Origin of the sequence: Parabacteroides sp. 20_3 (assembly GCF_964238835.1) — a bacterium.
Taxonomy (GTDB): Bacteria; Bacteroidota; Bacteroidia; order Bacteroidales; family Tannerellaceae; genus Parabacteroides; species Parabacteroides distasonis.
In genome coordinates, this window is record NZ_CAXSNO010000009.1 from 57,672 (window position 1) to 173,014 (window position 115,343).

Sequence of the window (115,343 nt, forward strand, 5' to 3'; positions counted from 1 at the left end):
GATCGTTTGGACCAAGTGGCCGAGGATATTTATTTCGATCTGACGGAACGGCAAGACCGAAATGGCAATACGTTCTACGCCCGCTCGATTAAGGAGTTGAACCCGATGATCTTTAATTGGCTGGATGTGCTGGACATCAATGTGGTGGTTATCTTGGCGCTGATGCTTTCCGTCGCAGGGTTTACCATGATCTCCGGATTATTGATCATAATCTTAGAGCGTACCAATATGATCGGAATCCTAAAAGCCTTGGGACAAAATAATAACAGTATTCGCAAGATCTTCTTGTATGTCTCTTTCTTCTTGATCGGCAAAGGAATGTTGTGGGGGAATATCATCGGTATCTCTCTTTGTTTGCTTCAATCTCATTTCCACATTATCCAATTAGATCCTTCTATTTATTATTTGGATGCCGTGCCTATCGATCTGAGCCTATTTTCACTGTTCCTTTTGAATATAGGGACATTGGCCGCCTCCATGTTGATGATGTTAGGACCTTCCTATTTGATTACGAAGATTGATCCGGCCAAGAGTATCCGTTTTGAATAAAAGCCGTATCTTTGGCATACGTTCTAGTTTTGCCGGATTGATATGACAGATCTTATCTCTAAAGAAAAGCGTAGCTATATCATGTCTATGATTAAGGGCAAGAATACAAAGCCCGAGATTATAGTCCGTAAATACCTGTTCCATTGTGGCTTTCGCTTTCGTGTGAATGTAAAGCGCCTTCCCGGTACCCCTGATATCGTATTGCGTAAATATAAGACCGCTATCTTCGTGAACGGCTGTTTCTGGCATGGGCACGAGGGTTGCCCGGAATTTCGTCCTCCCCGTACCCGGGTAGAGTGGTGGACCGAGAAACTAAACCGGAATAAAGCCCGGGATGCCCGTGTACGTGAGGAATTACGAGCGATGGGCTGGAATACGATGGTGATTTGGGAATGCCAGCTTAAACCCAAAGAACGGCAAGCTACTTTAGAAAATGTCGTCCGTTTATTGGAAAAGACGTATGTGGAATCTACCTATCATGCGAAGTTTACCCCAGCCTACCCGCTATTAGAGGAGGAAGAACTTCCCAAAGTGGCGGAAGAAGAGATATCCTATGAGAGTGCTCATCATTATTAATTCTCCAACCGGAACGTATAATCCTTCCTACTTCTGAAAAGCCGGTAAATACGGACATATCCATTGAATATGGGTTGAATAAACTCCAACAGGAATAACCAACCGGTAGTGGGGTTTTGTTGGAGCATTCGAGCCGATTTGCCGAAAACGATTGCCTTGATTATAAAACGTATCAAATATAATAATATGGCGATCAAGGAGATTAGCCAGTTACCCTGTAGTCCGATCACGACCGTAGCGATAACCGATGCTTGGAAAAGGTAGAAACAAGTGGATTCGAGATGATAGAATGTCAAGGCGCTTCCTTTGTAATACCGTTGAGTGGCAGCACGGGAAACCTTCATCTCTTTCCAGATTCCAAAACGTTCGATTTGATCCATTTCCGTTAGGCTGTCCGGGGTATAAATTACTTTCGTATTCTCCTTGGTCGAGGCTTCGTTGATGAATAAGTCATCGTCTCCCGCATGCAAGTTCAAGGATTGGTAGTAACCTTTATGCTTGAAGAATAACTCTTTCCGATAAGATAAATTTCGTCCGTTTCCGGTATATGGGTGATGGGAGAGGGCGGAAGATAGATAGCGTAAACCCGTCAATAAGTTATCATAGGCGATCAACTTATGAAAGAATCCCTTGTAGTTGCTGTATTTGCAGTAGCCCAAGACAATACTGGTCTCGGGTGTGTATCCACCAACCATGGCGGATAACCATTGATCGTTGAGCGGTTGGCAATTCGCCTCCGTGAATAGAAGAATATCGTATTTGGCCGCTTTCACACCTAAGGTAAACGCCAGTTTACGGCGGCTTAGGTAGCGAGCGTCCGAGGGGACGTAAGTATGATACAAATGTTTATACTCATTTTGAAAGAACTTTAGCGTATCGTCGGTATCGTCGCTCGAGCCATCGTTGATAACGACTACCTGATATTCAGGGTAATCTTGTGTAAGTAACGCAGGAAGGTGTTTCTTGAGGTTCTCAGAATCATTTTTAGCGTATATGATGATGGATACGGGGAGTTTATTACCTTCCTCTAAGGTATCATCCGTTCGTTTTGACGCACGTAAAGGGCGGGCATAAGCGATCAGATAATAAAGAGATAAGATAATGAACCCTATTAAGGAGATTCCCAATAGGAAAAGCTCTGTATTATTGAGTAGAAACATAATAATGTGCCAATGTGATTAATATGCCAATGTGCCAATATCATTAATGAGCCAATATGATTAATACGCCAATATGCCAATGTAAATACCTTGAGTAGCTTATTGGCACATTGGCGTATTAATCATATTGGCTCATTATTTTATCGTATCGGAATAATAGGCTTTCGGTAAATGACGGCAGTTGTATTGGGAGGCCATGACCTCGCCATAAGCGCCGGCGGAACGAAGGGCGATCAAGTCGCCACGATGAGCCTTATTCAACTCTACATCCTTACCGAATACATCCGATGACTCACAGATCGGGCCCACTACATCGTAAGTCTCTACTGCCTCATCGCTGCTGATGTTCTCGATACGGTGATAAGCGTCGTACATCGCCGGGCGGATCAATTCCGTGAAACCTGCGTCAAGGATAGCGAATTTCTTCGTCTCTCCTTCCTTGACATATAATACCTTAGAGATTAATGTTCCGCATTGAGCGACGATCGAACGTCCCGGCTCAAAATGTACCTGTTGACCCGGACGTACTTGAAGCAGTTTATGAATGGCCGCGAAATAGTTATCGAAAGCCGGGATCGATAAATGATTCGGGTGATAGTAATCGATACCTAATCCACCTCCGAAGTTCAGGTTCTCCACCGTAACCCCGTGAGCTTCCAGTTCTTCCTGTATCTCGTTGAAACGAATTACCAAATTGCGGAAGCTAGACATATCCGTGATCTGTGAACCGATATGGCTATGGATACCGATCAACTTCACATTCTTCATCTCCTTTAATTTATCCAGTACGCCTCCTAATTGGCTAAGGTTGATACCGAATTTATTTTCCTTCATACCCGTCGTGATCTTGGCATGCGTATGGGCATCCACTTCCGGGTTGATACGAAGGGCGATAGAGGTTACTTTATTCTTGGTGGCCGCCAGCTCATTGATAATTTCCAGCTCAACGGCGGATTCCACGTTAAAGCAGAAAATATCATTGTCCAGTCCTAGGTTGATCTCCCAATCCGCTTTGCCGACACCGGCAAAGACAATCTTATCGGCAGGAAAACCGGCATCTAAAGCAGCCTGTACCTCGCCGCCACTTACGCAGTCTGCGCCAAGGCCGTTTGCCGCTATGATGGAAAGGATACGGGGATTGGCATTCGCTTTCACGGCATAATGCACGTGGTAACCATATTTCCCGGATTCGGTTTTTACTACGTCTAATGTGTCTTGCAATAGCTTGACATCATAATAATAAAAAGGCGTAGAAAGCTGCTTGAACTTTTCTACAGGAAATGTTCCTTTGAGCATATTATACGAAATTATATAAAGATAAATAAGGGCAGTCTGTAAAAGGCCGCCCTCGTTTGTTTTTATTTGTTGTTAAATAAATGATCGCTTAGAGCTTGCAGCGCTCTCTGCTTGTCCGAGGCCTTAATCAGCAAGGAGACGTTGTAGTTGCTTCCTCCGTAGGAGATCATGCGAACCGGGACATCCTTCATGGCCTGTACGATACGAGCCTCGAAGCCGATGTTATCCCATTCTAGGTCGCCAACCACGCAAACGATAACCATATCCTCGTCTACGGTCACGGTTCCGTACTTCTTCAAATCGTCAACGATCTCTTCCAGATGCTTGCGGTTATCGATCGTAACGGAGACACCCACTTCGGAAGTCGTAACCATGTCGATCGGAGTCTGGTAGTTCTCGAAAGTCTCGAATACCTTACGCAAGAAACCTGTAGCTAGCAACATACGTCCGCTCTTGATCTTGATAGAGGTAATATTGTCTTTGGCGGCGACCGCTTTGATCTTACCTTTTTCGATAGCGTTTGAGATCAATGTACCCGGAGCGTCCGGCTGCATCGTATTTAACAAACGAACCGGGATGTTGTTCAATTTAGCCGGCAATATACAAGTCGGGTGAAGGATCTTGGCTCCGAAATAAGCTAATTCGGCAGCCTCCTCGAAATGCAATTGACGGACTGGAGACGTTCCCTGTACGATACGAGGGTCGTTATTGTGCATACCGTCGATGTCTGTCCAGATCTGGATCTCTTCCGCACCGATAGCCGCGCCGATTAAGGATGCGCTATAGTCGCTACCACCCCGTTGCAGGTTATCGATCTCGCCGTAAGCGTTGCGGCAGATATAACCTTGTGTGATGTATAGATCAGCATCCTTATTATCAGCGAGTAATTTTACCAATTTCTCTTTGATATAGACAGGGTCCGGTTCCGCGTTCTTATCCGTACGCATATAATCCAAAGCCGGGATCAATACGGATTTCACGCCGCATTCGTTCAAATAAAGATTCATCATACCCGTAGAGATCAACTCTCCTTGCGCCAAGACAACCTTTTCCTCGAATAAGGTAAACAGATCCTTCGTGAACGTACGGATATATTCGAAATGAGATTTTATCAGTTCTTTGGCCTTCTGTTTATATTCCTCGGTGCTGTATAGTTCCTCAACATGGCCCATGTATTTCATGGCAAGCTTGTTGATGATCTCATTCGCTCCGTCTGGGTTCTTTTTGTACAGGTAGTCGGAAATCTCGACTAACGAGTTGGTTGTACCCGACATGGCTGACAATACAACGATCTTACGGTCTCCCGTGATCAGTTTCGCTACATCTTTCATTCTCTGTGCAGATCCCACAGAAGTACCGCCAAACTTTAAAACTTTCATCTTCTTTTGTTCTATATTAAATTGTTTTCTTTTTCAATCGAATGCGACCGCAAAGTTACAAAAAAATTATTCTCTGACATCACTTAGACAGGCATTCTCGCATTTTACTATGCGGGCAGGATAATTATGCACGATCGTATAGTTATGAGTGGTCATAATCACCGCCGTTCCCTGCTGGCAGATGTCGTGTAAGAGTTGTACGATTTGTCCGCTCGTCTCCGGGTCCAAGTTGCCGGTCGGCTCATCCGCCAGTATCAACTTGGGGTTGTTCAGAAGGGCACGGGCAATAACGATACGTTGTTGTTCCCCGCCGGATAGCTCATGCGGCATTTTATAGCCTTTGTCTTGCATGCCTACCTGACGGAGCACGTTGTCTATCCGTTCCTTGATCTCGCTTTTCTTTTTCCATCCGGTGGCTTTCAGCACGAATTCCAGATTCTTGGAGACGGAACGGTCGGTCAACAATTGGAAATCTTGGAAGACGATACCTAGTTTCCTACGCAAATAAGGGATATCCTTCCGCTTCATCTTGGTGAGGTTGTAATCCATGATACGTGCCTCGCCTCGCAAGATCGGTATCTCGCAATACAAGGACTTGAGCAGGCTGCTTTTACCGGAGCCTACCTTCCCGATCACATATACGAACTCTCCGTTACGAAGCGTGAGGCATGCGTCGTGTAATACCCTGTTTTCCTCACGGCATATCTCCACGTTCTCTAATTTGAGTAGAATATCTTCTTCCATAGAATTTATCAACCTTTATGTCTTTTCTTTAATTCACGGGCGAGGTCTTCCAGACGAAGTCCCTTGCTTGTCAATAATACGATTAAGTGGTAAACCAAGTCGGATGCCTCATAGATGAAGCCGTCTTCGGTTCCGTTGGTCGCCTCGATAACGGTCTCTACCGCTTCTTCGCCGACTTTCTGGGCCATGCGATTCACGCCTTTCTGGAATAAGGTAGTCGTATAGGAACCTTCCGGCATTTCTTGACGGCGACGCTCGATGAAGTTCTGCAAGTATTTCAAGAACATGATATCCTCTACGTTCTTCTCGCCGAAACAAGTATCCGCTCCCGTATGACAAACCGGTCCGGCTGGAATCGCCTTGATCAATAATGTATCGTTGTCGCAATCCGCCGTGATGCTAACCACCTGCAACGTATTTCCGCTACTCTCTCCCTTCATCCACAAACGGTTTTTCGTGCGGCTAAAGAATGTAACCTTACCCGTACTTACTGTCTCATCATAAGCTTCTTGATTCATGAAGCCCAACATTAATACCTTACTAGTGTTGTTGTCTTGTACGATAGCGGGTATTAATCCGCCCATTTTCTCGAAATCTAATTTCATCTTTATATATAATGTGTTATATCCTTACATTGATCCCCTCGTCCTTGAGGTATTGCTTCAAGTCGCCTATCCGTATCTCGCCGAAATGGAAAACGCTGGCCGCTAAAGCCGCGTCCGCTTTCCCATTGGAAAACGTATCCCGGAAATGTTCCATCTTTCCCGCTCCACCGGAGGCGATAACCGGGATATGCAACGTATCGGCCAAGGTAGCCAGAGCGTCGTTCGCGTATCCGTCTTTTACGCCATCGTGCGTCATACTGGTGAAAAGGATCTCGCCGGCGCCACGGCTTTCCGCTTCCGAGGCCCATTGAAACAAATACTTATCCGTCGGGACACGCCCTCCGTTTAGATAGCATAGCCAGTCATTGTTCTCAAAATTAGCGTCGATAGCGACTACGCATACCTGACTACCAAAGTTCTTGGCGATCTCCTCGATTAATGCCGGGTTACGTAAAGCCGCCGAGTTGATCGAGACCTTATCGGCGCCAGCGCTAAGCAAACGATCCACGTCCTTCAATTCGTTGATACCTCCACCCACGGTAAAAGGGATGCTGATATGGGCCGCCACTTGTTTTACCAACTCGGTGAAAGTCTTTCGCCCCTCGTGTGAGGCGGTAATATCCAAGTACACTAATTCGTCGGCCCCTTCACGGCTGTACTGGGCGCCCAACTCCACGGGGTCTCCAGCGTCGCGAAAGTTCACGAAGTTGATGCCTTTTACGGTCTTTCCATCCTTTATATCCAGACAGGGAACAATTCTCTTGGCTAGCATATATCTATTTTATTATTTCAAGTAAAACGAAGTAAATCTTTCAACTGGATCTTCCCCTCATAAATCGCCTTGCCGAAAATGACAGCGGGAATCCCAGCCTCAGATAATTTCTCAATATCCTCGATCGAGCTTACGCCACCGCTCGCTATGATATAAAGGAAGGGGATCTCGTCCCGTATCTCTTTATATAAATCGATAGCCGGGCCTTGCAGCATACCATCCCGTGCGATATCCGTGCAGATCACCTTGGTAATCCCCTTGTCGTAATATCCTTTGATAAAAGGAATCAACTCTTGGCTGGTCGTTTCCTCCCAACCGCTGATGGCGATCTTCTTTTCCTTGGCATCGGCCCCTAATATGATTTTCTCGCTACCGAACTTGCTGATCCAAGAGGTGAACATTTCCGGGTTCTTCACGGCGATACTGCCCCCGGTTACCATCTGGGCGCCGCTTTCGAAGGCGATCTCCAGATCATCCTCTTGTTTCAAGCCCCCTCCGAAATCAATGATCAAGGAAGTCCGGGTCGCTATCCGCTCAAGGATACGGTAGTTGATGATGCGTCCCTCGCGGGCTCCATCCAAATCTACCACATGCAAACGCCGGATGCCGTTACCCTCGAACATCTTGGCCACCTCCAGAGGATCTTCGTTGTAAACCTTCTTGGTCGCATAATCTCCTTGCGTCAACCGGACGCATTTGCCATCTATTATATCTATAGCGGGAATAAGCTCAATCATATCTTTAAAAAGTTTTTCAATATAACCTCTCCTACCGATCCACTTTTTTCCGGATGGAACTGTGTCGCGTAGAAGTTGTCCTTATGTAAAGCGGCGCTGAACGGAAGGATGTAATCGGTCGTAGCCGCCGTATATTCATTTACAGGTACATAATAACTATGTACGAAGTAAACAAATTTGTTCTCCAATCGCTCATTGAATAGGCCGCTTTTAACGTTTGTCAAGGTATTCCAACCCATGTGAGGAACCTTGTCCTCATGCTTTCGCGGAATAAAACGTTTTACTTCCGTAGGGAAGATCCCCAAGCAATCTGCGTTTCCCTCCTCCGAACGCATGCACATCAATTGCATGCCGAGGCATATCCCGAGTACCGGTTGCTTTAGGTTCAAGATCACCTGATCCAATTTATGCTCCCTTAAATACTCCATGGTCGTGAAAGCTTCACCTACTCCGGGAAAGATAACCTTATCCGCTTTATTTAATAATTCCGGATCAGCCGTGATGATCGGGGTAACGCCCAATCGCTTCAAAGCGTAATCTACCGAGTAGATGTTTCCGGCATTATATTTAATAATGGCAACGTCCATTGTTGTTAAGCATTTATATTGAGTCGCAAAAGTAACAAATTATCATTACATAATTATGAATGGCGACTGAAAAGTTCCAAAATGAAATGTATTTGTGATAAACTGGTGTGATCGGGAAGGGGATAGGGGCGGCATAATTATGTGGTTTCTGAGGTCTCTCCAGATATTTTTGCTATCAAATATGATATTTTTTTGCGTCAGCTATTGCAGGTTTAAAAATAATACTTACCTTTGCACCGCAATCGAGAGAGATAGCGATAAAAGAAAAGAGGTTCGGTAGTTCAGCTGGTTAGAATACATGCCTGTCACGCATGGGGTCGCGGGTTCGAGTCCCGTCCGGACCGCCTCTTTTTCAAAATTATTATTGATTATAAAATGGTTCGGTAGTTCAGCTGGTTAGAATACATGCCTGTCACGCATGGGGTCGCGGGTTCGAGTCCCGTCCGGACCGCTTTCAAAGAAAGCAAAATAAAGTAAAGCTCTGTAATTTAAAGATTACAGGGCTTTTTCTTTTTCCTCACTTATCAAGAATGACGGCTCACCTGCAAAACTCTATGTTTGTAAAACATTCGCAAAAGCAGGGGGCGGCAATCTGTTTTGCGGTAGGCTTCAATGATGTTGTAAGCGAAAATGCGATAACCTTGACGTTTTGTTTGAAAATCCGGGATTATGATGACAGGGCCTTTTTGCGAATAGAAGAAATAGGGAGTGCTTTATGGTCAAATTATCCATTTTACCCTGTTTTTTTGTATGAATATCTCTATTAGGAGACGAAAGTAATGGGATTAGGTAACGCAAAAGCCAGTGTTAGGCAACGCTACCGTATGTGTTTGGCGATACATACGGTAGGAATTGGGTACGCAACCTATAGAAATGGGCGATGCATCCGTATGAAAAGCACCTTTCTCCTGCATAAATATGAGATAGGATGAATTAATCTCGCTAGAATGAAAGGGTATATTTAAGCAAAGTACTATAATACAATTGATTGCTGATATTTTTTCTCGTATTTGGTAACTGCATGTACCTTTGCCCGGAAAAAACGATTCTCCGGGGCTTCAGATTACATATTGTCATATTGTCAATTTGAACGTATTACTTATCTTTCTCGCTGGCAATGCGGGCAATAATAAATGCTGCCTCCGAGGTAAGCCTCTTTCTGTATCCGTTCGCCGCAGATGGAGCAAGGGTCATGGTAGGTGTTCTTCGATAGGATCGTGCGGTAATTGCCTAAGGCGCCGTATAGATCCTTCTCCGTATCCCGGCCTCCTCGGCGAGTCATCTCTTCCAGCGTGGATTTCACGGTGTTGAAGAGGCGGTCTATATCCTCTTCTGATAAAGTCGATATTTTTCGTTTGGGGGAGATCCGGGCATTGAACAAGATATCTTGGCAGACTCCGTTCCCCAGACCCGGAATACGTTGCTCGGTGGCGAGTAACGCCTTTGCGGATATATCTTTCTTGAGATTCGGGATGAGACTGATAAAATAGGCTTTATCGAATCTCTCGTCCAACGGACATAGCTTATGGATGCTACCTTGGTAATAGGGATTGTCAAACTCGCCTTTGAAAGCGTAGATGGAACCATACATCGAAACCGTGAAAGCTAGGAACGAGTCGTCCTCGAATACGATCATAAGCTGATATTTCTTCGGGGCCTTTTCCGCGGAGGTATAATAACGCATATTGGTTCCGTCTCCGATTAAGAGGTGAGTATCCGCGTCCATAAGGATGTCCACGAATGCGCCATAGCCTTGGGCGCCTAGGACCGTTCGTCCTACCAGCCTATTGGAGTATTCCGCCGGATCGCCATTATAGAACGTGAAACGGTGAGGACTGTTCGACTCGATAACATGCGCTATCCGTTTACCCTTTAGCGTTTCGCTAGCCTGTTTGCCAATGGTGGCGGATTCGGGAATCTCAATCATATTCGTATTGTTTTTAGAGGTGACGGGGTAAATATAGGCATATTTTCCGTACCAATATTCATTGATACGGAAAATAGGAACCGGGCTTTAATTCTGGGTCGGATAAAGGGGCTTTCCTGTCTCGTCCACATCTGTCCAATCTTTTACGTTGACACTGGCCAAAGTGACCGAATTACCGTTGATTACCGCTTTAAATAAATAAGAGTTTCCCGCTTTCAACTCGCCATCCGGAAGAGGGATCTGGGTGGTATAGGTGCGGGTACTGTTTTCATTGTCGGCGGATATTTCCAGCGTGAGAGTCATGGGAGCCGTATGTCTTATCGGCAACATGATATATTGGGCTGTTAATCCGTTTATCCCCATCTTATCCGCTTTCCCGAAAGCGGTGGCGGGAGTGATGATACCTGTGCCCAGATCCATGGTCGCCCCGGTTTCGGGAGGTGTGATCATGGCGGAGACCAATTGGTTGATCGTGATACCTTCACCGCCGGTTAATTCTACTACGACTTGGGTAGCCACATGCCCATAAACAATCGGTATATTGATTTGGGAGCTATTAACATCCTGTTGTATGGCGCTCCACCAAAGATAATCGATACCGTTGAAGAGGGGTTCGGATACGCCACTCGTGAATGTCGGGGGGATCGTGGAGAAATTGTCGGATACGGCGTAGAAATTATAAGTGCCATTGGAGAGAAACATTTTATATCCGTCACTTCCTGTTAACACCCCGGGAGATGAGGTTATGTAAAGACCTGACGCCTCGGGGCTTCCCTTGGTTCCTGCGCTGCTGTCGAAGACATAAACCCTGCTTTGTATCCCTTTATTCATGGGAGACATGGAACGTAATAGGTTCCGGCCCTCCACGGAGGCGTTGAAGGTCACCAACGTGCTGTTTCCCGGGTCCTCGTTTCCCGAAGAGCCGTTCGGGGTTGTTCCATCCTCAAAAATAATCGTGTTCTTGTTGCATCCGGCGAGGAGTAACAGGAACATCGTGCTAAATGTAAGCGCATTTGCCGCTTTCAGTAAATTCCGTATCATATAATTTGTGTTTAGTGAATAGTCTATATAATACATTTTACGAACCGTTTTGGTTCAGAAAGCGGCAAATGTTTTAACTTTAATCTAGCGGTTTCACGTAAGACCAGTGGGTTTGTATGATCTTCCATTGGTTGTCGGGGTTGCGTCTGTAAACCTCGGTGCAGTTCCATTTTATTACCTTGTCGGATAAGTAGCTATCAAGGTTGAAGGTGAGTACCGCTATGTTTTGCGCGACTTGTACGACCGGGCGGATCATGTCGAAATGATCTGCCGGAGGAAGTTGCATACCTTTATAATAAGTGCGCAGTTGTTCCAATCCCTCTATTTTCGTCTCTAGGGAAGGATCGAAGTAAATCACGTCGGTGTCTGAAAGCTCTACGAATGCCATCGGGTCGGTCGAGGCTAGAGCCTCTTTTTCAAGGGAGATGATCATCTCCGGGATGTTCTCGTTTAATGTTTTGTTCTCCATATTCTTTTGTTGTGCGTTAGCGGATAACGTGCTTCCTAATATGAGAGCCGCTATCCATGATTTGTATTGTCTCATGATGCTTTATTTATTGATAGAGGCAAAATTAGACATACCGAATGGAGTTCGTATAATACTTATAAAGGAGGAAATAGTACTTTTTACGGTTTTGTATTCCTGCGATAGTTTAGCGGGGTCATGTTTGTTTGGGAACGAAATAGACGGATGAAATAGGATGGATCCTCGTAACCTAGAGCTTCCGTTATGGCGGATATAGGCAAGTCCGTATAAGTCAATAGCCGTTTGCTCTCGATCAGTATTTTGTTTAGGATGTATTGTTTAGCGTTGATGCCCGTAGCGTTTTTCACGATCTCATTCAGGTAGTTCGGGGTGATGCAAAGCCGATCGGCATAGCTCCGGATGGAATGATCTTGCTTGAAGGAATGGTTTACTAACTCGATAAATCGTTCTACATAGATGCTTTTAGATCGGGCGTTTGTGTCTGGTGGTAAAGCGTTCGAGTTAGAATATAACCTGTTGAGCAACATTAATGTCTCGTACAACAAGGCCCGGAGCAAGTGTTTGTCTTTCGACTGATAGTCCTTGATCTCTTTATCGATCTCCGAGATCAACTCGGAGATGCGGCCATAGGCTTTCTTGTCGAGACTGAGCTTGGAAGACCGTCTTTCCGTATGGAAATAAGAGAGGTTCCGGAGAAATGCCGGATCATTGAAAAAAGAGAGCAGGAACTCTTCCTCAAAGATAAGAGCGAATCCGTCTTGTATCGTTTTATCGTCCCATTTGCGTATTTCGCCGGGCCGGGTAAAGATAATATCTTGAGGCTTTACCCGGTTCGCTTGATGATCGATAAGGAATTCTCCCTCCCCGCTAGTGATCAATGTTATATCGTAATACGTCAATATATGTACGGGTTGTTCCTTGAGATACTTCTTGATCGTGTTCAAGGGAACGACGTCGATAAGTAGCTCATCGCCGTATTTGTGTTTATAGAAGTCGTATTGCGGTATATTATGATTCATCTGCTCATGTCTTTTATTTGAAAAGCATAGGAGCGAATTGGAGGAGATAAGCCCGCCAATTGGCCCAGATATGTCCTCGGGTGGATTCTACGTACTGGTATTTCATACCTAGGCTATCCATTCGCTGGCGGAATTGCTGGTTCGCGTCGTATAAGAAATCGGTCTTTCCGATACCGATCCAGAACAATTGATAACCGGATCTCTTGAGGTTTCCTAACTTCTCGTCGAGGTTCGTGTACATCGAGCTATTGGGGTCTACACCATTTGCGCTGAGCCCAGCGGAGAAAAGTCCTATATAGTTAAAATAGTCCGGATAATTCAATGATATATATAATGTATGGAAACCACCCATCGAAAGTCCGGCTATGGCTCGGTGTCGCTTATCCGGGATCGTACGGTAACGGTTATCGATGAAATGAATGATCTCGGTGAAACTCTTCTCGTACGAGCCATCCTTATAACCGGGGAAGCTGTTGCTCATGGCCGGCTTGTAATTCAGGTTATCGGGCGTTTCGCCGGGAGCGGCCTGTTTACTGGGATTGCCGTTTGGCATAACGACAAGCATTGGCTGTATCTTGCCTTCGGCAATCAAGTTATCCATGATACGGGCGGTACGGCCAAGCTCCAGCCAAGCGTTCTCGTCGCCGCCACTGCCATGTAACAGGTACAGAACGGGATAAGACTGGATGTTCTTATCGTAAAAAGGAGGCGTATAAACGCTAAGCCTACGTTCGGTCCCGAGGATGTCCGAGTGATACCACGTGGTCGTTACATCGCCATGAGGTACGTCACGTACTTGATAATAATCCCCATTTCCCCCGTTGATATAGAACAGGCTGAACAAGGTGCCTACGTCACGGCAAGAGAATGGGTTGTTTGGGGCGATGTTATAAATACCGTCTATATTTAAACGATAGGTGTACATTTCGGATGACAGTGGGGGAGTCGTATAGCTCCATATTCCGTTTTTCCCTTTCGTCATCTGGCCATTGCCCTCGTTGGCTTCCCAGTCTCCTTTTACGGACACGGACTTCGCCTTTGGGGCTTCTACATAGAAAGTGACGCTATTGTCTGGGTTGATCACGAGTGGTTCTACCTTATCGGTCTTGAATCCTACGTTCTGTTGGGCGAAAGCCATGGATAGGGGCAGTAAGAGAGCCGCGAGTAATGCTAGTCTTTTCATTTTATCTATACGGTTTAAAGAATTAAGTTATAGAGACAAATATACGATTTATTTCGGAAAAATAGAAGTTATACTTACTTGGCACTTGTAGTATATCTTTTTGGGTAAAGTAAGTATATCTTCTTTAGTACTTGCTGTATATATCCTTTTCTGATTAGGATGATTCTTTTTGATTATAACTAATACCTGATTTCACGTTACTACCTTTGCGGCTCTTCTATTGTTAATTAGTCTTATGTGTTTGCACAGTATTTGCTGTTTTGTGCGGCACATTTTTATTAAAAGTGTGCAGTGTTTGAAAAAAGTATTTATCTTTGCGACCGTTTTGTAATCAAGAAAAGTAAAACATGAAGAAAAAAGTAGTATTAGGTGCGGCATTGATGATGATGCCTTTGGTTTCTTTCGCTGGAGGATATTTGACGAATACGAATCAGCATGCAGCCTTTTTAAGGTCACTTTCGCGAGGTGCTGCAATTGATATAGACGGCGCTTTGTCAAACCCGGCGGGTCTTTCTTTTTTGCCGACAGACGGTTTCCGCGTTGGTGTGAGTATCCAAAGTGCTTTCCAGACCCGGGATATCGATGCCTCTTTCAGTACATACAATGGTTTCGACCCAGTGAATAAGGTGCCGACAGTGAGCGACGTTCCCTATAAAAAGTATTACAAAGGAAAGGCAGCCGCTCCTGTGATTCCGAGTGTTTTTGCGGCTTACAAAAAAGGTGATTGGACGATCTCCGGTTTCTTTGCCATTACGGGTGGAGGTGGTAAGGCTTCGTTTGACGATGGCCTGCCAATGTTCGAATCGGCTGCTATGGCCGGTATCTTCAAGGAAAGTGTAGCGAAATATATAAAGACTGGCGGTCAAAGTCCCATCGTCACGCCGGATATGTATACTATTAACAGTGCGATGGACGGAAAACAGTATATTTATTCCCTACAACTTGGCCTATCATACAAGATCACGGATTGGCTTTCTGCCTTTGCCGGTGGCCGGATGAACTATTTCTCAGGAAACTATGACGGGTATCTGGATGCAAAATTAAAACAGAATTTTGGTGGAGCGGATTTAATGAACCTGGCTTTGGATTGCGACCAGACAGGTTGGGGGTTGACACCGGTTTTGGGTGTCGATGTCAAATATGGTAAATTCAATTTCGGAGCTAAATATGAGTTTAAGACGAACTTGAACATCGAAAACAATACCAAGAAGTTGGATTATCCCGACAGTGCGGAAGATTTGGTTGGCCCTTATAAGCATGGTGTAAATACGCCGAACGATATTCCTTCCATGCTTTCGGTGGCAGCTTCTTATCGGTTTTTGCCCATGTTGAAGGCTTCTGTTGAGTATCACTTCTTCGATGACAAGAAGGCGGGAATGGCCGGTGGAAAGCAGAAGGAACTGGAAAGAGGTACGAATGAGTATCTGTTTGGTATAGAGTGGGATGTTGTCAAGAGATTGACCATTAGCGGTGGCGCTCAAATTACAGATTATGGTTTGTCTGATAATTTCCAAAGTGATGTTAGTTTCTCCTGCGATTCTTATTCGCTGGGCTTTGGTGCTAAAGTGATGTTGAGCGAAAAAATGGCTTTGAACGTGGGATATATGTGGACAACTTACCACGATTATACCAAGAAGATGGACAACTACTGCGGCACGGGACTTCCTGGGCAGAATGTGTATAGCCGCACCAACAAGGTGTTCGGATTAAGTTTGGACTACGCTTTCTAAGCTTGAAAATATTCGTATCCTATTGAAAAAGGAAGCTGCCAGTCGTGCGGCTTCCTTTTTTTGATTCATGGGTATTCACGGACTATATGAACCTATGCTTTACGGCTCGTAACCATAGGTTTTAGTCGCTGTAAAGCATAGCTGGGTATGGCATAAAAAAGAGGGTGCATGACGCACCCTCTTTCTTGATTATTTGTTTTACTTGTTGCCGATTATAACTGAATCCAACGTACATAAGCGAAGTCCATACGGTGAGGCAACTCCTTGTTTACAGGATATACACGGAAGCCCATCTTATGGTTACCAGCCTCGGAAGGAGTGGTCGTTAACTTGAAGAATAACTTGGAGCCTTCTTCCTTCATCAACTCGAACTGAGCGGTATTGATTGGTGACAGCGTGTGTTTCTCCGGATCTTCCTTCATGACAACCATTTCAGCACCTAACATACCTTGTAGTTCATGACGGTCGATTACCAAATTGAAGTTGTATTCTTTTCCTACAACCGGGCCGTTCACCGTCAAATCTTGGTCGCAAGTGAAGGATTCCACTTGGAAGCTATCCCAATGTTGCGCAACTTCCTCTTTCCAAGCAGCTAATTGCTTAGCGATCTCGTAGTTGTTAGCGGAAATATGAGCGGAACGAGTAGCCAATTTGTGATAGAAACGATCCTCATAATCGTCCAACATACGTTTCATCGTATAATCCGGAGCGATCTTGGCGATAGAGTTCTTGATATATTGGATCCAGTCCGGAGAGTAACCCTTGCTGTTCTTAGCGTAGTAAGTCGGGATGATCTCAGTTTCCAAGCAATGGTAGATCGTAGCCGCATCCAATTGGTCTTGGTATTGCTGGTTCTCATAAGTACGCTTGTCGGTCAATGCCCAACCTGCGCCTTCTACGTAACCCTCATACCACCAACCGTCAAGAACGGAGAAGTTCAATACACCGTTCATCTCGGCTTTCTCACCGGAAGTACCGGAAGCCTCCAACGGACGAGTCGGCGTGTTCAACCATACGTCTACACCGGAGATCAAACGACGGGCCAAACGCATATCGTAGTTCTCCAAGAAGATGATCTTTCCTAAGAACTCCGGACGGCGAGAGATCTCTACGATGTGTTTGATCAAACCTTGACCACCACCATCAGCCGGGTGAGCCTTACCGGTGAATACGAACTGAATCGGGAACTTCTCATTGTTAACGATCTTGGCCAAACGGTCTAAGTCCGTGAACAACAAGTGCGCACGCTTATAAGTAGCGAAACGACGACCGAAACCAATCAATAGGGCATTCGGATTGATCTTCTCAAGGATGGAAACTACCTTAGAAGGATCACCTTGGTTCTTCAACCAGCTATCTTTATATTGAACACGGATGTAATCAATCAATTTATTCTTCAAGGTCATACGGAGATTCCAGATTTCCTCGTCGGATACATTCTGGATTCCTTCCCAACATTTGCGATTTGATTGATCCTCGAAAAGCTTCGTGCCTAATTTATCCGCATAGAATTTCTTCATCTCCGTAGCGGCCCAAGTCGGCATGTGCACACCGTTCGTTACATAACCAACGTGCAGTTCATCCGGGAAGTAACCTTTCCAAACCGGGGCGAACATACGCTGAGAAACCTTACCGTGCAACCAGCTTACGCCGTTAGCCTCTTGGCAAGTGTTCAAGGCGAATACGCTCATGGAGAATTTCTCGTTAGAGCCCGGGTTCTCACGTCCCATATCGATGAAGTCTTGCCAGCTAATACCTAACTTGCCGGGGAACTCACCCATGTAACGTCCGAACAAACCCTCATCAAAGTAATCGTGACCTGCCGGAACCGGAGTGTGTACCGTATAGAGAGCGGAAGCACGAACTACCTCCAACGCTTGGTTGAATGAAAGGCCGTCGTTCTGGATATAGTCTACCAAACGCTGAGCGTTGATCAAAGCGGCGTGTCCCTCGTTGCAGTGATAAATCTGTTTCTTGATACCTAACTTGTTCAGCATCATGATACCACCGATACCCAACAAATACTCTTGTTTCATACGGTTCTCCCAGTCGCCACCATATAATTGGTGCGTGATGGAACGATCCCATTCGCTGTTCTGAGGTATATCCGTATCCATTAAGTACAAAGGTACACGACCTACGCTAACTTTCCAGATATGAGCGTAAACGGTTCTGCCCGGATAAGGAACTTCCAATACCATTGGCTCTCCGTTCGACTGCAATACCTGAGTCAACGGCAGGGCATTGAAATTTTGCGGCTCGTAATTGGCGATCTGCTGACCGTCCATGGACAAAGTCTGTGTGAAATATCCGTAACGATACAAGAAACCTACGGCACATAAATCGATATTGCTATCGCTGGCCTCTTTCAAGTAGTCACCGGCTAATACTCCCAGACCACCTGAGTAAATCTTTAATACATTGGTCAAACCGTACTCCATGCTGAAGTAGGCTACAGACGGTTGTGTCTTGTCGGGTTTTACATTGATATAAGCTTTGAAATCAGCGTATACCTTTTGGATTTCAGCCATTAACTCCTTATCTGCTAAGATCTCTTCCATACGTTTGTGTGAAAGGCTTTGCAATAGCTGTACAGGGTTACCTTCTGTGGATTTCCAAAGTTGTTTGTCGATCTTGCCAAATAGTTTAGCGCCTTCATGATTCCATACCCACCAAAGATTCGTAGCGATCTCATTAAGTGGTTCCAACTGTTGTGGAAGCTTGGAATGTGAGTAGACGTCCTTCCAAATAGGACTGTTTGCGTTATTCGCCTTAATTTTCATTATCGTGAAGTTTAAAGTGTTTGTCTAAAAACGAGTGCAAAGATAGCATTATCTTATTAATTATGAGCAATATTTAGCTGTTTCTTTCCTCGGCATGCTTTATGGCGATGTCGAATGCGGTCAGATAATAGTCGATAAACTTGCTCCATTCAGCTTTTCGAGCGAGATCGAAACAACGCTGTTTGATTTCCTCGATGTCCGTAGCATCCTTTTGGCTGAGAGCCAGGATGGAGTTCATGATAGCGTCCGCTACCTCAAAATAATTGAAATCCGTACGATTAATAACCTCTACGCCTTCGCTAAGGTTATCTCCGGATATCGTTTTCTTCGCCCACATACCGAAACCGGCCAGATTGGTCGTGATCGTCGGTATACCGAAAGCGATACTTTCCAGCGGGGTATATCCCCACGGCTCGTAGTAGGAAGGATATACGGTAGCGTCCATCCCTATCAGCATATCATAATAGGTCTTATTGAAAATACCTCCTTTACCGTCCAAATAACAAGGAACGAATATGATTTTTAGTTTTTCGGATGCTGCGTTCGTGAAGCCGGCGTGGTTGATATAATTCAAGACCTTATCTTCTGGCATATTATGCAACCAGTGCGTAATGAAAGGGATTTGAAGCGGAGAGGTCGTCTTTATGTCCTGCTCGATCGCCTCTTTTAAATCCGCACGGGCAGCACGTACCCAAGCCGGTACCATGATAAAGGCGACGACCTCACGCTGCAGGCGTCCGGACGTACGTACACGGTTCATCGCCTCGATGAAGACATCGATACCTTTATTTCTGTATTCATAGCGGCCACTGGTGGAAACCAGCAAAGCGTTCGGGTCGATGGAGCAGCCCAATAATTTCTCCGCTACATTAATTAATGTACGACGTGCCTCCTTCCGCTTTTTAGCGTATTCCTTACCCTCGGGTACGAAGTTGGGCTCAAAGCCGTTCGGGGTAACGATATCCGGTGCCTTATCCAATAACTGTTTACATTCACGGGCCGTGATATCGCTTACGGTCGTGAAGCAATCCACGTAATGGGCGGCCTGCTTCTCTACGGAATGCTTGGCCTCCATGTTTAGCTCCTTAGCCATCTGATCGCCGTTGTAACCGTCCATATAAGCGTATAACGCTTTGTTGTTACCGGCGATAGAGCGTCCGATCGATGTGGCATGCGTCGTGAAAAGTGTCGCTATGGCAGGGATTTGCTTTTGAATGTAAAGCGCTCCCATCGCCAACATCCATTCATTGAATAGGGCGGCGACTTTCTTGTTTTCCAGTTTGTAGAAGTGATAGAAACTCTCTATTACCTTACCGACCGCATACGCGAAGATACAAGACTCATCGTAATCGCCGTAGGCGTGGATGGAGTCAACTCGGAAATTTTCCCACATAGAATAGAAAAAGGCGTCTCGTTCACTGAAGTAGGACTTGAAATCTACCAGTATAACAGGGGGGGTACCCGGTACGTTCCAGCGACCAACCTTAACTTTCAAGTGATCTACTGCCTCGGCGTGCTTTCTCCAATCCTCAAACAAAGATGCGTCTTCCGTAAAATCGGGAGCGGTTGTGTTTGCCCACACATCCGGACCGATGAATATTACTTTGTCGTTAAAAATTTGTTGAAGCGTATGAGCTTTTGTCGATAGTACGGTATAAATACCTCCCACTTTATTACAGACTTCCCAGCTGCTTTCAAAGAGAAACTCTGGCGTCTTTATCATTTCGTTCATATTTGATTTGTTTATAATCAATGATTTCACCGCTGCAAAGATAATTCATTTTATGTTTTTTCTTGGCCTTTCCTCGGTATTTAATAACATATGTTCTATATTTGTGGATAATTAAATATGAAATAATTATGGCTAAAAGAAGAATTTTAAAGAAAGAGATCAGCTACGTGGCTGGTGAATTGTTCACGGAAGCGCTGGTTTGCAAATTGTATATACCCGGAGTAAATCAAGAGAAAGCGGATGCTTTGATGGCTCGTATCCTAGATATGCAAGATAGTTATATCGTTCGTGCCGGACACCCCGACGGCAAGGATAACAAGGCTCTCGTACGGAATTATTATCGCAAATTAAGAGAGGACTTGCAAAACGAGGTTAACGCTATCGCCGACGAGATAGGAGAGTTGAGCAAGGACAAATAGGCATGAAGAAGGCAATTAGTAAGGCGATACTCCGTATGGCGGGGTGGAAGCTGGGCCCGGTGGATGGCGTGGATTTGCCGAAGTGTATCGTATGTGTGGCTCCGCATACCAGTAACTGGGATTTTATTGTAGGGAAACTTTTTTATACCTCGATCGGGTGTAACGCTGGTTTCCTTATTAAGAAAGAGTGGTTCTTTTTCCCTTTTAATTTGCTGTTTAACTGGCTGGGAGGTGTTCCGGTGGATCGTGGTAAACGTACGTCGGTGACCGATCAGATGGTGGAACGTTTCAAGACCAGTGAGCGGTTTCAATTGGCCGTCACACCGGAAGGTACCCGGAAGCGGGCCAAGGAATGGAAAAAAGGATTCTATTTTATCGCTTTGAAAGCGAACGTGCCGATCGTGGTGGCTTATTTTGATTATGGAAAGAAAGAGGTGGGTACGAAAGGTGTTTTTTATCCGACAGGTGATGTGGATAAAGATATCCATACGATACGAGAGATGTATCGGGGAGTTACTGCCTGCCATCCTGAGAATTTCGTACAGGTATAGGAGTTTCATGGTGAAGAAATAAGAGTTTTGCTATAGGAAAACAAAAGTTTTGCTATGAAGAAACTACCGTTTCTTCACCATGAAACTGTTTCCTTGTCACAATATGTCTTTTTATTACCTTAATATCTTTATTCTATGACTGAAGACTTACGTATCAGTATGATACAATCCCATATCATTTGGGAAGACCGTGAAGAGAACTTGGGTTATTATGGCGAACTGTTGCGCCGTGTTAGTGGAAGAACCGATTTAGCGGTATTGCCGGAGACGTTTACTACGGGATTTTCCATGGACGTAGAGAAACAAGCCGATACGATGGATGGACGGACTGTACCGACTATAAAGGAATGGGCTAAGAAATATAAACTGGCCGTGGCTGGAAGTTTTATCGCGAAAGATAACGGAAAGTTCTACAACCGGGCTTTTTTCATCACTCCGGAAGGAGAGGAGTATTATTACGATAAACGTCATTTGTTCCGTATGGCGGAAGAGGACAAGCATTTCTCGGCGGGCGACAAACGTCTGATCGTGCCTTATAAAGGCTGGAATATCTGTTTGCAGGTTTGTTATGACTTGCGTTTCCCGGTTTGGAGCCGCAACGTGAATAACGAATATGATCTTTTGATTTATGTAGCCAATTGGCCCGAGGCCCGGAAGAAGGCGTGGAAGGCATTGCTGCATGCACGTGCCATCGAGAACATGGCTTATGTCTGTGGCGTGAACCGTGTGGGGGTAGATGGGAAAGGTTTTCTTTTCAGAGGGGATTCCATGATTTATAACGCAAAAGGAAAGAAATTGGCTGATGCCGGAAAACGAGAGGAAATCACCCGGACATGTACCTTGAAGAAGAGCGAGTTGGATGAGTTCCGGGCTAAGTTCCCGGCGTGGAAGGATGCGGATGGATTTGGTATTGACTTCTAATCGTTTAATTCCTTCTTATTATGGAAAAACGTAATCCTTGGGCTTGGATCCCGTCTCTTTATTTTGCCGAAGGCTTGCCCTATGTGGTAGTCATGACGCTTTCTGTGATCATGTATAAACGTCTGGGCGTCTCAAATACGGATATCGCCTTATTTACCAGTTGGCTTTATTTTCCTTGGGTGATCAAGCCCATCTGGAGCCCGTTCGTAGACTTGATTAAAACGAAGCGTTGGTGGATTTATAGCATGCAGCTATTGATTGGCGGGGGAATGGCAGGTGTGGCGTTCGTCCTTCCCGGGGATTTCTTTCTGCGGTTTACCTTGGCTTTCTTTTGGTTGATGGCGTTTAGTTCCGCTACGCACGATATCGCTGCGGATGGGTTCTATATGCTGGGCTTGACGGAGGAGCAACAAGCGTTCTTTATCGGTATCCGAAATACGTTCTACAGGGTGGCGATGCTAACGGGACAAGGTCTGCTGGTCATGCTGGCGGGGCTTTTGGAGGAGAGTACCGGGCGGATTTCTTTTGCTTGGAGTCTGGTGTTTTTTGTATTAGCCGGTACCTTTATCGCCTTGGCTTTGTGGCATAAGTATATCTTACCCCGTCCGGCGAGTGACGCGCAACGTACGAATATCACCCCTCATACCATCTTGGTGGAGTTCGGCAATACTTTCGTGAGCTTTTTCAGCAAGAAAGGGATTATCCCGGCTTTGCTTTTTATGCTGACGTATCGTTTGGGGGAATCCCAATTGGTAAAGTTGGCTTCTCCTTTCCTGCTGGATGGGCGGGAGGTTGGCGGGTTGGCGCTCAGTACCGGTGAGGTCGGGTTCGCTTATGGTACGGTGGGAGTGATCTCCTTATTGCTCGGAGGGGTTTTAGGAGGTCTGGCTATATCCCGGGGTGGCTTGAAGACTTGGTTATGGCCTATGGCATTGGCTATCTCCTTGCCGAATCTGGTTTATTTGTATATGGCTTATACGATGCCGGAGAGTATTGTTGTCGTAAACGTTTGTGTCGCTGTCGAGCAATTCGGCTACGGATTTGGCTTTACGGCTTATACGATGTATCTGATGCTTTTCGCCGAAGGGGAATATAAGACTTCGCATTATGCGATCAGTACCGGTTTCATGGCGTTAGGTATGATGCTACCGGGAATGGCATCGGGATGGATACAGGAGCAGATCGGTTACCAACATTTCTTTATCTGGGTAATGATCTGTTGCATACCTTTATTTATTGTATTGCCGTTCTTGCGTTTCAAGAAAAAATAATCTTATACCGATAATCCGGGAGTGTAGGGGAGGGTCACGATGAATGTGCTACCTTCCCCTTCTTTGGATTCTAGGGTGATATATCCTCCGAAGTGTTCGATGATAATTTGGCAGATCGCCAGTCCGAGGCCTGTCCCTTGCGCAAACTCGTCCAGTTTGTTGAACCGTTCGAATACTTGGGCTTGCTTATCTGCGGGAATGCCTTTGCCCGTATCGGTAACGGAGATCTGGATCCAACGTTTATCTTGCGTATAATCGTATTTAATCAAGATGTATCCTTGCGTCGTGAATTTTGCGGCGTTGTTTATGAGGTTGGTAATCACTTGGGTTAATCGATGTAGGTCCGCTTGGATAATGGCCGGGAGGACCGGCAGTTGTATTTTAAGCGCTACGCCTTGGGGCATCAACAATTGATGGGTGCGGTAGATATGGGATAGTAATTCGTTTAAGTCACAATTCGTGAGGGTAAACGACATCTTACCGGACTCGATGCGGGATAGATCGAGAATGTCATTGATCAATTTCAATAAGAGGTCGCTGTTCTTACTGATAACTTGCATGAACTCATCCCTCTCGTTCGGGCTTATTTCCATATCGCTTGTTAGCAGTTCCGAAAATCCAACGATGGCGTTAAGCGGGGTACGTATCTCATGGCTCATATTGGCGAGGAACGCTGATTTCATTTGGTCCGCTTCCTCGGCCCTTATACGGGCTTTGATAAGATCTTCCTCTACTTCCTTACTTTGTTGGATATTTAAGCAGAGCCCGTTTACTCCGACATTATTGCGGGTGGAGTCTTGTCCATTCTTCGCTTGCGCATATCTGAATTCCCACCATATATGCCCTTTGCCGTTGAAATTATATCGGCGGCGGGTGATCTTACGGGAAGGGAATCCTGTATCAAGCAGGTGTTTATGTTGGATGAAATCTTCCCGGTCTTCCGGGTGGATAGACTCTTGGAATTGCGTGGAGGTGATCGGCTTTATCGGCATATCCAACGACTTATAGAAATCATGGTCGAACTCGAATACGCCGTTGCTGTATCGGAATGCGAAAATATCACCGCTCTCTAAAGCCAACGAGAGGAATTCTTTCTCTTTCCGTAAACTTTCTTGAGCCTGTTTCTTGTGAGAGGCTTCGCGACGGTATTGTACTCTTTGATAGAAAAGCGTCCATAGGATAAATAGGGTTAGAAGAATCCCGCATAGAATAATATATGTTTGATAACGAACCACAAAGGGCATGTTCAAGAAGATGCTGTTTTGAGGCAGTTCTTTCCAATCGATCCCCCATTTATTTAAAGTCGGGTAATCGAACAGATAGTTTTTGGCGCTTTCCGTTATTTGTGGGAAGCTATTGGCCGGTGTGCCTTTGAGTATGCTGGCAGCTCGTCGTAAGGCTTCTTGGGTTTGACTCTCTACCGGGGTCATATATCCCCTATGAAGTCTCCGTCATATCCTACGGATTCGTTGATCGCCGAGAAGCTGGGAAATGAGCAGAACCTACCTAAGGCTATCGAGGTATAATCTCTTTTGGTAGCAAGGTAGGCCTTGTTGTAAGTACTTGTACCTAACCCCCAGATCAAGTTGGAACTGGTACGGGGTTGAATGGTTTGTATATAGAGGGAATCGAACGGTACTTTTGGGAACCGCACTAAAGAAGAGGATCTCTTTTTATCGGATGGGGATGAATACTGGGGATATTTAAGGTAATCGGGTCTAGCCTTGGAGCATAGCCCTTTTATTTGCTCATCCATATCTTTCAGGATCTTTTTGTCAAGAGCTGTACTATCAGAGACACGTACAATCACGCATTTTCCCATGATTCGCTCAATAAGTTCGACGTTTTTCCGATAGTCCGGCTTATCCCAAAATCCGGATACGTTAGGATACTTTTGAATTAAGGGTATGTTAGGGTAGTTGACTCCGGTAAAAACGATAGGTACGCTATCTAATAAAGGATGTTCGCAAGCCAATAAGGAATAGGTCGCTTGATCATCGTTTACGATTATGATATCAGGCTTCCATAAAGATAACGTATTGAGTTCCGTATATATTCTTTGTTTCTCTTCTGGCGATTGATAAGCTTCGCAATTAAGATAGAACGTGAAGATACTGGCATGAATGCCTTCCTTCTGGAATCCTTTTTTAAAAGCCTCTTCTATATCTTTATAGGCTTGAAAGTCCGGCTCATAAGATTGGACTATCAAGATACGCTTTTCCGTGGTTGAGCGTTCGCAAGAATTTGCGACCAATAGAAATAATGGAAGCAACAATAAAAAAAGATAACGATAAGAAGTGTTCGCCATGTGTATAGCTTCAATATAATAGGTACAAATGTATAAAAAGTAATTGGATATCAAAGAGACAAATGTCTATTTTTCTTGGCTTCTGAGGTTGGTTTATAATTCGAAAACCAAGGAGATGCGGCACCCCTTATTCTTTTCGGACTTGAGCAAGATACGCCCGTTTAATTGTTTTACGATAGCTTGGCAGATCGATAATCCAAGACCTGTCCCTTGCACGAAATCATCCAGCTTCTTGAAACGCTCGAATATCGCTTCTTGGTCCTCGGGAGAGATCCCGATGCCTGTATCCTGCACATAAAGTCGGACGTCTTGTGCATTGGTGGAATACTCGTAACCGATCTCTATAAAGCCTGCGGAAGTAAATTTTATAGCATTTTTCAGTATGTTCTCGAGCGCTTGGTAAAGTCGCTCCTTATCCGAATATAAGCAGATCGGCGTATCGGGGCATTTCTCCTTGAATTCGATACCTTCGGGGACATCGGAAAGATGTTGTTTATAAAGGGTTTTCACTAAATCCGTTAAATTGCAGGATTCCTTATGAAAGACGATACCTCCGGATTCAATCCTTGCCAAATCCAATATGTCATTGACTAACTTTAGTAATAACTCGTTATTGGTCGTGATGATATTAGCGTATTGCTCCTTCTCTTCCGCTGTCAGATCCAGTTCGGCGATTAGGCTTGAAAAGCCGATGATCGCATTTAGAGGGGTACGTATCTCATGACTCATGTTAGCCAAGAATACGGATTTCATCCGGTCGGACTCATTGGCTTTCTCCAAGGCTTCCGCTAATGATTCCTTTTCATGTAATAGGGCTTTTTGCGCTTGTCGTTTTGCCTTGGATTCTTGGGTATACATGATGATGAAGCTACCGAAGACAAAGCAGCACATCGTGCTGACTACGATTATCAAGCTCCAGAATAATCTTGGATATTGGTCCTTAAAAGGAAAGTTCAAAAGTATAGCATCCTTCGGAAGAAGCCTTTTATCGATATTCCAATATTTGACTTCATTGAAATCAAATACATAATTCTTCTTGCTCTTTGTTATCTGTGGGAATGATTCGCTAGGGGAGCCTTTTAATATTTCCGCGGCTCTATCGGTAGATTCTTCTATTTGGGTTTCCAAGGAGGTGATATAGCCACCTACAAGTTTATTCGTATATCCTAGATCCTCGTTGATCGCCGTAAAAGAGGGTTTACTGGAAAAACGGCTGGTGTTCAATACCCGGTAATCCCGTTTGGCCTGTAGATAGTAGATGTAAGGGACGTGTTTACTCATGTACCAAGAAACAGCTGATAGCTTGTCTCCTTGCACGGGCACGACGTTGACGGTCGTACTATCCGGTCGTTTTAAGCTTTGATTGACCCTGTCCAAAGTAGCGATCTCTACCGGTATATACATGATGCGATTATTATCGACCCGAATGTCTGCTTGAGCACATTGCTCATGTAACGTAGCCTTAATGTGCCTATCTATATACGTACTATCGTGCAACATATAAATCGTAGACTTGCCCAACAGATGTTCTATCAAGCGGATGTTCGTGACGTAGTCGGGCTCGTCCCAGAATCCGGAAACATTCGAATATTGCGCTAATAGTGCCTTATTGGGGAAATTTACGCCGCCAAATACAATGGGGACTGTAGAGATTAGCGGATGATGGCATTGCATTAACGTGTAAGTCGCTTGATCCTCGTAGACCAAAATCAGATCGGGTTTCCAAGTAGAGATCGAATCTAGATACAGGTACATCCGTTTTTCTTCGGCGGGTGCCGCATATTGCTCGCAGTTCAAATAGAATGTTTGGATCGACGGATTAATCCCCTTTTTCTCGAGGGATTCCCGGATCAACCGATCGCAGTCTTTATAAGCTACATAATCGCTTTCATAGGAATGTACTACTAATATACGATATTTATTTCCCGACTGTTGACAAGAGGACTGTAGAATGGCTAGCAGAAAAAGTAGAACAAATATGTAATATTTCTGTATAGATCTCGCTAGCATAAGTCGAAAATTAGTACGTTGCCCTTAATCGTAATTTAAAATGAGTGTTTTTATGCGAGTGCAAACTTATTAATAATTATTGGATATCAATGGCTTTTTTATTGAATATATAGGGCTAAAATAAAAAATGGCTATCAGATCCCGAAGGACCCGATAGCCGTTTTTCTATCTTATGTGGAGTAAAGGAGCGATTAAAACCGCTTCTTTTTATTTTACTTCCTCAAAGTCAACGTCCGTAACGTTACCGTCTTTGCTGTTGTTGCTGCTACCTGCGTTACCGCCAGCTTGTTGACCACCGAAGTTAGGATCTGCTTGCGGGCCGCCTTGAGCGCCGCCACCTTGAGCGTTGTACATTTCTTGGCTAGCTGCTTGGAATACGCTGTTCAATTCTGCCATAGCAGCATCGATACCTGCGATATCCTGAGCCTTATGAGCTTCTTTCAATTTGTTCAAGGCACCTTCGATCGGAGCTTTCTTGTCTGCCGGAAGCTTGTCGCCAAGATCTTTCAATTGTTTCTCGGTCTGGAAGATCATGCTATCCGCTTGATTCAATTTATCGATACGCTCTTTCTCTTTCTTATCGGCCTCTGCGTTTGCGGCAGCCTCTTCTTTCATACGCTTAACCTCATCATCGCTCAAACCGCTGGAAGCCTCGATACGGATACTTTGTACTTTACCGGTTCCTTTATCCTTGGCGGATACGTTCAAGATACCATTGGCGTCGATATCGAATGTAACCTCGATCTGAGGGACACCACGTTGTGCGGCAGGTATTCCATCTAGGTGGAAACGGCCGATAGACTTGTTGTCTTTAGCCAAAGAACGCTCTCCTTGCAAGATGTGGATCTCAACAGAAGGCTGGTTGTCTACAGCAGTCGTAAATGTCTCGGACTTCTTGGTCGGGATGGTCGTGTTAGACTCGATCAATTTAGTCATTACACCACCCATTGTCTCAATACCTAAAGACAGCGGAGTAACATCCAACAACAATACGTCCTTAACCTCACCTGTCAATACACCACCTTGGATCGCTGCACCTACGGCTACTACTTCATCCGGGTTAACGCCCTTAGACGGAGCTTTACCGAAGAATTTCTCAACGATAGCCTGTACGGCCGGGATACGAGTAGAACCACCTACCAAGATCACTTCGTCGATATCAGAAGTTGATAAACCTGCGTCTTTCAAGGATTGACGGCACGGTTCGATACATGCTTGGATCAGACCGTCAGCCAATTGTTCGAATTTAGCACGAGTCAAAGTCTTAACCAAGTGCTTTGGAATACCGTTTACCGGCATGATATACGGCAAGTTGATCTCCGTGCTAGTCGTACTTGACAACTCGATCTTCGCTTTCTCGGCAGCTTCTTTTAAACGTTGTAAAGCCATCGGGTCTTTACGTAAGTCTACGCCTTCCTCTCGTTCGAATTCTTCAGCCAACCAGTCGATGATTACGTGGTCGAAGTCATCACCACCTAGGTGAGTATCACCGTTTGTTGATTTTACCTCGAATACGCCGTCACCTAACTCAAGGATGGAGATATCGAATGTACCACCACCTAAGTCGAATACGGCGATCTTCATGTCTTTGTTCGTCTTATCCAAACCATAAGCTAAAGAAGCGGCAGTCGGTTCGTTTACGATACGGCGTACGGTTAAACCTGCGATCTCACCAGCCTCTTTCGTAGCCTGACGTTGAGCGTCACTAAAGTAAGCAGGTACTGTGATAACGGCTTCCGTTACTTCCTGTCCCAAATAATCCTCAGCTGTCTTTTTCATTTTCTGCAGGATCATCGCTGAGATTTCCTGCGGAGTATACAAACGTCCTTCGATATCTACACGAGGAGTGTTGTTATCACCACGCACTACTTTATAAGGAACGCGATTGATTTCCTTTTGTACTTGGTCATAAGTTTCACCCATGAAACGTTTGATAGAGAATATAGTCTTTTCAGGATTGGTGATAGCCTGACGTTTTGCGGGATCACCTACCTTACGCTCGCCGCCTTCTACGAAAGCTACGATTGAAGGTGTTGTTCTTTTACCTTCGCTGTTCGCGATAACAACCGGTTCGTTACCTTCCAATACGGCAACACAAGAGTTGGTTGTTCCTAAGTCGATTCCAATAATCTTTCCCATGATTGTAAATATTTTAATTGTTATTATTCATCGTCCGTCATCCTCCTTGTTTAAAGGATTCACATAGTATTCAACAAATGCCGTGCCAAAGAAGTTTGGGTTTGAAAATAAATAATACGTGTCATGAATCGTGACATTTTGACGGTTTGGCAGAATACAGAAAGCCCCGGAACCGCTTTAATAGGCCCGGGGCTTCTCTTGTTATTTGTTGATTATTTCCTTTTCTTCTTTCATGTCAAGCTCATTCTTGTCGGCATCAAAGAATTTGTATTCAAGAAAGGCGAGACTTTGATTGGGAATAACTTTTAAACCATGTGTGTACTTCATTTTCCACTTCATGCTCAAGGGGAACAACCCCTTGTTCACATACGCTGCGACATACGGATGTACATGCAGGGTGAATTTCTTCACGTGATGTTTGTTTACTAAGCAATCTATTTTTTCTTCCAGGCTGTCGGTAAACAGGATGGAAGGCTTAACCGTTCCTGTTCCGAAACAGGATGGGCAGTCTTCTGACGTATCCACGTCCATTGCCGGACGTACCCGCTGACGGGTAATCTGCATCAAGCCAAACTTACTAAGAGGAAGGATGTTGTGTTTAGCCCGGTCATTTGCCATTGCCTTTGTCATGTGTTCAAATAGCTTTTGCCGGTTGGCAGCCTCTGCCATATCGATAAAGTCTATAACGATGATACCTCCCATGTCTCGTAAGCGGAGCTGACGGGCGATCTCATCGGCGGCGGCTATATTTACGTCGATAGCTGTCTTCTCTTGAGCATCGCTGCCTTTGGAACGGTTCCCGCTGTTCACGTCGATAACGTGCATAGCTTCCGTGTGCTCGATAATCAAGTAAGCTCCACTCTTGTAAGTGACAGTTCGTCCGAATAGCGACTTGATTTGCTTGGTGACCGCAAAGTTGTCAAAGATAGGAAGCTCTCCCGTATATAACTGTACGATTTCTTCCCGTCCCGGTGCGATCAAGCTTACATAGTCGCGGACATTATTGTAGACCTCCTTGTCATTTACATAAATATTTTGGAAAGAGGGGTTGAATATATCCCGAAGTAAAGCTACGGTACGTGCCGTTTCTTCATAAACGATAGCCGGAGCTTTGAGTTTAGGCACCTTCACGATATTATCTTCCCATCGTTTCACCAATGTCTTTAGTTCATGATCAAGCTCTGCGACACGTTTGCCCTCCGAGGATGTCCGTACGATAACACTGAAATTCTTCGGTTTGATACTTTGGATTAACTGGCGCAAACGAGCCCGTTCCTCGCTTGATTTAATTTTGGTGGAGACAGATACTTTATCGGCGAACGGTATCAGCACGATATATCTTCCGGCAAAAGAAAGCTCGGAAGTCAATCGGGGACCTTTCGTTGAGATAGGCTCTTTAGCAATTTGAACCAACACCTCTTGTCCTACTTTCAGCACGTCGCTAATACTCCCGTTCTTTTCGATCTCCGGTAGAATCTGAGTTTTCGACAGTACCGGCGCCTTTTTGGGATCGCTCAGCAATTGCTTTAAATATTTCTGTTGGGTGTTGAAGTTAGGACCTAAGTCCAAATAGTGAAGAAACGCATCCTTTTTGTAACCGACATCAATGAACGCAGCGTTTAAGCCCGGCATCAGTTTCTTAACCTTACCTAGATAGATATCACCAACGGCGAACGAGACGTTGCGGGCCTCCTTTTGGAGCTCCACAAGGCTCTTGTCCTCCAAGACGGCGATAGATACCTCTTTGGGCTGTACATCAACTACTAATTCACTAATCACTTAAGATGTGTTTTTTAAGATCAGACCTTATAAAATACGCAAAGAACAAACTTAAAAGGTCACTTATTAAGTTTGTTCTTTAGAGTTCGTTAGATAGACTTATTTCTTCTTATGTCTATTCTTCTTCAGTCTCTTTTTGCGCTTGTGCGTAGACATTTTATGTCTTTTTCTTTTCTTTCCGCTAGGCATCGCTTTAAAATTTTAAATTAAACGTATAATAATTAATTACTTAACTTCACCAATAAAAGTCTTAGCCGGCTTGAATGACGGAATGTTGTGTTCCGGGATGATGATCGTAGTATTTTTTGAAATATTACGAGCTGTCTTTTGAGCTCTCTTCTTAATAACGAAACTTCCGAAACCTCTCAAGTAAACGTTTTCGCCTTGGGCTAAAGAACTTTTTACGATATCCATGAAGGACTCAACGCTTGCTAGCACTGTCTGTTTGTCGATACCAGTGCTTTTTGAAATCTCGCTAACAATATCTGCTTTAGTCATGTCTATAAATTAATTAATTGATTTTGACCTATTAATTTTTTGGAATGCAAATATATAGCTTTTTATTTAAGTGGAAAAAGAATTGAGCTTCAATTTTTAAATAAAAAGATTCTTCTCGATTCGTAATATATATGTATGTTTGCGGTAATCAAATAGTTATGATGTTGAAAAGAGAGAAAGGGAGCAGTTATGTTACAGTATGAAAGTGAGTTAGAAATCAGCCGGATATTGGTTGAGTGGTATGAAACCTATAAAAGAGAGCTTCCTTGGAGGGAAACGAGAGACCCTTATATCATCTGGATATCGGAGATTATATTGCAACAAACCCGGGTTGTACAGGGATTGGAGTATTTTTTGCGTTTCACCGAACGTTTCCCGGATGTGGCATCTCTAGCGGCGGCGGAAGAGGATGAGGTGCTGAAATATTGGCAGGGCTTGGGGTATTATAGCCGGGCTCGTAACTTACATGCGGCGGCTAAATCTATCATGGAGCGGTTTAACGGGGTTTTCCCGGAGAATTATAAAGAGGTATTATCCTTGAAAGGTATCGGGGAGTATACGGCGGCGGCGATCGTCTCCTTTGCTTGGAACCAACCGTGTCCGGTCGTGGATGGAAATGTGTACCGGGTACTTTCCCGTTTGTTTGCCGTAGATACGCCGATCGACACCACGAAGGGTAAAAAGCAATTTGCGGAACTGGCCGGAATGATCTTGGACCCTAAGAACGCAGGGACGCATAATCAGGCGATCATGGAATTGGGTGCTTTGCAATGTGTTCCTCAAAACCCGGACTGCGGGGTGTGCCCGCTAAAAGATAAATGCATGGCGTTCGCTTCCGGCAATGTGCAAGCTTATCCGGTGAAACAAAATAAGACGAAGACAAGGGATCGTTATTTCCACTATCTATACATTATATATAAAGGACAAACTTGGATGAACAGACGGGCGGGGAAGGATATCTGGACCGGCTTGTATGAATTTCCTTTGATCGAGACGGATCATGCGATGGATTTTTCCGGTTTGTGTGAGACGCAAGCCTTCCGTAACCTATTGGGAGATGCTGGAAAATTGAGTATCACCCAAGGGTTATCGAATGTAAAGCATACGCTCTCCCATCAAATTTTATACGCTTCTTTCTATCAAATAGAGATAGAGCTGGTTCCGGAATCCTTGGGGAATTATCTCTCTTTGCCTTGCCGGGATATTGAGAAGTATGCCGTTCCCCGGCTGATACATATTTATTTAGAGAAATTAAACGGAAACTTGTGAGAATGATTGAATTTGTGTTTCTTTGTATGGTTATTAAGAATTTGAATTATGTCATTGAATAAGGTTATATTGATCGGCAACGTAGGCAAAGATCCTGACGTTCGCTATTTTGACAGTGGTGCCGCTGTCGCTAATTTCCCGCTGGCAACCTCGGAACGTGGGTATACGTTGGCAAATGGAACGGTGGTTCCGGAACGTACGGAGTGGCATAATATCGTAGTTCGTCGGGATTTGGTTCCTTTCGTGGAAAAATGGGTACGTAAAGGTTCCGGTGTATATGTGGAAGGCAAGATTCGTACTCGTAATTATGATGACCAAAGCGGCGTGAAACGATATGTTACGGAGATCCATGCGGATCGTATCGAGTTTTACAGTACGGGTTCCCGTCCGGCCGATGGTGGAAATACGACTGCACAAGGCGGTAGTATGCAGCCCAATGTGGGGCAAGGACAATCGGCTCAACCGACTACGGCGCCAAATACCGCTTATCAACAGCCAGCCGCCTCGCAGCCTAGCGCATTCTCAGAATCCAGTGACGCGGATGATCTCCCGTTCTGATATTGTTTAACTAATACTGTTTCCCTTGGACTCGGACTATTATTTATCGGGCTTATTTGAAAACGTAACGGTGCAGGCGCTGACAGCGGGTCCTGTGATCGCATTAAGCCTCGCTTTTTTACTGCTGTTTGTTTCCGGCTTCGTGTCGGCCTCTGAAGTGGCATTCTTTTCTCTAACCCCGGGCGACCTAAATGAGATCGGGGAAGAGAATCGCCCGGCAGATCCTGTTATCAAACGTCTCCTTGAACGTTCGGAGTATCTATTGGCATCTATATTGATCGCTAATAATTTCGTAAATGTGGCGGTCGTTATGTTGTGTACCTATGCGATTAACGCTTGGATTAATTTCTCGGCCGCTCCTCTTCTAGGCTTTGTGCTTGAGACGATTCTACTGACTTTCTTGCTTTTACTTTTTGGGGAGATCATGCCTAAGATTTACGCACAGAAGAATTCTTTGCGTTTTGTTCGTTTTTCAGCCTCCGTATTAAGTGGTTTGGAACGCTTCTGCCGCCCATTCTCGAAAATCTTGGTTAATTCCACATCGGTCATCAATAAAGCGTTAGCGAAAAAGAAATATGATATCTCTGTAGATGAGCTTTCTAAAGCGTTAGAGCTAACCTCTACCGAGATCCCGGAGGAGAAGGAGATGCTGGCGGAGATTATCAAGTTTTATAATAAGACCGCTGATGAGATCATGACTCCTCGTCTGGATATGGAAGATATCGAGATCAAGATCAGTTTCCGTGAGGTGGTTGATTTTATTATCAAATCCGGCTATTCGCGTATTCCGGTATATTCCGAGACTGAGGATAATATAAAAGGTATCTTATATATCAAGGACTTATTGCCCTATATTGACAAGCCCGATACATTCCGTTGGCAGAGCTTGATCCGACCGGCCTATTTCGTGCCGGAAACCAAGAAGATCGATGATTTGCTGGAAGAGTTCCGTACCAATAAAATTCATATGGCGATCGTAGTCGATGAGTTTGGCGGTACCTCCGGTATCGTGACGATGGAAGATATCCTAGAGGAAATTGTCGGAGAGATCTCCGATGAGTATGATGAGGATGAGCAACAATTCATCCGTTTAGCAGACGGTAGCTTGATCTTTGAGGCAAAGATATTATTGACGGATTTCTTCCGGGTTATCGATGCCGATCCCTCAGATTTTGGTAAATTGACGGAAGAAGTGGAAACTTTGGCCGGTCTTTTGTTGGAGATAAAAGGGGATTTTCCACGCCGTAGGGAGATTATAGATTTTAAGGAATATCGTTTTCAAGTGCTGGAAGTGGATAACAGGAGGATATTAAAGGTTAAATTTAACCGTATCCCTGAAGGTACAGGGAATGATGAGAATGGGAAAGATACGAAGTAAATGTTTATGAAATGGATAGCTGCTGTCATAGGAGGTTCTCTGTTTTTAGGGATATGCTGTATTTCGTGTGTGGAATATACGCCGAAGCCACGGGGCTATGTTCGTATCGAACCTTCGAAGGCACAATATAAACCGCTTGATCTCAGTTACCTGCCTTTTAATTTTGATGTCTCTCAGACTGCGGTCATAGAGGTGCCGGATCAAAAGAAGGGTGTTACGGGCTTGAATATCTCGTATCCGGAGTTAGAGGCTAAGCTTTATTGCAGCTATTTGCCAATTACTCCCGCGTCCTTGGTGACGGTGGAGATGGAAAGCCGCTCTTTCGTCGCCCGCCAAATAAAGTCGGAGAATCGGATATCGGAGAAAGCGTATTCCAACCCTGCCGCAAACGTTTATGGCTCGCTGTTTCTTCTGGATGGAGAATCGGCTTCTCCCATACAATTCCTGTTGACAGATAGTGTATCGAATTTCTTCCGGGGAGCCTTGTATTTTGACTGTAAACCCAATGCGGATTCATTAGCTCCCGCTATCCAATATATCCGGGAAGATATCATAGAACTTATACAAACTTTTAGTTGGAAAGAATAATATGGCCTTGCTATATAAACAACTCTCGCCGCTGCATGGTGTCTGGAAAATGGAAGAAAGTTCTGATGAGCTTTTGGGGATGCTTGAGCATAAAGCGGACTATTCTTCTTTTTTGGAGCGGGTATCGGCAGAGAAGCGGAGGCAGGAACGTTTCGCCAGCCGGGTGCTTTTAAAAGAGCTTTTAGGAGAGGAGGTAAGGGTTGACTATCATTCTACGGGTGCCCCGTTCCTCGCGTGCGTACCTTTATATATAAGTATATCTCATACGAAAGATTATGTGGCGGTAATCTTGGATAAGCGTCCGACAGGGATCGATATCGAGTATCGTTCGGACCGGATCTTGAAAATACGAAGTCGCTTTATGAATCCGGAGGAAGAGGCGGGTATCGATCTGGAGCATGAGGTCGAGCATCTATTAATCCATTGGTGCGCCAAAGAAACCTTGTTCAAGATAATCGGGCAGGAAGGAGTGGACTTTCAAAAGCATCTTCACGTGAATCCTTTTCCTTATTTATCGAGTGGGACGTTTAAGGGACGAGAAACCCGGACCGAGGCATGTCGGGAATATGAGTTGGCATATCAAGTTACACCGGACTATGTATTGACTTGGTTGAAGTAAGTTAACTTCATACGCTTGTGAAGTTAACTTCATTGACTAACGAAGCTAACTTCATTGGCTCACGAAGCTAGCTTCATCAAATCATGTGGTTGGAAAGATATCGTTCGATCTATTTCTGCCAGATCTCCCAAGCGGCGAAAGCCTGTAATAGAAGCATTTCCAGACCATTTTTCACGACGGCGCCTTTTTCTTTTCCTTTCTTCATGAAAAGGGTCTCATCCGGATTGTAAAGTAAATCATACAATAGATGATTCGGCGTAAGTAAATCGTACGGGATATCCGGACATGAGTCTATATTCGGGAACATACCTAAGGGAGTCGTGTTTACGATCACCGTATATTGCTCCATGGTTTTCGGAGTAATCTCATCGTACGTGATACAAAATTCTTTCGGTTTGCGAGAAACCAGCGTGGCACCAACGCCTAGCTGTTTCAGTCCGTGGAAGACTGCCTTCGACGCCCCTCCCGTACCAAGGATCAACGCTTTCCGGTGCGTTTCTTTCAATAAAGGATCAATCGATTGCTTGAATCCGATAATATCCGAGTTATATCCTTTCAGTTTAAGTTTGCCGAAAAGACCTTTTGTGAACTTGATGACATTTACCGCTCCGATCTGACGGGCATCGTCATCCAAATCGTCTAAATATGGGATTACTTGTTCCTTATAAGGAATGGTCACGTTTAAACCGTTAAGTTCAGGGTTTTCTTTGATTACGTTCTTAATCTCCTTGATAGAGGGAATCTCGAAATTCAAGTACTCAGCGTCGATCTTCTCCGCCTCAAACTTCTGGTTGAAATACGTTTTAGAAAACGAATGTCCGAGGGGATATCCCAGTAAGCCATATTTCTGCATAACCTTTTTATTGTTTATTCTTTAGATCCTGTATATAATGAACAGATCCCGAAGGTAAAGGTCCGTACACGGGCCTGCTTGAAGCCTTGGCGGGTGAGTAAATCCGTCATGACCTTTCCCTGAGGAACTACCTTGATGGAAGCCGGCAAATAATTATACGCGACTTTTTCTTTAGAGAGTAGACGTCCGATAAAGGGGATGACGGTCTTTGAATAGATCTGGTAGAGTTGTCTCATGGGAAAATGTTCCGGTGTGGAAAGTTCCAAGATCATGATATGCCCACCGGGTTTCAGCACCCGGTACATCTCTGAGATACCTTGCTCTATGTTCTCAAAATTACGAACCCCGAAAGCGGCGGTTACGGCATCGAACGAGTTTTCCTCGTAGGTCAAGGCCGTACAGTCCTGTTGCTCGAAGGATATATGCTCCGAATAACCGGCGGCAGCTACTTTTTTCCGTCCCACTTCCATCATGCCTAACGAGATGTCGGCACCGACGATATGGTCGGGTCGCAGCTTTTTGTACATGGAGATAGCCAAGTCTCCGGTACCGGTAGCGATATCCAGTATCGTTTTAGGAGAGAAAGGACGCAGGAAAGCGATCCCTTTCCTGCGCCATATCTTGTCGATACCAAATGAGAGAGTATGGTTGAGTTGATCATACGTTTCGGCTATCGAGTCGAACATACGTTTGACTTGCGTGCCCTTTTGTTCCTCTTTGTTATAAGGAAGTATTGTCTCTGAACCATACTGTGTCATGTGCGGTATCTTATTTATTCTGTAAATATTCAGTAACGTTTTTCTCGATGCGGTTCAGCAAGTTATCAGTCTCGCCTTTTACGAAAGTCTCCCCTGTGATATGCTCGAACAATTCGATATATCGGTTGCTGATTCCTTCTACGATCTCCGGTGTCATTTCAGGAACTTTCTGTCCGGATTTACCTTGGAAGCCATTTTCCATCAACCATTCGCGGACGAACTCCTTGGAAAGTTGCTTCTGCGGTTCCCCTTTGGCGAAACGATCCTCGTATCCTTCTGAGTAGAAATAACGGGAGGAATCCGGAGTATGGATCTCGTCGATCAAATAGATCTTGCCGTCACGATGACCGAACTCATATTTCGTGTCAACCAAGATCAAGCCACGTTCCTTAGCGATCTCGGTACCGCGTTTAAACAAGGCCATCGTATATTTCTCAAGAACCTCGTAGTCCTCTTTAGAGACCAAACCTTTAGCGAGAATCTCCTCTTTAGAGATATCTTGATCATGCTCTCCGATCTCAGCCTTTGTGGTCGGGGTGATGATGGGTTCGGGGAAACGTTGGTTCTCACGCATACCCTCCGGTAGTTTCACGCCGCAGATCTCACGTACACCGCTCTTATAAGCACGCCATGCGCTTCCGCACAGATAACCGCGTACGATCATCTCAACCGGGAAACCTTGGCATTGAACGCCAACCGTTACCATCGGGTCCGGAGTAGCCATTTTCCAGTTCGGACAAATATCAGTCGTAGCGTCAAGGAACTTGGCGGCGATCTGGTTTAACATTTGTCCCTTGTAAGGAATACCTTCCGGCAAGATAACATCGAAAGCGGAAATACGGTCTGTAGCGACCATTACCAATACCTCGTCATTGATGTTGTACACGTCGCGTACTTTCCCATGGTATACGCTCTTTTGTCGCGGGAAATTGAAGTCTGTTTTAACTAATGCCTTCTTCATGACTCTTACTTTTAGTTGTTGTCTATATTCGTTTTCTTCTCTTTTGCCTCTTTGAGCTCTTTCTTCCGTTTATCATCGAACTTATCATAAGCCTCTACGATTCGTTGGACAAGTTTATGCCGGACAATATCTTTCTTGGTGAACTCGATCTTACCGATCCCGTTTACGCCCTTCAATATTTGCATGGCCTGTATCAATCCGGACGTGGTAGAAGGCGGAAGGTCTATCTGCGTGACATCTCCGGTGACGATCATCTTGGCGTTCATACCCAAGCGGGTCAAGAACATCTTGATTTGATGCGTCGTCGTGTTTTGCGCCTCGTCCAATATAATGACGGCGTCGTTCAAGGTACGACCGCGCATAAACGCTAGCGGGGCGATCTGTATCACGTTATTCTCCATATATTCCTTCAGCTTGGCTGCCGGTATCATATCCTGCAAGGCATCGTAAAGCGGTTGCAGATAGGGATCTAGCTTATCTTTCATCTCACCCGGCAAGAAACCCAGTTTTTCTCCGGCTTCCACGGCGGGACGGCTTAAGATGATCTTCCGTACTTCCTTATTCTTTAATGCTTTTACGGCTAAGGCGATAGCGACGAATGTTTTACCCGAACCGGCGGGTCCTGTGGCGAAAACCAGATCGTTGTTCTCGAAAGCCTTTACCAATAACTGTTGATTCTCGGTACGTGCGGTAATCGGCTTGCCATTCATGCCGTGGATGATCAGGTTCTCCTGCTTCACGACCGTGGGACCTTTCCCTTTTATAATATCCAGAATCACGTCTTCGGAGAGCGAGTTAAACTCCTCACAGTATTTTTCCACCTCACGGATTTTCTTGAGAAAAAGCTCGGACTCATCCTCATCTCCAATCACTTTCATCACATTTCCACGGGCAACGATACGCAATTTCGGAAACAATGTCTTGATCAATTGCATATTAGAGTTATTCACACCGTAGAAAATTACCGGGTCTACGCTTTCAAGAATATAAATTCTTTCAATCATCCGCTATTCCTTTTATTAAATTACGCTTCAAAAAGATGTGCTATTTTTTATTATTCGAATCAAGTTACAAAATTAGTAATATTCTTTATCCATTGATGCAAAGGGAGAAGTTTTATTTCACGGGAACACATCTTTCAGCCGTCCGTCTACCATTTAGAGAAAAACTAATTGGAGTTAAGGGGTAATTTCGGATTTTTCCGTATGTTTGTCAGGCAAAACGAAGGTAATGAAGATGAAGACTGTGTTTAATGTGATGTTGTTGCTGGCCGTGATCGTGTCGGCGACGGCTTTTTCTTCTTGTAAGGAGAAAAGAGGTGAATTGAAGAAGATTTGGTACAATGGAAGCTATAATCGTGATTTTAATGATTTGAATGACGTTCATTTGTCCGTTGCGAAGAAGATCGGCATAGAGCCTGTCTCTTCGAGGGAAGGAGCGGAGCACGCCTCCCGGGATATGGTGGAGATCAAGACGAATGACTATTACGAGGTAGAGGAGTTGACGCACTCTATTCCGTATTTGGTGCCGGAAGCCGCTAATCTGCTGGAGGATATCGGGAAAAACTTCCAAGACTCATTGAAAAACTTGAATGCTTCCATTTATAAAATAAAGGTAACCAGTGTAACCCGTACGGTTGCCGATGTCAAGAAATTGAGAAAAAGGAATACGAACTCTTCTCTCAACTCTGCCCACCAATACGGAACGACGTTCGATGTATCATGGGTACGCTATACTAAGATAGATGAGAAAGATACCTTAAATATTGATAAGGACCGCTTGAAAATGGTGCTTGCCTCCGTGCTTCGTGATTTGCGCAGGGCGGATCGTTGCTATATCAAGCACGAACGCAAGCAAGGGTGTTTCCACATTACGGCTCGTGAGTTGTAATTTGTTCCAGCGCTTTCGTATAAACCGATTTGTCGTATCCGGAGAAACAGCACATCGTGACTTGCTGGATTTCCGGATTCTCTTTTAGGAAGGTATCGATCGTGCGGATCGCTATCTGTGCCGCCTCCTCGATAGGATAGCCATATACGCCGGTGCTTATTGATGGGAAAGCGATTGTTCTCAGTCTGTTCTCTTTCGCCAATCGCAAGGAGTTTCGATAACAATTTTCCAGTAGCTCCGGCTCTCCGTGTTGTCCGTTTCGGTAGATGGGACCGACGGTGTGTATGACATGACAGGCTTTCAATCGATAACCTTTCGTTATCTTCGCCTCTCCGGTCGGGCATCCTTGTAAAGTCCGGCATTCGTCAAGGAGTTCCGGACCGGCGGCCCAATGGATGGCACCGTCTACGCCGCCACCTCCCAATAAGCTATTGTTTGCGGCATTTACGATGGCGTCTACATCCAATGTCGTAATATCTGCTTGTATAGCAATTATTCGTTCGTTCATATCTTTAGTTATTTGTATGTTGGTCCTGTTCATATATATTCTAAATGTGTGCAATATAGCGAAAAAGTTGCTTTGTTTCAAACTTAAAATAGTTGTTTTGAAAGCATGTACGTGTTTTCTAGGAGGGTTAGTGGGGGATTTTGGCTGTATTTTGCAGAGTCAAATTTTTATTGGAATATTTTATAATATTATTTGGTTTATAAAATAAACTTGTCTATATTTGCGATGTGCAAAGAGTGATGCGCAGCTCCTTTGCATTTTTTTATCTATGGAAGGTTTATAAAATAAACTTGTTTGTAGTAACAGTGATAATAATAAAGAGGAGGATACTAAAATGAGACGAGTTTTATTCATATTATCTTTATTCATGTTGGTATGTGGTTGCATAGAGGCACGTACTATTATTGTAGAGATTGGAAATATACGTGGTAACCATGGGAATATCCTAGTTATGGCTCAGTCAGGAAAAGATACCAAGCCTGTTTATGGCATGGCGAAGTCTGAGAAAGGAAAGGTTACGATCCGGCTGGAAAACGTGGATTGGGAAAAGTTTGATCTGTCCGTATTCCATGACGAGAACGAGAATTGGCAAATGGATATGCTGGAAGGAAAAGGGCCTGCGGAAGGATATGTGTTGAAAAGTTGCGAGGTGAAGGATGAGGAAGCGACTTTCAAATTAAAACTGTATTATCCGGTAAATCAATAGAGCCATGGTACGGTTTTTACTACTATGGCTCTGGATTTTGGCGATAGGCGGGAGTAGTGCCCAAAAGATCTCGGGACAAACGGTTTATAAAGCCCATGTTTCCGATGCGGAGGGAAATGCCGTGGAATATGCGACCGCTGTGCTTTTATCGGGAGAAAAACAGGTAGAGGGTACCGTGGCCAATAGTGATGGCGATTTTAGCATGGAGGCGGAGGCTGGGAAGTATAGGCTTGTTGTTCAATGCCTCGGATACGAGCCTTTACGGAAAGAGCTGATCTTGCCGATAAAACGGCGGGATTCCTTGATTCTAGATCTATCGAACCATGTTCTGAGGGAAGTCGTTGTTCAAGCGAAGAATATCGAGCGGAAGGCGGACCGCTTTATCATGTCGGTCATGCCATCTGCCGGAAAGGATGGTACGGAATTATTGTCACAGGCACCGGGTGTCTGGCTCTCGGATGAAACTATCTCGATAAACGGGGCGCAAGGAACGAAGGTGTTTGTGGATGATCGTGAGATTCGTTTAACGGGAGAGGAACTACTGGCTTATTTGCGGTCTTTGAAATCGGAGGATATAAAAAGGATTGAGGTAATACCGATCGCGGGAGTTGAGTATGAGGCCTCAACTAAGGGTGGAGTGATCAAGATCTCATTGCGGCGACGTCCGGATAACGGTATGCAAGGATATGTATCTTTAGGTACGTCATTGTCTCCATCTTTACAAGGGTATATTCCATCGGCGTCCGTAAATGCACGTGTCGGGAAATGGAGCTTGAATGGAGCGGTATCGGGTACTTTTACTCCCCGGGATAAAGGAGAGATGAACTCCAACAGGGAATACGGAACGGTGGGGAATAAGTTTGTGTCTCAATCTTTGTATGATACGGATTCCAAATATGGGAATGGACGTGTCGGGGCTATTTTCGAGATCGATTCGCTGAATAGTGTCGGAGCTGAGATCGAATATATCAATCAAGCTTCGGATGGAACATCTTGGAGTCAAACGGATTTAGTAAAGAACTCTTATCCTATGAAGAGTACGGGGAATTATCGACAGAAGGATGATTATAACACGTTTTCCGCTACGGTCAATTACTTACGCGAAATGGATGATCGGGGCTCGGTATTTAAGGTCATAGCCGATTACGTAAGTAAGCGATCGACCGGGGATAATTTCCATACGATCTGTTATGAACAGTCTAGTTGGAGCTATGACACGGTTTACCGGAGTCATGCGGCGGCGGATTATGATATGGCGACAACCGATATTTCTTTCCAAAAGAACTTGCGTAAAAAGATGTCTTTGAAAATCGGGGCTAAATATACCTATATGTTGATGGATGATCATTCCTTGTACGAGGGGTTAACCTCTAGTGGTAGCTGGATTCCAAATGAGGAATATGGATATACCTTGAGATATAATGAAAATATAGTAGGAGCTTACGCCTCTTTCTTTGCGGAGATCAAGAACTGGTCGTTTGCTGCGGGGGTACGTGCGGAATATTCCAAGACGTCGGATAGAAGTGAGGATTTTAGTCGGGATTATCTGGATCTTTTTCCGAACTTGGGCGTGACCTATGCGTTCGATCCCATCAAGAGGTGGATGCTGGTCGGGCAATATGCTCGTAATATCGAACGTCCTCCGTTCTATACCTTGAATCCGAATCGTATACAGAGTTCGGACTATAGCTACCAGATCGGGAATCCCTATCTGCGTCCTACTTATATCAATCGTTTCAGTGTAACGTTGGTTTATAATTATCGTTATACGGTGACTGTAGGAGGAAACTTGCACCACGACTTGATCCGGGAGTTCTGTAAACAAGATGTGGCGAATCCCGATGTATCCTATATCACGTATGAAAATCACGATCGGGAAAACCATTGGTTTGTAGCGGTCAGCTTGCCGTATCAACCCTTTACTTGGTGTAACTTGACAGGGAATTTCATAGGTGTACGGCAGGATATCCGGATGACGGAATTGTCTTCTTTCTCGTCTCATTATTTAGGGTTTGCCAATGCGATCGCGACCTTTACGTTGCCGGCAGGTTTTACGGTGGAGGCCCGGTATAGTGGAACGAGCCGGCTATATTCCGGTAATAGCGAGGTCGCCCCCCGGCATACGGTTGGAGTAATGGCGAGGAAGAAACTCCTGAATGATAAGCTATTGTTGGCAGTTTCAGTCGATAATATCTTTAACCAAGCCAATGAGTACGCCAGTACGTTGGATGTTTATCGAACATCATCCCGTTATGAAAACGGACTTACTGGAAGGGTCTTTAAGGTTGCGTTGACATGGAATTTCAATAGCGGAAAGAAAGTAAGGAAGAGTAAGATTGAGATAGGTTCCGGTTCCGAACGGAGTCGCCTGAATGAAAAATAACATAAAATAAATACAATTATGGAAGATAGAAAATTATCAGAAAAAGAAAGTCTGGATATTATCACTCAGATGATTAACTCCAGTAAGCGAAACATGAAAGTAGGGAGTGGCAATGTGTTACTTTATTGGGGATATTTTACCGTCCTCTTATCGGTCGTGATATCCTCCTTGATATTGTGTACTCAAAATTATATTTGGTCTTGGGGATGGATGCTCATGTTTGCTGTCGGACCAGTTATTTCATATAAGCAAAGAGGTTGTGAGCCGGCCGTGGTGACTTATACGGACAAGACGATCTCCAAGGTATGGCAAGTGTTTGGCTGTATGTTTGGACTGACGTTCGTCTTGATCGCGGTATTTTGTGCGCTTTATGGGCAATCCGTCAATTTTATATTGATGCTTCCTTTATCGTTATTATATTGTGGATTAGGGGTATCTATAAATGGTATTATCTTGCGGGAGAAATGGATGATTTACTCTCCGGTGGTTGCTTTCGTTTTAGTTATCCACATGCTGATGAGTTTGATAAATCATGATCCTGTCACGGTTTTATGGTATTTGTATTTTGGCCTTTCATTTGTGGTAATGATGATTATTCCCGGGCATATTCTTAATAATAAAGCTAAAAAACAATGTTTAAAGAATTAGATCCTTTATTGCATTCCCAACTCCGGCTAGCGGTGATGTCCATTTTACTATCGGTGGAGGAGGCGGAGTTTGTCTATATCAAGGAGAAGACGAGCGCTACCGCAGGAAATCTCAGCGTCCAATTGGACAAACTTAATGAAGCTGGTTATATCGAGATCGAGAAGGGGTTTGCCGGGAAGAAGCCCCGAACGGTTTGCCGGATCACAGACAAAGGACGCTTGGCGATGGAGGAGTATGTGAATACATTAAGACAATATATTAATATTTAGCTTGTGCCATTCTTAGGGCACGCTTGTGCCACCGTGATGGCACAGCTATGCCATAAGGATGGCACAAGTGTGCCACTAGGATGGCACGGCTGTGCCACGCCTATGGAAAGTAGTGGCACAGTAATGGTTTGCCAATCAATTGTATGCTTAGGGGCGAATTGTTTATCCTTCCACTATCTTATATCCCGAAACGGTGAGTAATTGCCGGATCTCATTAATCTGCTGTTGATTCCTTGTTTCCATCTCCAACCGCAGATAACAGCCATTGATATCAGCCGTATGGCTGACACGCTCGTGATATACGGATACTACGTTAGCGCCGGTAGAGGCAATGATTTCAGATACGTGCTGTAGTTGTCCGGGTTTGTCTACCAATTCGATCGTCATGGAACAAGAGCGGCCGGATTTCTGCAAACCACGTCCGATTACCCGGGAAAGGATATTCACGTCGATATTTCCGCCGGAAATCAAACAGATTACTTTTTTCCCTTTGATGGGTACTTTATTAAACATGGCGGCGGCCACGGCTACGGCACCCGCCCCTTCGGCGATTAATTTATGTTGCTCGATCAACGCGAGGATAGCGGTGGAAATCTCATCGTCTGTCACGGATACGATCTCGTCCACATATTGCTGGCAAAGATCGAAAGTATGTATTCCCGGTTCTTTTACGGCGATACCGTCGGCTATGGTACGTACACCTTCGAGGCGTTCGATTTTCCCATGCTCGATAGAGTTTAACATGCTGGGCGCTCCTTTGGCTTGCACTCCGTAAACTCTGATATTCGGGTTCAAGTTCTTGATGGCATAGGCGACTCCGGAGATCAGCCCACCCCCTCCGATCGGAATGATTACGGCCTCTACTTCCGGGAGTTGTTCCAATAACTCCAAACCGATGGTCCCTTGTCCGGCGATCACATCCTCATCATCAAACGGATGGATAAATGTGTATCCTTTCTCATCCTTCAATTGTAAAGCCTTGTTATAGGCGTCATCGTAAACACCTTCGACAAGGCATACATCTGCCCCATAAGATTTAGTAGCCTCGACTTTAGAGATAGGAGCGTTATCGGGCAAGCAGATTAAGGACTTGATACCATGAGCGGTAGCCGCTAATGCCACACCTTGGGCATGGTTTCCCGCCGAGCAAGCCACTACGCCATGCGATTTCTCTTCTTCCGTAAGCTGGGCGATCTTGAAACAAGCGCCGCGCACTTTAAACGATCCGGTTACTTGTAAGTTCTCTGGTTTTAGAAAAATATGGGATTCCGGATTGATATTGGGAGCGCTGATTAAATCAGTGCGTCTGATGACTGTCTTCAAGGCATATGATGCCTGATAAATTTTATCAAGTGTGAGCATTCTGTCTGTTGTTAAAACGATGCCGCGAAAGTATAAAAAATACCGCAACCTATTCATACTTATCTTTGTTATATTATAAATCAAAATATAGAGAAGTATGGTAGTGATCGATTTAACGAAAGATGGTTTTATCGCCAATGTCGGTGATTTTGAGGCGAATCCCAAAGATTGGAAATATATAGGAAGTCGTCCTTGCTTCATAGATTTTCACGCTCCTTGGTGCGGTTATTGCAAACGCTTAAGCCCTATATTGGATGAGTTTGCCAAAGAATTTGATGGGAAGATTTATATTTATAAGGTGGATGTAGATCAAGAGGAGGCACTCGAGACAGCCTTTAATATCCGAACGATTCCCACTTTGATGTTTTGCCCGCTAGACGGCCCCCGTGAGATGATGATCGGCACGATGGGAAAACTGGAGTTAAAGCAGTTGATTCAGGAAAAATTGTTGAAGTAATATAATATGATATATGGTGTGGGGTGTAGAGACGTAGCGTGTATGCTGCGTCTCTATTTTTGCTTTCTTATTATATGAATTGAATGAATAGTAACCCCAATCCTACAGAAACCCCGGTCGCTATCAATCCCGGCATCATGAAAGAATGGTTCAAGATGTATTTACCGATGCGGGTCGTGCCTGTACGATCGAAGTTGATGGCGGCTACGACTGTCGGGTAGTTTGGGATGAAGAAATAACCGTTTACGGCGGGGAATAAAGCGATCAACATATAGGGTGAGATTCCCAATGCGATCCCTAGCGGCAATAACGCACGAATGGTAGCCGCTTGGCTAAATAATAAAATGGACATTACGAAAAGGGCCAATCCGAATAACCAAGGCATCTGTGTAACTATATGCTCGATAGATCCCTTTAATTCAGTCATATTGCCGGCGATAAATGTATCTCCCATCCAAGCGATACCGAAGATCGCTACCACCGCTTGCATGCCTGCGGAAAAAACGGAACCCTGTGCGGCCTTGATACCATCTGTTTTTGTAAATAATAAGATGAAAGCGGAGGCTGTCAACATTAATACCTCAATAATATGTGACATCTGCATCGAGACCTTTTCCGTGCCGACGGTAAAGACCGGACGTAGGGACTCCATAGAACCAAAAATAACGATCGCTATCGTAGCGAGAACAAATATAGAGACCGATAAGGCCGCTTTCATTTGGTTTTCAACGCCTTTCGCCTCGTAATGCTTCGTGCTGAACTCATGGTTCGCTACCCGCTTTAAGTATTCCGGATCTTGATCCAATTCTTTACCAACCCTTAAAGAATAGATCGCTCCCGCCAATACCCCCAATAAAGTACAAGGAACTGATATCATAAGGATATTCATCAAGGAAATATGATATCCGGATAACATACTAAGCATGGCTACCGTAGCCGCCGATATCGGACTGGCCGTAATAGCCTGCTGGGAAGCGATCACGGCGATCGCCATCGGACGTTCGGGACGGATCTTCGTTTCCGTAGCGACCTCGGCGATTACCGGAAGGACCGAATAAGCCACATGCCCCGTTCCGGCTATGAAGGTAAACAAATAGGTGACGAACGGGCTTAATATCGTGATTCGTTGAGGATTCTTGCGAAGCAATTTCTCCGCCCACTTAACCATCAGATCAAGTCCGCCAGCGGCTTGCATACAACTAGCTGCCGCTATTACGGCAACGATCATAAGCATGACATCGATAGGAGGGGAAGTGGGCTGGAGCCCGAATCCAAAGGTGAGTATACCGAGTCCGAGACCTCCTAACACGCCTAATCCGATACCACCGATACGGGCACCTATAATAATGGCTATTAAAACGAAAGCTAATTGTAACAACATGCTGTGCAATTCTTTTGATTTAGTTTGTATTGGAGACAAAAATACTTATTTTTGTTCCGCTATGAATAACAAAAACACAAAAAACGAATGAAAAGAACAAGTTTCGCTATTTTGATCGGTTTGTTTTGCCTTTTCCCTGCGCTTTTCTCGCAAGTACGCAGTGAGTTCCTGTTGGAAAAGAATTGGAAGTTCACCCGGGAAGACCGCCCGGAGTTTATCAATCCTACTTTCAATGATAGTAAGTGGCAATCCGTGACCGTTCCGCATGATTGGGCGATTTACGGCCCTTTCAGCTCTCAGAATGATAAGCAAGAGGTCGCTATCGCCCAAGACGGACAAACGGAGGCCATGGAACATGCCGGCCGAACCGGAGGTTTGCCTTTCGTGGGAGTCGGCTGGTACCGGACCGAGTTTGAGGTTCCTCAATTTACGGATGGGAAGCGTGCCACGATCCTGTTCGACGGTGCGATGAGCCATGCCAAGGTCTACGTGAACGGGCAAGAGGTTGGATATTGGCCGTATGGCTATAATTCTTTCTATTTCGATATCACGAAACAGCTCATCCCGGGGAAAAAGAACACCTTGGCGGTTCGCCTTGAGAACTTGCCGGAATCCTCCCGTTGGTATCCGGGAGCGGGATTATATAGGAATGTACATGTAATCGTGACGGAAAACGCCTATATCCCGGTCTGGGGAACTTATATTACGACCCCGACCGCCACGAAGGAATTTGCGAAAGTCAATGTACAGACGAAAATCGTACTGCCGGAAGGGGCCGATGCCAGCAAGTATAGCGTGAAAACCAGTGTATGGAATCCGAACGGGCAGAAGTTGACGGAGCAGACTACGCCTCTCTCACAGATTAAGTACAATGATAATAGCCTCTCCCAAGAGTTTATCATCCAGACCCCGACTTTATGGTCGCCGGATATGCCTGCCTTGTATTCTGCGGAGACTCGTTTATATGAGGGCGATCAACTGAAAGATCTCTATACGACCTCGTTCGGTATCCGTTCGATCGAGATCATTCCGAATAAAGGCTTTTTCTTGAATGGTGAGAAGACGGTATTCAAAGGCGTTTGTAATCACCATGACTTAGGCCCGTTAGGGGCTGCCGTCAATGATGCCGCTATCCGTCGTCAGATCCGGATCTTGAAGGACATGGGATGCAACGCTATCCGTACTTCCCATAATATGCCGGCTCCCGAGTTGGTAAAGGCTTGCGATGAGATGGGTATGATGTTGATGGCAGAGAGCTTCGACGAGTGGAACAAGGCGAAATGTGCGAACGGCTATAATTTGATTTTCGACGAATGGGTGGAGAAAGACCTCGTGAATTTGGTACATCATTACCGGAATAACCCGAGCGTCGTGATGTGGTGCGTCGGTAACGAGGTGCCTAACCAATGGGATGAGAGCGGTTGTAAGATCTCCAAGTTTTTACAGGATATCTGCCATCGGGAAGACCCGACTCGTCCGGTGACGCAAGGTATGGATGCCCCGGATGCCGTCGTGAATAATAATATGGCGGCGGTAATGGATGTGGCGGGATTTAATTATCGTCCGTTCCGGTATCAGGTGAATTACCAGAAATTACCCCAAGGGATAATCTTGGGAAGCGAGACTGCCTCCACGGTTAGCTCACGAGGGGTGTATAAATTCCCGGTGGAGCGTAAGGCGATGGCTGTCTATGAGGATCACCAAAGTTCCTCGTACGACGTGGAGCATTGCAACTGGTCTAATCTGCCGGAAGACGATTTTATCCAGCATGAGGACCTTCCGTATTGTATCGGGGAATTCGTATGGACAGGATTTGATTATCTGGGCGAGCCTACTCCTTATTATACGAATTGGCCAAGCCATAGCTCCTTGTTCGGTATTATCGATTTGGCGGGTATCCCCAAGGATCGTTACTATCTATACCGTAGTCATTGGAACAAAAGCGCCAAGACATTGCATATCCTGCCGCATTGGACATGGCCGGGACGTGAGGGCGAGGTGACACCCGTATTCGTTTATACCAATTATCCTTCCGCCGAATTGTTTATCAACGGAAAGAGCCAAGGGAAACGTACGAAAGATCTAAGCATCGGTATCGATAGTAGTTATACCGAAGCGGCTCAAAAGAGTTTCGAGCGCCAGAAACGATATCGTTTGATGTGGATGGATACCAAATACGAGCCGGGAACTTTGAAGGTGGTCGCTTATGACAAGGAGGGTAACGCTGTGGCCGAGGAGGAGGTTCATACCGCAGGGAAGCCGCATCATATTGAGTTATCCGCCGATCGTAACCAATTGACGGCTGACGGAAAAGACCTTTCTTTCATCAATGTTAGAGTCGTAGACAAGAACGGGAACCTTTGTCCGGATGATACCCGACAGATCCAGTTTAAGGTTCGTGGTGCCGGAGCCTACCGTGCGGCGGCAAATGGAAATAGCGCCAGTCTGGAACTCTTCCATCTTCCGGAAATGAAACTGTTTAGCGGGCAACTTACCGCTATCGTGCAGACGGCCGAAGAACCGGGAACGATCTATTTCGAGGCTTCCGCGCCGGGAGTAAAAGGGGCGACCTTGGAATTGATCAGTAAATAAGCTTGATTATCATATAACGCAAACCGTGCGATTCAAGTCCGGAGACGGCTGTGAATCGCGCGGCTTTTTTATACGATATTCCCGAATACATCAAAGGTAATCGTCTCGTCCTGCCCGTTATGTGAAACCTTGAATAGGTAGAAGGTGCCATTGGCATTCAATAACGTATATATTGACTGTACCTTGTCGCTAGCGTAAGCGGAGGATTCGAAGCCTTGCATCACGATCTGCGGAACCTCTTGCTCGGACATGGCCCATGTGGTACTTTGCCACCTGTAATCCTTATTCAATTGCGCCACTTTATAAATCTGGTTATCGATCATATCCAGCTCGTAACCTAGGCTGTTCTGTTGGATATCCAGCAACTCGGCGTTGGCGAAAGTGATCTCCATCAGGTTGCTGACCTCTTTCGGGATAACGATCGGTGCGTCATTATTGATCTCATCGTCCACGGCTTTGATCAGGTTTCCATACTGTGAATAATACAGGTCTACTTCGCTATTGGACTGCTCCGCCTCGATTTTGTAAACGATTCCCATATTCAGGCGATTGATGGCATACGTATCATCCACGGTCCAATTTGAGTAAAAGCCTTGTTTAAAGGCGGTGGATACCGCTGCCGGTAATTGGGCGAAAGAGATGTCTATCTTCTCCATCATCCATACGCCTTGATCCGTGAACCAAGCGGTTGTCTCGGAACCTTCATTATTGAAATCTACCACATAATAGTTACCTTCGATCTCAAAAACAGGGTTCTTGGCATCGGGATATTTCTCTTGAAAAGCGTTCTCTACCGGTGGAAGAGGGATAATACCTTGATGATCATCATCATTTTTGCTACAGCCAGAGAAAAAGAGAGTCAGACCGGCTATACTTGTGAATAGGATAAGTCTTGTGTTCATACATTTTGCGTTTATAAGTTTTGGGCATAGAACAACAGGCCTATCGGAAAAGTTTTGAGCGAAACCGAACACAGTGTCCGAAATCGAACAGTACTAAAAATGGATATTCTCATAGAATCAGTTACTTACGTTTTTGGCACGGGGTTTGCTCTTTGGAGGGTGGAAAATAAAAACAAACGAAATATGGACAGAGAGATATCAAAAGAGGTTCGGCAGAAGGAGCAGCGTAAACAGTTTATAAAGCTGGGGGCGGGGATTGGTATTGCCGTTGTCTTAATAGGCGGGGTGATCGGTTTCATGCAAACCAGCCTGCAACGGAAGGACTTGGTTTTTTCAACGGTAGATAAAGGAGTGATCGAGGTTTCCGTTAGTGCGTCAGGCAAGGTGGTTCCTGCTTTCGAGGAAATCATCAACTCACCGATCAACTCCCGTATCGTAGAGATTTATAAAAAGGGAGGCGATTCCGTGGATGTAGGTACTCCGATCTTGAAACTGGACTTGCTCAGCGCCGAGACGGATTATAAGAAACAATTGGACGAGGAGCAAATGAAACGCCTCCAATTGGATCAACTCCGTATCCAAAACCGCAATAAGCTTTCCGAGATGGAGATGCAATTGAAAGTCTCTCGCATGGAACTGAACCGAAAGGAAGTGGAGTTGCGCAACGAGCGTTATCTGGATAGCCTAGGCGCCGGAACGACCGATAAGGTCCGTCAAGTGGAACTGGACTATAACGTTAGCGTCTTGAAACTGAAAGAGGATGAGCAAAAATATGAGAACGAGAAATCCTTGACGGATGCCGATTATAAAGTGAAAGAACTCGACCTGAACATCTTCCGAAAGAGCCTAGCCGAGACGAAGCGTACCTTGGAAGACGCCCAGATACGCTCTCCCCGCAAGGCGATCCTGACCTACGTGAACAACGAGGTAGGTGCCCAAGTCTCTCAAGGCAGTCGTGTCGCTATCGTCTCCGACTTGTCCCATTTCAAGATAGAGGGGGAGATCGCCGATACCTATGGTGACCGGATCGCCGCCGGTAGCAAAGCCGTTGTAAAGATCGGCAACGATAAACTGGATGGGGTGGTTAGCGATGTTACCCCCTTATCGAAGAACGGTGTAATCTCTTTCACGGTACAGTTGGAGGAGGATAATCATCGCCGCTTGCGCTCCGGTTTGAAGACCGATGTATACGTGATGAATGCCATCAAGGACGATGTGCTGCGTATTTCCAACGCCTCGTTCTACGTCGGGAAAGGAGAGTATGAGTTGTTTGTTGTCAACGGAGACCAATTGATCAAGCGGAAGGTACAGCTGGGAGACAGCAACTTTGAGTATGTCGAAGTAGTCAATGGCTTGGAACCGGGCGACGAGGTAGTCGTTTCCGATATGACAAGCTTCAAGGAAAAGAATAAACTGAAATTGAAATAAAGGATGTTCAAGCAATACTTTAAACAAGCCATCCATGCGCTGAGAGAGAATCGTCTTACAAGCGTGGTTTCTATCTTGGGTGCGATGCTGTCGGTGGCCATGATCTTGGTTGTCGTGTTGCAATTCCAAATCAAGCTGGTAGGTTATAGCCCCGTATCGAAGCGAGACCGGATGCTTTATATCTACTCCGTGAACACTAAATCGAAGGATGGGAGCGAGAATAACAATACGGGCCTTTCCGCCGAGACGATACGTGAATGCCTCTATACGCTGAAAAAGCCCGAGGCCGTAACCGTGACGGCACAGAATAGCCACGTTATCTCCATTCCGGGTAAACGATTGTTCGAGGAATATACTGTCTATTATACCGATCCCGCCTTTTGGAAAGTATTTGACTTCAAGTTCCTTTCCGGCAAGCCTTTTACGGAGGCCGATTTCAATTCCGGTCTGCCTCATGTGGTTATTTCCGATAAGTTGGCGGGTATCCTGTTCGGTACCCAAGACGTGGTCGGTCGTGATATCTTGGTAAATAACGTGATGCCTTGCACGATCGCGGGAGTGGTAAAGCGCCCGTCGAAAGCGGCCAGCGAGGCATTCGCCGATGTATGGATGCCTTATACGGCGAATACCCTGTACACCAATAGCGGAGGTTGCGACGGGATGTGTGGCCCTTTCGGGGCGGAGATCTTGGCGCATAAGCTCTCGGACATCGATTCCATATATGCGGAGATCCAGCAAGGGGTAGCCCGCTACAACGCCGGCAAAGCGGATTTCATCTTGACGATTCCCAAGCCTTTCACCCATCTGGAACTGGCCTTAGGTTCCGGTAGTCGGTATGGCTATAACCGGGTAGGTTGGGGCGAATACCTGAAGACAACTGGCTGGGTGCTTCTGTTCCTGCTGCTGGTACCGACCTTGAATCTGACAGGGATCGTACAATCCGCCGTACAGAAAAGGCGGCCGGAGATGGGGCTTCGCAAGGCTTTTGGGGCTACCGGTGAACGTCTGTTTACGCAGGTTGTTTGCGAGAACCTGATCATTACGTTGATAGGAGGTGTTTTGGGGGTAGGTTTGTCGGTCGTATTGCTCTATGTAGGCCGGTCGTTCTTGCTGACAAAAGATACGGTGATAACTTTTGGCATGCTTTTCCAGCCCTTGTTGTTTGTGGCGGCCCTGTTCTTTACGTTGGTATTGAATGTACTAAGCTCGGGATTACCCGCATTCCGGATAGCGAGGGAGCGGATCGTGGAATCGTTGAAGGATGCGAACGTGTGAAAAATAACTACTGAAAAGGAATGATATGATCAAGCATATACTAAGTATAATATGGAACCAGCGCCGAAGTAACAGTTGGATATTCGCGGAGTTGTTGGTGGTGGCCGGTGTGTTCTGGCTGATGGTCGATATGTTTTATGTGGACACGCGAACCTATTACTCTCCCCTCGGATTCGATATCACGAACGTATGGCGTTTCAAGTTAAGCGAGCAGGAACGGAACCCTTCGGATTCGCTTCCCGGGCTATCCGAGCCGGAGAAGCTGACCCGCTTGATGTCGCAAATACGCCAATGGTCCGAGGTGGAGGAAGTTTGCGCTACTTATTACTCCTGTCCCTACTCGATGGGAAATTCTTGGAGGGAGATAGAGCCTCTGGATGGTGACACGAGCTTAACATCCGGGGAGAATTTCCAGATCCGGAATGTCACCCCGGAATATTTCAAGCTTTTCCGGATCAAGACTCCGGAGGGGAAACCTGTAGCGGACGAGATCGCCGGGATACATAACGCCTTGGTCTTGTCCAAGGAGATGGCAGACGTGTTTTATCATGGCCGGCTGGCTCGTGGAAGGATGGTGAGGCATAGTAAATTGGATAATACCTTTACGGTCGCCTCCGTATCAACCTCTATCCGGACCGACGAGTATAAATCTCCGGAGCCATGTTTTTTTCAGAGCCTTGAGGGGGAATTGTTTAACGAGACTGTCAATCAGTTTGGAGCCCGGAATGCGGAGCTTTGCGTCCGGATGAAAAGAAACTATACACGGGACGACATGAATCGTTTTCTGAATGAGATGGGAGACCGGTTGGCGGCGGACAATCTATTTGTCTATGGCATCAGCAATATCAGGGAGTTCCGGGATATTCATCTGGATGGCAAGGGGCGTGAGATGAGCAATAAGTTCTCCTTGATGGCCTTCATGCTGGTAAACGTCTTTTTCGGCATTATCGGTACGTTCTGGCTCCGTGCGCAGAACCGCCGGGGAGAGATCGGCTTGAGGATGGCGCTGGGTGCTTACGATGGCACGTTACGGCGGTATCTGTATCTGGAAGGTCTTTGCCTATTGGCGTTAACCCTTCCGTTTATCGCCCTCTTCGCTATCAATATGGTGGCGACGGATGCTATAGATACCTATCGCCTGCCGTTTACGACGGGGCGTTTCGCTATCTCTTTCGGTATAACTTATTTAATGATGAGCGGCATGATCTGCCTCGGTATCTGGTTGCCTGTGCGCAAGGTTACCCGAATGGTCCCGGCGGAGGCGTTGCATTACGAATAATATGTAGAATAATAACAAACGATTAGATTTATGTATAAGCAGTACATCAAACAAGCGGTTCAAATGCTGCGTGAAAATACGCTCGTAAGCGTAATCTCTATTTCGGGAACGGCCCTTGCGATCGCCATGGTGTTGGTGATGGTATTGGTGTTCCAGATTAAATCCACGGGATATGCCCCTGAGTCCAATCGGTCTAGATTTATGTATGTCTGGGGTACGGAAGTCGGTACGAAAAATCCCAATGGCCCGGAGTATAACCGTGGAGGCATGTCCAGCGAGGTCGTGAAGGAATGTTTCTATACCTTGCGGAAACCAGAGGCCGTATCCGGCTATTGTAGTGATAGCCATTCCTTGTCATTGCCCAATAGACGGCTCTTCAAGGAGTATGAGATTTGTTATACGGACGCGGGCCATTGGAAAATATTCGACCATCCTTTCGTGGAAGGGGGCCCCTTTAGCGAGGCTGATTTTCAATCCGGTATACCGAAGATGGTGCTGTCGGAACAAGTGGCGACCGATTTGTTCGGAACGGGACAGGCCGTCGGGCGGCAGGTCGTGATGGATTTTATCACTTTCACCGTCTGCGGTGTGGTGCGTGACATACCTTCTTCATTGATGAGCTCCTACGCTCAGGTATGGATACCCTATAGCAGCAATGAGGCCCTGACCCGTGTAAATGGGGAGTATGGGGAGAATATGGCCGGTTATTTCAGCGTGGCCTTATTGGCTCGTTCCTCTTCCGACTTCGATGCCATACGCTCGGAGCTAGACCAACAGGTCCGTCGCTACAATGACAGCAAGACCGATTATAACGTAGGTTTCCCTTCCGGGCTACTTTCCCAGTTGGATACGGCCATGGGAAGCGGCGCTTTTCAAAAGGTGGACTGGCCTACCTTCTTGGCCGGATCGGGCGCTTTCCTATTCTTTTTGCTCTTGGTCCCGGCGCTGAACTTAACGGGCGTGATCCAATCGTCCGTGCAGAAGCGGAAAGAAGAGATCGGTTTACGTAAGGCTTTCGGGGCTACGGGGCAGAATCTTTTGATGCAGATATTATCGGAGAACTTTGTGCTGACCTTGATCGGTGGCGTGATCGGTATCGGTCTCTCGATGGTGTTGCTGGTGGTAGGGAAGCCTTTCATGTTGAGCGAGAACGTGAGCCTTACGGCGCCTATGCTTATTAAACCGGGCTTATTTATCTCCGCCCTTATCTTTACGTTCTTGCTGAATATATTAAGCGCCGGGATACCGGCATGGCGTACGACACGGCAACCGATCGTAGAAGCGTTAAAGGGGAATGAGTGAATCCAATGAATAATGAACAATGAGTTGTCAATTGTCAACTATCAACTATCAAATTATGATTAAGCATATATTTAAAATAATATGGGCCCAGCGCAAGAGCAACGGCTGGATACTGGGCGAGTTGGTTATCGTGATGTGCGCCCTTTGGTTTATGATGGATAAGTTATGGGTGGATGTGCGCTGCTATAACGCCCCGATGGGATATGATATCTCGAATACGTGGCGTTTCAAGCTTTCCACACTCTCGTCGAACGCCCCGGGTTATGTGCCCGACTCACTTTACGACTCGAATGCGACACAGGATTTGTTGAAGCTTATGGAACGTATCCGCCAAGAGCAGGAGGTCGAGGAAGTATGTGTTACGTATTGGTCCATGCCTTATTCAAACGGAAGTTCGTGGGGTACGCTCCTTCCCTTGGGCGCTGATACCTCGAAGGCGGTAGGACAGAACTACCACAAGCTGAAAGTATCTCCTTCTTATTTCGATGTATTCCGTATGAAGGATAAGGAGGGCCGTGCCATCACCCCGCTGGTGGAGAACGCTTACCGCCCGCTCGTCGTGACGGCGGAGGCGGAGGATTTCTTCTTCGGGGGGCAGTCCGCCATAGGCCGGCAGATCTCGGAGAATGACGACCTTTCCGAGCCTTTCACGATCGCCGCTGTCCTTCCTACCTTCCGTAGCAATGACTTCGACCGTCCGGAGAACTGCGCTTTCACGATATTGAAAGGTGAGTCATTGCAGGAGTTCGTGAAGAATTTCGGCGTAAGGAGCGCTGAACTATCGGTACGTACGAAACGCCCGATGACCGAGGATGAGATGTACGTTTTCTTGGAGAAAACAGCGGATCGGATGACGGTAAATAACACCTTCGTCCACGGTGTCACCCTCCTTGCCGACCAGCGTGATGACCAACTCCGGTTTACCAAGAACGAGAACAGCAAGAAACTCTCCATGATGGCCTTCCTGCTCGTGAACGTATTCTTCGGTATCGTAGGTACGTTCTGGTTGCGTACCGAGCGGCGGCGTAGCGAGATCGGTCTCCGCATGGCGATCGGTTCCAGCCGGGGCAGGCTGGGCGAGTACATGTATCTGGAAGGTCTGGGCCTCTTGGCGATCACTGTGCCGATCCTACTGGTCTTCGTCTTCAATATGGCCTTTTTGGATAAGCTGGATTCCTACCGCGAGCCCCTCTCCATCCTCCGCTTTCTAGTAACCCTCAGCGTCTCCTACCTCCTGATGGCCGGCATGATCTGCATGGGAATCTGGTTCCCTGTCCGCAAGGCGGTAAAGATGGCTCCGGCGGAGGCGTTGCATTACGAATAAATTGTCTATCTTTGCGTCTGTCAATTTATTAATGAGAAAGGAGCAAGCTTATGACAGCTATAGAATTAAAAATGTCGTTACTGCAAGAGGTGATGTCTTTGGAGGATGAACAGTTGATCAAAAAGGCCCTCGACAGCGTCCGCCATATGAAGATGGCTGCCTTTGGTAAGGCAACCCCGGTAGAGAAGCCGGCAGACGATTACGCAGAGCCTACCAAGGAGGAGATCTTGGCGGGGCTAAGGAATGCCCTGCAAGACGTGAAGGATTTGCGTGAGGGCAAGGATGTGGGGCATAAGTTTAGAGACTTAAGTGAGTTGCTCAATGAGGTATAGGATAAAAACCCATCAAGACTTCGATAAAGAGTTCAAACGTCTCTGTAAGAAGTATAGCTCATTGAAGGCTGATTTATCGGCTTTGGGTAAGTCTTTGAGCGAGAACCCCGATCAAGGGACGAGCTTAGGCAAAGGCGTTCGCAAGGTACGCATGGCCATCGCCTCCAAAGGAAAAGGAAAGAGCCATGGGGCGAGAGTGATTACTTGCACGGAGGCCATTGTCTGCGCAGATAATGAGGGTACGGTTATTCTCCTCACGATCTACGATAAGGCCGACCGTGACTCCATTTCGGCAGCCGAGATCGATGAACTGCTGAGATCCTTACGTTGGGAATTATAAAATCTGAAACTGTCCATAATCGCTGTCCGATAACGAATCAAGTGTTCGTTATCGGACAGCTTTTTTTACGGGGTGATGTTAGGAATCAGGCGGTTACGTTTTTGGCACGTTATTTGCCTCCGTAGGGGCACAAAGTCGGACGATAACAAACAATCACTGTTTTAGTCGGGTAATAGATAATTTATAATACAAAGGTTTATGATAAAGCAATACATTAAACAAGCGTTGAGGATGATCGGGGAGAACAAGCTGTTGAGCGTGATCTCGATACTCGGTACCGCCTTGGCCATTTGCATGATCATGGTGATCGTCATCCTGTATGTCGTGAATACGGCGAGTTTCAAGCCGGAGGTAAACCGTGGCCGCACCTGCTACATAATGACCGTCATGAGCAATGGCAAGGATGATAACCGGCGCATCTCCTACTCGTCGTTGGGACTGCCCTTGGTGAAGGAATGCTGCTATCCGCTGGAAGGGGCGGAGGCCGTTACCGCCATCAACATGGATCGCTACAGGCCGTTGACCGCCTCGTCCATGGACGGGCTTAAGAACCGGACGAGTTACATCTCTTATACGGATACCGCCTTCTGGAAGATCTTCCAGTTCGATTTCCTGCAAGGAGGCCCCTTCAGCCCGGCGGCTTTCACGAGCGGTATCCGCGACGCCGTGATCAGCGAGAGCGTGGCCTTGGCCCTTTTCGGCACGGACCAAGTCGTAGGGCGGGAGATGAAGCTCGATTTCATCGTCTACAATATCTGCGGGGTCGTGAAGGACGTATCCCGGTTCGCTTCGAAAGCGTGGGCGGAGGTCTGGATCCCTTACACGGTGCAGGACGACGGGGGATACCAAGAGGGCATCAACGGCTCGTATAGCTGTTGCGTCCTGCTGAAACCGGGTGTCACGAGGGAGGAGTTGAGGACCGAGGCGTTGCGGAAGGTCGAGGAGTTCAACGCCAAGACCCGGGATGTCAAGGCCGATATCCTTCACCAGCCCTCCACCCAGATCGAGGAATGGATCGGCGGCGGTAGCGAGTTCGGGGCGAACCTCTTCTACCTCTACGTCCGTTACGGCATCATCCTTTTCATCCTCCTGCTGGTTCCGGCCTTGAACCTATCGGGCATCACCCTGTCGAGGATGCGCCGCCGGATGGCCGAGCTTGGCGTACGTCGGGCTTTCGGGGCCACGCAAGGCACCATCCTCTGGCAAGTGCTGTCCGAGAACATGGTCTTGACCCTGCTCGGCGGACTGCTGGGATTGGCGATGTCGTACGGCGCCATGTTGTTGCTGAGGGACTGGTTGTTGGCCACCTCGCTGGGGAAGACGGGGCTTTCCACCGGGATGTTTAACGGGGCGGTCTTTATCGCCGCCTTCCTGTTCTGCCTCGTGCTGAACCTGTTTTCCGCCGGCCTCCCGGCTTGGCGAATGTCAAGATTGAATATTACGGACTCTATAAATGGTTGACGCTATGTATAAGATGATTCTAAAACAACTCTGGAACGAGCGCAAGGGGAACTTGTTTATCTGGTTAGAAATGCTCGTGGTCTCTATCTTCCTTTGGTACGCGGCGGACGCCTTGTTCGTGATGTATAAGCTCTACTCGCAATCATTAGGTTTCAATATCGAACATACGTATCACGTGAGCTTCGGCGTGATTCCGGAGGAAAGCCCCGACTATGACACGACCTCCGTGCATAGCGAGCGGGGAGGCGGGGATTATCTGACCTTGATGGATCGCATCCGCCGGAACCCCTCCGTGGAATCAATCTGTTTCACCACCGGCGTGCATTTCCATTACCGGGGATCGAACCAATACGCCACGTTCCGGAAGGACTCGTTGATCCGTAATGGCTTCGTGCGTTACGTATCGCCCACCTATTTCGAGGTGTTCGACGTAAAGACGGCACAAGGCGGGTCCCCCTCGGAGTTGGTGGACGCCCTGCGTGACAACCAAGTGGTGGTGACGGGTACGGTCGCCGACAGCTTCTTCGGCGATCCTGCGGCGGCCGTGCGCCAAGAGATCTATATCACCGACCAAGGCTCTCGTGATAGCGTGGCCTACCGTATCGGTGGTGTCTGCGAGAAACAACGTTACTGCGAGTTCACCGGCTATGATTACGCTTACTATAAGCTGGTGGACGAGAACAAGGTGGCCGAGGAGGGCGATTGGGTCGGAGAGGGCTTGAACACCTTCATCCGGGTGAAGCCCGGTGCGGACGGCGCCGCTTTCGCCGTCGATTTCCGGAAGGAGATGGAGCAGCAATTGCGCGTGGGTAATATCTATTTGAAGGATGTTTTCCCGATGTCCCATTACCGGGACCAGTTCCTTGAGCGTTGGTTGGATCAAGTCCGCCTTTACGTGGCGGGCATCGCCTTCTTCCTGCTGAATGTCCTGCTCGGCGTGGTGGGAACCTTCTGGTACCGCACGCAACAAAGGAGCGCCGAGATCGGCCTCCGCATGGCGATGGGAGCCACCCGCAAGGGCATATTCTGGCAATTGGTGAAGGAGGGCTTGGCGCTACTCACCATCGCTTTCATCCCCTCCGCCGCTATCTTCGCCAACCTGCTGTATATGGAGGTGACGCAAAGCTCGGAGATACCGCCCGACATGGCCTCACGCCTGTTGTTCGGCTTCGTGTTCTCGTATGCGGTGATGGCTGCGATGATTGTCGTAGGAATCAGTTTCCCGTCTTACCGGGCCATGCGGATGCATCCGGCGGACGCCTTGCGGCAGGAATGATCGGACACGGACGGCACGGATGGCACGGGCATCCGTGTCCGGAAACGAACCGACTGTTCGGAAATGAATCGACTGTTCGATAACGGACAGTACTTTTTTATGGAGATGTCATGGAATCAATGAGATACGTTTCTGGCACGTAATTTGCTTTTAGGTGGCAAAGCCTAGCGATAGCAAGAGTTTAACAATAACAAGAGTCAAACAATAACAATTAAAATATTACAGTCATGATCAAACTAACGAATTTACAGAAGATTTACCGTACGAAAGAGATAGAGACAGTCGCGTTGGAAAACGTGAACCTAGAGGTACAGCAAGGCGAGTTTCTCAGCATTATGGGACCCTCCGGATGCGGGAAATCCACCTTGTTGAATATCATGGGCCTGCTGGACTTGCCTACCTCCGGCACGGTCGAGATCAACGGTGTGAACACGGTAGGCATGAGCGACAAGGAGTTGGCCGCTTTCCGTAACAAGCAACTAGGTTTCGTCTTCCAGAGCTTCCACTTGATCAATTCCCTGAACGTGCTGGACAACGTGGAGCTTCCCTTGCTCTATCGCAAGGTCTCTTCCTCGGAGCGCCGCAAGCTGGCCGAGGCCGTGCTGGAGAAGGTCGGCCTCAGCCACCGTATGCGCCATTTCCCGACGCAGCTCTCCGGCGGCCAGTGCCAGCGCGTGGCCATCGCCCGCGCGATCGTAGGTAACCCCGACATCATCCTCGCCGATGAGCCGACCGGTAACTTGGACTCCAAGATGGGTATCGAGGTCATGGACCTGCTTCACCAACTCAACAAGGAGGACGGCCGCACCATCGTAATGGTAACCCACAACGAGGCGCAGGCCAAGCAAACCAGCCGCACCGTGCGCTTCTTCGACGGAAGGCAGGTGCAGTAAGGGAGCCGTATACGGGGGATCTCCATGTGTGAGGCACTGCTGGTGGCACCTTGCCTCATAGCTATGAGGTACGATACCTCAAACGTATGAGGCAAGGTATCACCCGCGGTGTCTCGATACCTCACATCACGGTGAAGGTAAGCGTACCATACCGGGGCTCTTTATAAAGGTGATAAGTAGGGGTGAACTGGGTGCAGACGATGGCTTCCCACTCGCCTGCCCCGAAAGCGAAGCCGGGGATGAAGCAGAGCCGCTGCCCGCTGTTGACGAGCATCTCCTTGCGGAACTCGCTCCGTTTGTCTACGACACGGGTGGCGATGTCATCGATGCTGAGCGTACGTTGCCATACGACGCTTCCCTTGTAGCTTGCGTTACCGGGCAGGTGGCTCTTGTTGACGCGGATGCTCAGCTTGCGAAACGGCTTGGGCAGCTCCGACTTAGGTATTTCTTCATCCATGATCTCGTGGTTTAATGAATGATTGAGTGGCAAAGATAAGAAAGATAACATGAATAGTATTTGGAAATACATGCCAAGCGTATAATAATTACGGAAAGCAGGCGGCAGATACCCATAAAACGAACTAACAAATAATGAACGATGTACAAGGTATACCTTAAACAAGCTTGGGCCTTGATGGGGCAGAATCGCTTCTTCACCGCCGTTTATATCATCGGTACGGGCTTGGCGATCTCGATGGTGATGGCCATAGCGGTGGTCTACCATATCCGGACGGCGAATATCGCCCCGGAGGTGAGCAGGGACCGGATGGGCTACGTATTGAACGTATCGTATGAGTTCAACGGGGGCAAAGGCTCGTTGAACAGCGGTTGCGGGCCCCGGTTCGTGAAGGAGGTCCTCTACGGCCTCGAGACACCCGAGAAAGTGGCGGTCACCACCAACGCCGCCATCATGCCTTATGAGGTGGGGGACATCTTCATCCAAGCGCCGGGTAGCGACGAGTCGCCGAAAGTACAATTGATGGGATGCGACGACGCGTTCTGGCAAGTCTACCGTTTCAGCTTCTTGGACGGGAAGCCGTTCGCCAGTGCCGAGTTCCTTTCCGGGATGCCCCGCGTGGTGCTCGACCGTTCCTTGGCACGCCGCCTGCTCGGGCGTACTGAGGTAGCCGGTCAGACCGTCTTGATCAACGATATAGAATATACGATTAGCGGCGTGGTGGAGGATATATCCGCCGTCGCTTCCGACGTTTGCGCCGAGGCGTGGGTACCCTACACCTCGATGGCAAGTATCATGGATACCGCCTTGGAGGAGCGGGAAGGCTCGGTGGGACTGCTGCTCGCCAACTGCCTGCTGCGTGACGCCTCGGACCTTCCGGCCCTCTCCGCCGAGTTGGAGAAGGGAGTAAGACGCTACAACAGCGGCTTGCGGGAGGGACAAGTGAGAGTGGAGCCGCCCTGCTCGTTCGGCGACCGGTTATTGTCGCGGTTGTTCGGGCCGGAGACGTATATCGTCTTGGGCGTCGCCCTCTTCCTCTTCCTGCTAGTCCCGGCGCTGAACCTCTCGGGCCTGAACGCCTCGAGGATGCAAGACCGGGTGTCTGAGCTAGGCGTACGCAAGGCCTTCGGGGCGTCGCGGAAGACGTTGATGGGGCAGGTCTTCTGGGAGAACATGCTGCTGATGTTGCCCGGGGGCATGGCGGGATTGCTGTTCTCGTACGTGCTGGTGTCCGTATTCCGGGGCATCCTTCTTTCCCCCGGTTTGCATAGCATGGGCTCCGGGGCGGGTAACGATATCTTCCTCTCGCCGGGGATGCTGCTGAATATGGAGGTGTTCGCCTACGCGTTCGCTGTCTGCGTGGCGCTGAACCTGCTCTCTTCGATGATACCCGCTTGGCGTACCGTGCGGGTGAGTATAACGGACGCGTTGAACGATAAATAGGATACGGCTATGGTAACACATCTATTAAAGTTGATAAGGTCCCGTTTGGGAGGAAGCTGCTGGATACTGGTGGAACTGCTGGTCGTATTCGTGATCCTGTGGTTCATGATGTACTACTTCGTGGCGCAAGGGATGCTGACGCGGATGCCGGTGGGCTTCAAGCTGGATCACGTGTACAACGTGACGCTCGCCATACGGCCGTCCGACAGTCCCTCGTTCATCGCCTACGAGGAGGGAAGCGAGGAGCCGGTGCGGAATATCGAGCGTATCGTGGAGCGTATCGAGCGGCATCCCGACGTGGAGGTGGTAGGGCTCTCGTACTATTCGCTGCCTTATACCGACTCGAACATCGGCAGCAGAGTCTTGAAAGACTCGATCAACCAGCGGGTGCGGGCAATGACCGTCTCGCCGGGGTATTTCCGGGTGTTCGGCATCCGCTCCGCTACGGGAGAAAGCCCGGAGAGACTGGGGCAGACCCTGTCGGGGCTTCGGGAGGGGCGGGAGATGATCCTCTCCGCCGATCTGGCGAGCAAGCTATACGGCCATACCGACGTGATCGGGGCCGAGATCTATAATTACAACGATACCCTGCCCTGTCACGTGATAGCGGTTACGGAGCCGGTACGAAACTCCGAGTACGATTCCCGGAATCAGCATAGTGTCTTCTCTCCACTGGACTTGCGGGGGATGTTCGGCAAGGGCCAGTTGGACGAGAAGGGACTCATGCGAGTGCAGATCACGTTCCGCACCCGTCCGGAGGTCTCTACCTCCAACTACGCCGCCAAGTTCCGGAAGGAAATGAGTAGATCCTTGATGGTGGGTAATTACTGGGTATCGGAAGTGAGAGACTACGAAGGGATACGGGCCTTTTATCTCGAGAACTCGGAGCGGACAAGCGCCCATCGGCTGGTATCGGCCATGGGATTGTTCTTCTTGGTGAACGTGTTTCTGGCGGTGATCGGTACGTTCTGGTTTCACGTGAGCCGTCGCCGTTCGGAGTTGGGGCTACGTATGGCGATGGGCTCCACCCGCAAGGGTATAGAGGGGCTGATGATCGGCGAGGGCTTGTTGCTGCTGGCGATCGCTTCCGTGCCGGGCTTGCTGATCTGCCTGAATCTGGCGGTGGCCGATATCGTGCCCTGCGGCGTGATCCGCTTCACGGCCATTAGCCTGCTGACAGGGGGTGTCTTGGCGTTCGTCGTCTTCTTGGCTATCTGGTACCCGGCCCGTAAGGCGGCCCGGCAGGAACCGGCTGACGCATTACGGTATGACGGATAATAGAAAACAGGTAACACCCGGTTGTAGAGACGGGGCGTGCCCCGTCTCCCACCGACTGATAGAATATTTAAATCGAATGAATATGTACAAGATCTACTTAAAACAAGCATGGGCCCTGATCCGGCAAGAACGGCTGTTCAGCTCGGTCTATATCGTGGGGACGGGATTGGCGATCTCGCTGGTGATGGTGTTGTCCATCGTGTTTTACGTGAAAATGGCCTCTATTTATCCGGAGATGGACCGGGACCGGTTGCTGACCGTGAAGAGCGCCACGCTGAAGAATGAGAAAGGGGGAACGAGCAGTAGCCCGGTATCGCCCCGCTTCGTGGAAGAGTGCCTTGCGGGCGTACCCGGTTTGGAGGCGTTGGCGTTACGTTATGATGATGCCACTTCCGCTTTCGTGCAGCCGGTGGGCAGTCCCGTGCAGGTACCGGTCATGAAGATGGGGGTGAACGATGGGTTCTGGAAAGTATTCTCCTTCCGTTTCTTGGAGGGTAAGCCTTTCACCGAGGCCGATTTCCGGTCGGGGATGCCCGTGGCGGTAATCGCCCGCTCACTGGCCAAGCGGCTTTATGGAGAAGGTAGTGCCGTGGGGCAGACCTTGAGCCTCGACTTTACCTCATTTCGTGTGGTGGGCGTGGTGGACGATGTATCTTTCCTGATGGATCGGGTTTTCTCGCAGGTCTGGTATCCGTATACCCAAGCGCCCGACTTCGAGGAGCGGGTCCGATACTCGGAGGCGCATATGCCCGGGCTGGGGCCCTTGAGGGTCTATATGCTCGTGAAGGATAAGGCGGACATCGGCAAGGTGCGGGAGGCGGTGGCGGATAACGTGCGTCGCTTCAACCAATCGTTGGACGTGGATGGCAAACGTGAGTTCTCCCTTCTTGGGCAGCCGGATCGCCATTGGGAGAGTATCTTCCGGTATTGGTCGAACGTGGAGCCGGATATCGTGGGAGACTTGAGCCGTTATGGGGTGATTTTCCTGCTCCTGCTGCTCGTCCCCGCCGTCAGCCTCTCGGGCATGGCCGATTCCCGCATGGAACGGCGTCTGGGCGAGCTGGGCGTGCGGCGTGCTTTCGGGGCGCCCAAGGGATCGTTGATCGGACAGGTCTTGATAGAGAACTTCCTGTATACGCTGCTGGGCGGCTTGGTGGGACTGCTGTTCTCCTTCCTGCTGGTGACGTTCGCCAGTTCGTGGGTCTTCAAGATCGGCAAGGGGTTTTCGGAGGCCGCCCCGGATGGCGTGGACGTATCGCTTTCCATGGGGATGCTGTTAAACCCGTGGGTCTTCTTGATCGCTTTGTGCGTATGTTTCCTGTTAAACCTGATGTCGGCGTTGTGGCCCGCTTGGCGTGCGTCAAGGCGACCTATCGTTGATTCGTTGAACGCTTAAATGGAGGGAAGAAAGATATGTGGAAAATGACTTGGATACAATTGATGAACCGCTGGCGTAGCAACGTGTGGGTGTGCGTGGAGTTGCTGCTCGCCTTTTGTCTGGCGTGGTACATGGTGGATTACTTCTTCGTGGAGATCTATAACCGTAGTCTCCCCTCCGGACGTGACTATGCGAATGTCTGGCAGGTAGAAATGGGCCTCTTGCCGGAAACCTCCCCCGACTATCGAGCCGCCGAGAGTGACTCGATCGCCATGCTGGAAAATTATGAGCGGATAAAAGACCGCCTGCGCGATTATCCGGGGGTGAAGGCGATGGGCGCGGCCTCGGGCTGTTACTCCATGCCTTATACGGGCTGTTATTACGGTATCGGTTTGGCGAACGCGGCCGATACGAGCAAGCGGGAAGCGGTCATGAGGTATGAGATGGATCCTACCACGGATTTCCTGTCGGTCTTCAACCATTCGTACGCCAAAGACGGCCGTCCGGTATCTACATCCGATTTTGATTGGGGAGACCCCCGCGCTATAGTAACCACCCGGATGGTGGAGCGAAAGGTATTTGGAGAGGCATCCGCCGTTGGGCGTGAGGTGAAAGACCCTTTCGACGAGGAGGGCCCGACTTATATCGTAAAGGGCGTATTAGAGGATATCAAGCGTTTTGACAATAGCCTACCCCAAGGTGCCGCATTCTTCGCGATCCGTCCCTCGGTGGAGGAGATCCCCGAGATGAATTATTTCATACGGATCGATCCTGCCGTGGCTGGTCCTCGTTTCGCCGATACGTTCCGGGAGAAGATGAACCGTGAGCTTCGGGTGGGGAACTTCTACCTGAAACGCCTGACTTCCTATGACCGGATCAAGGCCGATACCGATTATTCCTTTGGCGTTACCTACGATTACCGGGTCCGTATGGCGTTGATGGCCTTCTTGGGACTGAATATCCTGCTTTGCGTGATGGGTACGTTCTGGTACCGGGTGCGGATGCGCCGAGGAGAGATCGGGTTGCGCATGGCGATCGGTTCGCCCCGCGAAGAGATACGTAGCCAGATGGCTCGTGAGGGCATATGCCTGTTACTCATGGCTACCCCGCTCGCCTTGTTGATAGAGGCTCAATTCGTGATGGTCGGCTTCTTGGACATCCCCAAAGGGACCTTGCCGGAGCATTACTGGCCGGCGATCCTGCCGCTCCGTTTCTTGCTGGTGAATATCCTGACATGGATACTGCTGGCTGTCGTCATCCTGCTCGCCGTCTGGCTCCCCGCCAGCAAGGCCGCCGAGATGGAGCCGGCCGAGGCGCTGCGGTATGACGGATAACATATAATGCCCCGTCTCCCACCGACTGAATCGTATAATTAAATCAAATGAATATGTACAAGATCTATCTAAAACAAGCCTGGGCCTTATTGAAAGAGAACAAGCTCCTTTCCGGAGTCTCTATCTTCGGTACGGCCTTGGCGATTTGCATGATCATGGTGATCGTGATCGTATGGCAGATGCGTACCGCCAATTACGCTCCGGAAGACTATCGGGACCGGATGATGTACGTCAGTGATACCCGTGCCTCCTACAAAGAGAACGAATCTTATAACGATTGCTACCTTCTCGCTTCCCGGGTAGTGAAAGATTGTTTCTATCCCTTGCGCTCTGCCGAGAAGGTCGGCATGGCCTATCATGGCGTGCAACGCTTGGCGGCAGTGGCGGATCATACGGTGGAGTTCAAGTGCGACGTGACCTTTACGGACGCGGCGTTTTGGAATATCTTCAACTTTCGCTTCCTCTCCGGTAAGCCTTATGGCGAGGAAGAAGTACAAAGTGGCATCATGGATGCTGTGGTAAGCGAGTCCGTGGCACGCCGGTTGTATGGCACGACCGAGGTTGTAGGCCGTACCGTCGAGATCAGCTACGTGCCCTATACCATCCGTGCCGTCGTGCGGGATGTCTCCCTGCTAGCCGAGTCTGCCTATGGCGATGTCTGGTTGCCTTATACCACCGACAATTCCCTGTATGATAATGGTTCCGACCGTCTCGTCGGGGGCTTCTGTTGTTATATCCTCGCAAGTTCGTCCGCCGACTTTGATGCGATCCACTCCGAGGCCGAGGCGAATATCGCTCGCCTTAACGAATCACAAAGCACGCACCTGCTGAAAATTGGAGGAGGACCCGATACCCATTTGGGCGATTTGGCTCGCGAGGACGCTTTCTCTGAGCCGAATGTACGGGAACTGGTCATGAAATATGTTATCATCGTTCTTGTCCTTTTGCTGATCCCTGCCATCAACATGAGCGGTATCACGCAAAGCCAGATGCGTAAACGTATGGCGGAGATCGGGGTGAGGAAGGCGTTCGGGGCGACACGCTCGGAATTACTGACGCAGGTACTCTACGAGAATCTGTTGCAGACCTTGCTGGGAGGTGTGTTAGGTCTGTTTTTCTCATACGCCTCCGTACTGCTCTTGTCCGATTGGTTGCTGGATACGGGCACGGCATCGATGGGTATCGGTCGCACCTTCGTCAATGCGGAGATGATGTTCAATCCATTGATCTTCCTTTATGCGTTCCTTGCTTGTCTTGCGTTGAACCTGCTGAGCGCCGGCATCCCGGCTTGGCGAGCCTCAAGGATGCGTATCATCTCGGCTCTCAACGAGAATGTTCATTAATCTCCCGCGTTGGATGATAGCTATACTAAAATAATAGAAAGATATGATACGACATTTATTACAATTGATCTGGAACCAGCGCAAGCAAAACGCTTGGTTGTGGGCTGAGTTATTGCTGGTCTCGGTCTTCCTTTGGTTCCTTGTGGACTACCTGTATGTGCTGGGGCGCACGTATACGGCTCCTCTGGGCTTCGATATCCGGCATACGTACAGCATCGTGATCAGCAGCCTCTCGGAAAGAAGCCCGGATTATATCCCGAAGGAGAAGCGGGAGCGGCCGGATGGTGTTCATCTGCTGACGGCGTTGGATCGCATCCGCACCTATCCCGGCGTGGAATCGGCCTGCCTTACGGATGGGGGGATGCCTTATTATATGGGAAGCCGTAACCTCGTTTGGCGGATTGATACGTTGCAGGTGCCCTGCCGCTATGCTTTCGTCACCCCGGAGTTCTTCGACGTGTTCCGTATCTATGATAAGGACGGCAAGACGGCTTCCTTGAAACGGGCCATCGAGGATAACAACTCCATCGTAATCTCCGCCGACGTGGAGACGATGAATCCCGGCCTTTCCCTACTCGGGCAAAAGGCGTACCGGGGGAATGTGACCGACGAGATCGAGGAGACGATCCGTGGTATCAGCGTCCCCATCCGCCGTCATGAGTACACCAAGGCGGAACCCAACGTCTATAGGGCCCTGCGGCTAAGCCGGATGGAGGAAGGATACTATGAGGGGATGATAGATGCCGTGCGACTCTGCGTACGTGTCCGTCCGGATGTCGATAATGCTGATTTCCCCGCACGCTTCCGCAAGGATATGGCCGAACAGCTTCGGCTAGGCAACCTCTATCTGCTAGACGTACAGCCCTTGTCATATATTCGCGACGGTTATATCCGTTCGATCGGCGTAGAGAACGAGGTGAAAACCCGTGTGGCGGTAGCCTGCTTCCTATTGGCGAATATATTCCTCGGCATCATCGGTACCTTCTGGTTCCGTACGGAATATCGCAAAGGCGAGATGGGGCTTAGGATGGCCTTAGGCTCTACCCGCCGTCAGTTGAACTCGATCATGGTGGGAGAGGGTGTCCTATTGCTGGTCTTGGCGTTTATCCCGTCCTTAGTCATCAGCTTCAACATCGCCCATATGGATTTGATAGATACCTATCAGCTTCCGTTCACGTGGCTGCGCTTCGCGATTTGTGGAGGGATTACGTTTGTCTTGATCGTCCTCATGATCATCTGTGGCGTATGGTATCCCGCCCGCTCGACAGCTCGCTTGGAGCCGGCGGAGGCTCTGCATTACGAGTGATCAGGGTAGCGTAGCCTGCTTTCGGGAGTGTCCGATAACGAGCCAGATGTTCGTTATCGGACACTTTTTTATGATATGTCTGTTGATATACAGTTGTTTACGTCTTTGGCACAGCATTTGCTAATAGATAGATAACAGTCATAAAAACGAACACTTTATGTATAGGCAATATTTTAGACAAGCTCTACAGATGCTGAAAGAAAGCCCTTTCTTCAGTGTGATTACTATTCTGGGCACGGCCTTGGCGATCTGCATGATCATGGTGATGGTCATTGTCTTCGAGATACAAAATAAAGGCTTCAAGCCGGAGTTGAACCGGGATCGGACGCTTTATGTGAAGGACGTGGCGATCACGCATAAGAATGAGGAGGATGGCGGTATGAACTATTCCCTTGTCGGTGGCCGTGTGGCTAAGGAGTGCTTCTTTACGCTGAAAACCCCGGAGGCCGTCAGCATGCAATTGATGCGGATGCAAACGCTGGTCACTTCCACGGATCAAACGAGACGGATGAAATGCGATCAGATACGGACCGACGAGGGCTTCTGGAAGATCTTCGATTTCGAGTTCTTGGCGGGAAAACCATTCCTGCGGAGCGATGTGGAGAGTAATATCAAGAAAGCGGTGATCAGCCGTGGTTTGTCGTTCCGTATGTTTGGATTGGCCGATGAGAGCGTGATAGGGCAAACGATATTGGTGGCACGCCGTCCGTACGTGGTTGGCGGTATTGTGGAGGACGTATCTCCCCTCGCCAACCATGCGTATGCCCAGATCTGGATTCCCTATGCTCAATCCGATGTGGATCGGCTGATAAACGAGGAGACATTGGAGGGGCTGATCGGTAGTTATAGGGTCTTGATATTGGCTCGCTCAAGCGGTGACTTCGACAAGATCAAGACCGAGGTGGAGCAAAACGTAGCCCGGTTTAATAATTCCTTGCAAGAACTCAAGATTGACTTGATGAAGCAGCCGGATACGCAGATGGAGAGCCGCCTTCGCTTGTGGAGTAATGTCGTACCCGACGTGCCGAGAATGTTGGGGCAGTATGCGTTGGTCTTGATCGTCTTGCTTCTGGTCCCGGCTATGAACCTCAGCGGGCTTACTGCGTCAAGGATGCAGAAACGCATGGGGGAGCTGGGGGTACGGAAAGCGTTTGGCGCGAACCGTGGCACGTTGATACGGCAGGTACTGGCGGAGAATCTCGCCGTGACGTTATTGGGCGGGGTGTTGGGATTGCTGTTCTCCTATGTGGCGATCTTCTTGCTTAAGGATTGGCTGTTAGGCTCGTTCGAGCTGGCTTCCTTGAATAGCGGCCTGACGTTGAGCGCGGGGATGTTGATCCGTCCGGCTATATTCTTCTTTGCTTTCCTGTTCTGTTTATTGCTGAATCTGCTGAGTGCGGCGATCCCGGCGTGGAATGCCTCTAATGGGAATATAGTGGATTCATTGAATGATAAGTAATAACCGGTTTTGTTAATTCTATAATTCGTCACTGAAATGATAAAGCATCTAGTAAAGATCATCTGGAACCAACGTAGGCGCAATGGGTGGATTGCCGCCGAGATCCTGTTGGTATTCGTGGTTCTGTGGTACATAATCGATTCGCTAATGGCGGTTGGGAAAGTCTTCTTCGCCCCGATGGGATGGGATATCGACCATGTCTATTGGATTTCGATGGGTGTGGAGGAGGTAGACCGGAACGAGATGGATTCTACCTATCGATACGTCACTTCCGGACGCAGCATGCTGACGGCGATCGACCGTATCAAGACCTGCCCGGGCGTAGAGGCGGTGGGCGTGGGGCTGATGTCCATGCCGCATACGGGAGAGAACCGGTACATGCAGGTAGACGTGAACGATTCTATAAATGTTGAGTACGTGAAGCTACTGGAAGTGACACCCGGTTTTCTGGAGGTGTTTAATTTTCGTCCCATGGAAGGCGAGAAGAAGGATTGGGAAGAGATGCTGAACGGGCGTCAGGTTGTTCTTTCCGCCGGCCTGTTTAGGGAATTTCAGGAGAAAGGCGGCAAACGGGATGAGGGGATTTCCTTCTGGGGGGATAGGCGATCGATCGGTGGGGTTACCGCCGATTTCCGTGCCGACCGTTTCACGAAAAGCTGTAGCTGGCTGTTCATGCCTTTGACGGATGAGGAGATCGCCGAGGACGATACCGATTTCCATGTGAAGATCGCCGTCCGGGTAAACCCTTCCGCGGATCATGATTTCCCGGAGTTCTTCGTGAAGCAAATGGAGAAGCAACTCTCCATAGATCGTTTGTATTTGCTGGATGTCATCCCATACTCGGACTTGAGATATAGCATGGAATTGAGAAACGGCGTAAAATCCGAGTTGCAGAACCAGATCGCCGTGATGGGCTTCTTGCTGTTCAATATATTCTTGGGGATCATCGGTACGTTCTGGTTCCGCACGGAACAACGGAAAGGGGAGATGGGTTTGCGGACCGCTTTGGGTTCCACCCGTTTCAGCTTAAAGGGGATCATGATTGCCGAGGGGTTATTATTGTTGACATTGATCGCGATCCCGGCCTTATTGATCTGTTTTAATCTTCATGTGTCGGAATTGACGAAAGGATTCTATATGGATTATACGATAGCCCGTTTCGTGGCGGGTTTCTTTATAACCTACTTGGTCATGGCGGTGATGATCATCTTGGGGATATGGTATCCGGCTTACCAAATGGTCCGGTTGGAGCCTGCGGATGCCTTACGGTATGAATGACTTTTTTGTTTAACATATACACTTACACACAATTGAAAGCCCGGTCTTGTAGTGATACATGGCCGGGCTGTTTTCGTGCTTGGCAAAAATCTGCGAGTTAAAACGTCATTGACGCATATACCCCATAATGCCCGTCTCCCGCTACCGGGCTGATAGACAGGTTATGTTTCTTTGCGAACGGGCGGGTAAAGATATAGGCGCTACCGGCGCCGATAACGGCTCCCGCCGCCACGTCCCACCAATCATGCTTCTTCCCATAGACCCGGCTCCAACCCACGTAGGTAGATACCGCATAAGCCGGAATACCCCATTTCCATCCATAACGCCTTTGGATAAAAGCGGCTCCCGCGAAGGATACGGAGGTATGCATGGATGGGAACGAATGATTATCGCTGAAGTCGGGCCGCTCTTTCTTCACTAGGTATTTCAGCGCATAGGTTACGCCCAATGTCGTAACCCCGGTGAATACGCCTTGTTTCAGCCCTTGCCAATCTTGGGTTGCCAATACTGTCGCCAAACTCGCCACCGGAGTGATAAACACCAATACGTCTCCCGAGGTCCGTATGGCTTTCCGGCTACCGGTCACCTTCAATTCTTGTCCGTTAACGGACAGGCACAGCATGAGCATTGTAATTGCGAAAAGGATATGTCTCATAGATTTAAAATATAGTTGCTATTTTAGGTATAAAAATGATAAACCCGACGATCGCTGCCGCTATCGCCATCAATAATACAGCTCCCGCCGCCAAGTCTTTCGTTCGCTTGATAGCCTCATTATACTCAGGGGAGACCAAATCTGCTAGGGCCTCGATGGATGAATTGACCGCCTCGGCAGCTAATACCGCTCCGATCACGATCGTTACTGCGATCCATTCCATGCGGGAAAGTCCGAATACCACCCCGGCTATAAGTACACAAACTGCCGCGAAACAATGGATCCAAGCGTTATGCTCCTTCGTGATCAATAGCTTGATTCCGTTGAAAGCGAATTTAAAGCTTCTGGCTCTCTTTCGAAATGTGAAACCGTCATTCTTCATTTTTATAGCATCTCTTATTGAGGAGGGCAAATATAGGTATTTTTTGCCTTTATCGCATATCCTGACGAACAAACAGGATATTCACCTTTCATATTCCGCAATTCGTCAAGATTACTTGTTGGTTTTTATCTGGAACGATAACTTCGTTGATTAAAAAAGTGCCCGTGATACGAGCATAGATCAAAGTAAAAGAATAAATTTATGGCTTGAAATCAGATATGAAGATAAAATATAACTTTCTAAGTCCGTTGCTAATGGCGATATTGGCGATCTGTTGCCTGTGGATTGTTACGGATGTCGCTTATGGTGTTCGCATGTGGGAACTGGGAGTGGATGCGTGGATCGGGCGTATCAAGGCCCTTACTATTATATTGATCGGCGTTAGCTTATCTTATTTGTTTTTTAATTACTTGGCTAATACTTTTTTAGATAGGAATAAAGAGCGGAGGTCCCGCCCGGTGTTCCGGGAATATCTATGGGTGGTCTTGTTTAATTTAGTCGTGCTCAATATCGGCTTATATATCGTGATCTATTCTATAAATGGAACGACCTATCGGTGGGGAGAGGCGTTAATGATCAATGCGGTAGCTGTGCCGATCTTTCTCCTATACTATTTCTTGATCCGTAATAATATATTAGCCAAACGCTATTCGGAGAAAATCGTCCAATTGGAGAAAATGAAAGTAGATCAATTGGAAACGCAATTGAAGCTGCTGAAGATGCAATACCATCCCCATTTCCTGTTTAATGCCTTGAATACGATCTATTTCTTGATTGATGAGGAAAATGAGGAAGCGATTGAGGCTGTAGAGTTACTTTCGGACTTACTCCGTTATCAATTATATGATATAAATACGAAAGTGACGATCGAAGAGGAGATTGATTATTTGCGAACATATATTCAATTCCAGCGACTTCGTATGACGAAACGCTTACAGTTCGAGGAGTCCTTTGACCCGGAATTGACCGGACAAAAAATACATCCGTTGCTTTTCCTTCCATTATTGGAGAATGCGTTTAAATATGTGGGCGAAGCGTATTGGATACAAGTATCTATGCGGAAAGAGAGGTCAAAGGTCTGCTTTGGAGTAAGCAATACTTTCAATCCGGACTCCTTGGAACAAAGAAAGGGGAAAGGCATTGGGATCGACAATCTGAGAAAACGATTGGAGCTATTGTACCCGGATAAACATGAGCTACGTATAAAAAAAGACAATACCCGTTTTAGGGTTGAGTTATGTATTGATTTATCAGAATAATATGGAAATAAAGTGTATCATAACGGATGATGAGCCAATCGCCAGAAAAGGACTTCGGCGACACATCGGTAAAATTGATTTTCTGACCATCGTCGGAGAATGTGAGGACGCTATACAACTCAATAATATGCTGAATTCGGTTCAAGCGGATTTGCTTTTTCTGGATATAGAGATGCCGGATATGTCTGGACTGGACTTTTTGGAGAGTGCTCAGAACGCTCCTAAGGTAATTATCACCTCGGCATACGAGCGGTATGCGTTGAGAGGATATGAGTTTGACGTGGTGGACTATTTATTGAAACCAATCTCTTTTTCCCGTTTCCTGAAATCGGTCAATAAAGCACATGCGTTGATGGAATCTACATCGAAAAGCGAGGAGCCTGTTTATATCTTTGTCAAGACGGAGAAGCAACTTAAAAGGCTTTATTTAAAGGAGATTCAATTTATAGAGGGCATGGAGAACTATATTGTTATCCATACCCTCACTTCCAAAGAGATCGTTCATCTCCGGTTGAAGAGTATATTGGAAACGTTGCCGGCACAAATTTTTATGCAAGTGCACCGCTCTTTCATCGTGAATCTTTCTTATGTACAAGCGATAGAAGGAAATCTATTAATCATTGGGGAGCATAAAATTCCGGTGTCGCGTCCTTTACGGGAAGAGGTATATAAATCGATCGTCAATAATCAACTCATTCAAAGATAAGTATCCAAAAACGAACACACTGTTCATTATCGAACACTTTAAATATTCCTATTTGTCGGATTATCAATAGTATATGTTTTTGGCATGCCTTTTGCCTTAGGCAGGATAAAAAAACTTATACTAAGATGAGAAGGATCTATATAGCGATGTGTTGTCTGTGGGCGGGGATTTCGGGAGTATGTGCCCAAGACAATACGAATAAAGTTCGAATAACCCTGCGGCAAGCGATCCAGATCGCACAGCTTCAATCCGTAGACGCTGCCGTGGCGCTCAATGAGTTGCGAACGGCCTATTGGGAATTCCGTACGCATCGGGCGGATCAGTTGCCGGAAGTGATATTTACGGGGACTCTGCCTTCATATAGCAAGCAATACTCGAAGTACCAGCAATCGGATGGTTCTTATACCTATGTGCAAAACAATGCCTTAGGCTTAAATGGAGAGATCTCTATCGCCCAGAACATAGCCTTGACCGGAGGTAAGATCGCCTTGAATACCTCCTTGGATTTTACCCGTCAGCTAGGTAGTGGCGCTTACAACGAGTTTATGAGCGTACCTGTTAGTTTGACATTGACGCAACCGATCTTCGGCGTGAATGACCAAAAATGGAAACGTCGTATCGAGCCTGTTCGTTACCAAGAGGCTAAGGCCGCTTATATGGAGAACGTGGAGAATGTAACGATCGCTACCATCACGAATTACTTCAACTTACTGTTGGCGGAAGATAATCTGGATATCTGTAATCAGAACTTGCTGAACGCCAATAAACTCTATGACATAGCGGTAGCGAAGCGTAAGATCGGGCATATCTCGGAGAGCGAGTTGATGCGTTTGAAACAGTCGGCCTTGCAAGCGAAAGGTAAGCTAACCGAGGCTCAATCCAATTATAACGCGATGATGTTCAAGCTCCGTTCCTTTTTAGGGATGAGCGAGCAAGACGTGATCGAGCCTGTTCTTCCCGAGGCGATAGAAGGGGTCCGTATGGATTATCAGGCGGTATTGGAGAAGGCTCAAGAAAATAACTCGTTCTCAAAGAATATCATGCGCCGCCAGTTGGAAGCGGATTATGATGTGGCGACCGCCAAGGGAAACCGTCGAAGTATTAACCTGTTTGCCTCCGTGGGTTATACCGGTAAGGATATGTCCATGCGAGGAGCTTACAATCCATTGAAAGATAACCAGATCGTAGAGGTCGGGCTTTCGATTCCTATCTTGGACTGGGGAAAACGGAAGGGAAAGGTAAAAGTAGCCGAATCGAATCGGGATGTCGTACTTTCCAAGATTCGTCAGGAGCAAATGGATTTTAATCAAGATATCTTCCTCTTGGTGGAGAATTTCAACAATCAGGCCGCTCAATTGGAGATAGCCGCCGAGGTGGACACGTTGGCGGAAAAGCGCTACAAGACCTCGATCGAGACTTTCATGATCGGAAAGATCGATATCCTAGACCTGAATGACGCCCAGAGCTCGAAGGATGACGCGAAGCAAAAGCATATCCAAGAACTGTATTATTATTGGCGCTATTTTTATAACATCCGTAGTATAACATTGTATGATTTCTTGAATAATCGTACATTAGATGCCGATTTCGAGGAAATCGTGAAACGATAAATTGATTATATGATACTGATAATAGATGATGACGCGGCTGTTCGTTCCTCGCTTACATTCCTGCTAAAACGTGCGGGTTTCCGGCCGGAGGCGGTTCCGGGGCCGAAGGAGGCCTTGGAGGTAGTCCGTACCACGGCGCCGGAGCTGATCTTGATGGATATGAACTTCACGCTGACTACCACGGGCGAGGAGGGGATTCAATTATTGAGACAGGTGAAGATCTTTCGTCCTGATGTACCCGTGATCTTGATGACCGCTTGGGGATCGATCTCTTTGGCCGTGCAGGGAATGCAAGCCGGAGCCTTCGATTTTATCACGAAGCCTTGGAATAACTTGGTATTATTAAAATCGATCCGGACCGCCTTGGAACTGAGCGAGCAGAAGAAGGAGGCAAACGCTCCCTTGAACCGTTCGGATGCCGATCATAAATTTCATTTTGATAAGATCGTGGGGCAAAGTGCCGCTTTGATGGATGTCTTGGGGACGGTCTCGCGTATCGCTCCGACAAACGCCTCTGTTTTGATTACCGGCGAGAGCGGTACGGGTAAAGAGCTGATAGCGGAAGCGATCCATGCGAATAGCCCCCGGTCGAAAGAGGCTTTCGTAAAGGTAAACTTAGGCGGACTTTCCCAAAGTCTTTTTGAGAGCGAGATGTTCGGACATAAGAAGGGGGCTTTTACGGATGCGTACATGGATCGGGTAGGGCGTTTCGAGATGGCGAACAAAGGTACGATCTTCTTGGATGAGATCGGCGATTTGGAACTGTCTTGCCAAGTAAAGCTGCTTCGGGTATTGCAAGACCAGACCTTTGAGGTCTTGGGGGATAGCCGCCCCCGGAAGGTGGATATACGGGTCGTAAGCGCTACGAACCGGGATTTACGATCGATGGTGGCGGACCGTACGTTCCGTGAGGATCTTTTTTACCGGATCAATTTGATCACAGTGCATTTACCCGCCTTGCGTGAGCGAAGGGAGGATATCCCATTGCTGGCCCGATATTTCGCGGATAAGCAATCGGAGGTCAATGGGCTACCGAGGGTGGAGTTCTCATCGGATGCCCAGACCTATTTAAGCCGTCTTCCTTTTCTCGGTAATATCCGTGAGTTGAAGAACTTGGTGGAGCGGACGATCCTTGTGTCGGGTAAGACGCTTTTGGATGCCGCTGATTTCGAGGTTCATTGCATGAATACATCCGGCTCTAAATCAACGATTCCGTCTTCTTTGGAGGGCTTGACCTTGGATGAGTTGGAGAAGCAAACCATCTTACGCTCCTTGGAAGCGCATGGAGGTAATTTATCGCATGTCGCTACGGCGCTGGGAATCAGTCGTGCCGCCTTGTACCGGAGATTAGAGAAATACGGAATCCCGGTCGATAAATAAGAAGAGGCAAGGATGAGGCTGAAAGGACTATTCTGGATATTGACGACGCTGCTGTTGACTATATTGGCGGTGGTGACTTATTATGTCTTTTATACGTCTTCTATCCGGATGTTTTTCGCGGTAGAAGCCTTGGTCTTGCTTACGATCATCTATTTATTTGTCTTTTATCGCCGTATCATAAAGCCCTTGCATATCATCGGTAACGGTATGGAGTTGTTGAAAGAGCAAGACTTTAGTTCCCGCTTGGGAAAGGTTGGGCAAACGGAGGCGGACCGGGTGGTCGATGTGTTTAATAAGATGATGGAGCAGTTGAAGAATGAGCGTTTGCACCTCCGGGAGCAAAACCATTTCTTGGACTTGCTGGTCAACGCCTCTCCGATGGGAGTGATCATCTTGAACTTGGATGAGGAGATTCTATCCATGAACCCGGCTGCGTGTAAATTGTTTGGCGCACAAAGCTCGGAGGATATGGTGGGAAAACGTTTTCTCCAACTAGATTCTCCCTTGGCGGAAGAATTGGTACGGGTTCCGATGTATCAAGCGCAAACCGTCCGATTGAACGACGCTAATATTTATAAATGTACGCATTCTTCATTCGTGGACCGGGGCTTTCACCACCAGTTTTATTTGATAGAGACGTTGACCCAAGAGGTGTTCAAGGCCGAGAAGAAGGCGTATGAGAAGGTGATACGTATGATCTCTCATGAGGTGAATAATACGACCGCGGGTATCACCTCTACCTTGGATACGTTGGAGTCTACTTTCAGCGGGATGGAAGATATGGAGGATGTCTGCGAGGTTTTGCGGGTCTCCATAGAACGCTGCTATAGCATGAGCCATTTCATCACCAATTTCGCAGATGTGGTGCGTATACCCGAACCCCAAAGTCGTCCGCAAGAATTGAACCAAGTGGTGTCCGCTTGTAAACGCTTTATGGAGACGGTTTGCCAGAACCGGAATATCGAGATTGTTATGGATCTGAGCGAGGAATCTCCAGTCGTGAATTTGGATAATTCATTATTCGAGCAAGTCTTGGTCAATATTATCAAGAATGCCGCCGAATCCATCGAGCGGGATGGAAAGATTTATATCCGGACGACTGTGCGTCCCACCTGCTTGGAGATAGCCGATACGGGCAAGGGCATCGACAAGGAAACGGAAACTAAACTATTCAGTCCGTTCTTCTCTACGAAACCGAACGGACAAGGTATCGGCTTGATCTTTATCCGTGAGGTACTGTTAAAACATGATTGCCGATTCTCTCTCCGCTCTTACGCGGATGGATTGACAAGGTTTAAGATTTGGTTTAGTTGAAATAATCCCTTTATGGTTTGAGGTTTTTCCCTTGTAGGCTAAGGCTGTATCCTTACAGGTGTTAGCCTTTTTGTCTGCTTGTATTCATCATGCAACAGCCGTTGCATGATCATCTACCAACTGTTGCACGATCTTCTACCAGCCGTTGCATGATCGTCCAACAGTTGATAGATGATGGATGTCTCTAGAGGAAAAGTCTAAAGATAGGGATGGAAAGGACTAAAGGATACGGAGGTTTTGGGCAAGCTGTACTGGATTTTATACTATCTTTGGGCCGTATAACAAAGCAATAGAAATCTAATCTTGAATATCATGAAGAAAGTAGTATCTGTATTATTTATCCTTGCGATTATCGTATTTTCTGTATTAATGGTAAGCTATTCGAGTGATCAAAAGCCGGAGAAAGTTCTTCGCCATGTTGTTATGTTCGGTTTTAAGCCGGATGTGTCTGAGGCGCAGGTGAAAGAGGTTGAGGATGCCTTTTGTAAGTTGCCTTCTCAAATCGACTTGATCAAAGGATATGAGTGGGGAACGGATTGTAGTCCGGAGGGATTGCAACAGGGCTTGACTCATTGCTTTTTCTTGACTTTTCATTCGGATGCGGATCGGGACGCCTATTTGGTACATCCGGCGCATAAAGCATTTGGCAAGGTGTTAGGAGGGAAGGCATCGGCGGTTACGGTGTTGGATTATTGGACGAAATAAAAAGAATGGGCGGGATGAATCAATGAGTCACCCCGCCCGTTTTTATATTCCTTAGTTACTTTATATTATAACCATTGATTCATGAACTGATCCATCTCTTCCGCATGGGCTTCCAGACTTTGAAGTAGCTTGAATTGAGCTTTTGTGCGGATTAAGTTATGTTTCGGGCTATGGATCTTGTAATAGGTATCGCCGTTGATATAATCGGTTAAGAAACGAACGGTCTGCATATAAGTCAATAAGCGTCCACCGTAAGGTAGCAATTTGATCTCGGTAGGAGTTAAGAACGCCTTGGCCTTTTCCATGTATCCACGGGTATAGGCTTTGAATATCTCCATGTTAACGTTTACGTTATCCAGATTCTCATCGTCCTCGGCACCCGTATTGGCTCCGGTACGGATAAAGTCGCCGATATCGGAAAGAACGAAGCCCGGCATTACGGTATCCAAGTCGATCACGCAAAGCACCTTGTCGCTATCAGCGTCAAACATCATATTGTTAACTTTTGTATCGCAATGGTTCGTGCGTTTCTTCAATTGGCCCTCACGGTACAGGCGTTCTTGGATGCACATCGCTTCGGCACGTTTCTCGATCTCCTCTACCAAATCTTTCACCTCTTCCAACCGGCCTGCCGGATTAGCGGCTACAGCCTCATGGAATTGTCGCAAGCGGAACTCCATATTATGGAAATCCGGGATGGTCTCGCCCAGCGTACCCTCGGGTATATCGGACAACATGGTCTGGAAATCACCGAACGCTTTGCCAGCCTCATAAGAAAGCTCAGGAGTTACTTCCTCATAGCTTTTGCTGCGAGGGATGAATAGGCATACCCGCCAATAACTATCTCCATCGAAATAATATTTTTTCCCGTCTTTAGTCGGCAAGAAGGTTAATACCTTACGGTCGATATCCGTTTCACCTTTTTCCTCCAGCTTCTTGCGGATATGAGTGGTAACCACATGGATGTTATTTTGCAGCATATCCACATTGGTGAAGATTAAATGGTTGATACGCTGTAGCACGTATTTGATCTCCCCTTTCTCGTTGGTCACTTTCAATGTATCATTAATGTGTCCGTTTCCGAATGGTTCAGCGGAAACTACTTTCTCGTCCAACTGGAACTGATCCAAGATGTTTAGTAATTGTTCTTTCGTTTTTGCCATGATATTTCATTATGTTAACTCCCGCGAAGATACAAAAAAAGGCCACGATACAAATCGTGACCTTTTTTTATTTCTTAAAGAAAGAAATCTTATTTCTTGTTACGGTTACCATAACGGCTCATGAACTTATCAACACGTCCGGCTGTATCGACCAACTTAGACTTACCAGTGTAGAACGGGTGAGAAGTGTTAGAGATCTCGACCTTTACCAACGGATAAGTTACGCCGTCGATCTCGATCGTCTCTTTAGCGTTAATAGTAGAACGAGTGATGAATACATCATCGTTTGACATGTCCTTAAATACTACAGGACGATAATTTTCAGGATGAATACCTTTTTTCATTGCTTTATTATCTATTTTAATTTATACTCTGTATATATTTGGTAACCGGTATTTTGGCTTGCAAAGGTAAGGGTTTGCCACAAACAAACAAAGAAAATCGTATTATTTTTTTCAAGAGCGTTGATTTTGTGTTATTTTATATGCTTTGAAGCATCATTTGTCGTGAATCTTGATTATCTTTGTGCAAGTTTTTAATCATTAACGTAATAACATAATAACAACTATGGTAAATTACAAAGATTTGGGCTTGGTGAACACAAAAGAAATGTTCGCTAAGGCTATCAAGGGCGGATATGCTATTCCTGCTTTCAACTTCAATAACATGGAACAGATGCAGGCTATCATCAAGGCTGCTGTAGAGACAAAATCTCCGGTTATTTTGCAAGTTTCAAAGGGCGCTCGCCAGTACGCAAACGCTACTTTGCTTCGTTACATGGCACAGGGTGCTGTTGAATATGCTAAGGAATTAGGTTGCCCGAATCCTCAGATCGTTCTTCACTTAGACCATGGTGATACGTTTGAGACTTGCAAGAGCTGTATCGACTCTGGCTTCTCATCTGTAATGATCGACGGTTCTCACCTTCCTTATGAAGAGAACATCGCTTTGACTAAGAAAGTTGTTGAGTACGCTCATCAATTCGATGTAACTGTAGAAGGCGAGCTTGGTGTATTGGCAGGTGTTGAGGATGAGGTTTCTTCAGACCACCACACTTATACCAATCCTGAGGAAGTTATCGACTTCGCTACTCGTACGGGCTGCGATTCTTTGGCTATCTCAATCGGTACTTCTCACGGTGCTTATAAGTTCACTCCGGAGCAATGTACGATCGACCCTGTTACAGGTAAGATGGTTCCTCCTCCATTGGCATTCGATGTTTTGGACGCTGTTATGGAGAAACTTCCGGGATTCCCTATCGTTCTTCACGGTTCTTCTTCTGTTCCTCAGGAAGAGGTTGAGACTATCAACAAATTCGGTGGCGCTTTGAAGGCTGCTATCGGTATTCCTGAAGAGTGGTTGCGTAAGGCTGCTAAATCTTCTGTATGTAAGATCAATATCGACTCAGACTCTCGTTTGGCGATGACTGCCGCTATCCGCAAGACTTTCGCTGAGAAACCGGCTGAATTCGATCCTCGTAAATATCTGGGCCCGGCTCGTGATAACATGGAGAAACTTTACAAACACAAGATCATCAACGTTCTTGGTTCTAACGACAAGTTATAATCGGAAGTTTCTTGATATAAATAAAGAAAGCCATCTCGGTATCGGGATGGCTTTTCTTTTAGTCTGTAGTTTAGTCTTTTAATACCTTACGGAGTGCTTCCAACATCGGATCTACGGTAAGATCGTTGCCGGTAGCTTGCTTGATCCACACATTCGGGGTGAGGCGGCCTTGCTTGAAGATACGGCTAACCTCATTCGCGAAATCCTTGCCGTTGAGGTAGTTCTCAAGTTGGAACTCGATAATCTGTCCGAAAGCGTAGGCGGAAAGGTAGAGCGGATAACCGATCATATGGGAGTAAATCGCTAGAACGGTCTCGTCTTTCACACCGAATACCGGAGCGTAATACTTATTCCAGATTTCCTTGGAAAGACGGATCACGGCCTCCTGCAATTCCCCGGCGGTAGCGTTAGGATGTGCGTACATCCATTTCCATACGGAGATATCCAGCATGGAAACACCGCAAATCTCATACATGCTCCATATCTTATCCAAGATATCCATCTTTTCTTTTTCCGGATTCTCGTCTTTTATGCCCAGTAACTCAAGGTCTCTTTTCTGGAAGACAAAGGCCAGCGCTTCGGTGAAAGCCGTATTGGGAACTCCGTTGAGCATATAATAATCGACATCATATAATGAGATCGTTTGCTCTACGTTGTGCCCAAACTCATGGATGGCGATATTATATCCTTTGTAATCCATCCCTTGTGAAGGAATACGGGTACGTAAACGGGAACGCTGGCCTTTCATGGAGGCTCCCCACGCATGACCGGAACCACGGGCGGGATCGACTGCGATCTTATCCGCCAGATATTGGGCACGATCGGGGCTGAATCCTAGTTTCTGTAAGATGTCCGGTAGCTTCTTTTCCATCGTTACCGCATCGGGATACAGGGTACGGGTTTGCTCGTTTAGCTTGTTCTCGTCCAGATTGCTACGGGCCTTGAAGCCATCGTACCATATATCGTAGGCTTCCAGTTTGCGTCCGAGGCGTTTGGAGATGATTTTCCCCACTTCCTTTAGTTCGGGGGCGGAAAGGAACTGATCGAACAAGGCTTCTACATCGTTGACGTCTATTTCCATATCTTCCGTGAACTTACGGTCTATATACGTGTTTCCCGTATATTTGTCTATACGCTGCATGGCGTTGAAGTTATTCAACATTTTCTGATAGCGGGCCGGGCTTTCAGGGGTACCTTCTAGTTCATTTCCAGCTTGGGATAACGTATTGGCGTACGGATTCCATTCGTAACGATCCGAGTTGATCACCTCTTTCGGGATTTCTTGCGAGATGATTCGCTTTATGACCTCATATACCATCCGTTGTTTTTCCAATCCCTCTTTTCCTTTGTTATAATTGGCCTTGATCTCGTCGCGAAGGTTCCAATGGCAAAGTAAGCGCATGTCGGAGGGGAAAATGGTTTTTCCTTTAGGAGTTAGTAAATGCCCCATATAGATATTATAATCCGCGATGTAAATATCTGCGTCACTTTCCGTATCTGCGGCGGCTTGCTTTACTTCCGCCGGTATCCGTTCCGTAAACATATCGCCTAGACGGGCGTAGGCCCATGCTTTACGGTCATCACCTAACGCCTCTTTCTCCTTGAGAGTAAGTTGGGGAAAGTTGAGGGCGATGATGAAGCCGATCTTGTTGGCGTATAGATCGTCCATTAGGTGGGAACTGGGGCTGTAGGACCCGAATTTCTCATCGATGGCGTGTAGAGGTCCGGTATCTAGGTTCAAATTTCGTTGCAGACAGAGTACCATCTCGTTGAAATTGCCATTGATACCTTCAAGATACTCGCTGATCTTGAGGAAAACTTGGTCCTTTTCGGCGGGATCGGATAGATAATTCTCCCGGCAGAAGGTTTGAAACGCTTGCTCATCCCCATCGGAGGTTTGCCAGAGGCGGGCTACTTGCTCGACACCCTTCGTGATTCCTGCTTGATTCTTAGCGTCCTTGGCTATTAGCTCGTCTATCGTAGCTTTTACGATAGGAGGTTGGATGCTGGCTTGCCCTTGCATAAAGCCAAAGGCGCAGGCCAGTAACATACAAATACGTACGACTTGCTTTCTCATGGTATGTTTGTATAAAGTTATTTAAAACAAATGTATGAATAATATTCGTATCTTTGGCCGATTTTTCTAATTGAGTAAAAAACAAAGAGATGAAAAAGTTACTATGTATGTGGATGGCCGTATGCGGCCTTTTGTTGATTCCCGGAAACATGAAGGGACAGTCCTTGAAAGATATCTTAAATTCATCTGCCGTAAAGAACGCCGTGACTTCTGTCACCGGAGGGAAAGCCGTGACTTTCGAGAATTTACAGGGAACTTGGATGTATGTGAACCCTGCCCTGCAACTGGAAGGTGATAATGCCTTGAAGAATGTAGCGGGAAGCTTGGCGGCTACCGAGGCAGAGAAGAAAATGAAGGAATATTGCGCGAAAGTAGGTATCGTGGAAGGTGTATTTAATTATGTCTTTAATTCGGATAGTACGTTTACGAGCGCATTGAAAAGGGGAAGCCTGAAAGGTACTTACTCGGTGAGTCCGGAAGATAAAACGGTGACGTTACGGTATACGGTGGGTAATAAGAAGCTGACCGTTTCTACGCTTACCGCCCATGTCGTCCTTTCCGGTAATGAGTTGACATTGCTTTTTAACGCGGACAAATTACTGAAGTTCTTGAGCACGGTTTCTTCTATATCCAGCAATACGACCTTGAAAACTATCAATAAGTTGGCGAGTGAGTACGATGGCATGATGCTGGGTTTCGATTTGAAGAAATAATGTAGTATGATACGATTTATACCGAGGCGTTATTGGGCAGTAATAGCGGTTGCGTTGGCATTGATCATGTCCGTGTTGGACGGCACGATTGTCAACGTGGCGCTTCCTACCTTGTCCCGTGAATTCGGGACATCCCCTTCCTCCACGATCTGGATTGTCAACGCTTATCAGCTGACGATTACGATGTCTCTTTTATCGTTCTCCGCTTTGGGAGATATTTATGGATATAAGCGGATTTTCTTGATCGGGACGACAATATTCTGCTCAACGTCATTATTCTGTGCCTTATCCTCGTCTTTCGCCATGTTGACGGTCGCGAGAATATTGCAAGGGATCGGAGCCTCGGCTATCATGAGCGTGACGACCGCTTTACTTCGTATTATTTATCCTCCTCAATATATAGGGCGGGGAATGAGTATCAATGCCATGGTCGTGGCGGTATCGATTGCTGCCGGGCCGTCGTTGGCGGGCGCTATCTTATCAGTCGCTTCTTGGAATTGGTTGTTCGCTATCAACGTACCTTTAGGGATTTGCGCGATTATAACGGGTTATTTTCTTTTGCCTCAAAATCCTTGCAAGGATGGGCCGAAACGAAAGTTTGATAAGATCGGTGGAATCTCGAATGCCTTGACTTTCGGATTGCTGATTTATTCGTTGGAAGGCATCGCCCATCATGAGAACTGGAGAATGATCGCTTTACAGGTTCTTCTTCTATTGGTGATCGGAACATTTTTTATCCGCAGGCAACTACGGCAGGAGGTTCCGATATTGCCATTGGACTTGATGCGGATTCCGATATTCGCCTTGTCCGTATTATCCTCGATTACTTCATTTACGGCACAGTTGTTGGCGATGGTATCATTACCCTTTTATTTGCAAAATGTGGCCGGAAGAAATGAGGTGGAGACGGGGCTGCTGTTGACTCCTTGGCCGGTAGCGACGATCTTGACCGCTCCGGTAGCCGGGAGGCTGATCGAGAAATATCATCCCGGATTGTTAGGCGGTATCGGAATGGTGGTGTATGCGACCGGACTTCTTCTATTGGCTTTATTGCCGGGGCAACCCACCAATATGGACATCGCTTGGCGATTGATGCTTTGCGGTATGGGCTTCGGCCTGTTCCAGACCCCGAATAATAGTACGATGATATCGGCCGCCCCTCGTTCCCGGAGTGGCGGGGCGAACGGTATGCAAGGTACGGCACGACTGTTGGGGCAAACGCTGGGGACGACATTTGTCGCTTTGATCTTTAGTGTTACCTCTGCGACCGATAGTATGCCGGTTTGTATGTATGTGGCGGTCGGTTTCGCTTTAGTCGCCGCTATCGTGAGTTGTCTCCGTATCTCACAGCCCGTTCCCATGCGTGGAAGGTGAGTAGGAAGATACGATTTCTAATAGGGTCTCACCGTAGTTCTCTATGATCTTTTTGCCGATTCCGGGTATCTTCAACAGTTCTTTCGAGTTCGTGGGCAAAGTGTTGCAAACGCCAATTAAGGCTTTCTGTTGCAAGATCGTGTAAGGAGGCAACTCCTTTTCTACGGCAAGCTCGTATCTCCATTGTTTCAAACGGGCATATAGCTCAGGATGTAAGACATCCGTGGAGACGGGGATCTTTTCCGCTTCCGTCGATTTCCGTGTCGATTTCCGCTTGCTGGCAACAGCCGACTCCTCAATGTTCGCTTTAGCCTTGGCGGATAGATAGTCGATGAGACGAAAACCATCTTGGCAGGCTTTTAATGTAGCGACCTTGATCGTAAGCTCATCGCTGAAAGCTTTTAATGCGGATGTAAATGCCTTACGGGCCTCTTTATTGTCGATCTCCACGTCGGAAGCCTCTATCAAAGGGAGGCAATAGGTCTCGATCTTTTCCAGAAAGTAAGCGCAACCTTTTCGGATGCGGTCTTGTATATGCTCGTCCGTATCATAGAGATTCGTGCTGGAGATCATACGGGTGAGTTGCTGGCAGAAACGTTCGCCTACTTCTACTATATCCGAACGGAAATAATCCCGTACCCGGGGATATTGGTTGCTTAATTCCGGGTATAGTTTTTGCAGATGGGTGTATGCCGCGTAAGATGTATATTGCAACTTTTGTTGTACGGGATTGAAGTCGAATAGCTCGGTTGCCAATCTCAAATAATACTGTTGTTGGGCTTGACGCAGTTGGTCTTCACACGGTTGACGCTCCGAGAGGGAAGAGGTATAACTTAATATCTTCTCATCGCTAATCATGGCGTTTCGAGTGATCGGGCTACTTAATACCATTCCTTCCAATGTCTTGCAACGGCTCAAGGCAACGTAGACTTGTCCGTGTGAGAAGGCGGCGGATGCGTCGATGATGGCATGTTCGAAAGTCAAGCCTTGGCTTTTATGGATCGTGATCGCCCAAGCGGTTTTCAGTGGGTATTGGCTGAAAGAGCCGGCGATTGTTTCCGTGATATCCTTCGTGTTCTCTTCGATCGTATATTTCACGTTTGTCCATGTCTCCCGGTCTACGGTGATATCGTTTCCTAATTCGTCGGATACGATAATCTTGCTCGGGCTGATGAAGACAATTCGGCCGATCTTTCCGTTATAATATCGTCTTTCGCCGGAAGAGTCGTTTTTTACGAACATGACTTGAGCGTCTTGCTTTAGCTCCAATACCTCGTCGGTCGGGTAGGAGTAAGCCGGAAAGTCATCCTTGATCTCTGCCTTATACGTATAAGCCGGGCCGGGTAATTCTTGCAATTTCCGGTTATTGATTTGCTGGGCTTGATAATTATGGGTTGTCAGTGTGATATAACCCGCTTTGTCATTTGGTTTAAAATTGGGGATATAACGTTGGTTTAAGGTGTGTAGCGTATTCTCGTCGAAGCGGTTTTCCCGGATATTGTTCAATAAGCGTACGAACGTATTGTCCGCTTGGCGATATACTTGAGTTAATTCGATGCAAAGATAATCACTTTCGGAAAGAGCCTTACTGTCAAAAAAGAAGGGAGAGGCGTAATGTTCTCTCAACAAATTCCATTCGTCCTCCTTCGCTACGGGGGCTAATTGTTGTAAATCTCCGATCAATAATAATTGAACGCCCCCAAAGGGTTTATTCCTATCCCGGTAACGACGTAGCATATCACTGATAGCGTCCAGCAAATCGGCACGTACCATACTGACCTCATCAATAACGAGCAGGTCCATACTACGGATGATATTGATCTTATCCCGGCTGAATTTATGAGAATAGGATTTATTTTGCCCGGAGGCCATTTCGCTACCCGGTATATACGGCCCGAAAGGTAGCTGAAAGAAGGAGTGAATGGTTACCCCTCCCGCGTTAATCGCCGCCACTCCGGTAGGTGCTACCACAATCATCCGTTTTGGGGAAGTCTCTTTAAGTTTTTTCAAGAATGTGGTCTTTCCTGTTCCCGCTTTTCCGGTAAGGAAGATGTTGGTTCCGGTATTTTCCAGATAGTTGAAGGCAAGGTCCAATTGTAAATTTGTTTGCATCATATTTAAGTTCTTTTAGGTGTGTTCACAAATGTACGTATAATCTTTCAAACGTCCTTCTCAAATGGAAAATAAACGGAGTAACTGCGCTAAAATCTACATCCCTTTTTCCTTTTTAGGAAGAGATTGATATACGATATCGTAGGATTGTTTTATAAGCTCTTTGATCTTGTTGCCGGGTACATCTTGATTAAAATAGACACTAATCCAGTATTTTTTATTCATATGCCAACCGGGTGTTATGCCAGAGTATCGAGCTTGCAACTCTCCCGATTCATTCGGGTCACATTTGATACAGCAAAAATCGAATACTTCGATATTTACGAAGCAGAACCATTTACTTCCTACATAAAAGCAAAGAACGTCCCGACTGTATTGATCAGGAACATTCGTGAAAGGCATTTTTTCATAAACACCTTTCAACGAAAGGCAATATTCCCTAAACTCTTCAATATTCATAACATTCGTATGTATGATAGATTATAGCGATATCCTATAGACTAAGAAACTCAATGGTTGGACGGAGACTTCAGTAGCGGGAGCCTCTAGTTCCACCGCTGATTCAATGGGTATGACTGTTTCCGGTTTACCCAATGTGTTCTTCGCTTCTAAGTCTGAGGCATGTAAGACCATCAACTTTCCTTTATGCTTGCCGGATGAGATTCCGTTTAGGTTTAATTGGATCTTTTTGCTCTGGATGCCGGTATTGACGATTTTGATGATGAGCTCGTTTGTGCCTTTGTCGAGGGCGGCTGTGGCGAATAGCTCGCTTTGCCCGGTAACGGCTTCTTTGTTCATCGTCAGGGGCAATACGTTTGTTCCGGCATTGTGCCCGTATAATTGTTGTACATAGTAGTTAGGAGTTTTCACGATGTTTAGGTTGTCGAACCAGATTAAGTCCGGACGCCATTGCCACGCATCGACATGTGCGAATAAAGGGGCGTATGTACATAATTCCACCACGTCGGCATTCCGTTCAAGACCGGTCATAAACGCAGCCTCGCATAATGCGGTCAGGAAGCTATTCTCCCGGTTAGTCGGGTGGCAAGCATATTCACCGGCGAACACTTTGGGGCCTTGCCGATCATACGAATCATATCGTTTGGCACTATGTAGGAACCATTCCGGTGAGCGATAGAAATGCTCATCCACCAGATCTACTTTTAAGCGTTTCATCTCCGGCCATAGATATTCGAAATCTTTTCCTTCCGAATTAGGGCCGGAACTGCCGATGATTTTGATCTCCGGATATTTGGCTCGGATGGCTTTCACGAACGGTTCGAGGCGTTCGGGATATAACGGTCCCCATTGCTCGTTACCGATAGCGATAAATTTCAGATTAAAAGAAGCCGGATGCCCCATATCTGCACGCACTTTGCCCCATTGGGAGGTAACCGGGCCATTGGCGAATTCGATTAAGTCCAAGGCATCGTCTATATAAGGTTGTAATTTATCTACCGGTACATGTTGGTCCATGCCCTCATTCTCAAACTGGCATGACAGCCCGCAATTCAATACGGGCAAGGGCTCGGCTCCGATATCTTCGCTTAATTGGAAATACTCAAAGAATCCCAAACCGTAAGATTGATAATAATCCGGGAATTTCTTGTGAGGAAATGTATAATTCCACCGGTTGATATTGATAGGCCGGTTCTCTATGGGGCCTACCGTATTTTTCCATTGGTAGCGTGTGGGGATGGTTGTACCCTCAACGATACATCCACCCGGGAAACGAAAGATTCCCGGCTTTAGATCTTTCAACGCTTGTGCTAGATCGCGGCGTAGGCCGTTCGTGCGATTGTTGAATGTCTTTTCTGGAAAAAGGGAGATATGTTCCAGATCCAAGGTGCCTGCCGTTTCCATCGTGATGCGTAGGCGTGATTTAGCCTCGGTAGCTTTGGGAGACAAGATAACGGAATATTTCTTCCAGTCTTTTCCTTTTATCTCTAGGTGTTGTGTCTCATAAATATCGTTATCTCTATTTACCAATTCGATACGTAGTTTGATCGGGTTATTGGTCTCGGTACGGGCATATAAGGAAAAGTCGTAATTTTCATTAGCCTTTATACCGATACCTTTGAAGCCTTCGTTCTCCAGACCGGTTCCGGTGATTTGCCCGGCATAAGTCAGGTGTGCGTAATGGGGGTTTTTGTCGAAACAGGGATTCTTTTCAGCTATGCTTGCATCGCCGAAAGGTTCCCAACCTCCCCATGGATTCTCAAACTCGAAGGAGCGGTTCTTGATTAGTTCCGCATACAATCCTCCATCTGCCCCGAAATTGATATCCTCGAAGAAGATTCCATACATGGTTGACTGGATAGGCGAACCTACTTTCTGTACATCGATGTCAAACTCATGGACAGGTACGATGTCTTGTGCGGTCATGCAGTTTACACCTACACTTAAGAGGAATAAAGCTGCGGTTTTTTTCATGTTTTTTCTTCTCATATTCTGTGTTTTTCAGTAAATAAAGATTTAGACGATCAAATTCGCTATCATCTGTATAAACAAGATCAAGAATACCATCGCTATCGGATAAACCGTTGCGTAAGCTACGCTTGGGGCTGGGCTGTCTGTCATAGAATCTGCGGCGGCAAGTCCCGGGGTACTGGTCATACCGCCGGCGATTGTTCCGACTAAATCGAGAATGTTGATCTTAAAGAAATAATATCCAGCTAATACGGCTATAATCATAGGGATCATTGTTATAGCGATACCGACTCCGAATAAAGTTAAACCGCTTGATTGGAAAGTGGAAACCAGATTTACACCGGCGGATGTCCCGACCTCGGAGAGGAATAGCAATAATCCCAATTGGCGAAGCAGGTTATTAGCGGAACCGGACATAGACCAGATGATCGGACCTGTTTTTCCGATGGCGCTTAATACCAAGGCAACCATAAGGATACCGCCGGTCAGTCCCGGGGAGAATGAGAAGGAATCCGAGAAGGATATATTTAATTTTCCAAACAATACGCCTAATACGATACCCATAGCGATCGGGAAAAAGTCTGTATCCGAAAGACGTTTCTCATCATTACCAATGAATTGGGCGAGTTCATTTACGCTTTCTTTCTCGCCGGCGACCATCAACTTATCTCCAAACTTCAACACTAAATTAGGTTCTGGAGAAAGATCGATTCCGCTTCGACGTACACGGGTTACCGTACAACCGAAAGTTCCTTGTAAATTTAAATGGCCTAGCGATTTATTGATAATGCTCTTATTGGTCAGTAACAGGGATTGCAAGGTCTGTCCGCCACTTAACGGCAGATCTCCCTCGATACGTTCTCCCAACAATAATGTCAGTTGCTCCAAGGCTTTGTCGTTACCTACGGCCTTCAGTAAATCTCCCTCGTAAAGCGTGGTATGGGGAGTTGGCATAGATATGACATTGTCGTGTTTTATACGGGAGACTACCGCTCCGGTCATGGCCCGTACCTGCAATTGTGCCAAACTTTTTCCGCAGATATTTTTATTCGTGACTTTAAATGCGGCGGTATGTAATGTGGGATATTGGCTTTTTCGTTGGGTTTCCAGCGCTTTAGCCTCAGCTATCAAATCCTTGCGAAGCATTTTTGGCAATAGCTTCACGAAAAGGATCACACCGATTACGCCGAACGGATAAGCGATACCATAGGCGATGGATGCTGCGGATGATTGCGTGGAGTCGATCGCTACCGCTAAACCGGGCGTACTCGTCAATGCCCCAGCGATCAGACCGACGATACTCGGGGTATCGATATCCAAGATATACTTGAATAAGATTCCTGTCAGGCATGCCGAACCGACAATTAATAACGTCAGGATAATGAGTGTCTTGCCTTTGGAACGGAAGGAGTCGAAAAATCCGGGGCCCGCTTGGATACCAATGGTAAAGATGAATAACACCAACCCCATATTCCCTAATTCCTTGGGTATGATAACCCCGAAATGGCCGAATAACAAGGCGATGAAAATAACTGCTGATACATCTAGCGAAAGACCTTTGATCTGTATCCGGCCTAGCATGAATCCAAGCGCTATGATCAGAAACAGGGCAAAATAAGAAGACTGAAGTAATGTTTCAAACATGTCAGATAGTTTTGAAGTGAAGCTGTTAAAGATGCAAAATTAAACTTTTTAGTCCATTCAGGCAATGGCTTGGTTGGATTTCTGTACCTTTGTGCCATATTTTAGAAAAGATAAAGTAAAGAGTATAAGCGTGAGACGATATTTTATATATCTGGGGTATAACGGAAAGAATTTTCGGGGTTGGCAGATCCAGCCGAATGGTATGACGGTGCAGCAATCTATAGAGGAGGCCTTGGCCATCTTGATGCGTAAGCCCGTGCCTATTGTGGGGGCCGGCCGTACCGATGCCGGTGTACATGCCCGCTTAATGATCGCCCATTTTGATTGGGAAGGACCGATCGAGGATTTGGCTTTCCTTGCGGAAAAATTAAATAGGCTGCTGCCTAAAGATATCGCCGTTTATAAGATCGTGCCTGTCGTACCGGAAGCGCATGCCCGCTTCGACGCCACTTCACGAACCTATAAATATTATATTACGACCAGGAAAGATCCGTTTAATTATGAGCTGGTTTATAAGCTTCCCGGTCGTTTGGATTTCGAGGCGATGAACGAGGCGTGTAAGGTCTTATTCGATTATATCGATTTTACGAGTTTCAGTAAGTTGCATACGGATGTAAAGACGAATAATTGCCATATCCAACATGCGGGTTGGACGCAAGAAGGGGATATTTGGGTGTTTACGATCCGTGCAGACCGTTTCCTTCGTAATATGGTGCGTGCGATCGTTGGTACTTTATTGGAAGTCGGAAGAGGACGTTTAACGATAGACGGCTTCCGAAACGTGATTGAGGCAAAGGATCGTTGCAAGGCCGGAACCTCCGTGCCGGGACATGCCCTGTTCTTGGTAGACGTCACGTACCCGGAAGAACTCTTTCCAGTGGAGGGTTAAACCATGTGGTTAGCTCTAGCCTTCCTCTCTGCCTTTTTGTTAGGTTGTTACGAGGTCAATAAGAAAATGTCGTTAAATGGGAATGCCGTTATTCCCGTTTTATTCTTCAATACGCTCATAAGCAGTTTGATTTTCGTCCCGTTCATCTTGCTCTCTTTTTATACGGATTGCTTGGACGGGACGATGGTGTATGTACCCCGTGCCTCTTTGGAGGACCATCTGAAGGTATTGATAAAGGCGGTGATCGTCTTATCCTCTTGGATATCGGGGTATTTTGCCTTGAAACATTTGCCGCTGACGATAACTGGGCCGATCAAGGCCAGCCAGCCCGTGCTTACATTACTGGGTGCGATGCTTCTGTTCGGGGAACGGCTGAATCTATTTCAATGGGTCGGAGTCTTGCTTTCTATCGCTTCCTTTTATCTCCTTTCCTCATCGGGGAAGAAAGAGGGGATTCATTTTGCCCATAATAAATGGATCTTCTTCACGGTCCTGTCTATCTTGACCGGGGCGATGAGCGGATTGTATGATAAGCATTTGATGCGTAGTATGGATGTAATGACGGTACAAGTCTGGTTTAATGTCTATCAATGTGTTATCATGTCATTTATCCTGTTGTTTCTATGGTATCCGAACCGGAAAAAGAGCACGCCTTTCCAATGGCGATGGAATATCATCTTTATCTCCGTATTCTTATGCGTGGCGGATTGGGTATACTTTTATGCTTTGACATTCCCGGATTCCATGATCTCGATCGTATCGATGGTACGTCGGAGTAACGTATTGGTGACATTCTTGGCGGGAGCCATCTTCTTCCATGAAAAAAACTTAAAGAACAAGGCGATCGACTTATTCCTTGTGTTGTTAGGAATGATATTCCTATATTTGGGGACAAAATAGAAAATTAGATAATGAGACGAGTTATAGTTACGTTGTTGATCTGTGTCTTTGCGTTGGGAATGAACGCACAAGATATGACAAGTGTGTTCACGGCGATGCCAGACCAATACATTCCTCAATTGGAGCACGCTTGGCGAAAGGATTTGGTGGATCTTTATACTTCAGGAAAAGAATCCCGGCTGAAAAATACGATGAATGGCTTTTCTACCTTGCAAAAGCTAACGAACGATTACCTTTTGCTACAGACTACGGAGCGTAGCACGGTAGAGATGAAATTACTTCCCTTGGTAAACAATACCTACGTGGTTTGTATGATCTCTACGGTAAACGGCCCGGTTCCGGATAGCCGTATCGAGTTTTTCACGACCAATTGGGAGCCTTTGGCAACATCCGATTTATTCACGCAGCCAACTTCCGATTGGTATATCAAGCAGGGAATGGATAAGAAAGACGAAGCCTATCAAGAGGCCGCCTCACATTTGGATATGGATTTAATTCAATATCGATTGAGTCCGGATGATCAGACTTTGACCGCCATTTATACGACTCCTCAGTATCTGAGCCAAGAGGCTCGTGAGAAAATAGAGCCGTATCTCAGTGAACCGAAAGTCTATACGTGGCAGAAATATCATTTTCAGTAATTCTTTCCTTATCCATCCACTCCGATATAGTTCATGAGGTTTTACTGCAACCCGCTTTGCAGTACTACTGCACGTGGGTTGCAGTAGTACTGCGATAAAGAGTCTTTTTTTAATGGGTAGGAGAGACTAAGATCCCTTCTTCATTAAAAAGAATCGTTATATCTCGGTCTCCTTGCTCCAGCTCGAACTCATAAGAGAGTCCTTCCGCTTTTTGAATGACATGGATATCATCGATTCGATAAGAGGCATATGCGGAGGCCTTGAATGCGGTCATCACGATATCGGGTACTTGGGAAGAGCGTATTTCCCACTCTGTATATAACCATTTGTTCTGGGTATCCAGCCAAACTTCCTTATGGATATTCTCATGAAGGATATCCACCTCGGTACCTTTTGCCTCCGTATCTATCTCAAGGATTGTCGCTCCCGGATACATCTCTGAAATGAGTTCCTTAATAGCGCTGGGGGTAACGGAGGGACGATGCTCGTTGTCGCCGTTACCATCGGTTACTTCCTTGATGAGAATACCGCCTTCCGTATAATGTAGGTCTGCATCTTGCTCGCCATTTTCAACGTCGAGAACGTAAATGGTACCAGCGTCCGGACGTTCTAGCATATCTACATCGTCTATCTTCCATTTAGCGTATAGGCTTGCCTCGAAACTGTTTTTTACGGTTTGGGGCAAAGCCTTGTAAGGAAGATCGGTCTCTGTCAGCATCCAGTTGCCTTGCGGATCAAACCACGCTTCAGCCTCATATGAACCGGTGTAAAATTCTGCTTTGACATAGCCTGCCTCGTTCTCCCAACTGACACGTTGCGCATCCGGATATTTTGTGTCAAAGGCTTTTGTTACAATACTCTCAGGTGTGAATTTGTCATCATCGTCATCACATGACATGAATACGAATGAGCTGCAAACCAAAGTTGCCATTATGAATGCTTTTGTTTTCATACGATTGATTTTAATTAAAAATATATTAATACTTATCTTAGAGTGTCTATTAGTCATCGATATCAATCAAGTTCCCTTTTAAGTCGAATGTCATCTCAAGACCGTTATCTAGCTTTATCTCATAATCCCGTATCTCTTTTTCTATTTTAACAACCTTATTCGATGAATAGTTTTTCTTGATAAGGTCTTGTATTACCTCCGGAATGATCGCTTGCGGGATAGGGAGCCCATGCCGTTTAATCTCTTTCCATTCTCCTTTATGGTTAAACTCAACATTGGTCCCGTCCGTGAGGATCACGTCGTAACTGCTAATCCGGATCAGATTTTTCTCTATTTGGATATGCGATACCGGGATGTCCTTAAAATGATCCGATATGAATTGGCGGCTGGAAACCGGCAATACGTTGGTGTCACTCGTGATCTTATCGTTGCCGGCACAAGCCATGACAGATAATAATGATAAGACTATCAGTAAATAATTGATCCTTTTCATATGCCTTGTTTTTTATTATACCGCAAAGAAAAGGATGCATTTTGGAAAAAATTGGGAATTTCGGCCGTTAATAGAATAATAATGTGAATGTATGCATACCATTTGCGTATTGGTAATCTATCCGGATCGAATATAGATCGACTATTGATTTGACAATGGCCAACCCAAGGCCCGTCGATTCTTGTTGTTTGCTTTGGCTGGCAAAACGGGCAAATAATAATTCCTTATCAAGGGTTTTGTCGATTCCCGTATTTGCGATCGTAAGCATACGGCGAGAGATCGTGATTCCTATATCCCCTTTCTCGTAATTATGGACATAGGCGTTTTTTATGAGATTGGTGATTAACGTAGTGGCCAGCGATTCATTCATGGTGCATACCAAACTCTCTTTTTCTGAAACTCGTAAGTGGAGAGCTTTTCTTTCGTATATGTCATTAATTCCTTCTAATATCTTATGGATAAGATGATTTAGGCAAATATCCCGGGTCTCGGGGAATTGTTTGTTATCTATCCGAGAAAGTAATAGGAGGGATTTATTCAACCGGATGATGCCGTTCAACGCTTGATGCAAGCCAGCGATCTCTTTCAGTTGATCTTCCGTGCAATCCGGATGTTCGCTTAATAATTCTAATTTGTTCATGCATACGGCCAATGGAGTTTGTAACTCGTGGGCGGCATTCTCTACGAAATGTCTTTGTTTGTTGTATAGCTTGTCACTCTGGTTGACGCTTTCTTGAACGGTCTCGTTTAATATCTTAAATTCCTCGATGGGTGTAGGGTTGTTTAATGGAGGATTATATTTGCCTACTTGAAAACTTTTCAGCCAGCTTAATAGCTTATATAAAGGCTTAAAGCTTCTTTTGAATCCTCGATGGATCACGAATAAGATGCAACTTATCAATGCGATATATAAGACGGCCATGCTCCAGATAATCGTCTCGATCATATCTTCTTGTTCTAAGGTGGATAACTCCAGCGTCAGTTCGTAGAATTTACGATCTTTTGTCATGAAATAAGTGCGTAAGGCACGAACCGGTTCGTATTCTTGCTCTATCTCTATGTATACCGTAGTATCGTAGAACTCGTCCTTATCTAGTTTCGCTTCGCTTTCCGGAACCTCACGAATGTAGTACCGGGTCATGATATCCACATGATCTTTCAGCAATGTGCTGTCCGCTAAGGCGGAGCGGATGATAATCTCTTTGTAGTTCTCAAGGCTGTCATTCGTCTCGTCTTCTACCTCATGTAGAATCATAAGGCAGAAAACACATCCCCAAGCGGCGAAAATGACCAATATGGGGACAAATAAATTGCGGAGGGTGTAATGGATTAGCTTCATATTTATTCCTCGTCGGTCATTTTGTAACCGAAGCCATAGACCGCCTTTATTTCGGGGATGGCTCCGGCGGCTTTTAATTTCTTTCGCAAGTTTTTTACTTGGCTATAGATGAAGTCGAAATTATCGGCTTGGTCTATATAATCTCCCCAGACGGACTCGGCTAAAGTAGCTTTGCTGATCAAACGGTTGGGGTTGGATATGAAATAGTAGAGCAGATCGAACTCCTTACGGTTCAATACGATCTCTTTCCCGTTTATATAGACGGAATGTTTATCGGGATATATCGTTAGGTTCGCTAAAGACAGTTGCAATTCCCCATCTTGTTGCTTGCGGCGGATAACGCTCTTGATGCGGGCGTTCAATTCCGCCAGATGGAAAGGCTTGGTCAGATAATCATCGGCCCCAAGATCTAATCCTGTAACTTTATCCTCGATAGAGTCTTTTGCGGAGATAATGATGATGCTGTCTTTCTTGCGTAAGGCCCTTAATTCCTTCAAAAGGGTAAGGCCGCTACCTCCCGGAAGCATGATGTCTAATACGATACAATCGTAATCATAATCATTTATTTTAAGAGAAGCTTCCCGGAAAGAGGAAGCGCTCTCTATCACATATCGTTCTTTCTCAAGAGAACGAACGATAACTTCTCTCAATGCGTTTTCATCTTCGACTACCAGAATTTTCATAGGCTAGCTTGTTAATCACACAAAGCTACTGAAATATTCTGGTAAAAATTTGGAATAAGAAAAGATTCAGTACCGTTCTACTTCAATAATTGGGCCTCTGAGTTAAACGTGAGGCGAACCTCATTGTTCTCATGCTCTAGTTTGAATACGTAAAATGTTCCCGAAGGCTTGTCTATTTGTGTCACCTCATCTATCTTATATTCATGATAAGCCGAATTTGTTAGGTTGTCCATGATGTCTACGGGAACATCTTCGGCATGGATATCGAATTTCGTGCTTAGCCACTCGTTATTTTTGCCGAGCAGAACCTCTTTCTTAACGCCTTTATCCTTGATGTCGACTTCTACACCTGCGGCATCTTTATCGTAATCGGTAATGGTCGCCCCCGGATATTTTATCTGGATCACCTTTTGAATCGCTTGAGGGACCGATTTGTCATCGGAACCTTGTTTCTTTTGTTGGCAACCTACGGTGAGGAATAAGCAGTAGCTCATGAATAAAATGGCTGTAAATGATACTTTTAGTTTCATAACGTTTAAGTTTTCTATTACAAACAAGCGGGTGACAGGCAAAGTTTTTTCCAAATAAGTTAATTTTCCATGATATGTTTTTCTTCCTTTGTCGTCTTGATTATAGAAATGGAACTTGAGACGTTTAAAATAACCGTACTACCTCTCCGGCAGAAGATGTTGAATTTCTCCCAGAGACTGGTTGAGGACACAGCCGATGCTGAGGATGTGGTGCAAGAGGCATTCATAAAGCTTTGGTATATCCGGGAAAAACTGGATGCCTACCATAGCGTGGAGGCGCTGGCTATGCAGGTTACGAAAAATCTCTCATTGGATAAGATAAAGTTGCGAAAGCCGCAGGGATCGGAGTTGGAGAGCGTTACGTTGGTATCGGATGCGGTAAGCCCCGACGAACAACTGGAGCAAAGGGATGCCGCCGAATGCATACGGCACTTGATCGCCCAGTTGCCCGCTTTGCAGCAAACCATTATCCGGATGAAGGATGTAGAGGGCTATGAGTTAGCCGAGATTGCGGAGATCACGGCTACACCGGTCGAGAATGTCCGGGTGAATCTCTCAAGGGCTCGGAAAAAGATACGGGAACAGTTTTTACAATTAAATAAACAAGAGAAATGGACATAGACGAGTTATTAAACCGATATTTTGAAGGAGAAACCTCTTCGGAAGAAGAGCGGGAACTTCGAGCCTTCTTTACTTCCGGGAATGTTCCGGACAGGTTGGCGGTCTATACGCCTATGTTTGCCTATTTGGAGGAAGAGAGCCGGAAGGAGCGACAGCCGGATGAGGCATTGATTCCGATTGATGAGGATATCCTTTTTATGCTGGATGCGGAAAAGGTGGAGGAAAAGAAGACGTTTACTTTACGATCCGTGTTGTATTTGGTATCCGGTATCGCCGCCAGTTTCTTGCTGCTTTTGGGGCTTAACCATCTGTTGAATCCGGTAGATCCTTGCTTCTGCTCGGATAATTATGTCGTTATAAACGGTCGTTGTTATACGGATATTCATAAAGTTCGCTCCATGGCGCTGGAAGCTTTGCAGGAGGTGGCCACACCTACGGACGAGTACTTTCCGGAAGCGGATCGTGATGAGGCCGACCGTATGATTATTGATAACCAATTGAACGAGCTTCGTTCTTTATTTGATGATAATGAATAAAAATACTGTAAATATGAGACGGTTCGAATACATGTTATGGTTGCTGGTGGCGGTATTTTGCTTAATGCCTTGTAGTGTCTCGGCTGCCGAGACACAGAAAGACTTGAAGATTCAGGAAGTCTTTCAACGATATGGCAAAAAACGTAATGTCACGATGGTGGAGTTGTCTAACGAGATGTTGGAAACGTATGGCATGACTCGTTATAAGAGTATTACGATCAAAGATGATCCGGAAGCCCTGCGGTTTACCCGCCAATGTCTGGAAGCGGACCAGAAAGGGGCCCGGAAGATCAAAGAGGTGACGGACGATGGAGGGGTAGTCTCCGCTTATTACCAGTTGAAGGGCGTAGAAGCAGATATCAACCGTTTTGTCCTTTTTAAGGTCAGCAAGAAAGGGGTAATAACCTTGGTGTACATTGAGGGAGATTTGGATAGTGATGATTTAATCACGCTATTATTTACGAAGAAAGATTTATAAACAAACAAAACAGATAGGAAGATGAAAAGAATACTTTTAGTCTTAATGGCTTGCTTCCCGGTAATCGGGTTGATGGCCGCTGAGGTTGAGCCTTTGGCTGGGGATACGATTATCACCCTTGAGAGAAAACGTATCGAGGTGAAAGATAATGGCGATCGCATGAAAGTCAGGGTGTATGAGGTAGACGAGGATGGTGATTCCGTGGACGACGAGTTGATCTTCGAAGGGCATTACCGGGACGGACAAAGCTATGAACGCCGTAAACACGTGAAGTCTATCAATATCCCTGTGCCTACTTGGGATAAAGACTTCAATCCGCATTGGGCCGGTTTTGGAATGGGCTTCGCGAACTTCGCGGATGGGAGTTTACATGTAAATGATGTAGACGGAGTCTCCCTTCGTAGTGGAAACTCATTGGAATATAATTTGAATGTATTGGAAAAAGCGTTCCCGTTCTCTCGGTATCGTTGGGCGGTGGTGATCGGTGCCGGTATGCGTTGGAGCCGTTACCGGATAGATACGAATGAGTATTTCAAGGAGATAGACGGTGTTACGGCTTTGCGTCCGGCTCCTGAGGGTGTTACGTTGAAAGCGAGTAAGTTGAATATCACGAGTCTGACCATTCCGTTGTTATTGGAATGGCAACCTAAAAAGCGTTCGAGTGAATTCTTCTTGTCTGCGGGTGTAGTCGGTGTGATCAAGACTTGTTCTTCCTCGAAGATCGTATATAATGACGCTTCCGGTAAAAAGCACAAAGAGAAAATGGATTCCGGTATGAATATCCGTCCGGTAACTATGGATTTCTTATTTCAAGCCGGTTGGGATTGGATCGGTCTTTACGCCAAGTACTCACCGATCGACCTCTTTGAAAATGGGAAAGGTCCGAAGGTGCATCCGGTTTCTATCGGCTTGCAGTTGCATTTGTAGATCGTTGAGGTTTTACGGAAAAAGAATGTACGATATGCCGGATCTTGTTAACCAAGGTTCGGCATCGTTTTTCTTTCTTGTTGGCGTAAATAGGATCGGTATCTATGGGAAGTACGTATGGGGGCGGGGACTAAACAATAAATTAGATGTGATTTAGGCCATTTGTAACATTTTAAAAAAAGAACCATGGCGATGAAGATGAGCAGGGCAGCACCTATCATTACTTGCAATGGATACCCTATCAGCCCTTGGGGAGAAATGATCATCGGGACTAACGCGATCGCCCCGGCCGGAGCGAAAAATTTCCCCCACCACTCGAATAGGATAAATAAGCAGATGAAAAGGAACAGGGCTACGACCGTCTCCGGTAAATGCAAATAAATATGTCCGATCAATTGGGAGGTACTTCCTAAGACAGCTGCTATTGCCAGCAGCAGGAAAGTTTCCAAGGGACGTCCTCGGAATCCGGCCTTCGAGGTGGAGAATTCCACGTACGTTACGATTAACGGGGGAAGGATACAATACAAATAACCGGTATGAATGGGAATTGCGGCGATAAGAGGTATCGTTGCCAGCAAGGTTCCCCATTTGAGGCAATTCTTCTTCGGGTCTCTTTGAACCGGGGTATAGGTAATCTCTTTTCTATACTTATTTTTCTCCATCCACTTTTGTCCGCGAACGACCACCAACGACATAACCGTCACGGCTATCGGATATACCCAACTCTCCGTCCCTAAAAGGATCGGGAGCATACAGGCTGATATGTGTGGAATCAATGTGGTCCGGGAGACTTGTAGGCATATCGCCGAGAATGCGAACGAGATACATAGATTTACGATCAAGGGAAAAGGAGAATAGCGTACGATACAGACACCGACGATGGCCCCGATCGACATTAACAGAACTAATTTAAGACGACTTACGGTCCATACTTTTTTATCTACGATCCACATTCCGATCGTGAGCGCCGCCATCTCCGGGAAGATAATCTCTTTCTCTCCCATAAGCTCGGAGACACCCACCATTAATAAGATCATTAATAAAGCGCAAATATATCGTTTACGTTGAACAGGGTCGTTGAATAATTGTTTATTGCTCATAATGTGTTCTTTGGGAAAACGTCGCAAAGGTACGGCATTTATCTTGAAAAAACTTATTTTATACTTTTTTGATGGGGATCGGGAAGTATTGCAAACTTATCCGGCGATATGGCCATTTCTTAATCGTGGAAATAAGATGAACTTTGCAATATAAATAGAAGACAAAGTAATAATAATAAAAAGGAGGTTCAAGATGGGTTTTATTAAGGTAGGTGTCGTATTGTTCGCAAGTCTTTTGGTAGGAATGGCGAACGCTAGTAATGGAAATAAGAATAATAACAATAAAACAGAAAATAAAATGACAGTAACAGAATTAACACAAGAAGATTTCGTAAAGAAAGTGTATGACTTTGAGACAAACCCGAACGCATGGAAGTTCGAGGGTGATAAACCTGCGGTTATCGATTTCTATGCCACTTGGTGTGGCCCTTGTAAGATGATGTCTCCTATCTTGGATGAGATCAGCAAAGAGTACGAGGGTAAAATCAACGTATATAAGGTGAATGTCGATAAAGAGGCGGATTTAGCGAGTGTTTTCGGTATCCGTAGTATTCCTTCTTTATTGTTTGTACCGATGAAGAAAGAACCGAGTATGGTTCAAGGGGCTATGCCGAGGAATGAGTTGAAGAAATTGGTAGATGATATTTTATTAGAGTCGAAATAACTCGTATAGTGTGTTTTGGGGATTAGTGACGCGGAAGTTTGCTGGGAATAAAGTGAACTTCCGCTTTTTGTTTATATAATATTGTTATCTTTATCCGTCTTAAAATCCGGAAGAAATCTATGGAATATATTTTTAATACTCGCTTAAGAGGTAATATAGCGTTGACCGATTCGTATCACACGAACCTTGCTTTGCAGAAAGATAATACGCTTTACAAGTTTATTTGGGTACAAAGCGGTTCGTTGCAACTGGAGATCGATCACGTACCGACTACCTTAGTGAAAGGTGAGATTATTCCCTTGACTCCTTTGCACCATATCGAGTTCAAGGCGATCAATGGCGAGTACTTGACCCTTCTGTTTAACAGTAATTTCTATTGTATTTTCGGACATGACAATGAGGTGTCGTGTAATGGTTTTCTTTTTAACGGGACTTCCAATGTGATGCAATTGAAATTGAGCGAATCCCAAGTTGCCTCTTTGCGCGATATCACAGACAGCCTAACGAGTGAGTACGCCATAAAGGATAATTTGCAAGAGGAGATGCTGCGTATCTTACTGAAACGTTTCATTATTTTGTGCACCCGGATCGCACGTGAGAAGTTTTCGGTAAGCCCGGAACGGGAAAAGGCGTTCGATATGGTTCGCCAGTTCTATGTATTGGTAGATAACCATTTTAAGGAAAAGAAGATGGTCCAAGATTATGCGGATATGCTGCATCGCTCCCCAAAAACCCTATCCAACCTTTTTACGACTTGCGGATTACCTTCTCCGTTACGGATCATTCACGAACGAATTGAGGCTGAGGCCAAACGATTGCTATTATATAGCCAGAAGAGCGCGAAGGAAATCACGGAGATCTTGGGCTTCGAGGATCAAGCCACATTCAGCCGTTTTTTCAAGAAAATGACGGGAGAAAGCGTCTCTGAGTACCGGAAAAGAGAGAAACGGGAATAATTGCTAACTCATCCGGTAAAATCGCCATTTACGGGATAGGTGTTTCTACCGATCTTTGCGGTATAAGTTCAATACTATAAAACAAATAATAAGATGAAAAAGTTGAATGACCTGTTTTACTCGTTTTTGCAAGTGGCGGCCTCTACTCAGAAGCTAGGTATTAATTTGATCCGTATATCGATCTTGATCATATTTGTGTGGATCGGCGGTTTGAAGTTCTGGAATTATGAAGCGGAAGGCATCGTTCCGTTTGTGGCGAACAGCCCTTTCATGAGTTTCTTCTATACGAAAAGCGCTCCCGAATATAAGACGTATAAATTAAAAGAGGGTGAGTTCGATCAAGCGAAGCATGAGTGGCATCAAGAGAATAACACGTATGGCTTCTCTCGTGGCTTGGGAATCTTGATCATGGCGATCGGTATCTTGACTTTCCTCGGCATTTTCTCGCCGAAGATCGGTTTGGTAGGAGCGGGGTTGGCTATAATCATGACGTTTGGGACGTTGTCCTTCTTGGTCACGACTCCGGAGGTCTGGGTACCTAATCTCGGCAGCGGGGAATTTGGTTTCCCGTTATTATCGGGGGCCGGGCGATTGGTGATAAAAGATACGGCGATACTGGCCGGTGCGATCGTGGTGCTGTCGGATTCGGCGCAACGGATCTTGAAAAAGAAATAAGCGAAACAAGAAAAAGGGGAATGGTTTTAATGCCATTCCCCTTTTTCTTGTTGGTTACCGTTTATTCTGTACGATATTCGGGTTTGCGTCGATCTCGCTTTGCGGAATCGGGAGTGCTACCCGGGGATCGGAAGCGTTGATCACCTGTGCGTCGGTAGGTAATTGCGGCAAATGCCAACCGCCCTTACGGATTACCGGAATATTGTTACGCATGTAATCAAAGAACGCATGTCCTTCGCCAACCAATTCTTTGCGGCGTTCTTTAAGGATTCTCTCTAGGGAAAGTTCGGAGTCGCTAACGGATTTATTGGGGTTGGCTCGGCTTACGATTTGATTCAGGTAGCCTAACGCCTCGCTACGTTTTCCTAGCTTGAAAGCCGCCTCGGCCGCATTTAAGTATATCTCGGACAGACGGATGATGCATAGGTCATTGTCTTGCGGATTGCCGGTCAATACATCTCCTGTTTTTCCGGGATACTTCGCCAGATATTTAGGATGTCCGGTCGAACCGGTTGGAAGGATATCCTCGTCCGGTTTTTGAGGTAAGCGGCATAAGGCATGGCGAACATCATCCGGGTCTTCACCCAGTAAATCCAAGAAATCTTTCGTCAAGACCAAATTGTTCCAATCTTTCACGTTATCGGCATATACCATGGGAGCGCCCTCTCCGCCACTACCGCCGGAAGGCTCGGTAAGCGTAAAGTAGAACTCGAACAGGGATTCGGAATTGAAGTCTTTTCCCCATACGGAGGTATACTCATCGTGCGTGAACAAGGTATAAAGACCTCCGTTATTGATTACTTCTTGAGCGTATTTAAGGGCGTTCTCGTTGTCGTTCATATATAAATAGATACGAGATAAAAGTGCTTTCACGCTCCATACATTTTGGTGACCGTCGGATTTGGTTGTAACAAGGTTGGGTAAGGCTTCGGTCAGGTCTTTGATCACTTGGTTGTAGCATTCGGCTACCGTGTTGCGAGACGGTTGGTGAGTCGGCAACTCCGTCTTGATCTCGATGGGCACACCCAAGGACGCCCCATTATCCAGTGTATAAGGCATGCCAAAGAGGCGGGTTAAATCGAATAAGGCCAAGCCACGCATAGCCAACGCCTCTGCTTTTATACGGGCGATTTCTTGCGTGTCGGAGGTTTGGACGCTACCGTTGTCTATTTTCTCGATTAAGCTGTTCGCTTGATGAATCACGATATAGGGTTGGTTCCATACTCTCGTGATATTAAAAGCGTCGTCGGCGGCTACGTTGAACAGATAGTACGGAGATACACGTCTGCCGGGACCTTTGTCAATACGAGCTTGTACGTCTTCGCCACGGCAGTCGGCATAATAGAGGTAGTTGTCTCCATAATAACTATGCTCGGATGCTATGCGATAGATTCCATTTAATGCGGTTTTAGCGTCTTCCAGTGACTGAATAGCGTTATCGCTGGTCACGGAAGTGGAGGGATCCAGATCCAGCCAATCTCCGGAACAAGCCGTGAATAAGAAAGGAAGAGCGCTTACGATATATTTAATTGACCATTTCATTGTATTTCTTTTTTATCGAATGAATTGTTGTGTTTAGAAATTAACTTCCACGCCGAAGCTAAAGGTTCGCATGGGCGGTGTCTCGCAGAATACCTCGCCGGATACGGGCACTTCCGGATCATATTGCTTCCATTTCGCCCAAGTCAGCAAGTTGCTGCCGGAGAAATAGACACGGACTTTATCCAGCAAGACTTTATCGGTCCAGTTATGAGGCAGGGTAAACCCGAACGTCAGGTTCTTTAATCTCAAGTGATCCGTACTATGTACGAAGCGAGAGGAACCACCGCTCACTTTGTCGGAGCGTCCCAATACGAAACGGGGAATGTCGGTGATATCACCGGGCTTTTGCCAACGGTCTAACTCATAGATGGGCAGGTTGCGGTTTCCTTCGCTAGCTCCGTCTGTCTCGATATACGTACCGGTCTTGTCGAAAGAATAGCCGCCCAATGAATAAGAGAGCGTAAAGGCCAAGTCGAACCATTTATAAGAAAGGATATTGGTAAGGCCGCCGGATATCTTTGGATCTACTTGTTTATAAGGAACCGCTTGCGCCTCATTGACATCTTGGGTCAAGGTGCGGTCTAGATTGCCGTTCTCGTCTTCCGTATTTTTATAATACAGCGCATTTCCGCTCGAGGGATCTACCCCGGCGAATTCCTTTACATAGAATGTATTGAATGGCAATCCTATTTTCCGGATAAACCAACTACTTTCTACCACTTGATCGAGATTACCATCAAGGGCCACGATCTTATTCTTGTTATGTGTCAAGTTCAATACCGTAGTCCAATTAAAATCTGCGTTCGAGATATTCAAGGAACGAACCTCCAGCTCGACACCTTTATTGTTTAACTGCCCCAGATTACCCAGATAGTTCAGGAATCCGGTCGTGGCGCTGATCGGACGGTTGTAAAGCAAATCCTTGGTGTCACGATTGTAATACTCGAGCGTTACGAAGATGCGATCGATAAACGCGAGGTCTAGTCCGAGGTTCATATTATAGTTCTTCTCCCATTTTAGATTGGGATTGGCTTGTGTGCTTTCATACGAACCGGGGTTATCCATATAGTTCTTTCCGTAACTATATAAGCCCATATAACCGTAATAAGATCCCGGCTGATTACCGTTCACGCCATAAGAGGCACGGATCTTGACATCGCTCAACACCGGCTTTACGGCTTTCATGAAATCCTCGGCTCCCAGATGCCACATGCCTGAGACCGACCAGAAATTACCCCAGCGATGTTCCGGCGCCAATCGGGAACTACCATCCCGGCGGAAACTTCCGGCGATATAATACCGGTTGTCGTAATCATAATTCAAGCGGGTTAGATAAGAAAGCAACCGATAATCCTGTGTAGAGGATACGAAACTGTTTATAACGGCGGCGTTGTCCGGCTCGAATAATTGGTCGGACGGCATCTTGCTTTTCTCACCGGCGGCTTTATCCGTCTGGAAACTTTCCGCCTCATAAGCGGCTAGTACATCCAGATGATGTTTGTTGGCGAATGTCCTTACGTAGTTCAACGAGGTAGAAGAGATCAATTTCCCGTATTCGATAAAACCTTTGGACGATTGGGCATCGCTACCGCTCTTGGGACCCGCCCCGCTTAATGCGTTGAAATAGCGGGCATCCTTCTGGATGCTATAATCGTAGCTGAGTACTTCCTTTAATTTAAGTCCTTTGATAATCTCTACCGCACCGTGCGCCGTACCGAAGATACGGGTCATACGAACCCGGTTATAGTCGGTACGCATATCCCGCAAAGGATTTACGTTCGTTCCGGGATAGGTATTGGCGTAGGAACCATCCTCGTTAAATACCGGGTAGGAGGGAGGAGTGGCTACCGCCATGCAATAGAAAGGATTGATACTGGATGTACGTTCCTCGTTCATCTCTTGATTCACTTGCGAGAACATGAGGTTCGCTCCGGCCTCGCCTCGTTTGCCGATCTTTTGTTGCACGTTAAAGCGTCCGGAGTACCGTTCCATCGATGAGTTCTCCACCAGACCCTCTTGTTTTTGATAACCCAAGGAGCTGTAGACCGTCGTGTTCTCGGAGCCACCGGAAACGGAAGCCTCATAATTTTGATGTACGGCCTGTCTCATCAACACGTCTTTCCAATCGGTATAGCCTAAGGCGGGAACAGAGGTGTACGCCCCGATATTGGCGTTGGCGTACTCTTCCGGAGTCTGGGTGAAAGATGCGGGATCTTTGGCAATCTGGTCTTGCGCGTAATTAACCAAGCCTTCATAAAGTAGTTCCCGGCGTTGCTCTCCGTTGAGGGTCGGGCGGAAGTCTACCGCGGCGTCCGAGAATCCGGCGCTAGCGTTCAACGTGACCCGGGTACGTCCTTTCGATCCTTGTTTGGTCGTGATCAAGATAACACCGTTGGCCGCACGGGAACCGTAAAGGGAGGCGGCGGCGGCATCCTTTATAACCGTGATATTCTCGATATCGGAAGGATTGATCGTACTCATGATGTTGGTCTTGGCATTGTTCATGTAGGAGGCCTCCGAACCGCTTCCGGTACTTAGGTTTCCCGAGGTGACGGGAACTCCGTCTATCACAAACAAAGGTTCGTTCGATGCGTTGAACGAGCCCATACCACGGATACGGATGGATGCGTTCGCTCCCGGTTGCCCGGAGCTTCCCGTGATATTGACACCGGAGGTCATACCTTGTAGTTTCTGTTCTATGGAAACCACCGGCATCTCTTTCAGTAGGTCAGCCCGTAAAGTGTTGGCGGAACCGGTAAAGGAAGAACGTGAGAAGTTACCGTAACCGGTTACCACGACCTCATCGAGGTTCATCGCCTCCGGTTGTAAAGCCACGTTTAAGATACCGCTTTTCGGGATAGATACTTGGGTCTGCTTCATGCCGATGTAATCGACAATAATGAATTTGGCGTCAGGATCAACTTCCAGCGTGAAATGTCCGTCGAGATCGGTCTCCGCTCCCGACAGGCTCCCTTTTACGATAACGGTCGCTCCGATCAGAGGCTCCTTGTCCTCTTGGGAAATCACCGTTCCTTCGATCTGTCTTTTTTGGGCATACGCTACCCCGGGCAATAGAAGTAGACATAGGAATAGTATGCCCCATGTTTTTACATTTCTCATCTCTTTTTGTTTAAAACGTCTTATTAATACCTATACTAACTAGAGGATTATCTGAAAAAGGCGTGCCAGATGTGATAAATCCTGTAGGTTTCTTTATAATTGTTTTCTTATGAGATTATTACGAAAAGCTTTGAATACGGGTGTGGAGGTGGCATTGTGTAATATTTCCTCATTTGATGTGCAATTTTTCTACACTACTTGTTATCTTTGTGAAAGATGATTTAATAGGATTCGTTTATGGACACAAGAAAGATTGAGGATGTTCCTTTCGAGGAAGTACATGAGATACAAAGATATGGGACTTATTTCTCGGAGAAGAGTTTCTGGAAGAAGATAGAGCGGGTAGCGAAGAAAGTGGGGGCTACGGTATTGCGTCCTGTCTTCACGCTGTATTATATGTTACAGGATGAAAAGGTGTCTCTTCAACATAAGGCTTATATAATCGGGGCTTTAGGATACTTTATATTGCCTTTCGACTTGATCCCGGAGAGCGTGCTCCCCATTATCGGCTTCACGGACGATGTGGCGGTGATGACTTTCGTATTGAAAATGGTGAAGGATAGCATTACACCGGAGATCCGGAGAAAAGCGGATCAGAAAATACTGGATCTATTTCCTGATCCGGCTTGATAGGGCGTTATAGCAACGGGCGAATATCGGGAAGCTCCTCGCTTCCCTTTTTCATTTCCGGAAGGAGGATTAAGGGGATTTCCGGGAATTTGGCCTTTAGATACTCCAAGGTATTCGCCTCGATCAGCGGGTCGATGCTTGGATATTGGTTATAGACGATGGCTTTTACCTCGATGCCGTATCGTTCGCAGGCGTACAGGCTGAGCAAAGTATGATTGATACTTCCCAGCTTACCGGACGTGACTAGTATCAAGGGATACGCCTGTTCCTTTACATAATCGATCGTAAGGGATTCCATGTCGTTCGGCACCATCAGTCCTCCGGCTCCTTCCAGTAATACATACTCGTAGGTCTCTCGCAATCGCCGGGTGGATTGGGTGATCGTGTCTAAATCGATACGTCTTCCATCTTTCGCCGCCGCCATATGGGGAGAGCAAGGATAGGTGAAGATATAAGGACAAGTCAACCCTCGCGTGTCCTCGTCGGTAAAGGGTATCCCTTGGATTTGGCGGTGTGCCTCTATATCCTCTGATACGTGCTCGCATCCGGTCTGTATCATCTTTTGGGTGATCACTTTCTTTCCGGCTTTCGCCAATGCCTTGGCGATCATTCCGGTGGCTACGGTCTTTCCGACGTTCGTGTCTATGCCGGAGATAAATAATACATTTTCTTTCGTTTGATGGCTCATTGTTCTGTTGTTTAAATAGTTGCTTGATTAATCTTTTGTCTCTATGGATATTCCCCCTTGTCTCTAAGAGATTTATTCCTTTTCTTCTGTGCTATTGATCTTTTCACCCTTGTGAAAAGAACGTATCACCTAGGTGAAAAGATCGTTTCACCCTTGTGATACGATCATATCATATAGGTGAAAGGATCAATACTTCGGAAGAGGCGACCTACCTCACCTTTATCTTTTGACCACTAAGATATAGAGTGGACGGTAAGTTAATGTGACTCCACCATCCGCCGAGGGGAATCTCTCTTGATAATCCCGGCAGAAACGTTCCTGTTTTCCCCGTGTCCAGACGCAAGAGGCGTTGGCCGTGACACCCGTGTACTTTAGATGTCTTAGCACCTCCAGCGGGTGCCGGAAGGTCAAGGCGATATTTCCTTCCTCTTCATGGACGATCCGGAAGCCGGTGGATAACCACTCCCTTAATTGTCCGGCGGTAGGATAGGTGAGCCCTTCTCCGGTCAGTTCCTTGATCTCGTGAAGGTTGTCTGGCGTGAAGGTGTTGAAAGCCAGCATGCCTCCGGGCGATAGGGTGGACGATAGCTTATGGAGGAAATGCGGAAGGTCTTTCATCCATTGTAGGGCGGAGGCCGAGGCAATCAAGTCGAACGTGCCGGGAAAAGCCAGTCGCTCGGCATCACCGGCCAAGAATAGAGGAGGGGCGGAAGGAAACAACTCCTCGATGGCGCTTTGCCAAGTCTCGCAAAGATCGTTGAGTACCCATTCCTCGATTTGGCATTCTTGTTTTAATAAACGGGTGAATCCGCCGCTTCCGCAACCGATTTCCAGCACCCTGCGGAAATGAGAGGAGGTGTATACGGTCAATAGCTGTACCAGATGGGCGCATATCCGTTTCTGGGCTTCCGCGTGATCGTCGTATGTATTCACCGCTTGGCTGAAACGCCGGCGGATCCGTTCTTGTTCGATTACTTCCATAATTCGTTCCATGATTGATAGTGGTAAAAAGGAAGATGAGGCGCCTTGATCTCTTGGATGGGGCAACGGCCTTGCCAGTAGTTCCGGAGGTTGGTTGCCGGGAATATCTTATCTTCGGTGGACAGGATGGCTTGATCCCAGAAGGCGGATATCCGCGGATCGGCTGATTCGAGCTTTTCCGGGAGGATCTGATTATATAGAGATTCCAGTTCCTCCTTGATCTCTTCCAGCGGACGTGGTGAGAGTTCCGAATAGCGATTGAATGTCTCCTTGTCTCCGCACATCCTGCGGTTAAAGCGACGCATGCCTTCCTCGCTGATATGATGGAGGGTTCCCTCGAAGATTGCGGTCGGGATGCCTAGCGTATCGTGCATGGGAAAAGGGGTACCGTTCAGGGCGGTCGCCGTGGTAAAGGATCGGTGGCCTGCCCAGAGCCG

General features: G+C 46.7%; 105 protein-coding genes, 2 tRNA genes and 1 pseudogene (2 of these 108 cut by a window edge). 59 read left to right on the forward strand and 49 right to left on the reverse strand.

Annotation, left to right across the window (positions count from 1 at the left end; all coding sequences use genetic code 11):
- Both ACESPU_RS17490 and ACESPU_RS17495 read left to right on the forward strand, forming a co-directional pair.
- Window positions 1–549, forward strand: the final stretch of a protein-coding gene (locus ACESPU_RS17490) for an ABC transporter permease (protein ID WP_122382502.1). 696 nt of this gene lie to the left of the window's left edge; the window shows 549 of its 1,245 coding nt (coding positions 697–1,245); the start codon falls outside the window, past its left edge; its stop codon occupies window positions 547–549.
- Between the two features lie 42 nt (window positions 550–591).
- Complete coding sequence (locus tag ACESPU_RS17495; RefSeq protein ID WP_008780092.1) at window positions 592–1,125, forward strand: very short patch repair endonuclease; 534 nt, start codon at window positions 592–594, stop codon at window positions 1,123–1,125.
- On the opposite strand, the gene ACESPU_RS17500 is transcribed toward ACESPU_RS17495, so the two are convergent.
- The 8 genes from ACESPU_RS17500 to hisH form a co-directional block, all read right to left on the reverse strand.
- Complete coding sequence (locus ACESPU_RS17500) at window positions 1,122–2,285, reverse strand: glycosyltransferase (RefSeq protein ID WP_121961231.1); 1,164 nt, start codon at window positions 2,283–2,285, stop codon at window positions 1,122–1,124. The genes ACESPU_RS17495 and ACESPU_RS17500 overlap by 4 nt on opposite strands.
- A gap of 135 nt (window positions 2,286–2,420) precedes the next feature.
- Window positions 2,421–3,581, reverse strand: a complete 1,161-nt coding sequence (lysA, locus tag ACESPU_RS17505; RefSeq protein ID WP_272060251.1) for a diaminopimelate decarboxylase — start codon at window positions 3,579–3,581, stop codon at window positions 2,421–2,423.
- Between the two features lie 62 nt (window positions 3,582–3,643).
- The gene (locus tag ACESPU_RS17510) at window positions 3,644–4,960 is read right to left on the reverse strand and encodes an aspartate kinase (protein WP_005854548.1); all 1,317 of its coding nucleotides are present in this window, start codon (window positions 4,958–4,960) and stop codon (window positions 3,644–3,646) included.
- A gap of 66 nt (window positions 4,961–5,026) precedes the next feature.
- Window positions 5,027–5,704: a cell division ATP-binding protein FtsE gene (locus ACESPU_RS17515; protein ID WP_005854551.1), complete on the reverse strand. Its 678-nt coding sequence runs from the start codon at window positions 5,702–5,704 to the stop codon at window positions 5,027–5,029.
- A gap of 8 nt (window positions 5,705–5,712) precedes the next feature.
- Window positions 5,713–6,309 carry a bifunctional phosphoribosyl-AMP cyclohydrolase/phosphoribosyl-ATP diphosphatase HisIE gene (gene hisIE / locus ACESPU_RS17520; RefSeq protein ID WP_005854554.1) on the reverse strand — a complete coding sequence of 199 codons (597 nt, stop codon included), beginning with the start codon at window positions 6,307–6,309 and terminating at the stop codon, window positions 5,713–5,715.
- A gap of 16 nt (window positions 6,310–6,325) precedes the next feature.
- Window positions 6,326–7,081, reverse strand: coding sequence for an imidazole glycerol phosphate synthase subunit HisF (hisF, locus tag ACESPU_RS17525; protein ID WP_005854556.1), 756 nt, complete (start codon window positions 7,079–7,081; stop codon window positions 6,326–6,328).
- Between the two features lie 17 nt (window positions 7,082–7,098).
- Window positions 7,099–7,818, reverse strand: coding sequence for a 1-(5-phosphoribosyl)-5-[(5-phosphoribosylamino)methylideneamino]imidazole-4-carboxamide isomerase (gene hisA, locus ACESPU_RS17530; protein WP_005854558.1), 720 nt, complete (start codon window positions 7,816–7,818; stop codon window positions 7,099–7,101).
- A complete protein-coding gene (gene hisH, locus ACESPU_RS17535; protein ID WP_005854561.1) occupies window positions 7,815–8,405 on the reverse strand; it encodes an imidazole glycerol phosphate synthase subunit HisH in 591 nt (196 codons plus the stop codon). The genes hisA and hisH overlap by 4 nt, the downstream gene beginning before the upstream one ends.
- Before the next feature lie 270 nt (window positions 8,406–8,675).
- Between hisH and ACESPU_RS17540 the strand changes: the two genes are divergently transcribed.
- Both ACESPU_RS17540 and ACESPU_RS17545 read left to right on the forward strand, forming a co-directional pair.
- A tRNA-Asp gene (locus ACESPU_RS17540) sits at window positions 8,676–8,749 on the forward strand.
- Window positions 8,750–8,782: 33 nt separating this feature from the next.
- A tRNA-Asp gene (locus tag ACESPU_RS17545) sits at window positions 8,783–8,856 on the forward strand.
- A gap of 648 nt (window positions 8,857–9,504) precedes the next feature.
- Here the strand turns inward: ACESPU_RS17545 and ACESPU_RS17550 are convergent.
- The 5 genes from ACESPU_RS17550 to ACESPU_RS17570 all read right to left on the reverse strand — a co-directional run bounded on the left by ACESPU_RS17550 (window position 9,505) and on the right by ACESPU_RS17570 (window position 14,062).
- Window positions 9,505–10,332, reverse strand: coding sequence for a DNA-formamidopyrimidine glycosylase family protein (locus tag ACESPU_RS17550; RefSeq protein WP_057326939.1), 828 nt, complete (start codon window positions 10,330–10,332; stop codon window positions 9,505–9,507).
- Between the two features lie 87 nt (window positions 10,333–10,419).
- Window positions 10,420–11,409, reverse strand: a complete 990-nt coding sequence (locus tag ACESPU_RS17555; RefSeq protein ID WP_057326938.1) for a fimbrillin family protein — start codon at window positions 11,407–11,409, stop codon at window positions 10,420–10,422.
- Window positions 11,410–11,452: 43 nt separating this feature from the next.
- Complete coding sequence (locus ACESPU_RS17560; RefSeq protein WP_005864625.1) at window positions 11,453–11,917, reverse strand: nuclear transport factor 2 family protein; 465 nt, start codon at window positions 11,915–11,917, stop codon at window positions 11,453–11,455.
- Between the two features lie 83 nt (window positions 11,918–12,000).
- A complete protein-coding gene (locus ACESPU_RS17565) occupies window positions 12,001–12,879 on the reverse strand; it encodes a helix-turn-helix domain-containing protein (RefSeq protein WP_373133573.1) in 879 nt (292 codons plus the stop codon).
- A gap of 13 nt (window positions 12,880–12,892) precedes the next feature.
- The gene (locus ACESPU_RS17570) at window positions 12,893–14,062 is read right to left on the reverse strand and encodes an esterase (protein ID WP_373133575.1); all 1,170 of its coding nucleotides are present in this window, start codon (window positions 14,060–14,062) and stop codon (window positions 12,893–12,895) included.
- Window positions 14,063–14,409: 347 nt separating this feature from the next.
- On the opposite strand from ACESPU_RS17570, the gene ACESPU_RS17575 reads away from it, so the two are divergent.
- Window positions 14,410–15,792 carry an OmpP1/FadL family transporter gene (locus tag ACESPU_RS17575; protein ID WP_005864631.1) on the forward strand — a complete coding sequence of 461 codons (1,383 nt, stop codon included), beginning with the start codon at window positions 14,410–14,412 and terminating at the stop codon, window positions 15,790–15,792.
- Between the two features lie 212 nt (window positions 15,793–16,004).
- On the opposite strand, the gene glgP is transcribed toward ACESPU_RS17575, so the two are convergent.
- Entirely contained in the window at window positions 16,005–18,575 is a 2,571-nt protein-coding gene (gene glgP, locus ACESPU_RS17580) for an alpha-glucan family phosphorylase (protein WP_005864633.1), read from the reverse strand.
- A gap of 73 nt (window positions 18,576–18,648) precedes the next feature.
- Entirely contained in the window at window positions 18,649–20,307 is a 1,659-nt protein-coding gene (locus tag ACESPU_RS17585) for a glycosyltransferase (RefSeq protein WP_122144354.1), read from the reverse strand.
- Between the two features lie 128 nt (window positions 20,308–20,435).
- Here ACESPU_RS17585 and ACESPU_RS17590 point away from each other — a divergent pair, with 128 nt between their 5' ends.
- The 4 genes from ACESPU_RS17590 (at window position 20,436) to ACESPU_RS17605 (ending at window position 23,469) form a co-directional block, all read left to right on the forward strand.
- Window positions 20,436–20,726 carry a hypothetical protein gene (locus tag ACESPU_RS17590; RefSeq protein WP_005854588.1) on the forward strand — a complete coding sequence of 97 codons (291 nt, stop codon included), beginning with the start codon at window positions 20,436–20,438 and terminating at the stop codon, window positions 20,724–20,726.
- 2 nt (window positions 20,727–20,728) lie between these two features.
- Window positions 20,729–21,277: a 1-acyl-sn-glycerol-3-phosphate acyltransferase gene (locus ACESPU_RS17595; protein ID WP_008778223.1), complete on the forward strand. Its 549-nt coding sequence runs from the start codon at window positions 20,729–20,731 to the stop codon at window positions 21,275–21,277.
- A gap of 135 nt (window positions 21,278–21,412) precedes the next feature.
- Entirely contained in the window at window positions 21,413–22,198 is a 786-nt protein-coding gene (locus ACESPU_RS17600; RefSeq protein ID WP_057326933.1) for an amidohydrolase, read from the forward strand.
- Window positions 22,199–22,218: 20 nt separating this feature from the next.
- A complete protein-coding gene (locus ACESPU_RS17605) occupies window positions 22,219–23,469 on the forward strand; it encodes an MFS transporter (RefSeq protein ID WP_008773476.1) in 1,251 nt (416 codons plus the stop codon).
- 2 nt (window positions 23,470–23,471) lie between these two features.
- Here the strand turns inward: ACESPU_RS17605 and ACESPU_RS17610 are convergent.
- The 5 genes and pseudogenes from ACESPU_RS17610 to ACESPU_RS17630 all read right to left on the reverse strand — a co-directional run bounded on the left by ACESPU_RS17610 (window position 23,472) and on the right by ACESPU_RS17630 (window position 32,203).
- Window positions 23,472–25,777: pseudogene (locus tag ACESPU_RS17610) on the reverse strand (ATP-binding protein).
- A 93-nt stretch (window positions 25,778–25,870) separates the two neighbouring features.
- A complete protein-coding gene (locus ACESPU_RS17615) occupies window positions 25,871–27,787 on the reverse strand; it encodes an ATP-binding protein (RefSeq protein ID WP_087343273.1) in 1,917 nt (638 codons plus the stop codon).
- 207 nt (window positions 27,788–27,994) lie between these two features.
- Window positions 27,995–29,926: a molecular chaperone DnaK gene (dnaK, locus tag ACESPU_RS17620; RefSeq protein ID WP_005864708.1), complete on the reverse strand. Its 1,932-nt coding sequence runs from the start codon at window positions 29,924–29,926 to the stop codon at window positions 27,995–27,997.
- Window positions 29,927–30,127: 201 nt separating this feature from the next.
- Complete coding sequence (locus ACESPU_RS17625; RefSeq protein ID WP_005864710.1) at window positions 30,128–31,705, reverse strand: Rne/Rng family ribonuclease; 1,578 nt, start codon at window positions 31,703–31,705, stop codon at window positions 30,128–30,130.
- Window positions 31,706–31,930: 225 nt separating this feature from the next.
- A complete protein-coding gene (locus ACESPU_RS17630) occupies window positions 31,931–32,203 on the reverse strand; it encodes an HU family DNA-binding protein (RefSeq protein WP_005854607.1) in 273 nt (90 codons plus the stop codon).
- 189 nt (window positions 32,204–32,392) lie between these two features.
- Between ACESPU_RS17630 and mutY the strand changes: the two genes are divergently transcribed.
- From mutY to ACESPU_RS17655, 5 genes are read left to right on the forward strand one after another with little or no spacing between them, the layout of a single operon-like run.
- On the forward strand, window positions 32,393–33,472 hold the full coding sequence (mutY, locus tag ACESPU_RS17635; RefSeq protein WP_005864713.1) for an A/G-specific adenine glycosylase: 1,080 nt from the start codon (window positions 32,393–32,395) through the stop codon (window positions 33,470–33,472).
- 48 nt (window positions 33,473–33,520) lie between these two features.
- Window positions 33,521–34,030 carry a single-stranded DNA-binding protein gene (locus tag ACESPU_RS17640; RefSeq protein ID WP_005864715.1) on the forward strand — a complete coding sequence of 170 codons (510 nt, stop codon included), beginning with the start codon at window positions 33,521–33,523 and terminating at the stop codon, window positions 34,028–34,030.
- A gap of 25 nt (window positions 34,031–34,055) precedes the next feature.
- The gene (gene gldE, locus ACESPU_RS17645; RefSeq protein WP_008773452.1) at window positions 34,056–35,408 is read left to right on the forward strand and encodes a gliding motility-associated protein GldE; all 1,353 of its coding nucleotides are present in this window, start codon (window positions 34,056–34,058) and stop codon (window positions 35,406–35,408) included.
- A gap of 6 nt (window positions 35,409–35,414) precedes the next feature.
- On the forward strand, window positions 35,415–35,996 hold the full coding sequence (locus ACESPU_RS17650) for a gliding motility protein GldD (protein WP_158532286.1): 582 nt from the start codon (window positions 35,415–35,417) through the stop codon (window positions 35,994–35,996).
- A gap of 1 nt (window position 35,997) precedes the next feature.
- Window positions 35,998–36,615 carry a 4'-phosphopantetheinyl transferase superfamily protein gene (locus ACESPU_RS17655; protein WP_005864721.1) on the forward strand — a complete coding sequence of 206 codons (618 nt, stop codon included), beginning with the start codon at window positions 35,998–36,000 and terminating at the stop codon, window positions 36,613–36,615.
- Between the two features lie 109 nt (window positions 36,616–36,724).
- Here ACESPU_RS17655 and ACESPU_RS17660 read toward each other — a convergent pair whose 3' ends face one another.
- Genes ACESPU_RS17660 through ACESPU_RS17675 form a run of 4 tightly spaced genes read right to left on the reverse strand, consistent with a single transcriptional unit; the run spans window position 36,725 to window position 40,191 of the window.
- The gene (locus tag ACESPU_RS17660) at window positions 36,725–37,468 is read right to left on the reverse strand and encodes a shikimate dehydrogenase (RefSeq protein WP_005854619.1); all 744 of its coding nucleotides are present in this window, start codon (window positions 37,466–37,468) and stop codon (window positions 36,725–36,727) included.
- A gap of 14 nt (window positions 37,469–37,482) precedes the next feature.
- Window positions 37,483–38,226, reverse strand: coding sequence for a bifunctional demethylmenaquinone methyltransferase/2-methoxy-6-polyprenyl-1,4-benzoquinol methylase UbiE (gene ubiE / locus ACESPU_RS17665; protein ID WP_005864725.1), 744 nt, complete (start codon window positions 38,224–38,226; stop codon window positions 37,483–37,485).
- 10 nt (window positions 38,227–38,236) lie between these two features.
- Entirely contained in the window at window positions 38,237–39,187 is a 951-nt protein-coding gene (locus ACESPU_RS17670; protein WP_005864727.1) for a phosphoribosylaminoimidazolesuccinocarboxamide synthase, read from the reverse strand.
- Window positions 39,188–39,198: 11 nt separating this feature from the next.
- Window positions 39,199–40,191 carry a PhoH family protein gene (locus ACESPU_RS17675; protein WP_347144093.1) on the reverse strand — a complete coding sequence of 331 codons (993 nt, stop codon included), beginning with the start codon at window positions 40,189–40,191 and terminating at the stop codon, window positions 39,199–39,201.
- A 226-nt stretch (window positions 40,192–40,417) separates the two neighbouring features.
- On the opposite strand from ACESPU_RS17675, the gene ACESPU_RS17680 reads away from it, so the two are divergent.
- Window positions 40,418–41,077 carry a DUF5715 family protein gene (locus tag ACESPU_RS17680; RefSeq protein ID WP_005864729.1) on the forward strand — a complete coding sequence of 220 codons (660 nt, stop codon included), beginning with the start codon at window positions 40,418–40,420 and terminating at the stop codon, window positions 41,075–41,077.
- Here the strand turns inward: ACESPU_RS17680 and ACESPU_RS17685 are convergent.
- The gene (locus ACESPU_RS17685) at window positions 41,058–41,585 is read right to left on the reverse strand and encodes an O-acetyl-ADP-ribose deacetylase (protein ID WP_158532287.1); all 528 of its coding nucleotides are present in this window, start codon (window positions 41,583–41,585) and stop codon (window positions 41,058–41,060) included. The genes ACESPU_RS17680 and ACESPU_RS17685 overlap by 20 nt on opposite strands.
- A 334-nt stretch (window positions 41,586–41,919) precedes the next feature.
- Between ACESPU_RS17685 and ACESPU_RS17690 the strand changes: the two genes are divergently transcribed.
- From ACESPU_RS17690 to ACESPU_RS17705, 4 genes are read left to right on the forward strand one after another with little or no spacing between them, the layout of a single operon-like run.
- Window positions 41,920–42,291, forward strand: coding sequence for a DUF2141 domain-containing protein (locus ACESPU_RS17690; RefSeq protein WP_008773449.1), 372 nt, complete (start codon window positions 41,920–41,922; stop codon window positions 42,289–42,291).
- Window positions 42,292–42,295: 4 nt separating this feature from the next.
- Window positions 42,296–44,674 carry an outer membrane beta-barrel protein gene (locus tag ACESPU_RS17695; protein ID WP_373133577.1) on the forward strand — a complete coding sequence of 793 codons (2,379 nt, stop codon included), beginning with the start codon at window positions 42,296–42,298 and terminating at the stop codon, window positions 44,672–44,674.
- 18 nt (window positions 44,675–44,692) lie between these two features.
- Window positions 44,693–45,322: a hypothetical protein gene (locus ACESPU_RS17700; protein WP_005864737.1), complete on the forward strand. Its 630-nt coding sequence runs from the start codon at window positions 44,693–44,695 to the stop codon at window positions 45,320–45,322.
- Window positions 45,307–45,591, forward strand: a complete 285-nt coding sequence (locus ACESPU_RS17705; RefSeq protein WP_005864739.1) for a transcriptional regulator — start codon at window positions 45,307–45,309, stop codon at window positions 45,589–45,591. Before ACESPU_RS17700 ends, ACESPU_RS17705 begins: the two co-directional genes overlap by 16 nt.
- Before the next feature lie 162 nt (window positions 45,592–45,753).
- Here ACESPU_RS17705 and ilvA read toward each other — a convergent pair whose 3' ends face one another.
- Window positions 45,754–46,953: a threonine ammonia-lyase gene (ilvA, locus tag ACESPU_RS17710; protein WP_008773447.1), complete on the reverse strand. Its 1,200-nt coding sequence runs from the start codon at window positions 46,951–46,953 to the stop codon at window positions 45,754–45,756.
- 97 nt (window positions 46,954–47,050) lie between these two features.
- Between ilvA and ACESPU_RS17715 the strand changes: the two genes are divergently transcribed.
- Complete coding sequence (locus ACESPU_RS17715) at window positions 47,051–47,410, forward strand: co-chaperone YbbN (RefSeq protein WP_158532289.1); 360 nt, start codon at window positions 47,051–47,053, stop codon at window positions 47,408–47,410.
- A gap of 70 nt (window positions 47,411–47,480) precedes the next feature.
- On the opposite strand, the gene ACESPU_RS17720 is transcribed toward ACESPU_RS17715, so the two are convergent.
- Window positions 47,481–48,791 carry an anaerobic C4-dicarboxylate transporter family protein gene (locus tag ACESPU_RS17720; RefSeq protein WP_008773446.1) on the reverse strand — a complete coding sequence of 437 codons (1,311 nt, stop codon included), beginning with the start codon at window positions 48,789–48,791 and terminating at the stop codon, window positions 47,481–47,483.
- Window positions 48,792–48,878: 87 nt separating this feature from the next.
- On the opposite strand from ACESPU_RS17720, the gene galB reads away from it, so the two are divergent.
- Window positions 48,879–51,383: a beta-galactosidase GalB gene (galB, locus tag ACESPU_RS17725; protein WP_057326928.1), complete on the forward strand. Its 2,505-nt coding sequence runs from the start codon at window positions 48,879–48,881 to the stop codon at window positions 51,381–51,383.
- A gap of 68 nt (window positions 51,384–51,451) precedes the next feature.
- Here galB and ACESPU_RS17730 read toward each other — a convergent pair whose 3' ends face one another.
- Window positions 51,452–52,285: a PepSY-like domain-containing protein gene (locus tag ACESPU_RS17730; protein WP_121961833.1), complete on the reverse strand. Its 834-nt coding sequence runs from the start codon at window positions 52,283–52,285 to the stop codon at window positions 51,452–51,454.
- A 183-nt stretch (window positions 52,286–52,468) separates the two neighbouring features.
- On the opposite strand from ACESPU_RS17730, the gene ACESPU_RS17735 reads away from it, so the two are divergent.
- The 10 genes from ACESPU_RS17735 (at window position 52,469) to ACESPU_RS17780 (ending at window position 63,195) form a co-directional block, all read left to right on the forward strand.
- Entirely contained in the window at window positions 52,469–53,713 is a 1,245-nt protein-coding gene (locus ACESPU_RS17735; RefSeq protein WP_005854652.1) for an efflux RND transporter periplasmic adaptor subunit, read from the forward strand.
- A 3-nt stretch (window positions 53,714–53,716) separates the two neighbouring features.
- Window positions 53,717–54,988, forward strand: coding sequence for an ABC transporter permease (locus tag ACESPU_RS17740; RefSeq protein ID WP_057326926.1), 1,272 nt, complete (start codon window positions 53,717–53,719; stop codon window positions 54,986–54,988).
- A gap of 25 nt (window positions 54,989–55,013) precedes the next feature.
- Window positions 55,014–56,267, forward strand: coding sequence for an ABC transporter permease (locus ACESPU_RS17745; protein ID WP_373133578.1), 1,254 nt, complete (start codon window positions 55,014–55,016; stop codon window positions 56,265–56,267).
- 30 nt (window positions 56,268–56,297) lie between these two features.
- On the forward strand, window positions 56,298–57,569 hold the full coding sequence (locus tag ACESPU_RS17750) for an ABC transporter permease (protein ID WP_158532292.1): 1,272 nt from the start codon (window positions 56,298–56,300) through the stop codon (window positions 57,567–57,569).
- 55 nt (window positions 57,570–57,624) lie between these two features.
- Window positions 57,625–58,893 (forward strand): ABC transporter permease, encoded by a 1,269-nt coding sequence (locus tag ACESPU_RS17755; protein WP_122379940.1) that lies wholly within the window; start codon window positions 57,625–57,627, stop codon window positions 58,891–58,893.
- A gap of 50 nt (window positions 58,894–58,943) precedes the next feature.
- Complete coding sequence (locus ACESPU_RS17760) at window positions 58,944–59,225, forward strand: hypothetical protein (RefSeq protein WP_146334088.1); 282 nt, start codon at window positions 58,944–58,946, stop codon at window positions 59,223–59,225.
- A complete protein-coding gene (locus ACESPU_RS17765) occupies window positions 59,215–59,565 on the forward strand; it encodes a hypothetical protein (RefSeq protein WP_057326923.1) in 351 nt (116 codons plus the stop codon). Before ACESPU_RS17760 ends, ACESPU_RS17765 begins: the two co-directional genes overlap by 11 nt.
- A gap of 198 nt (window positions 59,566–59,763) precedes the next feature.
- Window positions 59,764–61,026, forward strand: a complete 1,263-nt coding sequence (locus ACESPU_RS17770) for an ABC transporter permease (RefSeq protein ID WP_158532293.1) — start codon at window positions 59,764–59,766, stop codon at window positions 61,024–61,026.
- A gap of 4 nt (window positions 61,027–61,030) precedes the next feature.
- Window positions 61,031–62,302: an ABC transporter permease gene (locus tag ACESPU_RS17775; RefSeq protein WP_158532294.1), complete on the forward strand. Its 1,272-nt coding sequence runs from the start codon at window positions 61,031–61,033 to the stop codon at window positions 62,300–62,302.
- A 227-nt stretch (window positions 62,303–62,529) separates the two neighbouring features.
- Complete coding sequence (locus ACESPU_RS17780; protein ID WP_005854666.1) at window positions 62,530–63,195, forward strand: ABC transporter ATP-binding protein; 666 nt, start codon at window positions 62,530–62,532, stop codon at window positions 63,193–63,195.
- Between the two features lie 121 nt (window positions 63,196–63,316).
- Here the strand turns inward: ACESPU_RS17780 and ACESPU_RS17785 are convergent, their stop codons facing one another.
- Entirely contained in the window at window positions 63,317–63,724 is a 408-nt protein-coding gene (locus tag ACESPU_RS17785; RefSeq protein ID WP_227154259.1) for a DNA-binding domain-containing protein, read from the reverse strand.
- 69 nt (window positions 63,725–63,793) lie between these two features.
- On the opposite strand from ACESPU_RS17785, the gene ACESPU_RS17790 reads away from it, so the two are divergent.
- From ACESPU_RS17790 to ACESPU_RS17825, 8 genes are all read left to right on the forward strand, one after another.
- Window positions 63,794–65,095, forward strand: coding sequence for an ABC transporter permease (locus ACESPU_RS17790; protein ID WP_122144339.1), 1,302 nt, complete (start codon window positions 63,794–63,796; stop codon window positions 65,093–65,095).
- A gap of 9 nt (window positions 65,096–65,104) precedes the next feature.
- Entirely contained in the window at window positions 65,105–66,373 is a 1,269-nt protein-coding gene (locus ACESPU_RS17795; protein ID WP_122382513.1) for an ABC transporter permease, read from the forward strand.
- Between the two features lie 76 nt (window positions 66,374–66,449).
- A complete protein-coding gene (locus ACESPU_RS17800; RefSeq protein WP_122144337.1) occupies window positions 66,450–67,769 on the forward strand; it encodes an ABC transporter permease in 1,320 nt (439 codons plus the stop codon).
- 17 nt (window positions 67,770–67,786) lie between these two features.
- Entirely contained in the window at window positions 67,787–69,085 is a 1,299-nt protein-coding gene (locus tag ACESPU_RS17805) for an ABC transporter permease (protein WP_122144336.1), read from the forward strand.
- Between the two features lie 53 nt (window positions 69,086–69,138).
- Entirely contained in the window at window positions 69,139–70,428 is a 1,290-nt protein-coding gene (locus ACESPU_RS17810; protein ID WP_122144379.1) for an ABC transporter permease, read from the forward strand.
- Window positions 70,429–70,471: 43 nt separating this feature from the next.
- The gene (locus ACESPU_RS17815; RefSeq protein ID WP_158532296.1) at window positions 70,472–71,734 is read left to right on the forward strand and encodes an ABC transporter permease; all 1,263 of its coding nucleotides are present in this window, start codon (window positions 70,472–70,474) and stop codon (window positions 71,732–71,734) included.
- 157 nt (window positions 71,735–71,891) lie between these two features.
- On the forward strand, window positions 71,892–73,193 hold the full coding sequence (locus ACESPU_RS17820; RefSeq protein WP_057326915.1) for an ABC transporter permease: 1,302 nt from the start codon (window positions 71,892–71,894) through the stop codon (window positions 73,191–73,193).
- A 36-nt stretch (window positions 73,194–73,229) separates the two neighbouring features.
- Window positions 73,230–74,471, forward strand: coding sequence for an ABC transporter permease (locus tag ACESPU_RS17825; RefSeq protein WP_158532297.1), 1,242 nt, complete (start codon window positions 73,230–73,232; stop codon window positions 74,469–74,471).
- A 97-nt stretch (window positions 74,472–74,568) separates the two neighbouring features.
- Here ACESPU_RS17825 and ACESPU_RS17830 read toward each other — a convergent pair whose 3' ends face one another.
- Window positions 74,569–75,126 (reverse strand): phosphatase PAP2 family protein, encoded by a 558-nt coding sequence (locus ACESPU_RS17830; protein WP_008773430.1) that lies wholly within the window; start codon window positions 75,124–75,126, stop codon window positions 74,569–74,571.
- A 4-nt stretch (window positions 75,127–75,130) separates the two neighbouring features.
- Window positions 75,131–75,508 (reverse strand): diacylglycerol kinase family protein, encoded by a 378-nt coding sequence (locus ACESPU_RS17835; RefSeq protein ID WP_005854690.1) that lies wholly within the window; start codon window positions 75,506–75,508, stop codon window positions 75,131–75,133.
- Window positions 75,509–75,726: 218 nt separating this feature from the next.
- On the opposite strand from ACESPU_RS17835, the gene ACESPU_RS17840 reads away from it, so the two are divergent.
- The 6 genes from ACESPU_RS17840 (at window position 75,727) to ACESPU_RS17865 (ending at window position 82,482) form a co-directional block, all read left to right on the forward strand.
- Complete coding sequence (locus ACESPU_RS17840; RefSeq protein ID WP_122144335.1) at window positions 75,727–76,767, forward strand: sensor histidine kinase; 1,041 nt, start codon at window positions 75,727–75,729, stop codon at window positions 76,765–76,767.
- 1 nt (window position 76,768) lies between these two features.
- On the forward strand, window positions 76,769–77,473 hold the full coding sequence (locus ACESPU_RS17845) for a LytTR family DNA-binding domain-containing protein (RefSeq protein WP_057326949.1): 705 nt from the start codon (window positions 76,769–76,771) through the stop codon (window positions 77,471–77,473).
- A gap of 125 nt (window positions 77,474–77,598) precedes the next feature.
- Window positions 77,599–79,083 carry a TolC family protein gene (locus tag ACESPU_RS17850; RefSeq protein ID WP_005854697.1) on the forward strand — a complete coding sequence of 495 codons (1,485 nt, stop codon included), beginning with the start codon at window positions 77,599–77,601 and terminating at the stop codon, window positions 79,081–79,083.
- A gap of 9 nt (window positions 79,084–79,092) precedes the next feature.
- The gene (locus ACESPU_RS17855) at window positions 79,093–80,463 is read left to right on the forward strand and encodes a sigma-54 dependent transcriptional regulator (protein ID WP_044545124.1); all 1,371 of its coding nucleotides are present in this window, start codon (window positions 79,093–79,095) and stop codon (window positions 80,461–80,463) included.
- Between the two features lie 12 nt (window positions 80,464–80,475).
- On the forward strand, window positions 80,476–81,777 hold the full coding sequence (locus tag ACESPU_RS17860) for a PAS domain-containing sensor histidine kinase (protein WP_005864800.1): 1,302 nt from the start codon (window positions 80,476–80,478) through the stop codon (window positions 81,775–81,777).
- 312 nt (window positions 81,778–82,089) lie between these two features.
- On the forward strand, window positions 82,090–82,482 hold the full coding sequence (locus tag ACESPU_RS17865) for a Dabb family protein (protein WP_005854703.1): 393 nt from the start codon (window positions 82,090–82,092) through the stop codon (window positions 82,480–82,482).
- Between the two features lie 65 nt (window positions 82,483–82,547).
- Here the strand turns inward: ACESPU_RS17865 and ACESPU_RS17870 are convergent, their stop codons facing one another.
- Entirely contained in the window at window positions 82,548–83,645 is a 1,098-nt protein-coding gene (locus ACESPU_RS17870; protein ID WP_005854705.1) for a phosphotransferase enzyme family protein, read from the reverse strand.
- Window positions 83,646–83,734: 89 nt separating this feature from the next.
- The gene (locus ACESPU_RS17875; protein WP_005854707.1) at window positions 83,735–83,989 is read right to left on the reverse strand and encodes a type B 50S ribosomal protein L31; all 255 of its coding nucleotides are present in this window, start codon (window positions 83,987–83,989) and stop codon (window positions 83,735–83,737) included.
- Window positions 83,990–84,212: 223 nt separating this feature from the next.
- Between ACESPU_RS17875 and ACESPU_RS17880 the strand changes: the two genes are divergently transcribed.
- Window positions 84,213–85,211, forward strand: coding sequence for a class II fructose-bisphosphate aldolase (locus tag ACESPU_RS17880; protein WP_005854709.1), 999 nt, complete (start codon window positions 84,213–84,215; stop codon window positions 85,209–85,211).
- A gap of 70 nt (window positions 85,212–85,281) precedes the next feature.
- Here the strand turns inward: ACESPU_RS17880 and ACESPU_RS17885 are convergent, their stop codons facing one another.
- Window positions 85,282–87,288, reverse strand: a complete 2,007-nt coding sequence (locus ACESPU_RS17885) for a hypothetical protein (protein ID WP_217775637.1) — start codon at window positions 87,286–87,288, stop codon at window positions 85,282–85,284.
- Between the two features lie 89 nt (window positions 87,289–87,377).
- On the opposite strand from ACESPU_RS17885, the gene ACESPU_RS17890 reads away from it, so the two are divergent.
- Entirely contained in the window at window positions 87,378–88,001 is a 624-nt protein-coding gene (locus tag ACESPU_RS17890; protein ID WP_122144802.1) for a DUF4923 family protein, read from the forward strand.
- A gap of 6 nt (window positions 88,002–88,007) precedes the next feature.
- Entirely contained in the window at window positions 88,008–89,375 is a 1,368-nt protein-coding gene (locus ACESPU_RS17895; protein ID WP_057326676.1) for an MFS transporter, read from the forward strand.
- Here ACESPU_RS17895 and ACESPU_RS17900 read toward each other — a convergent pair.
- From ACESPU_RS17900 to ACESPU_RS17915, 4 genes are all read right to left on the reverse strand, one after another.
- Window positions 89,346–91,490, reverse strand: a complete 2,145-nt coding sequence (locus ACESPU_RS17900) for an HRDC domain-containing protein (protein WP_081024223.1) — start codon at window positions 91,488–91,490, stop codon at window positions 89,346–89,348. The genes ACESPU_RS17895 and ACESPU_RS17900 overlap by 30 nt on opposite strands.
- Before the next feature lie 93 nt (window positions 91,491–91,583).
- Complete coding sequence (locus ACESPU_RS17905; RefSeq protein WP_158532299.1) at window positions 91,584–91,946, reverse strand: MmcQ/YjbR family DNA-binding protein; 363 nt, start codon at window positions 91,944–91,946, stop codon at window positions 91,584–91,586.
- Window positions 91,947–91,967: 21 nt separating this feature from the next.
- Window positions 91,968–93,935 carry an alpha-L-arabinofuranosidase C-terminal domain-containing protein gene (locus ACESPU_RS17910; protein WP_122379917.1) on the reverse strand — a complete coding sequence of 656 codons (1,968 nt, stop codon included), beginning with the start codon at window positions 93,933–93,935 and terminating at the stop codon, window positions 91,968–91,970.
- A 27-nt stretch (window positions 93,936–93,962) separates the two neighbouring features.
- Window positions 93,963–95,561 (reverse strand): aspartate:alanine exchanger family transporter, encoded by a 1,599-nt coding sequence (locus tag ACESPU_RS17915; RefSeq protein ID WP_048927637.1) that lies wholly within the window; start codon window positions 95,559–95,561, stop codon window positions 93,963–93,965.
- A gap of 130 nt (window positions 95,562–95,691) precedes the next feature.
- Between ACESPU_RS17915 and truA the strand changes: the two genes are divergently transcribed.
- Genes truA through ACESPU_RS17930 form a run of 3 tightly spaced genes read left to right on the forward strand, consistent with a single transcriptional unit; the run spans window position 95,692 to window position 97,991 of the window.
- Entirely contained in the window at window positions 95,692–96,450 is a 759-nt protein-coding gene (gene truA, locus ACESPU_RS17920) for a tRNA pseudouridine(38-40) synthase TruA (RefSeq protein ID WP_005854725.1), read from the forward strand.
- Window positions 96,451–96,453: 3 nt separating this feature from the next.
- On the forward strand, window positions 96,454–97,350 hold the full coding sequence (locus tag ACESPU_RS17925; protein ID WP_005854727.1) for a DMT family transporter: 897 nt from the start codon (window positions 96,454–96,456) through the stop codon (window positions 97,348–97,350).
- A gap of 11 nt (window positions 97,351–97,361) precedes the next feature.
- Window positions 97,362–97,991, forward strand: a complete 630-nt coding sequence (locus tag ACESPU_RS17930; protein ID WP_005864822.1) for a DUF3256 family protein — start codon at window positions 97,362–97,364, stop codon at window positions 97,989–97,991.
- A gap of 109 nt (window positions 97,992–98,100) precedes the next feature.
- Here the strand turns inward: ACESPU_RS17930 and ACESPU_RS17935 are convergent, their stop codons facing one another.
- The 5 genes from ACESPU_RS17935 to ACESPU_RS17955 all read right to left on the reverse strand — a co-directional run bounded on the left by ACESPU_RS17935 (window position 98,101) and on the right by ACESPU_RS17955 (window position 101,988).
- Complete coding sequence (locus tag ACESPU_RS17935; RefSeq protein ID WP_005864824.1) at window positions 98,101–98,943, reverse strand: PepSY-like domain-containing protein; 843 nt, start codon at window positions 98,941–98,943, stop codon at window positions 98,101–98,103.
- A 49-nt stretch (window positions 98,944–98,992) separates the two neighbouring features.
- Window positions 98,993–99,436, reverse strand: a complete 444-nt coding sequence (locus tag ACESPU_RS17940) for a PepSY-like domain-containing protein (RefSeq protein WP_005864826.1) — start codon at window positions 99,434–99,436, stop codon at window positions 98,993–98,995.
- Window positions 99,437–99,503: 67 nt separating this feature from the next.
- On the reverse strand, window positions 99,504–100,775 hold the full coding sequence (locus ACESPU_RS17945; protein WP_008780170.1) for a HAMP domain-containing sensor histidine kinase: 1,272 nt from the start codon (window positions 100,773–100,775) through the stop codon (window positions 99,504–99,506).
- Window positions 100,776–100,777: 2 nt separating this feature from the next.
- Window positions 100,778–101,458, reverse strand: a complete 681-nt coding sequence (locus ACESPU_RS17950; protein ID WP_121772318.1) for a response regulator transcription factor — start codon at window positions 101,456–101,458, stop codon at window positions 100,778–100,780.
- Window positions 101,459–101,535: 77 nt separating this feature from the next.
- Entirely contained in the window at window positions 101,536–101,988 is a 453-nt protein-coding gene (locus ACESPU_RS17955; protein WP_057326680.1) for a PepSY-like domain-containing protein, read from the reverse strand.
- Between the two features lie 69 nt (window positions 101,989–102,057).
- Here ACESPU_RS17955 and ACESPU_RS17960 point away from each other — a divergent pair, with 69 nt between their 5' ends.
- The 4 genes from ACESPU_RS17960 to ACESPU_RS17975 are packed head-to-tail and all read left to right on the forward strand — an operon-like array spanning window position 102,058 to window position 104,550.
- Window positions 102,058–102,609 (forward strand): RNA polymerase sigma factor, encoded by a 552-nt coding sequence (locus ACESPU_RS17960; protein ID WP_081024228.1) that lies wholly within the window; start codon window positions 102,058–102,060, stop codon window positions 102,607–102,609.
- Entirely contained in the window at window positions 102,600–103,145 is a 546-nt protein-coding gene (locus ACESPU_RS17965) for a hypothetical protein (protein ID WP_158532301.1), read from the forward strand. Before ACESPU_RS17960 ends, ACESPU_RS17965 begins: the two co-directional genes overlap by 10 nt.
- Window positions 103,146–103,158: 13 nt before the next feature.
- Window positions 103,159–103,623 carry a hypothetical protein gene (locus ACESPU_RS17970; RefSeq protein WP_122144844.1) on the forward strand — a complete coding sequence of 155 codons (465 nt, stop codon included), beginning with the start codon at window positions 103,159–103,161 and terminating at the stop codon, window positions 103,621–103,623.
- Between the two features lie 21 nt (window positions 103,624–103,644).
- On the forward strand, window positions 103,645–104,550 hold the full coding sequence (locus tag ACESPU_RS17975; protein WP_005864838.1) for an outer membrane beta-barrel protein: 906 nt from the start codon (window positions 103,645–103,647) through the stop codon (window positions 104,548–104,550).
- 47 nt (window positions 104,551–104,597) lie between these two features.
- Here ACESPU_RS17975 and ACESPU_RS17980 read toward each other — a convergent pair whose 3' ends face one another.
- Window positions 104,598–105,650 (reverse strand): HPP family protein, encoded by a 1,053-nt coding sequence (locus ACESPU_RS17980; protein ID WP_158532302.1) that lies wholly within the window; start codon window positions 105,648–105,650, stop codon window positions 104,598–104,600.
- Window positions 105,651–105,843: 193 nt separating this feature from the next.
- Here ACESPU_RS17980 and trxA point away from each other — a divergent pair, with 193 nt between their 5' ends.
- The 3 genes from trxA (at window position 105,844) to ACESPU_RS17995 (ending at window position 107,945) form a co-directional block, all read left to right on the forward strand.
- Window positions 105,844–106,314: a thioredoxin gene (gene trxA / locus ACESPU_RS17985; protein WP_057329004.1), complete on the forward strand. Its 471-nt coding sequence runs from the start codon at window positions 105,844–105,846 to the stop codon at window positions 106,312–106,314.
- 119 nt (window positions 106,315–106,433) lie between these two features.
- Window positions 106,434–107,270, forward strand: a complete 837-nt coding sequence (locus ACESPU_RS17990; protein WP_005864844.1) for a helix-turn-helix domain-containing protein — start codon at window positions 106,434–106,436, stop codon at window positions 107,268–107,270.
- Window positions 107,271–107,363: 93 nt separating this feature from the next.
- The gene (locus ACESPU_RS17995) at window positions 107,364–107,945 is read left to right on the forward strand and encodes a DUF417 family protein (RefSeq protein ID WP_005854756.1); all 582 of its coding nucleotides are present in this window, start codon (window positions 107,364–107,366) and stop codon (window positions 107,943–107,945) included.
- A 54-nt stretch (window positions 107,946–107,999) separates the two neighbouring features.
- Here the strand turns inward: ACESPU_RS17995 and ACESPU_RS18000 are convergent, their stop codons facing one another.
- Both ACESPU_RS18000 and ACESPU_RS18005 read right to left on the reverse strand, forming a co-directional pair.
- Window positions 108,000–109,487, reverse strand: coding sequence for a RagB/SusD family nutrient uptake outer membrane protein (locus ACESPU_RS18000; RefSeq protein ID WP_008780175.1), 1,488 nt, complete (start codon window positions 109,485–109,487; stop codon window positions 108,000–108,002).
- A 33-nt stretch (window positions 109,488–109,520) separates the two neighbouring features.
- A complete protein-coding gene (locus ACESPU_RS18005) occupies window positions 109,521–112,607 on the reverse strand; it encodes a TonB-dependent receptor (protein ID WP_057317176.1) in 3,087 nt (1,028 codons plus the stop codon).
- Window positions 112,608–112,844: 237 nt separating this feature from the next.
- On the opposite strand from ACESPU_RS18005, the gene ACESPU_RS18010 reads away from it, so the two are divergent.
- A complete protein-coding gene (locus ACESPU_RS18010; protein WP_250788198.1) occupies window positions 112,845–113,237 on the forward strand; it encodes a YkvA family protein in 393 nt (130 codons plus the stop codon).
- Window positions 113,238–113,244: 7 nt separating this feature from the next.
- On the opposite strand, the gene bioD is transcribed toward ACESPU_RS18010, so the two are convergent.
- The 3 genes from bioD to ACESPU_RS18025 all read right to left on the reverse strand — a co-directional run.
- Window positions 113,245–113,925 carry a dethiobiotin synthase gene (bioD, locus tag ACESPU_RS18015; protein ID WP_005864849.1) on the reverse strand — a complete coding sequence of 227 codons (681 nt, stop codon included), beginning with the start codon at window positions 113,923–113,925 and terminating at the stop codon, window positions 113,245–113,247.
- 219 nt (window positions 113,926–114,144) lie between these two features.
- Entirely contained in the window at window positions 114,145–114,906 is a 762-nt protein-coding gene (gene bioC / locus ACESPU_RS18020) for a malonyl-ACP O-methyltransferase BioC (RefSeq protein ID WP_122368848.1), read from the reverse strand.
- Window positions 114,897–115,343: the 3' portion of a DUF452 family protein gene (locus tag ACESPU_RS18025; RefSeq protein ID WP_005864854.1), read on the reverse strand. The gene runs 219 nt beyond the window's last position; only the last 447 of its 666 coding nucleotides appear in the window; the start codon falls outside the window, past its right edge; the stop codon is at window positions 114,897–114,899. The genes bioC and ACESPU_RS18025 overlap by 10 nt, the downstream gene beginning before the upstream one ends.

Excerpts from the sequence above, each read along its gene's own strand:
- ACESPU_RS17820 (WP_057326915.1), top strand. The coding sequence starts at position 71,892 with ATGTATAGGCAATATTTTAGACAAGCTCTACAGATGCTGAAAGAAAGC.
- ACESPU_RS17565 (WP_373133573.1), bottom strand. The coding sequence starts at position 12,879 with ATGAATCATAATATACCGCAATACGACTTCTATAAACACAAATACGGC.
- ACESPU_RS17715 (WP_158532289.1), top strand. The coding sequence starts at position 47,051 with ATGGTAGTGATCGATTTAACGAAAGATGGTTTTATCGCCAATGTCGGT.
- galB (WP_057326928.1), top strand. The coding sequence starts at position 48,879 with ATGAAAAGAACAAGTTTCGCTATTTTGATCGGTTTGTTTTGCCTTTTC.
- ACESPU_RS17995 (WP_005854756.1), top strand. The coding sequence starts at position 107,364 with ATGAAAAAGTTGAATGACCTGTTTTACTCGTTTTTGCAAGTGGCGGCC.
- ACESPU_RS17585 (WP_122144354.1), bottom strand. The coding sequence starts at position 20,307 with ATGAACGAAATGATAAAGACGCCAGAGTTTCTCTTTGAAAGCAGCTGG.
- ACESPU_RS17885 (WP_217775637.1), bottom strand. The coding sequence starts at position 87,288 with ATGAGAAAGCAAGTCGTACGTATTTGTATGTTACTGGCCTGCGCCTTT.
- ACESPU_RS17915 (WP_048927637.1), bottom strand. The coding sequence starts at position 95,561 with ATGTTTGAAACATTACTTCAGTCTTCTTATTTTGCCCTGTTTCTGATC.
- ACESPU_RS17590 (WP_005854588.1), top strand. The coding sequence starts at position 20,436 with ATGGCTAAAAGAAGAATTTTAAAGAAAGAGATCAGCTACGTGGCTGGT.
- ACESPU_RS17800 (WP_122144337.1), top strand. The coding sequence starts at position 66,450 with ATGAATATGTACAAGATCTACTTAAAACAAGCATGGGCCCTGATCCGG.
- ACESPU_RS17855 (WP_044545124.1), top strand. The coding sequence starts at position 79,093 with ATGATACTGATAATAGATGATGACGCGGCTGTTCGTTCCTCGCTTACA.
- ACESPU_RS17875 (WP_005854707.1), bottom strand. The coding sequence starts at position 83,989 with ATGAAAAAAGGTATTCATCCTGAAAATTATCGTCCTGTAGTATTTAAG.
- ACESPU_RS17720 (WP_008773446.1), bottom strand. The coding sequence starts at position 48,791 with ATGTTGTTACAATTAGCTTTCGTTTTAATAGCCATTATTATAGGTGCC.
- ACESPU_RS17750 (WP_158532292.1), top strand. The coding sequence starts at position 56,298 with ATGTATAAGCAGTACATCAAACAAGCGGTTCAAATGCTGCGTGAAAAT.
- ACESPU_RS17845 (WP_057326949.1), top strand. The coding sequence starts at position 76,769 with ATGGAAATAAAGTGTATCATAACGGATGATGAGCCAATCGCCAGAAAA.
- ACESPU_RS17600 (WP_057326933.1), top strand. The coding sequence starts at position 21,413 with ATGACTGAAGACTTACGTATCAGTATGATACAATCCCATATCATTTGG.
- ubiE (WP_005864725.1), bottom strand. The coding sequence starts at position 38,226 with ATGACACAGTATGGTTCAGAGACAATACTTCCTTATAACAAAGAGGAA.
- ACESPU_RS17560 (WP_005864625.1), bottom strand. The coding sequence starts at position 11,917 with ATGAGACAATACAAATCATGGATAGCGGCTCTCATATTAGGAAGCACG.
- ACESPU_RS17660 (WP_005854619.1), bottom strand. The coding sequence starts at position 37,468 with ATGCAGAAATATGGCTTACTGGGATATCCCCTCGGACATTCGTTTTCT.
- ilvA (WP_008773447.1), bottom strand. The coding sequence starts at position 46,953 with ATGCTCACACTTGATAAAATTTATCAGGCATCATATGCCTTGAAGACA.
- ACESPU_RS17765 (WP_057326923.1), top strand. The coding sequence starts at position 59,215 with ATGAGGTATAGGATAAAAACCCATCAAGACTTCGATAAAGAGTTCAAA.
- ACESPU_RS17605 (WP_008773476.1), top strand. The coding sequence starts at position 22,219 with ATGGAAAAACGTAATCCTTGGGCTTGGATCCCGTCTCTTTATTTTGCC.
- ACESPU_RS17910 (WP_122379917.1), bottom strand. The coding sequence starts at position 93,935 with ATGAGAAGAAAAAACATGAAAAAAACCGCAGCTTTATTCCTCTTAAGT.
- ACESPU_RS17670 (WP_005864727.1), bottom strand. The coding sequence starts at position 39,187 with ATGAAGAAGGCATTAGTTAAAACAGACTTCAATTTCCCGCGACAAAAG.
- ACESPU_RS18010 (WP_250788198.1), top strand. The coding sequence starts at position 112,845 with ATGGACACAAGAAAGATTGAGGATGTTCCTTTCGAGGAAGTACATGAG.
- ACESPU_RS17570 (WP_373133575.1), bottom strand. The coding sequence starts at position 14,062 with ATGAAAAGACTAGCATTACTCGCGGCTCTCTTACTGCCCCTATCCATG.
- ACESPU_RS17890 (WP_122144802.1), top strand. The coding sequence starts at position 87,378 with ATGAAAAAGTTACTATGTATGTGGATGGCCGTATGCGGCCTTTTGTTG.
- ACESPU_RS17705 (WP_005864739.1), top strand. The coding sequence starts at position 45,307 with ATGTTTAAAGAATTAGATCCTTTATTGCATTCCCAACTCCGGCTAGCG.
- ACESPU_RS17555 (WP_057326938.1), bottom strand. The coding sequence starts at position 11,409 with ATGTATTATATAGACTATTCACTAAACACAAATTATATGATACGGAAT.
- ACESPU_RS17850 (WP_005854697.1), top strand. The coding sequence starts at position 77,599 with ATGAGAAGGATCTATATAGCGATGTGTTGTCTGTGGGCGGGGATTTCG.
- hisF (WP_005854556.1), bottom strand. The coding sequence starts at position 7,081 with ATGCTAGCCAAGAGAATTGTTCCCTGTCTGGATATAAAGGATGGAAAG.
- ACESPU_RS17865 (WP_005854703.1), top strand. The coding sequence starts at position 82,090 with ATGAAGAAAGTAGTATCTGTATTATTTATCCTTGCGATTATCGTATTT.
- ACESPU_RS17770 (WP_158532293.1), top strand. The coding sequence starts at position 59,764 with ATGATAAAGCAATACATTAAACAAGCGTTGAGGATGATCGGGGAGAAC.
- ACESPU_RS17630 (WP_005854607.1), bottom strand. The coding sequence starts at position 32,203 with ATGACTAAAGCAGATATTGTTAGCGAGATTTCAAAAAGCACTGGTATC.
- ACESPU_RS17500 (WP_121961231.1), bottom strand. The coding sequence starts at position 2,285 with ATGTTTCTACTCAATAATACAGAGCTTTTCCTATTGGGAATCTCCTTA.
- ACESPU_RS17760 (WP_146334088.1), top strand. The coding sequence starts at position 58,944 with ATGACAGCTATAGAATTAAAAATGTCGTTACTGCAAGAGGTGATGTCT.
- ACESPU_RS17965 (WP_158532301.1), top strand. The coding sequence starts at position 102,600 with ATGGACATAGACGAGTTATTAAACCGATATTTTGAAGGAGAAACCTCT.
- hisA (WP_005854558.1), bottom strand. The coding sequence starts at position 7,818 with ATGATTGAGCTTATTCCCGCTATAGATATAATAGATGGCAAATGCGTC.
- ACESPU_RS17785 (WP_227154259.1), bottom strand. The coding sequence starts at position 63,724 with ATGTATTTCCAAATACTATTCATGTTATCTTTCTTATCTTTGCCACTC.
- ACESPU_RS18005 (WP_057317176.1), bottom strand. The coding sequence starts at position 112,607 with ATGAGAAATGTAAAAACATGGGGCATACTATTCCTATGTCTACTTCTA.
- ACESPU_RS17755 (WP_122379940.1), top strand. The coding sequence starts at position 57,625 with ATGATTAAGCATATATTTAAAATAATATGGGCCCAGCGCAAGAGCAAC.
- bioC (WP_122368848.1), bottom strand. The coding sequence starts at position 114,906 with ATGGAAGTAATCGAACAAGAACGGATCCGCCGGCGTTTCAGCCAAGCG.
- hisIE (WP_005854554.1), bottom strand. The coding sequence starts at position 6,309 with ATGAAATTAGATTTCGAGAAAATGGGCGGATTAATACCCGCTATCGTA.
- ACESPU_RS17700 (WP_005864737.1), top strand. The coding sequence starts at position 44,693 with ATGGAAGATAGAAAATTATCAGAAAAAGAAAGTCTGGATATTATCACT.
- ACESPU_RS17655 (WP_005864721.1), top strand. The coding sequence starts at position 35,998 with ATGGCCTTGCTATATAAACAACTCTCGCCGCTGCATGGTGTCTGGAAA.
- ACESPU_RS17930 (WP_005864822.1), top strand. The coding sequence starts at position 97,362 with ATGAGACGAGTTATAGTTACGTTGTTGATCTGTGTCTTTGCGTTGGGA.
- ACESPU_RS17735 (WP_005854652.1), top strand. The coding sequence starts at position 52,469 with ATGGACAGAGAGATATCAAAAGAGGTTCGGCAGAAGGAGCAGCGTAAA.
- ACESPU_RS17780 (WP_005854666.1), top strand. The coding sequence starts at position 62,530 with ATGATCAAACTAACGAATTTACAGAAGATTTACCGTACGAAAGAGATA.
- ACESPU_RS17880 (WP_005854709.1), top strand. The coding sequence starts at position 84,213 with ATGGTAAATTACAAAGATTTGGGCTTGGTGAACACAAAAGAAATGTTC.
- ACESPU_RS17970 (WP_122144844.1), top strand. The coding sequence starts at position 103,159 with ATGAGACGGTTCGAATACATGTTATGGTTGCTGGTGGCGGTATTTTGC.
- hisH (WP_005854561.1), bottom strand. The coding sequence starts at position 8,405 with ATGGACGTTGCCATTATTAAATATAATGCCGGAAACATCTACTCGGTA.
- ACESPU_RS17795 (WP_122382513.1), top strand. The coding sequence starts at position 65,105 with ATGGTAACACATCTATTAAAGTTGATAAGGTCCCGTTTGGGAGGAAGC.
- ACESPU_RS17870 (WP_005854705.1), bottom strand. The coding sequence starts at position 83,645 with ATGGCAAAAACGAAAGAACAATTACTAAACATCTTGGATCAGTTCCAG.
- ACESPU_RS17515 (WP_005854551.1), bottom strand. The coding sequence starts at position 5,704 with ATGGAAGAAGATATTCTACTCAAATTAGAGAACGTGGAGATATGCCGT.
- ACESPU_RS18000 (WP_008780175.1), bottom strand. The coding sequence starts at position 109,487 with ATGAAATGGTCAATTAAATATATCGTAAGCGCTCTTCCTTTCTTATTC.
- ACESPU_RS17775 (WP_158532294.1), top strand. The coding sequence starts at position 61,031 with ATGTATAAGATGATTCTAAAACAACTCTGGAACGAGCGCAAGGGGAAC.
- ACESPU_RS17945 (WP_008780170.1), bottom strand. The coding sequence starts at position 100,775 with ATGAAGCTAATCCATTACACCCTCCGCAATTTATTTGTCCCCATATTG.
- ACESPU_RS17730 (WP_121961833.1), bottom strand. The coding sequence starts at position 52,285 with ATGAACACAAGACTTATCCTATTCACAAGTATAGCCGGTCTGACTCTC.
- ACESPU_RS17955 (WP_057326680.1), bottom strand. The coding sequence starts at position 101,988 with ATGAAACTAAAAGTATCATTTACAGCCATTTTATTCATGAGCTACTGC.
- ACESPU_RS17830 (WP_008773430.1), bottom strand. The coding sequence starts at position 75,126 with ATGAGACATATCCTTTTCGCAATTACAATGCTCATGCTGTGCCTGTCC.
- ACESPU_RS17975 (WP_005864838.1), top strand. The coding sequence starts at position 103,645 with ATGAAAAGAATACTTTTAGTCTTAATGGCTTGCTTCCCGGTAATCGGG.
- lysA (WP_272060251.1), bottom strand. The coding sequence starts at position 3,581 with ATGCTCAAAGGAACATTTCCTGTAGAAAAGTTCAAGCAGCTTTCTACG.
- ACESPU_RS17615 (WP_087343273.1), bottom strand. The coding sequence starts at position 27,787 with ATGCTAGCGAGATCTATACAGAAATATTACATATTTGTTCTACTTTTT.
- ACESPU_RS17680 (WP_005864729.1), top strand. The coding sequence starts at position 40,418 with ATGAAGATGAAGACTGTGTTTAATGTGATGTTGTTGCTGGCCGTGATC.
- ACESPU_RS17895 (WP_057326676.1), top strand. The coding sequence starts at position 88,008 with ATGATACGATTTATACCGAGGCGTTATTGGGCAGTAATAGCGGTTGCG.
- ACESPU_RS17960 (WP_081024228.1), top strand. The coding sequence starts at position 102,058 with ATGATATGTTTTTCTTCCTTTGTCGTCTTGATTATAGAAATGGAACTT.
- ACESPU_RS17495 (WP_008780092.1), top strand. The coding sequence starts at position 592 with ATGACAGATCTTATCTCTAAAGAAAAGCGTAGCTATATCATGTCTATG.
- trxA (WP_057329004.1), top strand. The coding sequence starts at position 105,844 with ATGGGTTTTATTAAGGTAGGTGTCGTATTGTTCGCAAGTCTTTTGGTA.
- dnaK (WP_005864708.1), bottom strand. The coding sequence starts at position 29,926 with ATGGGAAAGATTATTGGAATCGACTTAGGAACAACCAACTCTTGTGTT.
- ACESPU_RS17695 (WP_373133577.1), top strand. The coding sequence starts at position 42,296 with ATGGTACGGTTTTTACTACTATGGCTCTGGATTTTGGCGATAGGCGGG.
- ACESPU_RS17790 (WP_122144339.1), top strand. The coding sequence starts at position 63,794 with ATGTACAAGGTATACCTTAAACAAGCTTGGGCCTTGATGGGGCAGAAT.
- ACESPU_RS17900 (WP_081024223.1), bottom strand. The coding sequence starts at position 91,490 with ATGATGCAAACAAATTTACAATTGGACCTTGCCTTCAACTATCTGGAA.
- ACESPU_RS17650 (WP_158532286.1), top strand. The coding sequence starts at position 35,415 with ATGAAATGGATAGCTGCTGTCATAGGAGGTTCTCTGTTTTTAGGGATA.
- ACESPU_RS17925 (WP_005854727.1), top strand. The coding sequence starts at position 96,454 with ATGTGGTTAGCTCTAGCCTTCCTCTCTGCCTTTTTGTTAGGTTGTTAC.
- ACESPU_RS17860 (WP_005864800.1), top strand. The coding sequence starts at position 80,476 with ATGAGGCTGAAAGGACTATTCTGGATATTGACGACGCTGCTGTTGACT.
- ACESPU_RS17595 (WP_008778223.1), top strand. The coding sequence starts at position 20,729 with ATGAAGAAGGCAATTAGTAAGGCGATACTCCGTATGGCGGGGTGGAAG.
- ACESPU_RS17805 (WP_122144336.1), top strand. The coding sequence starts at position 67,787 with ATGTGGAAAATGACTTGGATACAATTGATGAACCGCTGGCGTAGCAAC.
- ACESPU_RS17550 (WP_057326939.1), bottom strand. The coding sequence starts at position 10,332 with ATGATTGAGATTCCCGAATCCGCCACCATTGGCAAACAGGCTAGCGAA.
- ACESPU_RS17840 (WP_122144335.1), top strand. The coding sequence starts at position 75,727 with ATGAAGATAAAATATAACTTTCTAAGTCCGTTGCTAATGGCGATATTG.
- ACESPU_RS17685 (WP_158532287.1), bottom strand. The coding sequence starts at position 41,585 with ATGAACGAACGAATAATTGCTATACAAGCAGATATTACGACATTGGAT.
- ACESPU_RS17640 (WP_005864715.1), top strand. The coding sequence starts at position 33,521 with ATGTCATTGAATAAGGTTATATTGATCGGCAACGTAGGCAAAGATCCT.
- glgP (WP_005864633.1), bottom strand. The coding sequence starts at position 18,575 with ATGAAAATTAAGGCGAATAACGCAAACAGTCCTATTTGGAAGGACGTC.
- ACESPU_RS17740 (WP_057326926.1), top strand. The coding sequence starts at position 53,717 with ATGTTCAAGCAATACTTTAAACAAGCCATCCATGCGCTGAGAGAGAAT.
- ACESPU_RS17510 (WP_005854548.1), bottom strand. The coding sequence starts at position 4,960 with ATGAAAGTTTTAAAGTTTGGCGGTACTTCTGTGGGATCTGCACAGAGA.
- ACESPU_RS17990 (WP_005864844.1), top strand. The coding sequence starts at position 106,434 with ATGGAATATATTTTTAATACTCGCTTAAGAGGTAATATAGCGTTGACC.
- ACESPU_RS17690 (WP_008773449.1), top strand. The coding sequence starts at position 41,920 with ATGAGACGAGTTTTATTCATATTATCTTTATTCATGTTGGTATGTGGT.
- ACESPU_RS17940 (WP_005864826.1), bottom strand. The coding sequence starts at position 99,436 with ATGAAAAGGATCAATTATTTACTGATAGTCTTATCATTATTATCTGTC.
- ACESPU_RS17810 (WP_122144379.1), top strand. The coding sequence starts at position 69,139 with ATGTACAAGATCTATCTAAAACAAGCCTGGGCCTTATTGAAAGAGAAC.
- mutY (WP_005864713.1), top strand. The coding sequence starts at position 32,393 with ATGTTACAGTATGAAAGTGAGTTAGAAATCAGCCGGATATTGGTTGAG.
- ACESPU_RS17950 (WP_121772318.1), bottom strand. The coding sequence starts at position 101,458 with ATGAAAATTCTGGTAGTCGAAGATGAAAACGCATTGAGAGAAGTTATC.
- ACESPU_RS17575 (WP_005864631.1), top strand. The coding sequence starts at position 14,410 with ATGAAGAAAAAAGTAGTATTAGGTGCGGCATTGATGATGATGCCTTTG.
- ACESPU_RS17675 (WP_347144093.1), bottom strand. The coding sequence starts at position 40,191 with ATGATTGAAAGAATTTATATTCTTGAAAGCGTAGACCCGGTAATTTTC.
- ACESPU_RS17835 (WP_005854690.1), bottom strand. The coding sequence starts at position 75,508 with ATGAAGAATGACGGTTTCACATTTCGAAAGAGAGCCAGAAGCTTTAAA.
- ACESPU_RS17980 (WP_158532302.1), bottom strand. The coding sequence starts at position 105,650 with ATGAGCAATAAACAATTATTCAACGACCCTGTTCAACGTAAACGATAT.
- ACESPU_RS17745 (WP_373133578.1), top strand. The coding sequence starts at position 55,014 with ATGATCAAGCATATACTAAGTATAATATGGAACCAGCGCCGAAGTAAC.
- ACESPU_RS17905 (WP_158532299.1), bottom strand. The coding sequence starts at position 91,946 with ATGAATATTGAAGAGTTTAGGGAATATTGCCTTTCGTTGAAAGGTGTT.
- ACESPU_RS17815 (WP_158532296.1), top strand. The coding sequence starts at position 70,472 with ATGATACGACATTTATTACAATTGATCTGGAACCAGCGCAAGCAAAAC.
- ACESPU_RS17825 (WP_158532297.1), top strand. The coding sequence starts at position 73,230 with ATGATAAAGCATCTAGTAAAGATCATCTGGAACCAACGTAGGCGCAAT.
- ACESPU_RS17935 (WP_005864824.1), bottom strand. The coding sequence starts at position 98,943 with ATGAAAACAAAAGCATTCATAATGGCAACTTTGGTTTGCAGCTCATTC.
- bioD (WP_005864849.1), bottom strand. The coding sequence starts at position 113,925 with ATGAGCCATCAAACGAAAGAAAATGTATTATTTATCTCCGGCATAGAC.